General features: G+C 59.0%; 119 protein-coding genes, 1 pseudogene and 1 other annotated feature (1 of these 121 only partly in view). Of the genes and pseudogenes, 74 read left to right on the top strand and 46 right to left on the bottom strand.

Annotated features, from left to right (window positions below; all coding sequences use genetic code 11):
• From hisC to hisL, 4 genes are all read right to left on the bottom strand, one after another.
• Window positions 1-867 carry the 5' portion of a histidinol-phosphate transaminase gene (hisC, locus tag ACJ8PE_RS16315; protein ID WP_033650628.1) on the bottom strand. The gene continues 222 nt to the left of window position 1, outside the view, so the window shows 867 of its 1,089 coding nt (coding positions 1-867); it begins with the start codon at window positions 865-867; its stop codon lies off the left edge, out of view.
• Window positions 864-2,171 (bottom strand): histidinol dehydrogenase, encoded by a 1,308-nt coding sequence (gene hisD, locus ACJ8PE_RS16310; protein ID WP_033642486.1) that lies wholly within the window; start codon window positions 2,169-2,171, stop codon window positions 864-866. Before hisD ends, hisC begins: the two co-directional genes overlap by 4 nt.
• 4 nt (window positions 2,172-2,175) lie before the next feature.
• Window positions 2,176-3,075 carry an ATP phosphoribosyltransferase gene (hisG, locus tag ACJ8PE_RS16305; RefSeq protein ID WP_015377256.1) on the bottom strand — a complete coding sequence of 300 codons (900 nt, stop codon included), beginning with the start codon at window positions 3,073-3,075 and terminating at the stop codon, window positions 2,176-2,178.
• A gap of 70 nt (window positions 3,076-3,145) precedes the next feature.
• Window positions 3,146-3,272: a sequence feature (His leader region), on the bottom strand.
• Window positions 3,248-3,295 (bottom strand): his operon leader peptide, encoded by a 48-nt coding sequence (gene hisL, locus ACJ8PE_RS16300; protein WP_100396937.1) that lies wholly within the window; start codon window positions 3,293-3,295, stop codon window positions 3,248-3,250. Its footprint overlaps the feature before it by 25 nt.
• Window positions 3,296-3,524: 229 nt before the next feature.
• On the opposite strand from hisL, the gene ACJ8PE_RS16295 reads away from it, so the two are divergent.
• Complete coding sequence (locus ACJ8PE_RS16295) at window positions 3,525-4,349, top strand: SDR family oxidoreductase (protein WP_033642487.1); 825 nt, start codon at window positions 3,525-3,527, stop codon at window positions 4,347-4,349.
• Between the two features lie 6 nt (window positions 4,350-4,355).
• Here the strand turns inward: ACJ8PE_RS16295 and ACJ8PE_RS16290 are convergent, their stop codons facing one another.
• Window positions 4,356-5,270, bottom strand: coding sequence for a LysR family transcriptional regulator (locus tag ACJ8PE_RS16290; protein ID WP_069100903.1), 915 nt, complete (start codon window positions 5,268-5,270; stop codon window positions 4,356-4,358).
• A 250-nt stretch (window positions 5,271-5,520) separates the two neighbouring features.
• Here ACJ8PE_RS16290 and speB point away from each other — a divergent pair, with 250 nt between their 5' ends.
• From speB to ACJ8PE_RS16275, 3 genes are all read left to right on the top strand, one after another.
• The gene (gene speB / locus ACJ8PE_RS16285) at window positions 5,521-6,453 is read left to right on the top strand and encodes an agmatinase (protein WP_197760179.1); all 933 of its coding nucleotides are present in this window, start codon (window positions 5,521-5,523) and stop codon (window positions 6,451-6,453) included.
• Between the two features lie 77 nt (window positions 6,454-6,530).
• The gene (locus ACJ8PE_RS16280; RefSeq protein ID WP_404768973.1) at window positions 6,531-7,916 is read left to right on the top strand and encodes a sodium:solute symporter; all 1,386 of its coding nucleotides are present in this window, start codon (window positions 6,531-6,533) and stop codon (window positions 7,914-7,916) included.
• Window positions 7,917-8,021: 105 nt separating this feature from the next.
• Window positions 8,022-8,831 carry a nitrilase-related carbon-nitrogen hydrolase gene (locus tag ACJ8PE_RS16275; protein ID WP_197760181.1) on the top strand — a complete coding sequence of 270 codons (810 nt, stop codon included), beginning with the start codon at window positions 8,022-8,024 and terminating at the stop codon, window positions 8,829-8,831.
• Between the two features lie 73 nt (window positions 8,832-8,904).
• On the opposite strand, the gene ACJ8PE_RS16270 is transcribed toward ACJ8PE_RS16275, so the two are convergent.
• Both ACJ8PE_RS16270 and ACJ8PE_RS16265 read right to left on the bottom strand, forming a co-directional pair.
• Entirely contained in the window at window positions 8,905-9,888 is a 984-nt protein-coding gene (locus ACJ8PE_RS16270) for a magnesium and cobalt transport protein CorA (RefSeq protein ID WP_033642493.1), read from the bottom strand.
• Between the two features lie 11 nt (window positions 9,889-9,899).
• Complete coding sequence (locus ACJ8PE_RS16265; RefSeq protein WP_197760182.1) at window positions 9,900-10,319, bottom strand: GNAT family N-acetyltransferase; 420 nt, start codon at window positions 10,317-10,319, stop codon at window positions 9,900-9,902.
• A gap of 131 nt (window positions 10,320-10,450) precedes the next feature.
• On the opposite strand from ACJ8PE_RS16265, the gene ACJ8PE_RS16260 reads away from it, so the two are divergent.
• Window positions 10,451-11,551: a PQQ-dependent sugar dehydrogenase gene (locus tag ACJ8PE_RS16260; RefSeq protein ID WP_197760183.1), complete on the top strand. Its 1,101-nt coding sequence runs from the start codon at window positions 10,451-10,453 to the stop codon at window positions 11,549-11,551.
• Between the two features lie 13 nt (window positions 11,552-11,564).
• Here the strand turns inward: ACJ8PE_RS16260 and ACJ8PE_RS16255 are convergent, their stop codons facing one another.
• Together ACJ8PE_RS16255 and ACJ8PE_RS16250 are read right to left on the bottom strand one after the other, a co-directional pair.
• On the bottom strand, window positions 11,565-12,185 hold the full coding sequence (locus ACJ8PE_RS16255) for a glutathione S-transferase family protein (protein WP_197793752.1): 621 nt from the start codon (window positions 12,183-12,185) through the stop codon (window positions 11,565-11,567).
• 91 nt (window positions 12,186-12,276) lie between these two features.
• Window positions 12,277-12,933 carry an HAD family hydrolase gene (locus ACJ8PE_RS16250; RefSeq protein WP_033642497.1) on the bottom strand — a complete coding sequence of 219 codons (657 nt, stop codon included), beginning with the start codon at window positions 12,931-12,933 and terminating at the stop codon, window positions 12,277-12,279.
• A gap of 107 nt (window positions 12,934-13,040) precedes the next feature.
• On the opposite strand from ACJ8PE_RS16250, the gene ACJ8PE_RS16245 reads away from it, so the two are divergent.
• Window positions 13,041-13,277: a hypothetical protein gene (locus ACJ8PE_RS16245; RefSeq protein ID WP_197760184.1), complete on the top strand. Its 237-nt coding sequence runs from the start codon at window positions 13,041-13,043 to the stop codon at window positions 13,275-13,277.
• Window positions 13,222-14,244, top strand: a complete 1,023-nt coding sequence (locus ACJ8PE_RS16240) for an isopenicillin N synthase family dioxygenase (RefSeq protein WP_033644235.1) — start codon at window positions 13,222-13,224, stop codon at window positions 14,242-14,244. Before ACJ8PE_RS16245 ends, ACJ8PE_RS16240 begins: the two co-directional genes overlap by 56 nt.
• Before the next feature lie 59 nt (window positions 14,245-14,303).
• On the opposite strand, the gene ACJ8PE_RS16235 is transcribed toward ACJ8PE_RS16240, so the two are convergent.
• Together ACJ8PE_RS16235 and ACJ8PE_RS16230 are read right to left on the bottom strand one after the other, a co-directional pair.
• Window positions 14,304-15,449: a trans-sulfuration enzyme family protein gene (locus ACJ8PE_RS16235; RefSeq protein WP_197793753.1), complete on the bottom strand. Its 1,146-nt coding sequence runs from the start codon at window positions 15,447-15,449 to the stop codon at window positions 14,304-14,306.
• A gap of 12 nt (window positions 15,450-15,461) precedes the next feature.
• The gene (locus ACJ8PE_RS16230; RefSeq protein ID WP_197793754.1) at window positions 15,462-16,829 is read right to left on the bottom strand and encodes a pyridoxal-phosphate dependent enzyme; all 1,368 of its coding nucleotides are present in this window, start codon (window positions 16,827-16,829) and stop codon (window positions 15,462-15,464) included.
• Between the two features lie 467 nt (window positions 16,830-17,296).
• Between ACJ8PE_RS16230 and ACJ8PE_RS16225 the strand changes: the two genes are divergently transcribed.
• A complete protein-coding gene (locus ACJ8PE_RS16225) occupies window positions 17,297-18,502 on the top strand; it encodes a serine hydrolase (protein ID WP_197793755.1) in 1,206 nt (401 codons plus the stop codon).
• A gap of 103 nt (window positions 18,503-18,605) precedes the next feature.
• On the opposite strand, the gene ACJ8PE_RS16220 is transcribed toward ACJ8PE_RS16225, so the two are convergent.
• The 3 genes from ACJ8PE_RS16220 to ACJ8PE_RS16210 all read right to left on the bottom strand — a co-directional run bounded on the left by ACJ8PE_RS16220 (window position 18,606) and on the right by ACJ8PE_RS16210 (window position 20,493).
• Window positions 18,606-19,097, bottom strand: a complete 492-nt coding sequence (locus tag ACJ8PE_RS16220) for a fimbrial protein (RefSeq protein WP_232099467.1) — start codon at window positions 19,095-19,097, stop codon at window positions 18,606-18,608.
• A 19-nt stretch (window positions 19,098-19,116) separates the two neighbouring features.
• The gene (locus tag ACJ8PE_RS16215; protein WP_232094934.1) at window positions 19,117-19,962 is read right to left on the bottom strand and encodes a fimbrial protein; all 846 of its coding nucleotides are present in this window, start codon (window positions 19,960-19,962) and stop codon (window positions 19,117-19,119) included.
• 210 nt (window positions 19,963-20,172) lie between these two features.
• Entirely contained in the window at window positions 20,173-20,493 is a 321-nt protein-coding gene (locus tag ACJ8PE_RS16210) for a hypothetical protein (protein ID WP_197760187.1), read from the bottom strand.
• Between the two features lie 664 nt (window positions 20,494-21,157).
• Here ACJ8PE_RS16210 and ACJ8PE_RS16205 point away from each other — a divergent pair.
• The 9 genes from ACJ8PE_RS16205 to ACJ8PE_RS16165 all read left to right on the top strand — a co-directional run bounded on the left by ACJ8PE_RS16205 (window position 21,158) and on the right by ACJ8PE_RS16165 (window position 29,532).
• Window positions 21,158-21,679 carry a fimbrial protein gene (locus tag ACJ8PE_RS16205; protein WP_004938731.1) on the top strand — a complete coding sequence of 174 codons (522 nt, stop codon included), beginning with the start codon at window positions 21,158-21,160 and terminating at the stop codon, window positions 21,677-21,679.
• Between the two features lie 78 nt (window positions 21,680-21,757).
• Entirely contained in the window at window positions 21,758-22,294 is a 537-nt protein-coding gene (locus ACJ8PE_RS16200) for a fimbrial protein (RefSeq protein ID WP_033642500.1), read from the top strand.
• A gap of 47 nt (window positions 22,295-22,341) precedes the next feature.
• On the top strand, window positions 22,342-24,876 hold the full coding sequence (locus ACJ8PE_RS16195) for an outer membrane usher protein (protein WP_074446877.1): 2,535 nt from the start codon (window positions 22,342-22,344) through the stop codon (window positions 24,874-24,876).
• A 79-nt stretch (window positions 24,877-24,955) separates the two neighbouring features.
• Window positions 24,956-25,720, top strand: coding sequence for a fimbria/pilus periplasmic chaperone (locus ACJ8PE_RS16190; RefSeq protein WP_080350172.1), 765 nt, complete (start codon window positions 24,956-24,958; stop codon window positions 25,718-25,720).
• 74 nt (window positions 25,721-25,794) lie between these two features.
• Entirely contained in the window at window positions 25,795-26,433 is a 639-nt protein-coding gene (locus ACJ8PE_RS16185; RefSeq protein WP_197793759.1) for a fimbrial protein, read from the top strand.
• Between the two features lie 50 nt (window positions 26,434-26,483).
• Window positions 26,484-27,038, top strand: a complete 555-nt coding sequence (locus ACJ8PE_RS16180) for a fimbrial protein (RefSeq protein WP_197760188.1) — start codon at window positions 26,484-26,486, stop codon at window positions 27,036-27,038.
• 24 nt (window positions 27,039-27,062) lie between these two features.
• Entirely contained in the window at window positions 27,063-27,485 is a 423-nt protein-coding gene (locus ACJ8PE_RS16175; RefSeq protein ID WP_046686746.1) for a hypothetical protein, read from the top strand.
• Window positions 27,482-28,870: an FKBP-type peptidyl-prolyl cis-trans isomerase N-terminal domain-containing protein gene (locus ACJ8PE_RS16170; RefSeq protein ID WP_197793757.1), complete on the top strand. Its 1,389-nt coding sequence runs from the start codon at window positions 27,482-27,484 to the stop codon at window positions 28,868-28,870. The genes ACJ8PE_RS16175 and ACJ8PE_RS16170 overlap by 4 nt, the downstream gene beginning before the upstream one ends.
• A complete protein-coding gene (locus tag ACJ8PE_RS16165; RefSeq protein WP_033650640.1) occupies window positions 28,867-29,532 on the top strand; it encodes a response regulator transcription factor in 666 nt (221 codons plus the stop codon). Before ACJ8PE_RS16170 ends, ACJ8PE_RS16165 begins: the two co-directional genes overlap by 4 nt.
• 54 nt (window positions 29,533-29,586) lie before the next feature.
• On the opposite strand, the gene ACJ8PE_RS16160 is transcribed toward ACJ8PE_RS16165, so the two are convergent.
• From ACJ8PE_RS16160 to deoC, 4 genes are all read right to left on the bottom strand, one after another.
• Window positions 29,587-30,954 carry an L-serine ammonia-lyase gene (locus ACJ8PE_RS16160; RefSeq protein WP_033642507.1) on the bottom strand — a complete coding sequence of 456 codons (1,368 nt, stop codon included), beginning with the start codon at window positions 30,952-30,954 and terminating at the stop codon, window positions 29,587-29,589.
• Window positions 30,955-31,047: 93 nt separating this feature from the next.
• Window positions 31,048-32,346: an HAAAP family serine/threonine permease gene (locus tag ACJ8PE_RS16155; protein ID WP_033650641.1), complete on the bottom strand. Its 1,299-nt coding sequence runs from the start codon at window positions 32,344-32,346 to the stop codon at window positions 31,048-31,050.
• A 981-nt stretch (window positions 32,347-33,327) separates the two neighbouring features.
• Complete coding sequence (gene deoR / locus ACJ8PE_RS16150; RefSeq protein ID WP_042784074.1) at window positions 33,328-34,092, bottom strand: DNA-binding transcriptional repressor DeoR; 765 nt, start codon at window positions 34,090-34,092, stop codon at window positions 33,328-33,330.
• Window positions 34,093-34,244: 152 nt separating this feature from the next.
• Window positions 34,245-34,925, bottom strand: a complete 681-nt coding sequence (deoC, locus tag ACJ8PE_RS16145; protein WP_033642510.1) for a deoxyribose-phosphate aldolase — start codon at window positions 34,923-34,925, stop codon at window positions 34,245-34,247.
• 217 nt (window positions 34,926-35,142) lie between these two features.
• Here deoC and ACJ8PE_RS16140 point away from each other — a divergent pair, with 217 nt between their 5' ends.
• A complete protein-coding gene (locus ACJ8PE_RS16140; RefSeq protein ID WP_033642511.1) occupies window positions 35,143-35,976 on the top strand; it encodes a hypothetical protein in 834 nt (277 codons plus the stop codon).
• Between the two features lie 39 nt (window positions 35,977-36,015).
• On the opposite strand, the gene ybjG is transcribed toward ACJ8PE_RS16140, so the two are convergent.
• Together ybjG and ACJ8PE_RS16130 are read right to left on the bottom strand one after the other, a co-directional pair.
• Window positions 36,016-36,621: an undecaprenyl-diphosphate phosphatase gene (ybjG, locus tag ACJ8PE_RS16135; protein WP_033642512.1), complete on the bottom strand. Its 606-nt coding sequence runs from the start codon at window positions 36,619-36,621 to the stop codon at window positions 36,016-36,018.
• Window positions 36,622-36,626: 5 nt separating this feature from the next.
• Window positions 36,627-37,361: a phosphatase PAP2 family protein gene (locus ACJ8PE_RS16130; RefSeq protein ID WP_197793182.1), complete on the bottom strand. Its 735-nt coding sequence runs from the start codon at window positions 37,359-37,361 to the stop codon at window positions 36,627-36,629.
• 147 nt (window positions 37,362-37,508) lie between these two features.
• On the opposite strand from ACJ8PE_RS16130, the gene ACJ8PE_RS16125 reads away from it, so the two are divergent.
• Complete coding sequence (locus ACJ8PE_RS16125; protein ID WP_060421618.1) at window positions 37,509-38,354, top strand: 5'-methylthioadenosine/S-adenosylhomocysteine nucleosidase; 846 nt, start codon at window positions 37,509-37,511, stop codon at window positions 38,352-38,354.
• Window positions 38,355-38,494: 140 nt separating this feature from the next.
• On the top strand, window positions 38,495-39,007 hold the full coding sequence (gene eco / locus ACJ8PE_RS16120) for a serine protease inhibitor ecotin (protein WP_049202226.1): 513 nt from the start codon (window positions 38,495-38,497) through the stop codon (window positions 39,005-39,007).
• Between the two features lie 55 nt (window positions 39,008-39,062).
• Here the strand turns inward: eco and ACJ8PE_RS16115 are convergent, their stop codons facing one another.
• Complete coding sequence (locus ACJ8PE_RS16115) at window positions 39,063-39,968, bottom strand: LysR family transcriptional regulator (RefSeq protein WP_060440311.1); 906 nt, start codon at window positions 39,966-39,968, stop codon at window positions 39,063-39,065.
• A gap of 58 nt (window positions 39,969-40,026) precedes the next feature.
• Between ACJ8PE_RS16115 and ACJ8PE_RS16110 the strand changes: the two genes are divergently transcribed.
• The 7 genes from ACJ8PE_RS16110 (at window position 40,027) to ACJ8PE_RS16080 (ending at window position 46,950) form a co-directional block, all read left to right on the top strand.
• Window positions 40,027-41,196, top strand: a complete 1,170-nt coding sequence (locus tag ACJ8PE_RS16110) for a four-carbon acid sugar kinase family protein (RefSeq protein ID WP_197652069.1) — start codon at window positions 40,027-40,029, stop codon at window positions 41,194-41,196.
• On the top strand, window positions 41,193-42,194 hold the full coding sequence (gene pdxA, locus ACJ8PE_RS16105; protein WP_197761386.1) for a 4-hydroxythreonine-4-phosphate dehydrogenase PdxA: 1,002 nt from the start codon (window positions 41,193-41,195) through the stop codon (window positions 42,192-42,194). Before ACJ8PE_RS16110 ends, pdxA begins: the two co-directional genes overlap by 4 nt.
• A gap of 32 nt (window positions 42,195-42,226) precedes the next feature.
• Window positions 42,227-42,919, top strand: a complete 693-nt coding sequence (locus ACJ8PE_RS16100; RefSeq protein WP_197761388.1) for a hypothetical protein — start codon at window positions 42,227-42,229, stop codon at window positions 42,917-42,919.
• Window positions 42,920-43,104: 185 nt separating this feature from the next.
• The gene (locus tag ACJ8PE_RS16095) at window positions 43,105-43,455 is read left to right on the top strand and encodes a hypothetical protein (protein ID WP_197793184.1); all 351 of its coding nucleotides are present in this window, start codon (window positions 43,105-43,107) and stop codon (window positions 43,453-43,455) included.
• A gap of 380 nt (window positions 43,456-43,835) precedes the next feature.
• On the top strand, window positions 43,836-45,317 hold the full coding sequence (locus tag ACJ8PE_RS16090; RefSeq protein WP_197793185.1) for a phospholipase: 1,482 nt from the start codon (window positions 43,836-43,838) through the stop codon (window positions 45,315-45,317).
• Window positions 45,314-46,087, top strand: a complete 774-nt coding sequence (locus tag ACJ8PE_RS16085; RefSeq protein ID WP_060440307.1) for an ankyrin repeat domain-containing protein — start codon at window positions 45,314-45,316, stop codon at window positions 46,085-46,087. The genes ACJ8PE_RS16090 and ACJ8PE_RS16085 overlap by 4 nt, the downstream gene beginning before the upstream one ends.
• 89 nt (window positions 46,088-46,176) lie before the next feature.
• Window positions 46,177-46,950: an ankyrin repeat domain-containing protein gene (locus ACJ8PE_RS16080; RefSeq protein WP_197793186.1), complete on the top strand. Its 774-nt coding sequence runs from the start codon at window positions 46,177-46,179 to the stop codon at window positions 46,948-46,950.
• A gap of 344 nt (window positions 46,951-47,294) precedes the next feature.
• Here the strand turns inward: ACJ8PE_RS16080 and ACJ8PE_RS16075 are convergent, their stop codons facing one another.
• The 4 genes from ACJ8PE_RS16075 to ACJ8PE_RS16060 all read right to left on the bottom strand — a co-directional run bounded on the left by ACJ8PE_RS16075 (window position 47,295) and on the right by ACJ8PE_RS16060 (window position 50,725).
• On the bottom strand, window positions 47,295-48,329 hold the full coding sequence (locus tag ACJ8PE_RS16075; protein ID WP_342097275.1) for a phage integrase: 1,035 nt from the start codon (window positions 48,327-48,329) through the stop codon (window positions 47,295-47,297).
• Between the two features lie 90 nt (window positions 48,330-48,419).
• On the bottom strand, window positions 48,420-49,016 hold the full coding sequence (locus tag ACJ8PE_RS16070) for a hypothetical protein (RefSeq protein WP_342097276.1): 597 nt from the start codon (window positions 49,014-49,016) through the stop codon (window positions 48,420-48,422).
• 3 nt (window positions 49,017-49,019) lie between these two features.
• On the bottom strand, window positions 49,020-50,153 hold the full coding sequence (locus ACJ8PE_RS16065; RefSeq protein ID WP_342097277.1) for an AAA family ATPase: 1,134 nt from the start codon (window positions 50,151-50,153) through the stop codon (window positions 49,020-49,022).
• Entirely contained in the window at window positions 50,150-50,725 is a 576-nt protein-coding gene (locus ACJ8PE_RS16060; protein WP_342097278.1) for a phage repressor protein CI, read from the bottom strand. The genes ACJ8PE_RS16065 and ACJ8PE_RS16060 overlap by 4 nt, the downstream gene beginning before the upstream one ends.
• Window positions 50,726-50,851: 126 nt before the next feature.
• Here ACJ8PE_RS16060 and ACJ8PE_RS16055 point away from each other — a divergent pair, with 126 nt between their 5' ends.
• The 7 genes from ACJ8PE_RS16055 to ACJ8PE_RS16025 all read left to right on the top strand — a co-directional run bounded on the left by ACJ8PE_RS16055 (window position 50,852) and on the right by ACJ8PE_RS16025 (window position 55,172).
• A complete protein-coding gene (locus tag ACJ8PE_RS16055) occupies window positions 50,852-51,073 on the top strand; it encodes a regulator (protein WP_100396482.1) in 222 nt (73 codons plus the stop codon).
• A gap of 32 nt (window positions 51,074-51,105) precedes the next feature.
• Complete coding sequence (locus ACJ8PE_RS16050) at window positions 51,106-51,615, top strand: phage regulatory CII family protein (RefSeq protein WP_442536820.1); 510 nt, start codon at window positions 51,106-51,108, stop codon at window positions 51,613-51,615.
• A gap of 9 nt (window positions 51,616-51,624) precedes the next feature.
• The gene (locus tag ACJ8PE_RS16045) at window positions 51,625-51,828 is read left to right on the top strand and encodes a phage filamentation protein Fil family protein (protein WP_047730024.1); all 204 of its coding nucleotides are present in this window, start codon (window positions 51,625-51,627) and stop codon (window positions 51,826-51,828) included.
• Window positions 51,829-51,830: 2 nt separating this feature from the next.
• A complete protein-coding gene (locus ACJ8PE_RS16040) occupies window positions 51,831-52,250 on the top strand; it encodes a hypothetical protein (protein WP_442536819.1) in 420 nt (139 codons plus the stop codon).
• A gap of 2 nt (window positions 52,251-52,252) precedes the next feature.
• A complete protein-coding gene (locus ACJ8PE_RS16035; RefSeq protein WP_413713041.1) occupies window positions 52,253-52,702 on the top strand; it encodes a hypothetical protein in 450 nt (149 codons plus the stop codon).
• Between the two features lie 78 nt (window positions 52,703-52,780).
• Window positions 52,781-53,020 (top strand): DUF2732 family protein, encoded by a 240-nt coding sequence (locus ACJ8PE_RS16030; protein WP_060437277.1) that lies wholly within the window; start codon window positions 52,781-52,783, stop codon window positions 53,018-53,020.
• Between the two features lie 97 nt (window positions 53,021-53,117).
• Window positions 53,118-55,172: a replication endonuclease gene (locus tag ACJ8PE_RS16025; protein WP_442536818.1), complete on the top strand. Its 2,055-nt coding sequence runs from the start codon at window positions 53,118-53,120 to the stop codon at window positions 55,170-55,172.
• Window positions 55,173-55,451: 279 nt separating this feature from the next.
• On the opposite strand, the gene ACJ8PE_RS16020 is transcribed toward ACJ8PE_RS16025, so the two are convergent.
• From ACJ8PE_RS16020 to ACJ8PE_RS16010, 3 genes are read right to left on the bottom strand one after another with little or no spacing between them, the layout of a single operon-like run.
• Window positions 55,452-55,724 (bottom strand): ogr/Delta-like zinc finger family protein, encoded by a 273-nt coding sequence (locus tag ACJ8PE_RS16020; RefSeq protein WP_175628166.1) that lies wholly within the window; start codon window positions 55,722-55,724, stop codon window positions 55,452-55,454.
• Window positions 55,725-55,774: 50 nt separating this feature from the next.
• Window positions 55,775-56,824: a phage portal protein gene (locus ACJ8PE_RS16015; protein WP_394853025.1), complete on the bottom strand. Its 1,050-nt coding sequence runs from the start codon at window positions 56,822-56,824 to the stop codon at window positions 55,775-55,777.
• Window positions 56,821-58,602: a terminase large subunit domain-containing protein gene (locus ACJ8PE_RS16010; RefSeq protein ID WP_442536817.1), complete on the bottom strand. Its 1,782-nt coding sequence runs from the start codon at window positions 58,600-58,602 to the stop codon at window positions 56,821-56,823. The genes ACJ8PE_RS16015 and ACJ8PE_RS16010 overlap by 4 nt, the downstream gene beginning before the upstream one ends.
• A 165-nt stretch (window positions 58,603-58,767) precedes the next feature.
• Between ACJ8PE_RS16010 and ACJ8PE_RS16005 the strand changes: the two genes are divergently transcribed.
• The 26 genes and pseudogenes from ACJ8PE_RS16005 to ACJ8PE_RS15880 all read left to right on the top strand — a co-directional run bounded on the left by ACJ8PE_RS16005 (window position 58,768) and on the right by ACJ8PE_RS15880 (window position 78,489).
• The gene (locus ACJ8PE_RS16005; RefSeq protein ID WP_442536816.1) at window positions 58,768-59,607 is read left to right on the top strand and encodes a GPO family capsid scaffolding protein; all 840 of its coding nucleotides are present in this window, start codon (window positions 58,768-58,770) and stop codon (window positions 59,605-59,607) included.
• A gap of 65 nt (window positions 59,608-59,672) precedes the next feature.
• Window positions 59,673-60,689: a phage major capsid protein, P2 family gene (locus ACJ8PE_RS16000; protein ID WP_076741070.1), complete on the top strand. Its 1,017-nt coding sequence runs from the start codon at window positions 59,673-59,675 to the stop codon at window positions 60,687-60,689.
• 5 nt (window positions 60,690-60,694) lie between these two features.
• A complete protein-coding gene (gene gpM, locus ACJ8PE_RS15995) occupies window positions 60,695-61,399 on the top strand; it encodes a phage terminase small subunit (RefSeq protein WP_160204514.1) in 705 nt (234 codons plus the stop codon).
• A gap of 99 nt (window positions 61,400-61,498) precedes the next feature.
• A complete protein-coding gene (locus ACJ8PE_RS15990; RefSeq protein WP_103681982.1) occupies window positions 61,499-61,951 on the top strand; it encodes a head completion/stabilization protein in 453 nt (150 codons plus the stop codon).
• Window positions 61,948-62,451 carry a phage tail protein gene (locus ACJ8PE_RS15985; RefSeq protein WP_336843949.1) on the top strand — a complete coding sequence of 168 codons (504 nt, stop codon included), beginning with the start codon at window positions 61,948-61,950 and terminating at the stop codon, window positions 62,449-62,451. The genes ACJ8PE_RS15990 and ACJ8PE_RS15985 overlap by 4 nt, the downstream gene beginning before the upstream one ends.
• Window positions 62,448-63,158, top strand: a complete 711-nt coding sequence (locus tag ACJ8PE_RS15980) for a hypothetical protein (RefSeq protein WP_442536815.1) — start codon at window positions 62,448-62,450, stop codon at window positions 63,156-63,158. Before ACJ8PE_RS15985 ends, ACJ8PE_RS15980 begins: the two co-directional genes overlap by 4 nt.
• A complete protein-coding gene (locus ACJ8PE_RS15975; RefSeq protein WP_337046465.1) occupies window positions 63,155-64,279 on the top strand; it encodes a DUF2586 domain-containing protein in 1,125 nt (374 codons plus the stop codon). Before ACJ8PE_RS15980 ends, ACJ8PE_RS15975 begins: the two co-directional genes overlap by 4 nt.
• Window positions 64,276-64,731, top strand: coding sequence for a DUF2597 family protein (locus ACJ8PE_RS15970; RefSeq protein WP_047730038.1), 456 nt, complete (start codon window positions 64,276-64,278; stop codon window positions 64,729-64,731). The genes ACJ8PE_RS15975 and ACJ8PE_RS15970 overlap by 4 nt, the downstream gene beginning before the upstream one ends.
• 9 nt (window positions 64,732-64,740) lie before the next feature.
• Window positions 64,741-65,043: a phage holin family protein gene (locus ACJ8PE_RS15965; protein ID WP_442536814.1), complete on the top strand. Its 303-nt coding sequence runs from the start codon at window positions 64,741-64,743 to the stop codon at window positions 65,041-65,043.
• Window positions 65,030-65,371 (top strand): M15 family metallopeptidase, encoded by a 342-nt coding sequence (locus ACJ8PE_RS15960; RefSeq protein WP_103681986.1) that lies wholly within the window; start codon window positions 65,030-65,032, stop codon window positions 65,369-65,371. The genes ACJ8PE_RS15965 and ACJ8PE_RS15960 overlap by 14 nt, the downstream gene beginning before the upstream one ends.
• Window positions 65,371-65,715: a hypothetical protein gene (locus tag ACJ8PE_RS15955; protein ID WP_225528960.1), complete on the top strand. Its 345-nt coding sequence runs from the start codon at window positions 65,371-65,373 to the stop codon at window positions 65,713-65,715. Before ACJ8PE_RS15960 ends, ACJ8PE_RS15955 begins: the two co-directional genes overlap by 1 nt.
• Window positions 65,642-65,866, top strand: coding sequence for an Rz1-like lysis system protein LysC (lysC, locus tag ACJ8PE_RS15950; protein ID WP_237446171.1), 225 nt, complete (start codon window positions 65,642-65,644; stop codon window positions 65,864-65,866). Before ACJ8PE_RS15955 ends, lysC begins: the two co-directional genes overlap by 74 nt.
• Window positions 65,863-66,132 (top strand): putative phage tail assembly chaperone, encoded by a 270-nt coding sequence (locus ACJ8PE_RS15945; RefSeq protein WP_442536813.1) that lies wholly within the window; start codon window positions 65,863-65,865, stop codon window positions 66,130-66,132. The genes lysC and ACJ8PE_RS15945 overlap by 4 nt, the downstream gene beginning before the upstream one ends.
• Before the next feature lie 8 nt (window positions 66,133-66,140).
• On the top strand, window positions 66,141-66,320 hold the full coding sequence (locus ACJ8PE_RS15940; RefSeq protein WP_071845368.1) for a DUF6890 family protein: 180 nt from the start codon (window positions 66,141-66,143) through the stop codon (window positions 66,318-66,320).
• Entirely contained in the window at window positions 66,320-68,851 is a 2,532-nt protein-coding gene (locus tag ACJ8PE_RS15935) for a phage tail tape measure protein (RefSeq protein ID WP_442536812.1), read from the top strand. The genes ACJ8PE_RS15940 and ACJ8PE_RS15935 overlap by 1 nt, the downstream gene beginning before the upstream one ends.
• Window positions 68,851-69,198 carry a DUF2590 family protein gene (locus tag ACJ8PE_RS15930; protein ID WP_442536811.1) on the top strand — a complete coding sequence of 116 codons (348 nt, stop codon included), beginning with the start codon at window positions 68,851-68,853 and terminating at the stop codon, window positions 69,196-69,198. Before ACJ8PE_RS15935 ends, ACJ8PE_RS15930 begins: the two co-directional genes overlap by 1 nt.
• Window positions 69,176-70,360: a baseplate J/gp47 family protein gene (locus tag ACJ8PE_RS15925; protein WP_047730046.1), complete on the top strand. Its 1,185-nt coding sequence runs from the start codon at window positions 69,176-69,178 to the stop codon at window positions 70,358-70,360. Before ACJ8PE_RS15930 ends, ACJ8PE_RS15925 begins: the two co-directional genes overlap by 23 nt.
• A complete protein-coding gene (locus tag ACJ8PE_RS15920) occupies window positions 70,353-70,958 on the top strand; it encodes a phage tail protein (RefSeq protein ID WP_060437263.1) in 606 nt (201 codons plus the stop codon). The genes ACJ8PE_RS15925 and ACJ8PE_RS15920 overlap by 8 nt, the downstream gene beginning before the upstream one ends.
• Window positions 70,959-70,963: 5 nt before the next feature.
• A pseudogene (locus ACJ8PE_RS15915) lies at window positions 70,964-71,911 on the top strand (phage tail-collar fiber domain-containing protein); the annotation flags it as partial.
• Window positions 71,912-71,941: 30 nt separating this feature from the next.
• Complete coding sequence (locus tag ACJ8PE_RS15910) at window positions 71,942-74,143, top strand: tail fiber protein (RefSeq protein ID WP_442536822.1); 2,202 nt, start codon at window positions 71,942-71,944, stop codon at window positions 74,141-74,143.
• Window positions 74,144-74,145: 2 nt separating this feature from the next.
• Window positions 74,146-74,574 (top strand): tail fiber assembly protein, encoded by a 429-nt coding sequence (locus ACJ8PE_RS15905; protein ID WP_442536810.1) that lies wholly within the window; start codon window positions 74,146-74,148, stop codon window positions 74,572-74,574.
• 13 nt (window positions 74,575-74,587) lie between these two features.
• Window positions 74,588-75,286, top strand: coding sequence for a hypothetical protein (locus tag ACJ8PE_RS15900; RefSeq protein WP_442536809.1), 699 nt, complete (start codon window positions 74,588-74,590; stop codon window positions 75,284-75,286).
• Window positions 75,261-75,821, top strand: coding sequence for a baseplate complex protein (locus ACJ8PE_RS15895; RefSeq protein WP_076741080.1), 561 nt, complete (start codon window positions 75,261-75,263; stop codon window positions 75,819-75,821). The genes ACJ8PE_RS15900 and ACJ8PE_RS15895 overlap by 26 nt, the downstream gene beginning before the upstream one ends.
• A complete protein-coding gene (locus ACJ8PE_RS15890; RefSeq protein WP_350430479.1) occupies window positions 75,818-77,473 on the top strand; it encodes a hypothetical protein in 1,656 nt (551 codons plus the stop codon). The genes ACJ8PE_RS15895 and ACJ8PE_RS15890 overlap by 4 nt, the downstream gene beginning before the upstream one ends.
• Before the next feature lie 87 nt (window positions 77,474-77,560).
• On the top strand, window positions 77,561-77,959 hold the full coding sequence (locus ACJ8PE_RS15885; protein ID WP_442536808.1) for a hypothetical protein: 399 nt from the start codon (window positions 77,561-77,563) through the stop codon (window positions 77,957-77,959).
• A 215-nt stretch (window positions 77,960-78,174) separates the two neighbouring features.
• Complete coding sequence (locus ACJ8PE_RS15880) at window positions 78,175-78,489, top strand: hypothetical protein (RefSeq protein ID WP_103681994.1); 315 nt, start codon at window positions 78,175-78,177, stop codon at window positions 78,487-78,489.
• 268 nt (window positions 78,490-78,757) lie between these two features.
• Here ACJ8PE_RS15880 and ACJ8PE_RS15875 read toward each other — a convergent pair whose 3' ends face one another.
• The gene (locus tag ACJ8PE_RS15875; RefSeq protein WP_004938680.1) at window positions 78,758-80,446 is read right to left on the bottom strand and encodes an aspartate:alanine antiporter; all 1,689 of its coding nucleotides are present in this window, start codon (window positions 80,444-80,446) and stop codon (window positions 78,758-78,760) included.
• A 294-nt stretch (window positions 80,447-80,740) separates the two neighbouring features.
• Here ACJ8PE_RS15875 and ACJ8PE_RS15870 point away from each other — a divergent pair, with 294 nt between their 5' ends.
• Window positions 80,741-81,130 carry an inner membrane protein YbjM gene (locus ACJ8PE_RS15870; RefSeq protein WP_033642521.1) on the top strand — a complete coding sequence of 130 codons (390 nt, stop codon included), beginning with the start codon at window positions 80,741-80,743 and terminating at the stop codon, window positions 81,128-81,130.
• A gap of 39 nt (window positions 81,131-81,169) precedes the next feature.
• Here ACJ8PE_RS15870 and ACJ8PE_RS15865 read toward each other — a convergent pair whose 3' ends face one another.
• On the bottom strand, window positions 81,170-81,433 hold the full coding sequence (locus ACJ8PE_RS15865; protein ID WP_004938676.1) for a GrxA family glutaredoxin: 264 nt from the start codon (window positions 81,431-81,433) through the stop codon (window positions 81,170-81,172).
• 230 nt (window positions 81,434-81,663) lie between these two features.
• Here ACJ8PE_RS15865 and ACJ8PE_RS15860 point away from each other — a divergent pair, with 230 nt between their 5' ends.
• The 9 genes from ACJ8PE_RS15860 to rlmC all read left to right on the top strand — a co-directional run bounded on the left by ACJ8PE_RS15860 (window position 81,664) and on the right by rlmC (window position 89,986).
• Entirely contained in the window at window positions 81,664-81,978 is a 315-nt protein-coding gene (locus ACJ8PE_RS15860; RefSeq protein ID WP_033642522.1) for a YbjC family protein, read from the top strand.
• Between the two features lie 56 nt (window positions 81,979-82,034).
• Window positions 82,035-82,934, top strand: a complete 900-nt coding sequence (gene rimK, locus ACJ8PE_RS15855; RefSeq protein WP_442536807.1) for a 30S ribosomal protein S6--L-glutamate ligase — start codon at window positions 82,035-82,037, stop codon at window positions 82,932-82,934.
• 136 nt (window positions 82,935-83,070) lie between these two features.
• Complete coding sequence (locus ACJ8PE_RS15850) at window positions 83,071-83,550, top strand: YbjN domain-containing protein (protein WP_004938666.1); 480 nt, start codon at window positions 83,071-83,073, stop codon at window positions 83,548-83,550.
• A 406-nt stretch (window positions 83,551-83,956) separates the two neighbouring features.
• Window positions 83,957-85,066 carry a spermidine/putrescine ABC transporter substrate-binding protein PotF gene (potF, locus tag ACJ8PE_RS15845; protein WP_033650647.1) on the top strand — a complete coding sequence of 370 codons (1,110 nt, stop codon included), beginning with the start codon at window positions 83,957-83,959 and terminating at the stop codon, window positions 85,064-85,066.
• 120 nt (window positions 85,067-85,186) lie between these two features.
• Entirely contained in the window at window positions 85,187-86,320 is a 1,134-nt protein-coding gene (potG, locus tag ACJ8PE_RS15840) for a putrescine ABC transporter ATP-binding subunit PotG (RefSeq protein ID WP_197761394.1), read from the top strand.
• Between the two features lie 24 nt (window positions 86,321-86,344).
• Window positions 86,345-87,307 (top strand): putrescine ABC transporter permease PotH, encoded by a 963-nt coding sequence (gene potH, locus ACJ8PE_RS15835; protein ID WP_046686755.1) that lies wholly within the window; start codon window positions 86,345-86,347, stop codon window positions 87,305-87,307.
• The gene (gene potI / locus ACJ8PE_RS15830) at window positions 87,304-88,149 is read left to right on the top strand and encodes a putrescine ABC transporter permease PotI (RefSeq protein ID WP_042784088.1); all 846 of its coding nucleotides are present in this window, start codon (window positions 87,304-87,306) and stop codon (window positions 88,147-88,149) included. Before potH ends, potI begins: the two co-directional genes overlap by 4 nt.
• 161 nt (window positions 88,150-88,310) lie before the next feature.
• Window positions 88,311-88,790, top strand: coding sequence for a YbjO family protein (locus tag ACJ8PE_RS15825; protein ID WP_047024958.1), 480 nt, complete (start codon window positions 88,311-88,313; stop codon window positions 88,788-88,790).
• Window positions 88,791-88,858: 68 nt separating this feature from the next.
• Window positions 88,859-89,986 (top strand): 23S rRNA (uracil(747)-C(5))-methyltransferase RlmC, encoded by a 1,128-nt coding sequence (gene rlmC / locus ACJ8PE_RS15820; RefSeq protein WP_197793190.1) that lies wholly within the window; start codon window positions 88,859-88,861, stop codon window positions 89,984-89,986.
• On the opposite strand, the gene ACJ8PE_RS15815 is transcribed toward rlmC, so the two are convergent.
• The 8 genes from ACJ8PE_RS15815 to ACJ8PE_RS15780 form a co-directional block, all read right to left on the bottom strand.
• Window positions 89,983-90,267, bottom strand: a complete 285-nt coding sequence (locus ACJ8PE_RS15815) for a type II toxin-antitoxin system RelE family toxin (RefSeq protein ID WP_197761397.1) — start codon at window positions 90,265-90,267, stop codon at window positions 89,983-89,985. The genes rlmC and ACJ8PE_RS15815 overlap by 4 nt on opposite strands.
• Window positions 90,257-90,508 carry a type II toxin-antitoxin system Phd/YefM family antitoxin gene (locus tag ACJ8PE_RS15810; protein ID WP_004928423.1) on the bottom strand — a complete coding sequence of 84 codons (252 nt, stop codon included), beginning with the start codon at window positions 90,506-90,508 and terminating at the stop codon, window positions 90,257-90,259. Before ACJ8PE_RS15810 ends, ACJ8PE_RS15815 begins: the two co-directional genes overlap by 11 nt.
• Before the next feature lie 101 nt (window positions 90,509-90,609).
• Window positions 90,610-91,344, bottom strand: a complete 735-nt coding sequence (gene artJ, locus ACJ8PE_RS15805) for an arginine ABC transporter substrate-binding protein (RefSeq protein ID WP_015377297.1) — start codon at window positions 91,342-91,344, stop codon at window positions 90,610-90,612.
• 199 nt (window positions 91,345-91,543) lie between these two features.
• Complete coding sequence (gene artM / locus ACJ8PE_RS15800; protein WP_033650651.1) at window positions 91,544-92,212, bottom strand: arginine ABC transporter permease ArtM; 669 nt, start codon at window positions 92,210-92,212, stop codon at window positions 91,544-91,546.
• Window positions 92,212-92,928 carry an arginine ABC transporter permease ArtQ gene (artQ, locus tag ACJ8PE_RS15795; RefSeq protein WP_025159684.1) on the bottom strand — a complete coding sequence of 239 codons (717 nt, stop codon included), beginning with the start codon at window positions 92,926-92,928 and terminating at the stop codon, window positions 92,212-92,214. Before artQ ends, artM begins: the two co-directional genes overlap by 1 nt.
• Before the next feature lie 9 nt (window positions 92,929-92,937).
• Window positions 92,938-93,669, bottom strand: coding sequence for an arginine ABC transporter substrate-binding protein (gene artJ / locus ACJ8PE_RS15790; RefSeq protein WP_033642533.1), 732 nt, complete (start codon window positions 93,667-93,669; stop codon window positions 92,938-92,940).
• Window positions 93,670-93,701: 32 nt separating this feature from the next.
• Window positions 93,702-94,430: an arginine ABC transporter ATP-binding protein ArtP gene (artP, locus tag ACJ8PE_RS15785; protein ID WP_089192582.1), complete on the bottom strand. Its 729-nt coding sequence runs from the start codon at window positions 94,428-94,430 to the stop codon at window positions 93,702-93,704.
• A gap of 264 nt (window positions 94,431-94,694) precedes the next feature.
• On the bottom strand, window positions 94,695-95,237 hold the full coding sequence (locus ACJ8PE_RS15780; protein WP_033642535.1) for a lipoprotein: 543 nt from the start codon (window positions 95,235-95,237) through the stop codon (window positions 94,695-94,697).
• 159 nt (window positions 95,238-95,396) lie between these two features.
• On the opposite strand from ACJ8PE_RS15780, the gene ACJ8PE_RS15775 reads away from it, so the two are divergent.
• Window positions 95,397-95,720 carry a heavy metal-binding domain-containing protein gene (locus ACJ8PE_RS15775; RefSeq protein ID WP_004928400.1) on the top strand — a complete coding sequence of 108 codons (324 nt, stop codon included), beginning with the start codon at window positions 95,397-95,399 and terminating at the stop codon, window positions 95,718-95,720.
• Window positions 95,721-95,773: 53 nt separating this feature from the next.
• Here the strand turns inward: ACJ8PE_RS15775 and ACJ8PE_RS15770 are convergent, their stop codons facing one another.
• Window positions 95,774-97,333 (bottom strand): DUF3300 domain-containing protein, encoded by a 1,560-nt coding sequence (locus ACJ8PE_RS15770; protein ID WP_197793191.1) that lies wholly within the window; start codon window positions 97,331-97,333, stop codon window positions 95,774-95,776.
• Between the two features lie 187 nt (window positions 97,334-97,520).
• On the opposite strand from ACJ8PE_RS15770, the gene ACJ8PE_RS15765 reads away from it, so the two are divergent.
• A complete protein-coding gene (locus tag ACJ8PE_RS15765; protein ID WP_197793192.1) occupies window positions 97,521-98,357 on the top strand; it encodes an N-acetylmuramoyl-L-alanine amidase in 837 nt (278 codons plus the stop codon).
• Here ACJ8PE_RS15765 and ACJ8PE_RS15760 read toward each other — a convergent pair whose 3' ends face one another.
• Window positions 98,358-99,368, bottom strand: a complete 1,011-nt coding sequence (locus ACJ8PE_RS15760) for an NAD-dependent epimerase/dehydratase family protein (RefSeq protein WP_442536806.1) — start codon at window positions 99,366-99,368, stop codon at window positions 98,358-98,360.
• Window positions 99,369-99,526: 158 nt separating this feature from the next.
• Window positions 99,527-100,966: a DUF2867 domain-containing protein gene (locus tag ACJ8PE_RS15755; protein WP_197793193.1), complete on the bottom strand. Its 1,440-nt coding sequence runs from the start codon at window positions 100,964-100,966 to the stop codon at window positions 99,527-99,529.
• A gap of 150 nt (window positions 100,967-101,116) precedes the next feature.
• Here ACJ8PE_RS15755 and ACJ8PE_RS15750 point away from each other — a divergent pair, with 150 nt between their 5' ends.
• Window positions 101,117-101,464, top strand: coding sequence for a DUF1294 domain-containing protein (locus ACJ8PE_RS15750; protein WP_197793194.1), 348 nt, complete (start codon window positions 101,117-101,119; stop codon window positions 101,462-101,464).
• A 29-nt stretch (window positions 101,465-101,493) separates the two neighbouring features.
• On the opposite strand, the gene ltaE is transcribed toward ACJ8PE_RS15750, so the two are convergent.
• From ltaE to ACJ8PE_RS15725, 5 genes are all read right to left on the bottom strand, one after another.
• Window positions 101,494-102,510, bottom strand: coding sequence for a low-specificity L-threonine aldolase (gene ltaE, locus ACJ8PE_RS15745; protein ID WP_197793195.1), 1,017 nt, complete (start codon window positions 102,508-102,510; stop codon window positions 101,494-101,496).
• 75 nt (window positions 102,511-102,585) lie between these two features.
• Window positions 102,586-104,307 (bottom strand): ubiquinone-dependent pyruvate dehydrogenase, encoded by a 1,722-nt coding sequence (gene poxB / locus ACJ8PE_RS15740; RefSeq protein ID WP_129993314.1) that lies wholly within the window; start codon window positions 104,305-104,307, stop codon window positions 102,586-102,588.
• A gap of 198 nt (window positions 104,308-104,505) precedes the next feature.
• Window positions 104,506-105,507, bottom strand: a complete 1,002-nt coding sequence (gene hcr, locus ACJ8PE_RS15735) for an NADH oxidoreductase (RefSeq protein WP_197761410.1) — start codon at window positions 105,505-105,507, stop codon at window positions 104,506-104,508.
• A 55-nt stretch (window positions 105,508-105,562) separates the two neighbouring features.
• Window positions 105,563-107,212, bottom strand: coding sequence for a hydroxylamine reductase (gene hcp / locus ACJ8PE_RS15730; protein WP_197761411.1), 1,650 nt, complete (start codon window positions 107,210-107,212; stop codon window positions 105,563-105,565).
• A gap of 181 nt (window positions 107,213-107,393) precedes the next feature.
• Complete coding sequence (locus ACJ8PE_RS15725; RefSeq protein ID WP_033642544.1) at window positions 107,394-108,290, bottom strand: lysine exporter LysO family protein; 897 nt, start codon at window positions 108,288-108,290, stop codon at window positions 107,394-107,396.
• 187 nt (window positions 108,291-108,477) lie between these two features.
• Here ACJ8PE_RS15725 and ACJ8PE_RS15720 point away from each other — a divergent pair.
• On the top strand, window positions 108,478-109,209 hold a 732-nt coding region (locus ACJ8PE_RS15720), incomplete at its 3' end, for a DUF2813 domain-containing protein (protein ID WP_442536805.1).

The raw sequence follows: 109,209 nt of genomic DNA, 5'->3' as shown, positions 1-109,209 counted from the left end.
AACCTGCTCGACGCAGGCGCATTTTTCCAGCTGTTGCTGCAGCCAGCTACGGGTGGCGGCGATGTCGGTGACGCGCTGGCGCATGGTGCGGATGCCTTCGGCGCTCAGCGCCTGCGCGGCGATATCCGCCACCGGCGTCGAGAGCGGGTAAGGCGCGATCACCTTCAGCAGCAGGGCGATCAGATCTTCGTTGGCGAGCGTAAAGCCGCAGCGCAGGCCGGCCAGCGCAAAGGCCTTCGACAGCGTACGCAGAATAGCCAGGTGCGGGTAGTCGCTCAGCCACCCGGCCACCGAGGCCTGCGGGCAAAACTCGATATAGGCTTCGTCCACCGCGACGATCGCTTTGCCTTTGGCCAGCTCCAACAGGCTGCGTAGAGAGTCCGGGTCAATCAGGTTACCGGTCGGGTTGTTCGGACTGCAGACGTAGATCAGTTTCACGTTGTCCAGGCTGTCCGCGATGGCCGGCAGATCCAACTGCCAGTCCTCTTTGGCGGCCACGGTGCGGCGCTCCACGCCAAAGGTTTCGGCGCTGACGGCGTACATGCCGTAGGTCGGCGGGCAGAACAGAATGGCGTCTTTGCCCGGCTCGCAGAAGGCGCGGATCAGCAGCTCGATGCCTTCATCGGCGCCGCGGCTGACCAGCACCTGCTCTTTCTTGACCCCGGCATAGGCGGCGTAGCGTTCGATCACCTGCGCCGGCTGGCACTCCGGATAGCGGTTGAAGGTTTGCGCCGTCAGCTGGAATTCCGGGGCGATCGGGTATTCGTTGGCGTTCAGCCATACGTCGCCCTTGCCGCCGAGGCGGCGCGCCGATTGGTAAGGGGTCAGCTCGCGAACGTTGGCGCGCGCCAGTTTTTCGATGCTCATGCTTGCTCCTTCAGGGCGGCGACGCGCAGGGTCACGGCGTTCTTGTGGGCGATCAGCTGCTCGGCGGCAGCCAGCGTCTCGATGGTGGCAGCCAGGTTGCTGAAGCCCTGCGGCGTCAGCTCTTGCACCGTCATGCGTTTTTGGAAATCGGCCAGCCCAAGGCTTGAGCAGGTGGCGGTGTAGCCGTAGGTCGGCAGCACGTGGTTGGTGCCGGAGGCGTAATCGCCGGCGGACTCCGGCGACCAGTCGCCGAGGAACACCGAACCGGCGCTGGTGATGCCGTCCACCAGATCGCGCGCATTGCGGGTCTGAATGATCAGGTGCTCCGGGCCGTAACGGTTGCTGATGGCCACGCACTCCGGCAGATCGCGCGCCACGATCAGGCGGCTGCTCGCCAGCGCCTGGCGGGCGGTGTCGGCGCGCGGCAGTTCGGCCAGCTGGCTTTCCACCGCGTCGGCCACCGCCTGCGCCATCGCCGCGTCCGGCGTCAGCAGGATCACCTGCGAATCCGGGCCGTGCTCGGCCTGCGACAGCAGATCGGAAGCGACAAACGCCGGGGTGGCGCCGGCGTCGGCGATCACCAGCACTTCCGAAGGACCGGCCGGCATGTCGATGGCCGCGCCGTCAAGGCGCTGGCTGACCTGCCGCTTGGCTTCGGTCACGAAGGCGTTGCCCGGCCCGAAGATCTTCGCCACGCGCGGCACGCTTTCGGTGCCAAACGCCAGGGCGGCGATCGCCTGCGCGCCCCCGACCTGAAACACTTCCTGCACGCCGCACAGCTGCGCCGCATACAGGATCTCATCGGCGATCGGCGGCGGCGAGCACAGCACTACCCGGCGGCAGCCGGCGATGCGCGCCGGCGTCGCCAGCATCAGCACGGTGGAGAACAGCGGCGCCGATCCGCCGGGAATATACAGACCCACCGAGTCGATTGGGCGGGTCACCTGCTGGCAGCGCACGCCCGGTTGCGTTTCGACGTCCACCGGCGGCAGTCGCTGCGCGTTGTGGAAGGTTTCCACGTTGGCGACGGCCACCGCCATCGCCTGTTTGATGTCGTCGCCCAACCGCGCGGCGGCGGCGGCGATCTGCTCGGCGCTAACGCGCAGCGCCGAGACTTCCGCCTTGTCGAAACGGGCGCTGTAGTCGCGCAACGCCCGATCGCCGTTGGCCTTCACGTTGTCGAGGATCTCGTTCACCGTGCGAGTGATGCTGTCGGAAGCGGCGATCGCCGGACGCATCAGCAGCTCGGCCTGGCGTTCGGCGCTGCACGTCGCCCAATCGATCGGCGTGTTGAAGGTCGACATGGCGTTACTCCATCATCTTTTCAATCGGCAGCACCAGAATCGAGCTGGCGCCGAGCGCTTTCAGTTTTTCCATGGTTTCCCAGAACAGGGTTTCGCTGCTGACCATGTGCATCGCCACGCGGTTCTGCGCGCCGGCCAGCGGCAGAATGGTCGGGCGTTCGGCGCCCGGCAGCAGCGCGACGATCTCGTCCAGTTTCTCGCTCGGCGCGTGCAGCATGATGTATTTGGATTCGCGCGCCTGGATCACGCCCTGAATGCGGGTCATCAGGCGGTCAATCAGCTGCTGTTTGGCTTCAGGCATTTCGCCGTCGCGCTGGATCAGGCAAGCTTTGGAGCGGTAGATCACCTCCACTTCGCGCAGGCCGTTGGCCTCCAGCGTGGCGCCGGTAGAGACCAGATCGCAGATGGCGTCGGCCAGGCCGGCGCGCGGCGCCACTTCCACCGAGCCGTTCAGCAGGCAAGATTTGAAGCGCACGCCCTGTTTGTCGAGGTATTGCTTCAGCAGGTGCGGATAAGAGGTGGCGATGCGGGCGTCCTGCAGGCTTTGCGGGCCGGCGTATTCGGCGTCGAGCGGGGTGGCCAGCGACAGGCGGCAGCCGCCGAAATCGAGGCGGCGCAGGGTGAAGTAGCGCGGGTCTTCACCCTGGGCGCGGCGGCTGAGCAGCTCTTCTTCCAGCACGTTCTCGCCGATGATGCCGAGATCGACCACGCCGTCCATCACCAGACCCGGAATGTCGTCGTCGCGCACGCGCAGGATATCGATCGGCATGTTTTCGGCGAAGGCGATCAGACGCTGCTGCTGCAGGTTAATCTTGATGCCGCAGCGCGCCAGCAGTTCCTGGGATTCATCGCTCAGGCGGCCCGACTTCTGCATTGCGATCCGTAAACGTGTCTTGTCCAGCATGGTAACCTCTGTTTAATCTGTAATTTTATGAATTTATTGTAAAAACTATTCTTTCTGTCTGTCCGGAGCCAAAAAAAAACCCTCGGAAGAAATCTTCCGAGGGCTCTCTCTTGCGTTCTGCGCGCCACTGGAAGATTAACAAACCGTCTTCCAGCACACATCGCCTGAAAGACTAGTCAGGGTGATGGTGATGATGGTGGTTGAACTGAACGCGTGTCATGGTGTTTTCTCTCAGCAAAAGTCGGTAAAAAACCGTATGGCAATTAAGCTAAACTATCCGCTGTCCGCCGTGCAACTCTTTTTTATCGTCATAAATTTAATTTATTGAAACAGGTTGAGTTATTAGCCACACACGGCTTTACCTAACCTTAAGCCGGTCAGATTGTATCGCCGCGCGCAGTGGCGTAGCCTTAAGGGCAGGGCGCTGCGATCTTCAGGAGAGGAAGAGGATGAAAAAGGTAGCCATTATTGGTCTGGGTTGGTTGGGCATGCCGCTGGCGTTGTCGCTGATGGGCCGCGGGTACGACGTGGTCGGCAGCAAAACCACGCCGGACGGCGTCGAGGCCGCGCGGATGAGCGGCATCGAATGTTATCAGTTGGAGCTGACGCCGGAATTGATCTGCGATCCGGACGATCTGGCGTCGTTGCTGCGCGTGGATGCGCTGGTGGTCACGCTGCCCGCGCGCCGCACCGTCGAAGGCAGCGAGAATTATTTCAATGCGGTGCGCATGCTGGTGGACAGCGCAATGGCTTTCGGCGTGCCGCGGGTGATCTTCACCAGTTCCACCTCGGTGTATGGCGAAACCGCCGGCACGCTGCGCGAAGAGTCGCCGCTGCGGCCGGTCTCGCCGTCCGGCCGGGTATTGGCCGAGCTGGAGCGCTGGCTGCACGAGCTGCCGAATACCTCGGTGGACATTCTGCGCCTGGCGGGGCTGGTGGGCGCCGATCGCCACCCAGGCCGCTTCCTGGCGGGAAAGCTCGATGTGAAGGGCGGGTCGCAGGGGGTGAATCTGGTGCACCAGGACGACGTCATCGCCGCCATCCAACTGCTGCTCAAGCTGCCGAAGGGCGGCCACGTGTACAACCTGTGCGCGCCGCGTCATCCGGCCAAGCGCGATTTCTATCCGGCCCTGGCCGAGCAACTGCACCTGGAGCCGCCGCAGTTTGCCGACGAAGCGGAACAGGATGAGCGGCTGGTGGACGGCAACCGCATCTGCAACGAGCTGGGTTTTGAATACCAGTATCCCGATCCGGCGCGCATGCCGGTCAGTTAACGTCCGTCAGGCCCCGCGCATGCGGGGCTTTTTTTCGCCGGCGCGCGCCAAATCCTCCAGCAGCGCGTTCAACGCCTCGTCGGGTTGGACGGGGCGGCTGACCAGGCTGAGCGTGGCGCGGTAAGAGAGCGCCGTGCCGCCCAACTGCCGTAGCAGCCCTTGCTCCACCCAGCGCGCCGCATAGTGGGTGGGCAGATAACCGAGACAGGTGCCGCTCAGCACCAGATGGGCGACGCTCTCCATGTGGTGGGCCACCGCGGCCAGATGCGGCGGGGCTATCGGGCACAGCTGCTGCGCCAACAGGTAGCCGCGCTTGACCCAGCGCGCGTTTTCAATCTGCTCGCGCTCGGGTTCTTCCACCGCGAACAGCGGGTGATCCTCACTGCAATAGATAGCCTGCGTCTCCTCCAGCCACGGTTGATAACGCAACGCCTCCAACTGCTGGCCAAAGTAGCCGATGCCCAGATCGAGCTGCCGGTGCAGCAGCCCTTGTTCAATCTCGTTCGGTGAGCAGATGCGGCACTGCAATTGCACGTCCTGGTGGCGCCGCTGAAAGTGCTTGATGGCCTGACTGAACGGGTTGCCCGGCAGTGAAACCAGGTTATCCACCAGACCGATTTGCAGATCGCCGGTCAGCAGGCCGTTCAGCGACTGGCTGACCCGGGTGAAGTCGCGGGCGGCGTTGAACAAGGAGCGGCAGGCGATCAGCATGCGTTCCCCTTTTGGCGTCAGCCGGAAGCCGGAGCGCCCGCGCTGGCACAGGCGAAAACCCAGTCGCGTTTCCAGCGAGGCCAGATGGGTGCTGATGGTGGATTGGTTCATCAGCAGCGTTTCCTGTGCGGCGCTGACGCCCTGGGCTTCCGCCACCGCGACGAACACCCGCAACAGCTTCAGATCGATATCGCTTAGGTTAGTGAGCATCGCCCCCTCCGCAGAACGTCGGCCGCTTAACCCATTTTTAACATCGAAGAAATAGGCGCGGCGCTGAAGATATGGCCTTTCTTATGGCATGAGATTGAAATAAAAATCAACGCTTCAATGGGTTAGTTACATCGTGTTTTTCGATGTTTACATGCAAAAGCGGGAATGGTAGCCGGTGCGGTCAACAGGGTAGTCTGCGAATGTTGCTTAAATGTTTCAATTTATCGCAAGCCCAAGACAAGGAAACGCCATGCTGAACCAACCCCAAAGCGGCAACGACATGCCGCGCTTTGCCGGTCTCCCCACCATGATGCGCCTGCCCGCCGCCGATCAGGCGCGTGGTCTGGACGCCGCCTTTGTCGGCATTCCTCTGGATATCGGCACCTCCAATCGCAGCGGCACCCGCTATGGCCCGCGCCAGATCCGCCAGGAGTCGGTGATGATCCGCCCCTACAACATGGGCACCGGCTCCGCCCCATTCGAACGGCTGCAGGTGGCCGATCTGGGGGACGTCGCCATTAACCCCTACAGCCTGGCGGACAGCGTACGGCGCATCGAGGCGGCTTACCGCGAGATCCTGGCGTACGGCTGTACGCCGTTGACGCTCGGTGGCGACCACACCCTGACGCTGCCGGTGCTGCGCGCCATCGCCCATCGACATGGCCCGGTCGGGCTGATCCACGTCGATGCGCATTCCGACACCAACGAGGAGATGTTTGGCGAACAGCTGGCGCACGGCACCACCTTCCGCCGCGCGTTTGAGGAGGGGCTGCTGGCGCCGGAAAAAGTGGTGCAGATTGGTCTGCGCGGCAGCGGCTATGCGGCGGATGACTTCGATTGGTCACGGCGCCAGGGCTTCCGCGTGGTACCGGCCGAAGCCTGCTGGCATCGGTCGCTGACGCCGCTGATGGCGGAGATCCGCGAGCAGATGGGCGATGCGCCGGTTTATCTCAGTTTCGATATCGACGGGCTGGATCCGGCCTTCGCGCCGGGCACCGGCACGCCGGAGGTCGGCGGACTGTCGGTTTGGCAAGGGCTGGAGATCGTGCGCGGCTGCCGTGGGCTGAACCTGATTGGCGGCGACGTGGTGGAGGTGTCGCCGCCTTACGATCGTTCCGGCAATACGGCGCTGCTGGCGGCCAATCTGCTGTTTGAAATGCTGTGCGTGCTGCCGGCCCGCTGAGGCCGTCGTACTGACCCTGCCGGCGGAGCGGTTGCGTCGGGCCCCCTGATAACAATAACAACGGAGTGGAGGTACCCATGAATCTCGATCTGCTGGTTGTGGTGATTTACTTTCTGGTGATAGGCGCGGTGGGGTGGATGGGCATTCGCCGCGCCAACTCCAAAGAGGCGTATCTGGTGGCCGGGCGCAACCTGGGGCCGGGGCTGTATCTGGGCACGCTGTCGGCGGTGGTGCTCGGCGGCGCGTCGACCATCGGCAGCGTCAAGCTCGGCTACACCTACGGCATCTCCGGCGTCTGGCTGTGCGGCGCGCTCGGGCTGGGCATTGTGGTGCTGAGTCTGGTGCTGGCCAAACCGCTGCTCAAACTGAAGCTGTATACCGTCAGCCAGGTGCTGTCGCGGCGGTATCACCCGGCGGCGCGGGTCACCAGCGGCGCGATCATGCTGGCGTATGACCTGATGGTGGCGGTGACCTCGATCATCGCCATCGGCAGCGTGATGCAGGTGATGTTCGGCCTGTCGTTCAGCGCGTCTATCCTGCTCGGCGGCGGGCTGGTGGTACTGTATTCGACGCTGGGGGGCATGTGGTCGCTGACGCTGACCGACATCATTCAGTTCATCATCATGACCGTCGGCATGATGCTGGTGCTGATGCCGATGAGCATCGTCAAGGCCGGCGGCTGGGAGGCGTTCACCAGCCTGCTGCCCGCCGATTACTACCAGCTGTCGTCGATCGGGCTGGATACCATTCTGGTGTTCTTCCTGATCTACTTCTTCGGCATTTTGATCGGTCAGGACATCTGGCAGCGGGTGTTCACCGCCCGCAGCGCCAATGTGGCGCGCTTCGCCGGACTGGGGGCGGGCGTCTATTGCGTGCTGTACGGCGTGACCGGTGCGCTGATCGGCATGGCCGGCAAGATCGTGCTGCCGTCGCTCAGTAATACCGACGGCGCCTTCGCCGCCATCGCGCAAGCGGTGTTGCCGGTCGGCGTCAGCGGGCTGGTGGCCGCGGCGGCCCTGGCAGCGCTGATGTCCACCGCCAGCGCCTGTCTGTTGGCGTCTTCGACCATCGCGCTGGAGGACGTGCTGCCGGCCATCCGGCGCAAACCTTCTGGCGGGTTGGCCGCCGGGCGCTTCACCACGCTTTTCATGGGCGCGGTCATGCTGGGGCTGGCGTTTGTGGTGCGCGACGTGCTGGCGGCGCTAACGCTGGCTTACAACCTGTTGGTGGGCGGCATGCTGATCCCGTTGGTGGGGGCTATCTTCTGGCCGCGCGCCACCAGCGCCGGCGCCATCGCCAGCATGCTGACCGGCAGCCTTTGCGTGGTGGGGCTGATGATCTGGCACGGCATCGACGCCAACAGCCCGATCTACGGCGGTCTGCTGGGCGGCGGCGTCGCCTTCGTGCTGGGCAGCTTGCTGAGCCGCCCGGCGCCGCAGTTGGAGACTCAAACTGAACGCTGAGGGGCGAGCCGGGCTTTTATCACGGCGCCTTTACTGATTTACTGAGGAGTAGGGGGGGATCGCCGCCCTGTCGGTTTAACGGTGAGGGTAAGGAGAAGGTGAGTCATGGGTACGATCAGCGTCGCATGCTGCCAGTTGGCGCTGCGGGTAGGGGAAGCGGAACATAATCGGGCGCTGTCCGCCCAGGCGATCCGCCGAGCGGCGCAGCGCGGCGCCAACGTCATCGTGTTGCCGGAGTTGGTGAACAGCGGCTATGTGCTGCGCGACAAGGCGGAGGCGCGGGCGTTGGCCGAGGCCGAAGATGGGCCCAGCCTTAGCCTGTGGTGTGCCCTGGCGAGTGAGCTGGATGTGGCGATCGTCGCCGGTTTTTGCGAGCGTCTGCCTGATGGCGAGGTGGCCAACAGCGCGGCATTGATCGATGCGCAGGGGGTGAGGGCGATTTATCGCAAAGCGCACCTGTGGCATGAAGAGAGTTCGATCTTTACCGCCGGCGATCGGCCGCCGCCGGTCGTCGAGACGCGTTTTGGCCGGTTGGCGGTGATGATCTGTTACGACCTCGAGTTTCCGGAGTGGGTGCGCTTGCCTGCGTTGGCCGGCGCTCAGCTGCTGTGCGCGCCGGTCAACTGGCCGCTGGCGCCGCGCCCGCAGGGCGAACGGCCGGCGGAGATGGTGAAGGCGCAGGCCAACGCCGCCGTCAATCGGCTATTCATCGCGGTGTGCGATCGTTGCGAAACGGAGCGCGGCGTTGCGTGGATCGGCGGTTCGGTGATCGTCGACGCCGACGGCTATCCGTTGACGCAGAGCCTGACAGGCGAAGGCATGGTGCTGGCATCGATGGATATCGGCGCGGCCGATGACAAGCACATCGGACGCCACAATCACGTGCATCGCGATCGGCGGCCGATGCTGTATTGAAGCGGCCGGGCGGCCGGTGATCCCAGCCGCCCCGCGATCGTTTTCGTCGGCGGGAAAAGCGCCGTTCTGGCGCTTACAGCCAGCCCGATTTCTTCAGTTTCTGATACAGGAAAATGCAGCCGACGGCGGTCACTCCCAGCGTGGCGTGATAGGCCCACGGGAACTTCAGTTCCGGCATGTCGGCGAAGTTCATCCCGTACAGGCTGAAGACCACCGTCGGGATGGCCAAGATTGCCCCCCAACCCGCCAGCCGTTTCACCACTTCGTTTTGTTTGACCGTCACCAGCGCCAGGTTGACGTGCATGGCGTTGGTCAGCATTTCGCGCATGTCGTCGATATTGCTGACCACCTGATGGGCGTGATCCTGCACGTCGCGCACGTAGGCGCGCAGCTCTTTCGGGATCACCTCTTCGTGCAGGCGGATCAGCTGGTTGCAAATTTCATCCATCGGCAGCGCGGCGTTGCGCAGCGCCAGCAGATGGCGGCGCAGGGTATAGACGTTCTCGATCGCCGCCTGATCGAACTCTGACTGAAACATGTTGGCTTCAATGTTCTCGATGGTGCTCTCGAAGCGCGCCACCACGCTGCGGTAGTTATCCACCACGAAGTCCAACACCGAATAGAGGGCGAAGCCCGGCCCGCGGCACATCTGCTTGTGGTTCTCTTCCGCCTTGGCGCGGATCGGCGCGTAACTGGGCGAAGCGCCGTGGCGCACCGTCACCAGAAAGTTTTTGCCGACGAAGAAGTGGGTTTCGCCATATTCGATTTCGTCGTGCTCGCCCCACTGCGCGGTTTTCACCACGATGAACAGCGAGTCGCCGTAGGTCTCCAGCTTCGGCCGCTGGTGCGCGCACAGCGCGTCTTCGATCGCCAAATCGTGCAGCCCGAACTCCTCCTGCACCTTGCGCATAAACGCCGGCTCCGGCTGCCTTAATCCCAGCCAGATGAAGGTGTCGGGCTGTTTGACCACCTCGCTGATATCGTCGATGGTCACTTCGCCCAGCCGTTGGCCGGCTTTGTAGGCTACACAGTTCACCACCATGCTTTTGCTGTCCATCCGTCCATCCATTAATCAGTCAGAGTTTTGGTGAGTAAATAACACTCATGTTCCACCGGATACTCTTTCAGCGTCATTTGCAGCTGATAGCCGAGCTTTTCGTAGAACGGCCGCGCCTGGAAGCTGAAGGTGTCGAGGCGGGCGTAGCGGCAGCCGCGCGCCTGCGCCTCTTGTTCGGCGGCGCGCATCAGTCGGCCGCCGAGGCCGCTGCCGCGCTGGGTATCCGCCACCCACAGCCACTCGACGCTCAGCCAGTTGCCCCAGGTTTCGGCGGTCAGGCCGCCGATCACCGCGCCGGCTTCGTCGCGCGCATAGACGCTGAGCGGCTTGCGGTGGCTGGCGTCGATATGCGGCAGGTTGTAAGCGCGCAGGCCTTGCCTGATCGCATCGAGGGTTTGTTCGTCGATCGCGTCGGTAACGGTAATGTCCATTTTTCCTCCTGGGTAATGGATTAACTTAAGCACATGGCGGCAAAAAGGCAACCCGTTGAAATGTAATGCAAACGACCGCTTCTGCTGAGTGGGCTACACTAAACGGGTCATTTTATCTTCAGGAGGACGCCATGCCCCGATTGACTCTGCTGGCCGGTTTGCTGCTATGCAGCGGCCTGGCGCACGCCGCGCCGACGGTCAGCCAATTGCAGGACGGCCTGGAACACCCTTGGTCGCTGGCCTTCTTGCCGGCGGAACAAGGCCTGCTTATCACCGAACGGCCCGGCCGGCTGCGGCTGTGGCAGCAGGATAAAGGGCTGTCGCCGCCGATCGCCGGAGTGCCGCAGGTCTACGCCGAAGGGCAGGGCGGCCTGCTGGAGGTGCTGCCGGCGCCCGATTTCGCCGCCAGCCGCCGGGTGTATCTCAGCTTCGCCGAACCGGGCGAGGGCGGCAAAGCCGGCACGGCGGTCGGCTATGGCCGCCTGAGCGACGATGACGCGCGGTTGGAAAACTTTAAGGTGATCTTCCGTCAGCAGCCCAAGCTGTCGGTCGGCAATCACTTCGGCGGCAAATTGGCGTTTGATCGGCAAGGCTACCTGTTTATCACGCTGGGCGAAAACAATCAGCGGCCGACGGCGCAAGAGACCGACAAACTGCAGGGCAAGCTGGTGCGGCTGACCGCTGAGGGCGCCGTGCCGCCGGACAACCCCTGGGTCGGCCAGGCAGGTAAACGCCCGGAGGTTTGGTCTTACGGCCATCGCAATCCGCAAGGGCTGGCGTTGAACCCGTGGAGCGGCGCAATCTGGGAGCATGAGCACGGTCCGCGCGGCGGCGATGAGCTCAACATCCCGCTGCCGGGTAAAAACTACGGCTGGCCGCTGGCCACCTACGGCATCAACTATTCCGGCCAGCCGATCCCCGAGGCGAAGGGGGAGCGGGTGCCCGGCACCGAACAACCGCTCCACTATTGGCGGGTTTCGCCCGGCCTCAGCGGCATGGCGTTCTATGATGGGCAGCGCTTCCCCGCCTGGCGGCACTCGCTGTTCATCGGCGCGCTGGCGCAAAAGGCACTGATTCGCCTGACGCTGAAGGGGGACAAGGTGGTGGCGGAAGAGCGGCTGCTGGGCGATCGCGGCGAACGCATCCGCGAGGTGCGCAGCGGGCCGGATGGCTACCTGTATCTGCTGACGGACGAACGGGACGGCAAGCTGCTGAAGGTCGGGGCGTCGTAACGCCCCGCACGCATCAGGTGAGTGCGCTCATCACGCCGCGCTGGTAGGCCGGGCGTGCGCGCAGTTGCTGATACCAGCGCTCCATGTTCGGCCGCGGGCGGCGGGCGATCGGCATTTCGAACCAGGCGTAGGCGAAGCTGCCGAGCGGGATATCGCCGAAACCGAACGCGCCGCCGGAGAGGTAAGGCTGGTGCGCCAGCGTCTGTTCGATGACGTCGAAGTGTTTTTCCAGCGTGGCGATCGCCGTTTCGATTTTCGCCATGTCGCGCAGCTCCGGCGCGGTGCGGATCAGACCCCAAAAGACGATGGTGAAGGCCGGGACAATTGTCGAGGTGGTCCAGTCCATCCATTTCTCGGCGGCGGCGCGCGCCTGTAGATCTTGCGGATAGAACGTCGCGTCGCCGAATTTCGCCGCCAGGTAGCGCACGATGGTGTTGGACTCCCACAGCACGAAGTCATCGTCCTGCAGCAGCGGCACCAGGCCGTTCGGGTTCAACGCGCGGTAACTCTCTTCGTTGACTTTGCCGAACGCCCCGCCGGCGTTGATGTGGGTGTAGTTGAGCCTCAATTCGGCGGCGCACCACAGCACCTTCCTGACGTTGTTCGAATTCTCACGACCCCAAATGGTCAGCATGGGATAACTCCGTTAGCGGATAATAAGGACCCTCTATACCTACGCCACAACGCGCTTTTTGTCACACCGCAGGGCACTTTTTGTCTGCCGCTCAGCGTTCCCAGCGGCACACTTCCCAGCCGCGTTCCGCCGCCAGCGCGCTCAGTTCGCTGTCGGGATTGATCACCGTGGCGCTGTCGACGAATTGCAGCATCGCCTTGTCATTGAGAGAGTCGCTGTAGCCGTGGCTGTGCTCGAACTTCAGGTGCGGGTGCTGCGCCAGCCAGTGCTGCAGGCGGATCACCTTGCCCTGTTGATAGGTCATGGTGCCGTAGGTGTTGCCGGTGAAGCGGCCATCGCTGATTTCCACGCCGATCGCCAGCGCATCGTCGGCGCCGAGCTGTTCGGCGATCGGCGCCACCAGATGCTCGCCGGTGGCGGAGATCACCAGGATGCAGTCGCCGCGTTCGCGGTGCCACTGCAGGCGCTCGCGGGCGGCGGGATAGACGCGCGGCAGGATGTCGCGGCGGATGTAACGCTGCACCCAGCCGGCCACGGTTTGCACGCTCAGGCCGGCCAGCGGCGCCAGCGTGGCCTGCATGTAGTCCTCCATCGACAGCTTGCCCTGATAATAGAGCTGCATCAGCTGCTGCTCCTGCAGTTCCAGCTCCGCCGGCGCGAACCCCTGGCCGACCAGCCAGCGGATCCACAGGCTGGCACTGTCATCGTCAATCAGGGTTTCATCCAGGTCGAATAAGGCTAAATCCATCAGTATTTCTCCGGCAGGCAGGGTATGAGGTCGTTTACAGGATAGCGGATAGCGCACATCGCCAGCCAGTGGCGTCGGCGAAATTGCGCAGAGCATAAGAAACATTGATGACGGTTTTGCGACAGTTTGTTGAACGTTTGCATAACTTAGAACGCAACAATATTGGCCGCTCCGGCGAGCGCGGTGATAACTATGAAGCAAATGCAGCTACCCGCTGGGGAGTGACAATGTTGATTATTCGCCTGTATGGCAGCCCGATCGCGATCGGGGAAGAAGAGGAACCGCATGATGACGCATCTGACGACTCAGAAGACGCTGCCGCTGCTGGATCTTTCGCAGCTTGACGGTGATGCGCGCCAACGGCGCGCCTTTCTCGACGATCTGCGCGCGGCGGCCCGCGACGTCGGTTTTTTCTATCTGCGTGGGCACGGCGTAGACGGCGCGCTGAATGCGCGGCTGCAGCACGCCGCGCGGCAATTTTTCGCGCTGCCGGAAGCCGACAAATTGGCGGTGCAGATGGTGCATTCGCCGCACTTTCGCGGTTACAACCGGGCGGCGGCGGAACTCACGCGCGGGCAGCCTGACTGGCGCGAGCAGTTCGATATCGGCGCCGAACGCCCGGCGCTGACGCTGTCTGATGACACGCCGCGCTGGGCGCGCCTGCAGGGGCCAAACCAGTGGCCGGCGGCGCTGCCGACGCTGAAACCGCTGCTGCTGCAGTGGCAACAGGCCATGACCGCCATGTCGCTGCGGCTGTTGCGCGCTTTCGCTTTGGCGCTGTCGCTGCCGGAGCAGGCGTTCGATCGTTTGTACGGCGAGAAGCCCAACGAGCACATCAAACTTATCCGCTATCCGGGGCGGGACGCCACCGGCAGCGCACAGGGCGTCGGTGCGCACAAGGACTCCGGGTTTCTCAGCTTTTTGCTGCAGGACGCGCAAAAAGGGCTGCAGGTAGAGGTGAGCGAAGGGCAATGGATAGACGCGCAGCCGCGTGAAGACACCTTCGTGGTGAACATCGGCGAGCTGCTGGAACTCGCGACCAACGGCTACCTGCGCGCCACGGTGCACCGGGTGGAAACGCCGCCGGCGGGGCGCGACAGGTTGTCGATCGCTTTCTTCCTCGGCGCGCGGCTGGACGCGGTAGTGCCGCTGTATCAACTGCCGCCACAGCTGGCGGCGCAGGCGCGCGGCCCGGCAAGCGATCCGCTCAACCCGCTGTTTCGCGACGTGGGCGACAATTACCTGAAAGGGCGCATCCGCTCTCACCCCGATGTGGCGCACCGTTTTTATCAGGACGTCATCGGCGTCTGAACGCCGGGCGTAAAAAAGCCCGGCGCGTCGGCCGGGCTGATGGTGCGCTGATGCGGTGATTATTCGGCCAGCGCCTGCTGCAGATCGGCGATCAGATCTTCCGCATCCTCAATCCCTACCGACAGGCGCACCAACTGCGGCGTGATGCCGGTTTCCAGGCGCTGTTCCAGCGGAATGGAGGCGTGCGTCATGCTGAACGGCTGACTGATCAGGCTTTCCACGCCTCCCAGGCTTTCCGCCAGGGTGAACAGGCGCGAACGCTGGATGACCCGGCGCGCATAGGCGTCGTCGCCTTTCAGCCGTACCGAGATCATGCCGCCGAAGCGCGTCATCTGGCGTGCCGCCAGCTCATGCTGCGGATGGCTCGGCAGGCCGGGGTAATAGACGTTTTCCACCTGCGGCTGGCTCTCCAGCCACTGGGCGATGCGCAGCGCGCTGTCGCTGTGGCGCTGCATGCGCAGTGCCAGAGTGCGAATGCCGCGCAGCGTCAGGAAGCTGCTGAACGGATCGAGAATGCCGCCGACCGCGTTTTGCAGGAAACCGAGCTGTTCCGCCAGCGCCGGGTTATTTCCCACCGCCGCGACGCCCGCCACCACATCGGAGTGGCCGTTAAGGTATTTGGTGGCGGAGTGCACCACCACGTCAAAGCCCAGATCCAGCGGACGTTGCAGATACGGCGAGGCGAAGGTGTTGTCCGCCACGCTGATGAGCTGATGCTTTTTGGCGATCGCGGCGATGGCGCTCAGATCCGCCAGCTTGAGCAGCGGGTTGGTCGGCGTTTCGACCCAGATCATTTTGGTATCCGGCTCGATCGCCTGTTCCAGCCCGGTGAGATCCGCCGGCGACACGTAAGTCACGCGCAGGCCGGCGGTGCGGCTGCGCACTTTTTCCAGCAGGCGATAGGTGCCGCCGTACAGGTCGTCTACCGCGATCAGGTGGCTGTCTTTATCGAGCAGCTCCAGCACCGTGGAGCAGGCCGCCAGACCGGAGGCGAAAGCGTAGCCGCGGCTGCCGCCCTCCAGTTCGGCGATGGCGCTTTCCAGCGCGGTGCGCGTCGGGTTGGCGCTGCGGGAGTATTCGTAGCCGGTATGTTCGCCCGGCGCCGGTTGGGCGTAGGTGGAGGTGGCGTAAATCGCCGGCATCACTGCGCCGGTCGCGTCCGGGGTGTAACCGGCGTGAACGGTCAACGTATCAAACTTGGCCATAATGGATCCTTATTAGCGTAATTTTTGGCGCCAGGCGTTAAGCACGTCTGTGCGGGTAATCAGGCCGAGGAAGCGCTCGCCGTCGAGCACCACCGCGACGTGGCCATGGTTGAAGGTGGCCTGTAATTCCTCGTAGCCGGCTTCCTTTTGCAGCGTCTGGACCTGCTTGGTCATCGCGCTGCCGGCCGGCAGGCTGAAGTGGGCGGCGTCGGCCTGGACGGCGTTCAGCAGATCCCACTCATCGATCAATCCGACCACCCGATCGCCTTCCAGCACCGGTAGCTGCGAGATGTCGTACAGCCGCATGCGGGCGTGCACGATCGCCAGCGTGTCGTCCGGCGCGGCGGAAACGGCGGCGCCTTCGTCGTGGCGATAGGCGATCAGATCGCGCAGATCGCCGTGCTGCGGTTTGCTCAGCAGGCCCTGCTCCAGCATCCAGTGGTCGTTATACATTTTAGACAGGTATTTGTTGCCGCTGTCGCAAACGAAGGTCACGACCCGCTTGGGTTCGGTTTGCGCGCGGCAGTAACGCAGAGCGGCGGCCAGCAGGGTGCCGGTGGAGGAGCCCGCCAGCACGCCTTCCTTGCGCAGCAGATCGCGCGCGGTGGTGAAGGCTTCTTCATCGCCGATGCGGTAAGCGTGGCGCACCTGGTCAAAGTCGCTGAGCGGCGGGACGAAGTCTTCGCCGATGCCTTCCACCAGCCAACTGCCCGCTTCGTCGATTTGGCCGTGGTCGAGATAGTCCGCCAGGATAGAGCCGGCAGGGTCGGCCAGCACGAATTCCGTCTGCGGCGAAACCTCGGCGAAATAGCGGCTCAACCCGCCCAGCGTGCCGCCGGAACCGACACCGACCACGATGGCGTCCACGTCATGATCCATCTGCCGCCACAGTTCAGGCGCGGTGGTGGTGGTATGGGCCGCCGGGTTGGCCGGGTTGTTGAACTGATCGATATAAAAGGCACCGGGGATCTCCCCGGCCAGGCGTTTAGCGTAATCCTGATAATAAGCCGGGTGCCCCTTGCCGACGTCCGAGCGGGTCAGCAACACCTCTACCCCCAGCGCGCGCAGGTGGAAGATCTTTTCGCGGCTCATCTTGTCCGGCACCACCAGCAGCAGCTTATAGCCTTTCAGCGCCGCCACCAGCGCCAACCCCAGGCCGGTATTGCCGGCGGTGGCTTCGATGATGGTGCCGCCCGGCTGCAGTTTGCCGTCGCGCTCGGCTTGCTCGATCATCGACAGCGCCACGCGGTCTTTGATCGAACCGCCGGGGTTTTGGTTCTCCAGCTTGACGAACAGCCGGCACGGGCCGGTATCAAACTGGGTCAGTTCCAACATCGGGGTATTGCCAATCATCTCGATGACGGAATGGGGGATTGCCATGACTCATCTCCAGGATTATTCGGTATAAAAGTCGTTATATGGATGATAGCGCTGAGGATAAGCGCTTTAAAAAGAACAAATAACGGTTCTATATGCCATTATGGAATATATTAATCTTTTTTGGACGTATAGATGCGCAGATGTTTAGCGGTGCAGATGCTTGGCCGTGTAGCCGTGGGTGGGTGCAAAAATGCGCGCATCGATGCTTTTTTGAACGATAAGTGCGTGCCTGCGTACAGTTATGTAAAAATGCTGAAAATTCACGCTAAACCCTGCAAAAATAAGATAAATCACATAAACTCACAGCAAGGGCATTTTCGGTGTGTTGTGTTACCCGCTACGGGCGCCGCAGGGGGTTGCGGCCGGCACGCGCGCACCGGGCCACTCTCGCTGGTTGGCTTAAAACGTGAACATGTTTGAAAGTTAACGCTATTTCAATGGTTTTGAATGGACACTCTGGCGACGTCATGATGAAAAAAAACTTATCCACTTCCCTGAAAAAACTGACCTTCAGCGTAGGCATCCTGTTGCTGGCCGCCCCGGCCGTACACGCGGCCGAGCCGCCGGCGCCGCCGCAGGTAGACGCCAAGGCCTTCATTCTGATGGATTACAACAGCGGCAAAGTGCTGACCGAAGGCAATGCCGACACCCGTCTCGATCCCGCCAGCCTGACCAAGATCATGTCCAGCTACGTGATCGGCCAGGCGATCAAGGCCGGCAAGATCAAGCCGGAAGACATGGTCACCGTCGGCAAAGACGCCTGGGCGCCCGGTAACCCGGCGCTGCGCGGCTCTTCGCTGATGTTCATCAAGCCGGGCGATCAGGTGCCGGTGCTGGAACTGAATAAGGGCATCGTGATCCAGTCCGGCAACGACGCCAGCATCGCGCTGGCGGACTACGTGGCGGGCAGCCAGGATTCGTTCGTCGGCCTGATGAACAACTACGCCAAATCCCTGGGCCTGCAGAATACCCACTTCCTGACGGTGCACGGCCTGGATGCGGAAGGGCAGTACAGCACCGCGCGCGACATGGCGCTGTTGAGTCAGGCGCTGATCCGCGACGTGCCGGACGAATACGCGCTGCATAAAGAGAAAGAGTTCACCTTCAACAAGATCCGCCAGATTAACCGCAACCGTCTGCTGTGGAGCAGCAACCTGAACGTCGACGGCATCAAGACCGGCTACACCAGCGGCGCCGGTCACAACTTGGTGGCGTCCGCCACCGACGGCCCGATGCGCCTGATCTCGGTGGTGCTGGGCGCGCCGAGCGATCGCGTGCGCTTTAGCGAAAGCGAAAAGCTGTTGACCTGGGGCTTCCGCTTCTATGAAACCGCGACGCCGATCAAGGCCGATAAACCGTTCGTCACCCAGAAAGTGTGGTTCGGCGACGTCAGCGAAGTGCCGCTCGGCGTGGCGAAAGACGCCTCGGTCACCATTCCGAAAGGGCAGATGAAAAACCTGAAGGCCAGCTACAAGCTGACCCAACCGACGCTGGAAGCGCCGCTGGCGAAAAACCAGGTGGTCGGCTCCATCGATTTCCAACTGGACGGCAAAACCATCGAGCAGCACCCGCTGGTGGTGATGCAAGAGGTGAAAGAGGGCAACTTCTTCAGCCGCATCTGGGATATGGTGATGATGAAGCTGAGCCAGTGGTTCGGCGGGATCTTCGGCTGAATAGCCTGATGTAAGGAGCGCTCCGGGCGCACCATCCTCGACCAAGCCGCAACGGAGACGTTGCGGCTTTTTTTATTTTCAGTATCCGGCCGAAGCGGCGCTATTAAAAATAGTCCACCAACATGGTGGCGCCGCTGGAGAAGTCGCCTTCCGCCAGGGTGACGGCGCTGTTTTTCACCGGCACTGCATCAAGCGTCGGCGGATTGGCGTAGTCGATGTTCAGCGGCGTATTGATGGCGAAGGCCTTACCGTTGGCCAACAGCTTGATGCCCAATCCAGTGACGCTGCTGGTCAACACGCTGTTGTCAAAGGCCGCCGCGCTGCCCATGATCTTCATTTTCAACTGGCGGCTGTTATCCAGAAACTCGCATTTGATGCTGTAATCGATGCGTTGCATATAGCGGCTGCCGTCGATGCGTTTGATGCCGACCTTGCCGAAGTCGATATCGATGGTGCGCCCGTCGTTGATCACGCAAGGCGGAGGCGCCACCACGGTGGCGGTGATGTTGACTTTGGTGCCCTGATCGGCGGCCTGAGCGGCCGAGCTAATCAATTCCAGCGCCAACAGCAGGGCGCTGCCCGTTTTTATCGTCATGTTCATTCTGGCTCCCGTCTCAAGGTGCGCTGAAGATCAGCGTGGCCGAGCCCGACAGCGGACCGGTGGCGATGCTGGTGTAAGGGACATTGTTCTTCACCGGCACAAAGGTGACGGTGTCGTTGCCCAGACCGTTGACGATGCGCGTTCTGAAGGCATTGTTGGGTTTTACCACCGCGCCGTTGTGCACCATGGCCACGCCGACGTTGGGGTTGGTGGTCTTGATAAAATCGCTGGAGAAGCCGCTGGCGTCGCTGACCATCCGGATCAGAATATCCTGCGTCGCACTCTGATCGTCGCACTGGTAGCTGAGCGCTTTGTCCTGTTTGATCTGGGCGTCGTTGGCGCTCTGGGTCAGGAAGTCCTGGCGGATCTGACCAAAATCGACATTAATTTGCTGGCCGTTGTTGATGGTGCAACTGGTGGTGACGAAGTAGGCGTCGTTGTCGGCGATCAGGCGCCACCGGTAAGGCCCGCAATTTGGGCAACCCGACTGGTCATTTTTTTGTTCAAAATTGATTTGGCCGATGACGTCGCCCTTGTTCACCTTGATATCCTGCGTCGGCGAACGGTTGAGCACGATGTAAACCCTGATGGAAATGCTGGCACTGTTTAGGCCGGTAATCGTCATCACCTGGATACCTGATTGGATCGGGGATAAGTAGTCGGTGCCGTTGATTGTCATACCGTTGGCAAGCGTACCGAAAATGGCGGTGTTCATCGCCAACGCCGGGCTGCCGGTGAGTAAAATATCTTTCCAGTTGGCGACGTCGTTTTTACAGGTCACCTGGCTGACGTTGACGATTTCATTTTTCCCGATGGACAATTCAGGGCCTATCTTTACCCTGACGTCGACCGGCGTCATTGAACCACCCTGACCAATGTTCCCGCCGTCGGAGGTTTTACAGGTAAATGCATTGGCGTTACCAATGAGGACGAAAAAAGATAATGCCAGGCAGTGTTGTAGAAATAGGATGGCTGTTTTTCTCACAATAATATCCCGATATATAGTGTCATTTGGCTAGGTGCCGCCATGAAATAGAGCTAATTAGGCCGATTGGCCATATTTATTCCGTTAAAGGGGAGTGAGGGCATCTCTGTTGGGGATGCCGTCGTTATCACCGTTCAGCAACGCGGTGGGATACCACCTCAATGAGTTGTTGATGGAGCCGTCCGTCACAATCACTTTTTGCCGGGCGACAAGATCCAATAACAGCCGTCGAGCCCGGTAAACACCGACGTTGACGGCATTGGCCAGTTGCCGTGTCGAGAGCCACTGCTGCTGTGGCGGCGGCCCGGCGACGGGACATTGACGGGGCGATTGCGCGAATAATGTTTGCAGCAGATCGTGCTGCAATTGCCGTATTTCCTTTTGTTTCGGAGATAACGCTTCCATAGCACTTCCTCTGTATTCCGATTGCCGTATTCCTAAGAAAAAACAAACATTCGCCGTCTACCAACAACGAGGTAAAACGCGAACAAAGAAAATTCCTATCTATTTATCAGGATTGAAAAAAAAGGCGTTGCCCGCCCCGTTTTTACCTATGTTCAGGCAGGGGTGGCGTCACGCAGAAACCTAAAATTTTGGTTTATTATATTCACAAAGCGCCACTTTGCGATCTGATTACTTGTGAATCTCGCAAAAACAGGATATTGCTCTATAAAAGTATTTTTTACGATCTATGAGCCTAAAAATAACAGTAAATTAACTTTAATTAGGAAATAAATTGCGAATGTTCGCCTTGATCAAAAAAAGCCTTTTTTTGCTGAGAGGCATTTGCCAGAATATTCATCGCCAGACAAGAAGGGCGGATTAGAAAGTATTGGCCCCTGCTCGTTGTGATTTCGTTTATTTTTATAGGACGAGCTCATTAATGGGTGGGCCGCTACAGACTTGCCGTTATCGACTTTTTATTGTCGGTGCCTTTGGGTTTTGGCAGTTAACCAACTAGCAAGATGCTAAAGAATCAGGGCTGCGCACATATAAGCGCGAGCAGGCTTCCTGTTGCTCTTTTTCTTGATTGGAATATGCATTTTTTCTTATAAGGAATATAGGTTCTATGAAACTTAACAAAATCATGATGGCTGCAGTGATTGCATTTGGCGCAAGTTCTTTTGCACAGGCAGCCGATCAGGGACACGGTAAGGTCACCTTCACGGGCTCTATTATTGATGCGCCATGCTCTATTGCGCCTGAGTCGATCGATCAGACCGTAGATCTGGGCCAGGTGTCCAACGTGGCGTTGAAAAACGGCGGCAAATCCAACCCGCGTCCGTTTGAAATCAAGCTGGAGCAGTGTGATACCACTACGCTGAAAACCGTTAAAACCACCTTCAGCGGCATCGCTTCGTCAACCAACAAGGATCTGTTGGGTATCGCGGGCACCGCCAGCGGCGCCGGCGTAGCAATCACTTATGGCGGCCAGCCGATCAAACTGGGTCAGGCGACCGCGGCACAGACGCTGAATACTGGTAACAACAGCCTGAACTTTGCCGCCTACCTGCAGGGCGAAGGCGCTTCCGCCGCCATCGTTCCGGGCGACTTCACCGCCGTAGCCGATTTCACCCTGGCTTATCAGTAAGTGAGTCCGAAGGCTTAATCAACCAGGCATGGGGTTCGCCGCATGCCTGGTGAATCTCCCTGTCAAAGGAATGTCGCGATGTTTTTACCAAGGAATCGAGCGGGTGCCGTTCTTTTGGCGTCGTTGGCGTTTGCGCCCGGCTATGCAACTTCCGCCGCGCAGGGGTGGGGCAAGGTCAGCATGCACGGCGCCATTATCGACACCGCCTGCGCTATTGCCGCCGGCAGCCGCGATCAGACGATCGATATGGACACTCTTCCTCTTGGGCAGATCATTCGTGACGGCCAGGGGATGACCAAACCTTTCAGTATTGAATTGGTCAACTGCATTTTGGAACGGCCGGAAAACAAACCTGATTGGAAATTCTTTCAGGTCACGTTTGATGGTTATGCGGAAGGCGCTCTGTTTGGCGTACAGGGCGAGGCGCGCGGCGTCGCATTGAAGATAAAAGACAGCAACGGCACGCCGGTTATTCCAGGGAAACCCTTACCGATGGAAGGAATAATACCGGGAAATAGAGTGCTGAATTATTCCATGACGTTGATGCCGAATCATCAGCCGTTGAAGGCGGGAGCGTATTTTTCCACAGTGCGTTTTAAGCTGGATTATTTTTGATTTTTTCTCGTACTGACGGTTAATTCGTTATTGAAAGGACTTTTATTATGCTTTCACCGGCAGGGAAGTTATTTCGTCTTCAAGCTTTGGGGCTTTGTGTTGCCCTTTCTCTGGGAAATCCGATCGCGTTGGTCTATGCCGCCGACGTTATTCAATTCAATACTGACGTATTAGACATCAACGATCGTAAAAATATCGATCTGAGCCAATTTACGCGCAGCGGCTACATCATGCCGGGCGTTTATACCATGGTGGTGCACGTCAATAAGAACGACCTGCCGGAACAGCCGGTGACGTTTTTGGCGCCTGAGAACGATCCTAAAGGCAGCGAAGCCTGTCTTTCACCGGCATTGGTCAACCAACTGGGGCTGAAAGAAAAGCTGTTAAGCACGCTGAACTGGACACACGGCGGCCGCTGCCTTGACGCCTCCAGTCTGGCGGGGATGGAAGCGCGCGGCGATCTCGCCAGTTCCGCGCTGTATCTCAACATCCCACAGGCCTATCTGGAGTACAGCTCGGAAAACTGGGATCCGCCTTCGCGCTGGGATGACGGTATTCCCGGGCTGCTGTTTGACTATAACGTCAACGCCCAAACGCAAAAGCACCAGAAAGGCGGCAGCAGCTACAGCCTGAGCGGCAACGGCACCGGCGGCGCCAACCTGGGCGCCTGGCGCCTGCGCGCAGACTGGCAGGCCAACCTCAACCACCAGACCGGATCTTCTCAGCCGACTGACAAACAGTTCGACTGGAGCCGCTATTACGCCTATCGGGCGATCCCGGCGCTGCGTTCGCGGCTGACGATGGGGGAGGATTACCTGAACTCCGACATTTTCGACAGCCTGCGCTTTACTGGCGTCAGTCTGCGATCCGACGACAGCATGTTGCCGCCCAACCTGCGCGGCTATGCGCCGGAAGTGACCGGCGTGGCGAAAACCAACGCCAAGGTGGTGGTCAGCCAGCAAGGGCGCGTGCTGTATGAAACGCAAGTGGCGGCGGGGCCGTTCCGCATTCAGGACATCAACGACGCCGTTTCCGGCGAGCTGGACGTGCGCGTCGAAGAGCAGGATGGCAGTGTGCAGGAGTTCAAGATGAACACCGCCAACATTCCTTACCTGACGCGCCCGGGCACGGTGCGTTACAAGCTGGCGACGGGCAAACCGTCGGAGTGGGGGCATCACCTGCGCGGGCCGATGTTCGGCACCGGCGAGTTCTCCTGGGGCATCAGCAACGGCTGGTCGCTGTACGGCGGTGGCATCGCCGGCGGCGATTACAACGCGCTGTCGCTGGGGATCGGGCGCGATCTGATGGCGCTGGGGGCGCTGTCGTTCGACGCCACGCAGTCGCGCGCGCGTTTGCCGCAGGAGGGCACGCTTACCGGCGGTTCGTATCGGTTGAGCTATTCGAAGAACTTCGATGAATACGACAGCCAGGTCACCTTCGCCGGTTACCGCTTCTCCCAGGAGGACTTCATGAGCATGGGGGACTACCTCGATGCGCGTTACGAAGGGGGACGCAGCGGCAAGAGCAAGGAGATGTACACCATCACCTTCAACAAACAGTTCCGCGATCTGGGGCTCAGCACCTATCTCAACTACAGCCACCAAACCTATTGGGATCGGGCGCCGAACGATCGTTACAACCTGATGGTATCGCGCTACTTCGATATCGGCGATTTCAAGAACGTCAGCGTATCGCTGTCGGCCTATCGCAACCGTTACAACGAGCGCAACGACGACGGGATGTACCTGTCGCTGTCGCTGCCCTGGGGCAGCGCCGGGACGCTCAGTTACAACATGACGCTCGATCGTGAAGAGAACGCTCATCGGGTCGGTTACTACAACCGGGTCGATGAACACAACAACTATCAGATCAGCGCGGGCGCCGCGCGCAGTGGGGCGACCGCCAGCGGGTATTACAGCCATCAGGGCGATATGGCGCAGATCAACGCCAACGCCAGCTACCAGGCCGGCCGCTACAGCGCCGTCGGCATCGGCGCGCAGGGCGGCCTGACGATGGCGGCGGAAGGGGCGGTGCTGCATCGCGTCAATACGCCGGGCGGCACGCGCTTGCTGCTCGATACCGAAGGCGTCGCCGGCGTGCCGGTGCGTGGCTACGGCAGTACGGTGCTGACCAACCGTTACGGCAAGGCGGTGGTGGCGGATGTGAACAGCTACTACCGCAACAAGGCCAGCATCGATCTCAACAGCCTGGGCGACAACGTCGAGGCGACGCGTTCCGTGGTGCAGGCCACGTTGACCGAGGGCGCCATCGGCTACCGCAAGTTCGAGGTGATTGCCGGCGAGAAGGCGATGGCGATCGTCAAGCTGGCGGACGGCAGTGAGCCGCCATTTGGCGCCACGGTGCTGAATGCCCGCAAACAGGAGACCGGCATCATCAATGACGGCGGCAGCGTTTACCTGTCCGGCCTCAACCCCGGCGAGCGCATGAGCGTGCACTGGAACGGCGCGGCGCAGTGTGAAATCCAGCTGCCGGCGCCGTTGCCGGCTGAAATGCTGATGAACACGTTGCTGCTGCCTTGCCGTCCTCTCACCGGTAACAAGCCGGCGGAGAACGCCAACTGATACCCCCGGCGGAGCGTGCTTCGCCGCTAAACCGCCGGGGCGGAATCGCCCGCCTTCGGCTGACTGGAACCGTGAAGACATGATGAATCTGACTATGACCAGAAAGACCGTTTCCCTTTTGAGCTCGCTCGCCGCCGCGTTGACGATCGGCGCGATCGGCCTGCCCGCCCATGCGGCTATCGCGCTGGATCGCACGCGCGTGATTTTCGACGGCGACCAGAAAACGGTCAGCCTCAACATCAGCAATCAGAATAAGCAATTGCCCTATCTGGCCCAGGGGTGGATTGAAGACGATCGCGGCAACAAGATCCAAAGCCCTTTCACCGTGCTGCCGCCGGTGCAGCGGGTGGAGCCGGGCAAACCGAGCCAGGTGAAGATCCAGTCGCTGCCGGCGGCTCGTCAGCTGCCGCAGGACAGGGAGACGCTGTATTACTTCAACCTGCGCGAGATCCCGCCGCGCAGCAATAAGCCGAACACGCTGCAGATAGCGTTGCAGACGCGCATCAAAATGTTTTATCGCCCGGCGGCGCTCGCCCCGAAAAAGAACGCCGCACCGTGGCAGGAGCAGCTGACGCTGACCCGGCAGGGCGACAAGTACGTGGTGAACAACCCGACCCCGTATTACGTGACGATCGTTGAGGCGAGCGCCGGCAAGGGCGGGAAAGGGGCCGCCGGCTTTGAACCGTTGATGGTGGCGCCGAAGGCCAGCGCCCCGCTGAACGTCTCCGCCGCGAGCCTCGGCAGCGGCCCGTCGCTGGCGTACATCAACGATTACGGCGGTCGGCCGCAGTTGAACTTCCGCTGCGCCGGCAATGCCTGCCAGGTCGTGCCGGTCGCCAAATGACGCGCCGCGCGCAAGCAGGGAAGACCAAGTCATGAACACAGCGGAGTGAACGAATCATGCAACGAAAGAACCCCATGCTGTTGGGAAAGGCCTATGAACGTCATCAGCGACGCACTATTGGCCTGACGGTGTTGGCCGCGCTGATGGTGCCGCTGACGGCGGGCACGATGTTGATGCTGATGCCGCCGGCCCGCGCGGTGGATAACTGGGACGTTGAGGGGGCGAACGGCACGCTCCACGTCTACGGCGCGTTAACGGAAAGCGCCTGCAGCCTGGAAATGACCACCGCCCGCCAGGAGGTATGGCTGGGCGAGACGGGAACGGCGCACTTCCAGCGCCCGGGCGATCGCGGCACGCCGGTCGCCTTCGAGCTGACGCTGAAAGACTGCCTGCGGGCGCCGGCGAGCAACCGCGACGCCTGGACCGGGGTTCTGGCCTGGAACGGCAGCCAGCCTGCGGTGTCCGTCGCGTTTTCCGCGCCGACGGATGACGACGCGCCGGGTCTGGTCAGGGTCGCCGGCGTCACCGGTTTGGGGTTGCAGTTGGCGGATGCCCGCGGTCTGCCGGTCCGCCTCGGCGCGCGCAACAAATCGGTATTGCTGACGCCGGGACAAAACACCCTGACGTATACGGTGACGCCGGTGCGCACTCCGGCGACGCTGAGCGCCGGCGCTTACCGCGCGGCGATCGATTTCCGTCTTTATTACGACTAATACGCCGCTTGCGCCTGGCAGGCGCAAGCATAACCAAAGGGAGTGGCGTCATGCGCGCGACAGAGACGAACCGGCGCCGAAGCGCGCTGCTGGGAGCCGGCATGGTGATGCTGGCCGGCATGATGGCGCAGCCGGCGGCTGCGGCGGAAAACATGCGCTTTCACGGTACGCTGGTGGCCGAGCCGTGTGTCATACAACCGGGGGATGAGGACATCCAACTGGATTTCGGCACCATCGTCGACAAATACCTGTACCTGAACACCCGGACCCACAGCCAAACCTTCGCGTTGCACCTGACCGAGTGCGATCTCAGCCTGGGCAATACGGTGGCCATTACGTTTACCGGTACTGAGAACGCCAAACTGCCCGGCCTGTTGGCGTTGGATGGCGGCAGCCTGGCGTCGGGGATCGGCATCGGGCTGGAGGACAGCAGCGGCAAGGCGCTGCCGCTCAATCGCGCCAGCGATAAATTCCGTCTGACCGCCGGCAACACCACACTCACGCTGCAAGCCTATGTGCAGGGAGAGCCGGAAGCCATCCAGACGAAGTCCATCGGCCGCGGCACCTTCAGCGCGGTGGCCACCTTTACGTTGGAATACGAATAAGCGTCTACAAGGACAAGAAACGCAATGATGAGAAAGCACGTCAATCACGCCCTGCGCATGGGGATGCTGTGCCTGTTGGCGTTGAGCGCCGCCGCTTGCCAAAGCCAAAAGCCGGGCAAGCCTGCCGTGAACACCCAAAATCAGGCTGCGCAACCTCCGTCAGAAGAGGTGTTGCGCAAGCAGCGTGAGGCCGAGCAACTGCGGCAGTGTCAGGAGCAACTGGGCGCGTTGCGCACGATCAACGAGAAACAGTATCAGCGCTACAAACAGGCGTTCGACAGCCTGATGAGCGGCGCTTCCCAGTACGCCAACCTGCGCGCCCGGGTAAACGGTGACACGCAGGAGACGGTGGATGCGCTGTATCGCTACAAGGTCAACTATCTGTGCGCCGGGGTGAATCAGGCGGTGTTGACCGGGCTGGCGGATCGCGGGGAGCAGGTTAAATGAGGCTGCGTCTGCTGGGCTGTGCGGTTCTGCTGTTCACCGGCGTCGCGCAAGCGGACGACGGCGTGCCGGCGCTGCTGCAGTTTGCCGAGCAGTATCAACGGCAGAATATCGGTCCGGCGACCGAAAAAACGGCGCCGGGCGACCGTGAGTCAGGGAAAAAAAAGCGTGAGCCGGCGAAGCGCCTGTCGGACAACAGCCAATCCGCCTCACCGGCCAAAACGTTTACGCTGAGCCAGGAATTATTGGCGCGTGACCAACAGCTGGCGCGCCAGCGAATGGAACTGACGATGTTGCGCCAGGAACTTGCTGCGCTGCGGACGGAGAAAGCGGCGCCACCGGTCGCGGCGTTGCCGGACTCGTCAACGCTTCAACAGTGGATCGCCGGGCTGGGCGCCGCCTGGCGTGGTTCGCCCGACGCGCAGCGCGCCGAGGCGCTGTTGCGTCAGGCGACGCAGGAAACCGCCAAAAGCAGAGCGACGGCGGCGCAGGCCGAACGGCGCGTCACCGAACTTGAGTCTGCCGCGCAGGCATCGGCACAAACGCTTGCACAACGCCAACGCGAGCACCAGGAGGCGTTGCACGCTCTGCGCGCCGCGTTAGAAGAAAGCGAGCAGAAGCGGGCCGGTGAGCAGAAGGCGACTCAGCAGGCGCGCGAAGACCTGCTGGCGTTGCGTAAGCGGCTGCAATGGGAGATGACGCCGGAGCAGTTGAAGGATGAACGCAAGCGTTTGTCCTATGCGGCGGGCAGTGCGCTGGGGCGGGATATTCAGGGGTTGATGACGGAGCGTCAAAGCTGGGGCGTGCCGGTGGATCGCGACAGCCTGTTGGCGGGGGTTATCGACAGCGTGTCGGGACGTTTGCAGCTGTCGCCGCAGGAACTGAATACGTTGACGGCGCAGGCGGATGCCGCCGCCGTGGCCGCGCGTGAGAAACGCGTTAACCAGCAGCGGCGGCGCGATGACGATTACCTGACGCAGTTCAGTCAACAAAAGGGCGTAAAGCAGTCGGCGATGGGCTTCTGGTATCGGGTGGATTATGCCGGGGAGGGGGCGCTGGCGCCAACGGCGGTGGTCGATGTTGTGGTGAAAGAGAAGCTGACCGACGGCACGGTGATCCAGGATATGGATCTGAGCGGCAAGGTGCTGTCGCAACCGCTGTCCGAATACCCGCCGCTGTTCCGGGAGGCGATAAGTCATCTGCACAACCACGGCTCGTTGACGATGGTCGTGCCGCCGGCGCTGGCCTACGGTGAAACCGGCTACCCGCCGAAGGTGCCGCCCAACGCCACCATGGTTTATGAATTGCGCATCGACAACAGCCAGGCGCCGGCAAAGGGCGTCCAGGCGGTTAAACGGGAAGCCGACACGGCGGGAGGGCAGGGATGAACACGATGATAAAAATCGCGTTATTTGATGAGAATCGATACTTCAGCGCCGGTTGGCAAGAGGCTCTGGCGCTGCACTTCAGCACTTACGGCAAGCGCACGCTGTTAGTGGATGCGCGGCAGGCTCATGAAGCCGATCTGGTGTTCTGCTATTTTCCTCCCGGCGTGCAAAGCTGTTTTTGTCACCTCTCTGAGGCGCAGCCCGTGGGGCGTAAAACGCTGTATTTCTCGTTGCGAACGCCGGAGGGACGGCATAAACGCACCGTCGGTAACCGCTGCTCGCTGGAGGCCGGCGTCATCTACCACGATATGCCGTTGGTTTCGGCGCTGTATCAGGTGAGCGCCGAGCTGGAGCGGCGCAGCAAATGGCCGGGCCGACTGAGCTGTGGCAGGAACTGCGCATGCCAACACCGGGGCTTGACGTTGCGCGAACAAGAGATCATGCGCTGCATGACGCGGGAGATGGGAGTCACGCAAATCGCCCGGATGCTGGATATTAGCGTGAAGACGGTCAGCAATCACAAGATGAGCGTCATGCGCAAAATGGGATTCCGGCGTAATGCCGAACTTTACGGCTGGCTGCGGCACAGCGCTCGTCCCGGGGCTGTGGGGCTTCGCGCGGGCATTCAGCCCGGCGTTGCGGCAGGAAAGGATCGCTATTGAAACGGCGCCGGCCAAGTCACACCGGCCGGCGCCTTAAGTGCCTCGCCGTGGCGATCAGTTGCAGGCCACGACCTTGATCGCCAGCCCGCCCTGTGAGGTTTCGCGGTATTTGGCGTTCATGTCTTTGCCGGTCTCGTACATGGTTTCGATCACCTTATCCAGACAAACCCGCGGTTCGCTGGTCCGGCGCATCGCCATGCGTGCGGCGTTGACCGCCTTAACGGCGGAAATGGCGTTGCGTTCGATGCACGGCACCTGAACCTGGCCGGCGAGCGGATCGCAGGTCAGCCCCAAATGGTGCTCCATGGCGATCTCCGCCGCGATGCACACCTGCGCCGGGCTGCCGCCGAGCAGCTCGGTCAACCCGGCCGCCGCCATTGAACAGGCCACGCCTACTTCCCCCTGACAACCGACTTCGGCGCCGGAGATCGAGGCGTTCATCTTGTACAGCGCGCCAATCACGCCGGACGCCAGGAAATAGCGGGTGTAAGAGTTGGCGTTCACCGGGCGGATGAACTTGTCGTAGTAGGCCAGCACCGCAGGGATGATGCCACACGCGCCGTTGGTCGGCGCGGTGACCACGCGGCCGCCGGCCGCGTTCTCTTCGTTGACCGCCAACGCGAACATGTTGATCCAATCGACCACGTTCATCGGATCGATATTGTTCTTGTCTCCGGTCACCAGAATGCGGCGCAGCGCGGCGGCGCGGCGCGGCACTTTCATCGGGCCGGGCAGCAGCCCTTCGGTGTTGATGCCGCGCTCGATACCGGCGCTCATCACCTGCCAGACATCGGCGAAATGCGCGTCGATATCCGCCTTGCTGCGCAGCGCCAGCTCGTTTTGCATCACCAGGCCGGACAAGGACAGCCCGGTTTCCTTGCAATGCTGCTGCAGATCGTGCGCTGATTTGAACGGATAGGGCACCGGCGTGGCGCCCTCGGCGGACTGGCCGAAGTGCTCTTCGTCGACGATAAAACCGCCGCCGATCGAGTAATAAGTTTTGCTATGCAGCAGGCGTTCACCGGCGAAGGCGCGGATGCGCATGCCGTTTTCATGCAGCGGCAGGTTGTCGCTGTGGAAGTTCATGCCGCCGTGCAGCGGGAAATCCACCTCGTGGTGGCCGTTGGCCAGCGGCAGGCGGCCGCGTTGCTCAACGTCGCGAATAAAGCCCGGAATGCTGTCGATGTCCACATCGTGCGGCAGGTTGCCGGCCAGGCCCATGATGATGGCGATGTCGGTGTGGTGACCTTTACCGGTCAATGACAGCGAACCGTAGACGTCGACCACCACGCGGGTGGTGTCCTGCAACTGCTGGTGCGCGATCAGCTCGTCGACGAACTGTTTGCCGGCCTTCATCGGGCCAACGGTGTGGGAGCTGGATGGGCCGATACCGATTTTGAAAATATCGAAAACGCTGACCATGGTCTCGCCTCCTTCTTCAGGTTTCAGGCGGTGAATACGGGAAATGGGGGAGTGCGGGAGGGCCGGCGCGCAAGCGGCGCCGGCCGGGCGTGATTAGCCGAGCAGGCTGAACACGATGGCAGAGATGGCGATCAGACCCATCACAACCACGAACACGTTGCTGATGTGGCCGCTGTACTTGCGCATGGCAGGCACTTTACGGATGGCGTACATCGGCATCAGGAACAGCAGCATGGCGATGATTGGGCCACCCAGGGTTTCGATCATGCCCAGGATGCTTGGGTTCAGGGTGGCGACGATCCAGGTGGTCACCAGCATGAAGATAGCGGTCATGCGGTTCAACTTGGCGGTGCTGACGGTTTTGCCGCGGCTCTTCATCGACTTGGCGACCAGGCCGTTGAAGCCTTCACGGGCGCCCAGGTAGTGGCCCAGGAACGATTTGGTGATGGCGACGAAGGCGATAACCGGCGCGATGTACTCGATCATCGGGTTGTTAAAGTGGTTGGCCAGGTAAGACAGAATCGAGATGTTCTGCGCCTTGGCTTCCGCCAGGTTTTCCGGCGTCAGGCTCAGCACGCAGCTGAACACGAAGAACATCACGGTCAGCACCATCATGATGTGTGCATAAGCCAGAATGCGGGAGCATTTCTTCTCGGCGTCTGCGCCGTACTCTTCGCGTTTGGCGACGGCGAAGGCGGAGATGATCGGCGAGTGGTTGAAGGAGAACACCATCACTGGAATTGCCAGCCACAGGGTCATGATCAGGCCGTGACCCATGCCGGTACCGCTGCCGGACAGCGACACGTTTTCGAAGATGGCGCCGGTCCAGTTAGGGATCAGGTATACCGCCAGCAGCATCAGCACCGCCACGAACGGGAAGACCAGGATGCTCATGGTTTTCACGATGGCCTGCTCACCGAAGCGCACGATGGTCATCAGGCCGACGATCAGGATCAGCGACAGGATGGCGCGCGGTGGCGACGTCATGCCCAACTGGTGGGTAATGAAGCTGTCGACGGTGTTGGTGATCGCCACGCTGTAAACCAACAGAATCGGGTAGATGGCGAAGAAGTACAGCAGAGTAATCAGTTTACCGGCGGTGATGCCGAAGTGCTCTTCTACCACGGCGGTGATGTCTTCACCGGGATTTTTACCGGACAGAACGAAACGGCACAGGCCGCGGTGGGCAAAGAAGGTCATCGGGAAAGCGATGATGGCCATGATGATCAAAGGAATCAAACCGCCGATGCCGGCGTTGATTGGCAAGAACAGGACGCCTGCGCCGATGGCGGTGCCGTACAGGCCCAACATCCACATGGTATCCGTTTTACGCCAGGTAGTGCTGGAACCCGAAGCCGCAGAGGCAATTGTGCCGGTCTGTGTAGTGTCCATAAATATCTCCGAAGTGAACACGAATTTAAAATTAAAAGGCAAAACTTAAGGTTAAACCGTCAAACGTCCTATTCAGGCAACGCTTGCGGTAAGAATCAGGTGTTGCTTGCGGGGATGTGTTGGCGTCCCCCTGGTTGTTTATTGTGTTCATTACCACAGGCGCAGTGCCGGGTAATTCACCAAAGACTTTTCACCGCCACGGGGTGATAAAAGTCGTTACCGCTGCCGACAGGTCTTTGCCTGTCGATTTTTGTTGGCGGCAAGATAACGATTTACAGTAGAAACAACCGTGATCCTGCTCTCAAATGCGTAATATGTGCAGTTATCTGCTTTTTCATCGATTTTTCGCGCATTTGTTGCACGTTTGTGTAAGATTTTGTGCTGAGAACGCTCTCATAAAAATTTCTGCGATTATGCGGCTTGTACAATAATTAGCCGGATAAAGCGCTGTGCTCAGCAGCAAGCCGAGCAATATATTTTATGCGTGGTTTTGGATCTAGCTAAAAACCCGGATTAAGCAGTTTTAGTGACGTAGATCACATTGTATTTTTAAGTCAAATGAGCGGTATTAGTTTGTTTTTAAATAATTTTAATTGAAAAACACCGCTAGTAACGAAGGGAAATTACTTACGTGGTTAGCGGATAAAAATGCGTAACCATTCATCATATAAATAACAGATAGCTAACAGGTATTGGCGAGATTTGCTGCAATAGCCTAACCGGCCGTTTATTTAAACATCCCGGTCTTTGGCGCGATTTATCATATAAAAGCCATAAATAGTCGTTAATTCATCCAGCCGAAAGCGGGTTTTACCGGAGAGATAATAATCACTCGGGTGACCTGTTGCATTTTATTAACCTGATGTTGCGTGAGGATAAGCGAAAAATGCGTATCGATTGCGCATTATTTGTTCATCGCGGGCCGTGGGAAAAGAGAGATTTCAGCGGCGCGCCGTCGTTTCCGACGGCGCTGAAGGGGGATCAATAGCGGGTAGCGATGGCGTTATCGTTGAAGAACGCCATGAAGTCGGCGTCCGGCTGGCGATCGGTGATCACCCGATCGAACTGCGTCAGCGGGCCGATACAGGCCGGCTTGATTTTGCCGAACTTGCTGTGATCCGCCACCAGGATCTTTTGCTGCGCCATCGCCATCGCGCGATGCTTCATCTCCAGCTCGTCGAAGTTGAAGCAGGTGGCGCCGTGCCTCAGGCTGAGGCCGGCGGCGGAGATAAAGGCGATGTTCGGGCAGATGTGATCGAGCTCATTACGGCCGCCGACGCTGGAAAAGATGTAGTTGTTCGGTTTGAACTCGCCGCCGCACAGGATCACCTTGCAATTCGGTTTGTCTTGCAGTGCCAGGAAGGTGTTCAGCGAATGGCACACGGCGGTGAAGGTCAGTTCGTCGGCAATGGCGTCGATGATCGTCGGGGTGGTGGTCCCGCAGTCGAAAAATACCGTGTCGTTTTCATTGATCAACGGCGCCGCCAGCAGGCCGATGCGCCGTTTCTCCGTGACCTGTTTGGCTTTTTGATCGGAAACGAAGTAGTTGGTCACGCCGTTGCTGCGCGGATCGGTCACCACATAGCCGCCGAGCAGCACCACCGCCGCCGGCTCGGCGCTCAGATCGCGGCGAATGGTCATCTCCGAGACCCCCAGCAGCGCGGCGGCTTCTTTCAGGTGGATCTTGTCAGCGCGTTTTAACGCCTGAACTAACCGGTTGATACGTTCTTCGCGCCGCGTTTCCATAGATCCGTCTTCCCACAGGTAGTAGAGGTAAAAAGCGTGCCGCCGTTTCCGGCGCTAAACACAACGATGCGGGGCAATATCGGGCCGCATCGGCCGCCCGTATTGTCCCGCATCGGAGTGTATTGGCTGCGCCCGTTAGGGCGCGCCGACGATCAGTAGCTGCCAGCTGCCGCCTGCGCGCCGGATACGATGGCAACGCCGGAGCTGGTGCCGATACGCGTGGCGCCGGCTTTGATCATCTTCTCGGCGGTGGCGCGATCGCGCACGGCGCCGGAAGCTTTCACGCCCATTTCGCTGCCCACCGTCTCGCGCATCAGTTTGACGTGCTCTTCCCGAGCGCCGCCGGTGCTGAAGCCGGTGGAGGTTTTAACGAAGGCGACATCGAGTTCGCGACACATTTCACAAACCTGGACGATCTGCGCATCGCTGAGCAGGCAGGTTTCCAATATTACCTTCAACGGGATCGCCGCGCAAACCTCGCGCACGGCGGCGATGTCGGCTTTCACTTCGTCCAGCAGGCCGCTTTTCAGCCAGCCGACGTTGATCACCATATCGATCTCTTGCGCGCCGGCGGCGATCGCCGCTTTGGCTTCAAAGGCTTTGGCGACGGTCAGGCCGGCGCCCAGCGGGAAACCGATCACCGAGCAGACTTTCACGGTGCTTTCCTGCAGCAGCTGGGCTGCCAACGGCACGTAGCCGGAGTTGACGCACACCGCATAGAAGTTGTGCTGCTGGGCTTCTTCGCACAGTTTGGCGATCTGCATTTCGGTGGCGTCCATGGCCAGCAGGGTGTGGTCGACATAGCGGGCGTAATCGATGTTTTCGGAGGTCATCGCGGTTCCTTAATGAAGTTGAGAAAAGAGCGTTGATAGAGGATGTGAAAATAATAACATTACAATGCGGGTAAACCTAGCGGGATTTGAAAAATGTCGACGAGATCATAGTTATCTCACTGTTATATGTATAACTTAGGGGAGGTTTATTTGTTATTTAAATAACATTTTCAGCGGCCGCTCGCGGCCTGCGCGGGCGAAATGTCGAGGGAAAACGATGAAAATCAACATTGATCTGGTTCCTGCCGCGTTCGGGGCGCATCGGCAGGCGCTGTTCCGCAATGCGGATTTCGCGGTGAGCGCCCATCGCTGCGCAGAGCGCGGGCCAATGCTGACGCTGGCGAATCGGCGCGGGGCACTGACGGTCTTGCCGTATCAGGGCCTGGCGATTTGGGATGCTGAATTTGACGGTTACTCATTGAAATCGGGCCGCCGCAGCGGGCGGGGCGCTGGAAGAAAGCGCGATGATGTCGCCGCGTTCTGCCCCGCCTGGCCGAGTCACGACGGCGCATCGCTCCAGATGCAACGCGTGTGGCTGCAGCTGGCGGGCGACGAGCTGACGTTGCAGGGCGAAGGCGAGCGGTTGGGCGAGGGATGGCGCATCGGCCCGGCGCTGCGTTTGGCGGCGCAGAGCGCGCAGTTCGCCATTGAGATGAAAGTCACCAATCTGGCCGATCGGCCGCAGCCGCTGCGCTATGTGTGCCGCCTCAACTACGATTGCATTCCCGACGCGGTATTCCGCCAAAACTTGCCGACGCCGGCGCTGTTGGGGGAGGCGCTCGGGCAGGAACTGCTGTGTTCCGAGGATCTGTCTCGCTACGTGGACCGAGCCGAATTCTTTATGCTGGCGCCGCAAGGCCGGCGCTATGTAACGCGTTTCGCCACCGGGCAATTCAACTATGGTCTCCGGCGCATCGCCGTTCAGGGCAACCGGCAGTTGCTTTCCTTTATCCAGCCGGCAAACTGCCGCCCGAATGCGCCAGAGGGTGAGGGAGTGATGCTGGGAGCGGGAAAAACGCGGGCGTTCTGCGTGACTACCGGCGTGGTGTGAAATAAGCAGGGGCGGTAACGCCCCTGTCATGTTGTGCGGTTACTCTTTCACCCAACCGCGGCGAATGGCGAAGGCGAACAGGAAACGATACAGGCGCGACAGCCTGTCGGCGATGACATCGCCGAACAGATTCCACACCAGTTGGGCGAACAGGCAGCCCACCAGACCGAGCAGGAAACCGCCGACCATATCCAGCGGCCAGTGCACGCCGAGGTAAACGCGTGACCAGGCGATGCCGACGGCGACGATCATCAGCAGCACGCCGGACCAAACGCGGTGCCAGAACAGGAACGCCAGCGCGAAGGTAAAGATGGCGGTGCCGTGATCGCTCGGGAACGAGCTGTCCGGCGCGTGTGGCAGGAAGGTATAACCGACGCCGGCGACGAACGGGCGCTCATGCGGCAGCAGCGCGCCGATAGCGGAAGCGGCAAGCATGGCGAACAGCAGCGCGATAGTGGTTTTTGCTACCACCTGGCGTTGCGAAACCAGCTGGCTTTGCGGCCCCCACAGCCAAAGACCGACGATCAGCAGCGGCACGATGATGATCAGATCGCGCGCCAAAAAGGTGGCGAAATCGATCATCCATTCGGGAGACGCCGGAGTCGCATTGATCCAGGCGAAAAGAAAATGGTTCAACTGTTCCATAACCGTTACCTCGTCTTGCGGCGCCAATAGCCGCTAACCGTCCAATAAATAGCCAACTGGCTTAACCAAACCCACCAACCCGCCCACAGGTTATGGGTAAGAAAATGTGCGCCGCGCATGATCTGACCAAAGCCCATCAGCATGCCTAGCGCGATGCCGCCGCACCAACACCACCAGGCGAGGCGTGGACGCTGCGGATAAAACAGGAAAAACAACGCCATCACCGCGAAACCGCTCGAGGCGTGCCCGCCGGGGAAACAGCGGCCGGGGCCCGGCAGCGCCGGTACCGCGCCGAATAGCGGGAAGGACATCGCCTTGCCGCCGTACTCAATCAGATCCCACGGGCAGGAGTGCGCGCTGGTGGCTTTGAGAATGCCCACCACCAGCGGGCCGATGCCAATCAGCAGCATGGTCACGATCAGGCGCGCGCTGCGGCGATAGATGCCCCAAAACAGCGTCAGCACCGCCCCTACGATCACTATCTGCTTCAACAGGCGGTGATTGATCAGATCCAGCCAATAATTGTTTTGCCACGGGAAATGCCCGCTGGCGGCATCGTACCAATAGTTGCTGATCGCCCAATCCAGCTGTTCGTTGCGGGAGAGCCACAGAAACGCCAGACCGCTGATCAGCAGGCCAAAAACCTGCCAACGGTAAAAGGATGTCGACAGGGAGTAAAGGGCGGTTGTCTTAATTTGCGGTGTCGTTGAGGATTGATTTAATGACGATTCTGGATTCACGCGCAGGCTCGGTGACAGGATTGAATGACGTCACTGTAATAATTCTGTCTTAAGAAAACCTTAGTCCGCCGGCAAGAAAACCCTATCCGAGACCACCGCCTTCGGCTAAGGTAATCGTTTGCTTTTTTTCGGGATGAGAGTGTGGTGATGCAGAATAAAGCGCGTGTCTTACTGTTGGCGGCTGCCGGTGCGGCCTTTTCTCCGCTGAGCTTTGGCCAACCTGCGGCCGCCGGGCCGATCGTGGTGCAGGGCGCCATGCCGGTGGAGGCGGAACGTTTTGCCCAGCGGTTGGAAAACCCGCGCGAGGAGCAGATCGGCGGCTGGCGCTTTTGGCACGGCACCGTAGACGGCTACCCGGTGGTGGTGTCGGAGACGCTGAAGGGCATGTCCAACGCCGCGGCGGCCACGGCGATCGCCGCCACGCAGTTTCACCCGGTGGCGATCATCAACCAGGGCACCGCCGGCGGCCATGATCCGGCACTGAAAGTATATGACATCGTGTTGGGCAAATATTCGGTCAATCTCGGGGCGTTCAAAACGCCGGCCAAGGCGTTGGGGGAAGGCAGCGACTCGCGGCAGTGGCAGCCGATGGATCTGTTGGCTTCCAAAGGCAGCGCCGGCGAGGACAAAAAGGCGCACAGCCTGCGTCAGTTTCCCGCCGACCCCAACCTGCTGGCGATTGCGCAAAGCGTTAAGGGCGATTACCGACAGGGCAAGGTCGTGGAAGGGGTGATCGGCTCGGCCGACGTATGGAACAGCGAGCTGGATCGCATTCGCTATTTCCACGACAGCTACCTGACGTCGGTCGAAGAGATGGAGACCGCCTCCGCCGCGCAGATCGCCGCCGAGTTCAAGGTGCCGTTCGTCGGCATTCGCGTGTTGTCCAACAACATCACCAATCAGGGCAAGTACGATCCGCAAACCGGGCTGGCATGCCAGGATTATGTCTATCAGGTGGTGAAGGCCTATGTTGCCAACCTGAAGAAACGCTGAGTCATTGCTCCGGTTAATCGGCGATATCAGGCGATTGTCACTATTGATCGCCTATTGTAAAGAAGATTAAACCTGTGGCGGGCTTGGCTGTAGTGTATTAGTTTATAGGCGGATTATTTGACAACGTGTAGGGATAAAACATGAACAAGGCATCCGTTGTATTTTCTGGCCTGCTGATGGCCGTTTCCGCCGGCGCCATGGCGGCGACCTCTGGCGATGATGCGGATATCAGCAAACAGCCGCTGGAAAAGATCGCGCCTTACCCGAAAGCCGAGAAGGGCATGAACCGCCAGGTGATCTACCTGCCGAAGCAAGAGCACGAAGAGAACTACAAGGTGGAGCTGCTGATCGGCAAGACGCTGGAAGTGGACTGCAACCGCCACATGATTGGCGGCACGCTGGAGACCAAAACCCTCTCCGGCTGGGGCTATGACTACCTGGTGCTGGAGAAGCTGTCCGATCCGGCCTCCACGCTGATGGGCTGCCCGGACAACACCAAGACCAAGCAATTCATCGCCGCCAACCTGGGTGATGCCGCGATGCAGCGCTACAACAGCCGCCTGCCGATCGTGGTATACGCGCCGAAAGACGCGGAAGTGAAATACCGCATCTGGAAAGCCGAAGACACCGTAAGCCAGGCCGAACAGAAGTAATCGCCGTCTGACGCCACTCCGCTTGCCCTGCGCGGCAGGCGGAGACTTTCCCCCGTTACGCTTTTTTTTCGCCCACCAACACCGCCCGTTCGGTTTCTTCCCCCATGGCGATTAGCCAATCCAACACCGTTGAGAAGATCGCATCCTCCTGGGCGTCGGCCTGGGTCATCAGCACGTAATCCGTCCCGTCAGGCGCAAAGCCATATGGCGCCACCAGTGCGCCGTTGACGATATCATCCGCCACCAGCGCCAACGGGCCGATGCCGATACCGGCACCGGCGACCGCTGCCTGTAGGCTGAGATAGAAATGTTCGAAACGCAGCTCGTTGCCTGGCCGGATCTCGATGCCGCTGTGGGCACACCAGTCGCGCCAGGCATACGGGCGCGTCTCGGTGTGGAGCAGGGTACCGCGCAGTTCACGCCCCGCCGCGGCATGCTCCCGGCGGCATACCGGGCCGACCCGTTCTTTGAGGAACGGGCGGGCGACCACGTCGTCGGCGATCGGGAAATCGTTGCGGCGAATCGCCAGATCGATGCCTTCACGCGAGAAGGCGACGGCGCCGCCGGCGGAGACCAGCTGCAGATCGCGTTCTTTCCCCACCGCCTGCTGCAAACCGGCCAGACGCGGGATCAGCCAGCGGATCAGAAAGGTCGGCTCGCAGGAGATCACCAACGGGCGATTCTGATGATGCCGACAGGCGCGGTCGATCGCCGACTGCAGGTTGTCCAGCCCCCGGCCGATCTCGCTCGCCAGCTCTTGCGCCTGCGGCGTCGGATGCACCATGCGGCTGGTGCGTTGAAACAGCGCGAATCCCAGGGTCTGCTCGAATTCGCGCACCGCGCGGCTGACGGCGCCGTCGGTGACGTTGAGAGATTTGGCGGCTTTCGACACGCTGCCGTACCGCACCGTAGCTTCGAAAGCCCGCAATACCGCCAGGTTAGGCAATCTTCGTTGACGCACTGCGCCCCCTTTTGATTGAGTTTTTGTCAATCATCGATACTACGCAAATCGTTTTTTATTGCCAGCCAAATCCGCCAAAGTGTGCATCACTTTCCACTTACGGGTAACTGCGATGATTGCCATTCTCGCCGATGATCTTACCAGCGCGCTCGACGGCGCGGCCCCGTTCGCCGCACGCGGACTGAACGCCTGCGTCATGCTGCGCCTGCCCGATGCCGCGTTGCAGGACGCGGAGATCGTCGCCTTCGATTTAGATTCCCGCTTCGTTTCGCCGGAGCAGGCGGAGCGGCGTTTTCGCCATGCCGCCGCCTGCGTGAAACCGGCGCGCCTCATCTACAAAACGGTGGATTCCACGCTGCGCGGCAATCTGGGGCCGGAAACGCGCGGGGCGCTGACGGGCAGCGGGCGCCGTCTCGCCATCGTCGCGCCGGCCTTCCCGGATGCCGGCCGCACCACGGTGGGCGGCCGGCAATACGTCGACGGCGTCGCGCTGGAGCAGACCGCCTTTGCGCGCGATCCGAAGAACCCGATCGTCACCGGCTACGTCATGGAGCGCATGGCGGGGCTGGAGCCGACGCGCTTTCAGGTATTCGACGCCGCAGACAACGGCGAGCTGGATGAGGTCGTGAGGCGGATCGGCATTGCCGAACCGGTGGTGTGGGTGGGATCGCCGGGCCTGGCGGCGGCGCTGTCGCGTGCGTTGTCCTCGGAGGAGAACGCGCCGCCCGCTCAACCGCCGCTGCGAGCCCGCAAGGTGCTGGTGGCGATTGGCAGCCTGCATCCGGCGAATGACGCCCAGCTGGCAAGCCTGCGGCAGGCGGGCGCGGTGCTGGTCACGCTGCCGGAAGCGGCCGATCCCGAGGCGGTAGCGCAAGAGGTGCGAGCGGCGTTTGCGCGTGCCGATGTGGTTTGCCTGATGTCGCCCCGGTCGCGAGCGGCCGCGGCGGATCATGCCGCTGCGCTGGGCGCGGTCGTCAGCCGTTGCACGCCCGCCTTCGACGGGCTGGTGGCGACCGGCGGCGATACCGCGCGGCGCATCGTCGACGCCATGGCGGCCGGCTCATTGACGCTGTTCGGTGAGGTGGAACCCGGCGTGCCTTTCGGGTTGTTAAATCTGCCGGGCCGCAGGCTGCCGTTCGCCACCAAGGCGGGCGGTTTTGGCCGGGCTGCCACGTTGTTGAACTGCGTAACCCGGTTGCGCGCTGACCGAGAAGGAGAAGAACGATGACCCTTTCCACCTTGCCGCTGGCGATAACCATGGGCGATCCCGCCGGCATCGGGCCGGAGATCATCGCCAAACTGGCGGCCACAGAGCGGTTGAGCACGCCTTATGTAGTGATTGGCGATGCCGGTGCCCTGGCGCGCGCGGCGGCCAGTCTGGGGCTGACGCTGCACATCCGCGAGCTGCCCGCCTCGCTGGCGGGATGGGACGAAGCCTGGATGCGGGGAGAAACCGCCGTCTATTCCGCCGGCGTTGCGCTGCCGGCGGACTTGCCCCTCGGCAGGCTCGATAAGCGCGCGGGCGCGGCGTCTTATGCCTGGGTGGTTGCCGCCATCGATCTGGCGTTGGCGGGGCGTATCGCCGGCATCGTCACCGCGCCGTTGAACAAGGAGGCGATGCGCCTGGCGGGGATCGATTATCCGGGGCACACCGAGATCCTGGCGGCGCGCTCGGGCACCCAGGACTTCGCCATGATGCTGGCCAACGACGAGCTGCGGGTGATCCTGGTTTCCATTCACGTTTCGCTGCGGGACGCCATCGACGCGGCGACCGTGGAAAACGAACTGCGCGCGTTTTATCTGGCGCAAACGGCCTGTCGGGCGCTGGGCATAGCGAAACCGCGCATTGCGGTGGCTGGCCTGAATCCGCACGCCGGGGAGAACGGCCTGTTCGGCCGCGAAGATCTTGACGTCATCGTGCCCGCCATCGCCCTGGCGCGGGAACAGGGGGTGGACGTCAGCGGCCCCTGGCCCGGCGATACCGTTTTCATGCGCGCCCGGCGCGGGGAGTTCGACATTGTGGTCGCCCAATATCACGACCAGGGCCTGATCCCGGTGAAATATCTCGGGGTGGATCACGGCGTTAACGTCACCGTCGGCCTGCCGTTTATCCGCACCTCGGTCGACCACGGTACGGCGTTCGATATCGCGGGCAGCGGACGGGCGGAACACGCCAGCCTGCTGTACGCCTTCCGGCAGGCGGAAAAAATGTTGCACGCCCAATAACTCATATCACCTGAAGACAATAAGGAAACACCATGCACACACCCGAGTTTATTTTCATGCTGACGCGCAACGACAGAACGGTGCCTGATGCGCAAGCGCGGCTACCAGAGGTGCTGGCTGCCGGCGTGAAGCATATCGGCTTTAAGGATATCGGCCTGCCGCTGGATCAACTCAAACAGTTGGCGCAGGCGATCCACGCCGGTGGTGCCACCGCTTATCTGGAAGTGGTTAGCCTGGATGAGGACAGCGAGATGAATTCGGCGCGTGCGGCGCTGGCGTTGGGCGTTGATGTATTGATGGGGGGAACGCGGCCGGAAAGCGTGCTGCCGATCATTCGTCAGTCTGGCCTGCGCTACTATCCGTTTGCCGGCCGCATCAGCGGCCACCCCAGCGTGCTGGAAGGTGACATCGAAGACATTGTCGCCAGCGCCCGCCAGCGCGCCGCTTTACCGGGCGTGACAGGGCTGGATCTGCTGGCCTACCGCTTTGCCGGCGACGTGCCGACGTTGATTCGGCGGGTGTGCGATGCGGTCGACAAACCGGTTTATATCGCCGGGTCTATCGACCGCGAAGATCGCATCGCCGCCGTGGTGACGGGCAATGCGGTTGGCTTCACCGTCGGTACCGCGGCGCTGGACGGCGTGTTTCCCGCCGACAAGCCGGGGCTGACGGCGCAAGTCAACGCCGTGAAATGCCTGATTGGCAATGTGATCCGCAAACTGTAACGCTTCTCCATCCGGTTCTTTCCACGGCGATGGGGCGGTTATCTCATTCGTTGAATCATTAATTTGTATGGCTTCTCTTTTTAATGCTCTAGCGAGCAGGCACGCCCTTGGGCGCTCGCCGACGTTTACCCGGCAAAACAGCGTAATTGCCGCCAGGTTCAATATATATATAGAGGGAGTGAAAAATGAGTAAAGGGTTAGGGAGTGCCGTTGTGGCGGTGAGCCTGTTGTTAACCGGCTGCGATACCTTCAGCCTGCTGCGCGATCAAAAGATCGCCGAGGCCTTTCACGTCGGCGCCGACAAGCGCTCGGTCAGCCGGGATTTCGGCGCGCCGATCGCCACCCGGCCGACGCTGAACGGCCAGGGCGTGTGCCACGACTATAACCACCGCTTGCCGAACGGCACCGTGACACCGTTCTACGTCGGCTTCAGAAACAGCGACGGCAAAGTGGTGGCCTTTGGCTCCACCACCTGCGGGGAAGCGCAGGCCAACGGCAATCTGAACAGTGATGAACCTATCAAACAGCGGTTCTAAACGGGCGTTGCTGCGCCGGCCTGGGCCGGCGCAGCAAAAGCAGCCCAGCAACGTCGGGTGTGCCATTTTTCTTTTTCTCTATATCCCTTCTGATTCTCCGCCAGACCTTTATCTGAGATTTATTTTCCTATGGCGTTTGCCAGACGCCGCTGCCGAAAAACGCCACTGCATGAATTTCCTCCACCGGGTGTTACGGTGTGAACAGCAAGACAACAAAGCAATCTTTGCTGAATTGTGCTAGTTTTTCGAACATTCACGGACATGCAGTGACCTGCAAGATAAGGATATCCAATGCGTTATCGTTCGCTAAATCTCGGCGAGGTGACAAGGAAAGGGGCCGGAACGCCGCCCCAGGGAAGCGACGTACGGGCTGGTACCGTATGAAGCTGCTCTCTCTCTTTTCTGAACACACGGCGCCGGAAAGTTTCTCCCGGATACTCACCCCGACACAAGCGCGCCATGAGCTGGAACGGCATTATCTGTTCGGCGGCGCAGCCGGCATATCGATAAGCAGCCGGTATTCCATAACCCGCAATACTCAATCCGGTATTGGCGTCACCGGTTATCGTGAGGACGCGGCTGTGAAGCGCAGCGTGTTCGATGATCTCAACCGGGGCGGTTTGCTGGCGATTGATGAGGAAATAGGCGCCTGGACGCCGACCAAATACGCGTTTTACGTTGACGCGGAAGGCCGATTACAGCGCTATCCCGGCAGCTCTCTTCCTGCCTTTTATCCTACAGGGCGCGTGATCGCCCGCTATGAAGAAATGGTCAGCCGCTATGGCCGGCGGGCAAAACCGACGGTGCTGCCGGCGAGGCAGAATACGACCCGGAATCCCCCTCTGCAGCAAGCCATCGCTACCGCAGTGGCAACCGTTGCCGCCACGGTACAGGCCATTCGTCCGATGACCAAGGCAGAACGCTGGCAAGAACGCCAGTACCTGATAGGGCGAGGCAACCGCAGCATTTACCCGGATGCGCGCATGGCGGCACAGCGATTGGCGGAGAACAACGTCGCGGTCGAAAAGGCGAAGTTGGCTGAGAATGTTTACAAGACCACTAACCCGCTCAAGGACACGATAGACATCCCTGAGGGCTGGAAGGACATCAGTAACAATGATGGGGCGCTGGGCCGGCTTGGTTTGAGCAGTAACATGCTTTATGACAAACCAATGAATCCTGACTTTTTAGCCCGAGTTTATCAGCCAGACGAAAGTGTCTTTGGCAAGGCGATGAACCCGACGGTGGTATTCCGCGGATCGCGGGCACCAGAATTCCCGGAGGGAATAAGCCGCGCAACCCAAAAAGCCTTAATAAGGGGTGACTTATCAGGCATTAAAAATCTCAGTGACTGGAAAAACAACGGTGCTCAGGGAATAGGGCTTAATTCTGAATACTACAAAAAAGCGGTTGGTATTGGCGATAAAATTTCAAAGGTATCCAATATCGACGTTGCAGGTCACTCATTAGGCGGTGGCATGGCGTCTGCTGCCTCCATGGCCAGCGGCAAGCCAGCTTGGACGTTTAATGCCGCTGGATTGCATGCGGGAACCGTAGAAAAATACGGCGGCTCTATAATAGGCAGTGTCGATAATATTCAGGCGTATCGCGTGAAAGGGGAGCTGTTGACCAAGCTGCAGGAGGTTGATTTGTGGGAGGATGCCAAAGACCTCAAATTTTATCCGCCGGCGGTGATGGCGAAAGAACGGTTGTCCATGTTGGCGCCTGACGCCGTGGGAGTAAAACACACGCTTTCCGGTGGAACAGGCTCACTGCTGGATAAGCACGGTATAGACCAGGCGATACAATGCATTGAAAATGAAAAAGACGATGACATTGCCACAATCAAGGGAAGAATATGAAAAAACTTATTCTCATTATCACGATGGTAGTGTCTACGCTCATCATGCAGGGGTGCGAAAAAGGTATGGATTTACAACCGCAGGATTATTTTGACGGTCAGCAATTGGACATTGCCAAAGCCATTTATGATGGTGACAGGCCGCAGTTGGATAAACAGTTATCATCAGTAAACAAAGAGATCTTAAATCGTCCAGCTAAGGAAGAAATGACCTTATTGTTCTGGGCAATAAACAATGCCATCTATGATAAAACCACACCTGAAAGGCTGAAAATTATCACTGATTTGGTAAAAGCCGGCGCAGATCCTTTACAGCCTCAACCCAACACGCCAGGTAGCCCAGCTGAATTTGTTATGAAAGCGGATAAAGGTATCTGGATACAGGCTATGTTAGAGGGCGGACTTTCTCCAAATGCTAGGGATAAGGTTCATAATCAACCCATTATATTTAATAGCATCTTTGCAAAAAACACAGAAACATTAGAGGTCATGTTGGAGCATGGTGCTGATATAAATATAAGAAATTCACTGGGTGATACGCTGCTCATCGATGCTTTAGACTATCACTCCTATGACCACGTCATTCTTCTTTTAGAAAAAGGTGCCGATAGCGATATAAGAGGCAACTCGGGTTGGACGATGGGTAATCAACTGCAACGGCTGATTAATAGGAGTCAGGACGGCAGTGAGGCGAAAGCGTCTCTTGAGCGCATCAAAGACGAGCTAATTAAGCGTGGCGGGAAATGGCCGCCTGCTCCTGTCAGTAAATAAGCTGTTCTCAGTATCCCAAGGGTGTAGAGGGATACTGATACGGTAATAAAGCAAAGTTGGGCCGTGGTTATGTTAAAAATGGAGATGGCATGAGGCACAGCACTCTTATCATTATCATGTTGCTGTCGATGCTCATGATGCAGGGATGCGAACAAGGTAGGGATCTACAACCACAGGATTACTTTGAAGGTAAGCAGCTGGACATCGCCAAGATCATCTACGAGGGTGACAGGCAAAAGCTGGATAAGGTTTTACCGACGGTAAGCAAAGAAACGTTAAATCGGCCGGCCAAGGCGGAGATGACGTTATTATTCTGGGCGATAAATAACGCTATCTTTGACAAGAACACGCCAGAGCGGCTCAAGATCATTACGGCTCTGGTCAAGGCGGGAGCAGACCCACTGCAGCCAAGAGCTGAGGGGGGGAGTAGCCCAGCTGAATTTGTTATGAAGGCAAATAAGGGAATCTGGATAAAATCCATGTTAGATGGGGGGCTCTCTCCTAATGCAAAAGATAAAATCAACAATAAGCCAATTATATTTAAAAGTATTCTTGCGAAGAATACAGAGACATTAGAGGTCATGTTGGATTATGGTGCGGATATAAATATAAGAAATTCACTGGGTGATACGCTGCTCATCGATGCTTTAGACTATCACTCCTATGACCACGCCATTCTTCTTTTAGAAAAAGGTGCCGATAGCGATATAAGAGGCAACTCGGGTTGGACGATGGGTAATCAACTGCAACGACTGATTAATAGGAGTCCGGACGGCAGTGAGGCGAAAGAGTCTCTTGAGCGCATCAGAGACGAGCTGATTATGCGTGGCGGGAAATGGCCGCCTGCTCCTGTCAGTCAATAAGCAAACCCGAAGTGGTGGGATGCTAAGATCAACCTAATAGGTAGCCGACAGCGACGAGAGTGCTGTTGTTAAGTACCGTTTGTGACGCTATCTCTTTGAACAGTGGCGAATCCACAAGCAGCGTTTCTACGTTGAAACCGGCGCATCGAAATGGATGCTGGCGTCCACGCTCAAAGATAGGATGCTTTATGCCTGACGGCGAGGTAAGTGGCAGCGGCCATAGGAGTCTGTTTCAGGCAACAAAAAACCCGATTTCCTAACTACAATAATAAAATCAATAAGTTATTTGTTTTATAAAGAGTTTTTATACCGATGAAGGGGGAGGAAATACGGGGATTGCCAACCTATGCCGCCACTTTGTCGCCACCTGGCATAGTCGCCAGCGGATTGAATTGTAGGGCGGTTTCGAGGTGCTCGGGCGCAAGGTGAGCATAGCGCATTGTCATCTTAATATCATGATGGCCGAGGATGCGTTGCAATACCAGAATGTTGCCGCCAGACATCATAAAGTGCGCCGCAAAGGTATGGCGTAGCACATGGGTTAGCTGGCCTTTGGGCAATTGAATGCTGGTGTTTTCGAGCGCGGCCATAAAGCGAAAATAGCATTCGCTGAATAGACGATCATCACCCCGAGTTATCAACTTCTTGTACAGTGCTTTACTGATCGGAACGCTGCGGTTCTTTTTGCCTTTGGTTCGGATGAACGTGATTTTATGCGGTGTTATCTGTGACCGGGTGAGATTTTCCGCTTCTCGCCAACGAGCGCCGGTGCTGAGACACACCTCGACTACAAGCGGCAAATCAGAATCGCCTCTACTGCAGGCTGCTAACAACTCAGTGATTTGTGAGTGCGTCAGCCACGCCATTTCCTTTTCTGCGACGGTGAACTTGCGCATGTTCTCTAACGGATTGGGTTGGTTCCATTCGCCAAGCCGGGCCAACTCGCTGAACATACCGCTTAGGTAGCTTTGTTCAAGATTGACGGTTACGGGTTCTGCACCGTTCTTCCACTTCTCGGAAAAGTAGATTTCACCGGACAAACGCTTATCACGATAATGCGCGAAGTCTTTTGCGGTGAAGGTGGTAGCAGGGGGATCGCCCAGAGCTTCAATTACAAGGCATAGTTTTTTGTAGGTACGTTCACCAGCGGTGAGGGATTGGCCGTGCAGGTTGTACCAAAGTTTGGCAACCTCACTGAGCTTGCGGCGATCGACCGCTTCGCCTAACCACGGCTTATTGTCTACCTGCTCCATAGTGAAGCGTTCAAACGCTAAGGCTTCACCTTTGGTTGCGAACTGCTTACGTACCCTGCGACCTTCACGGCCAGCAGGGTAGCACTCACATAACCACTTACCGGATGATTGTTTGCGAACTGCCATTATGCCCCTCCTTTCAAAATTGAGGGGTATTTAACTGTATATAAAAACAGTGGTCAATGTTTGTAGTAGCCGTAACATACATACTTGTTGCTACACAACTTGCTCTAAAATCGACATTGTTTTATTCAGACTTGGTGAGTTTTGGCGCGCTCTTTCAATTGACCAGGATTCATTAACGAATTCTTTGAGTAAACTATTATAAGATATTCCTACCTTTGCAGCACTGCCTGCCTTGGGGGGAATGCCTGCTCTAGCCACAGCATTTTTAGCCGATTTTGCTAGGTTCACGATTTTCTCTTTTGGGTCAAGCAACTGATCTGGATTATTATCTATCTTATCTTCAGAAATCCGTAAGAACTGACTTAGGCCTACCTTATCAGCTAATATCCAGCTTTCAACTTCCCTGACAGGAACAGAAAATAATAATTTTTCCTCGCGGTGTCTTATTTTCTTATATATCTCTTCCAGGAAAACGTCCTCAGACGCTTTTAAATCTAAATCCAACATGATCATGACGTGATGGATTCGAGATAAAGCGTTATATTTTTCAATGTTTTTGATAATGTTTCCGCAGCCGTCACTCCTCCCTAATTTATTTACTAGCCTGAACTTATTAAGCGATAAGATAATCTTTGTTAGAGTTGTTTCACTCAAAATATCTTCACTAGCAAGAGAAATATCCACCATAGGTCATGCCTTAACTATTTTTTCAATGTTTTCCGGTGAAGTTAGTGGTAACATCACCTCGGCAGGAGAGAATCCTGCGGACATAGTGTTGAGCTCATCGATATTAGGGTGTCTTGCTTCTGTACCATTACCAGTAGGGTAAAGCAGAATGATACTGTTGCCATCTATATTATTGTTAAGCAGAGCAGGACTGTGCGTACTTATAATTACCTGCTTCTGGTTTCTTGCACCACGGAGTGTATTCTCCATAATCTCAGGAATATATCTTACTATTTCATTATTAAGAGATAATTCTGGCTCCTCCATTAAGAGAAGTTGTCTTTTTTCTAAAAGAGCCCAAACTAACCCGATTAACCGCAATGTTCCATCAGAGAATTGGTCTTCTCTCTGCCAGCCTGCATTAGGTCTCCAGTGATTGTAACGAGCCTCTAAATGAGGCATGCCTAGTTTATCTCGTTCAAATTTCAACTCACTAAACTGAGGCACTGCTATAGATAAGCTTGATTGAATTTTTCTCAACCATGCATCACGCGTTTTTGCTTGAACAGATGCTAATCGATCCAAGAAACCTTGTCCAAATGGGTCATCCTCGATTTTACTAACACCTATTTCATTTGCATACTTAAGTAACTGAGGTACCAAGTGTAAATATGTTACCGATGAAAAGAAATCCGAGATATCCCTAAAGTTTTTGTTTGCTAATATTTGTTCCAAATGCGTTTGAGTTAATTGCAATGGATCTTTTTTATCATTTTTATCCGGACGAGTAATGACTATGTCATCATCTCTCTTAACGTTTTCTTTTGTTATGGTGATTAATTGCTTACCCTTGCCTTGAGCTTTGAATGCTAATTCATAAACCCATTTAATACCATCATCCTCCAAAAATAGTGTAATACTAACTTCAGTGTCAGAGCGAGCCTGTAGGCATCTTAACTTTGTGATACCACCTCGATCATCGACTGCTTTCTGTAGTCCGCCTCCTGATTTTGCAATATCCTTCATAAAGCGAAAGACATCAAGAAAATTTGATTTACCTACGGCATTTGGACCAATTATATAAGTCCTATCCATAAGATTTACATCTATGTTTCTAAAGTTTTTCCAATTCTTCAACTTTAATCTTGTAATGTTCATTGTGAACCACCGTTAAATAAGAATGTGCCAATCACTTTGTAAACATATTCAATTTCATTCTTCGAGCATTCGAAAGGAGATTTTCCCGCCTCAACTCGAACCCTATCACTTGGTAGAACAGTAATTTCTCTCACGCTTACTTTGTTATCAAAACTGATAATCCATTTCCCATCTTGAATGGATTCAAATTTCTTTTCAGACAAATATAAAACATCTCCATCTGCAATAATGCAGACCTCACCATAATTAGAAGGGAGAAATGCTTTATCAAACAATAGGAAACTTGAGTCAAACAATTCCCCTTTGATGATTTTTTTCTTTGGCAATGCTACTACATCAGTTTGCAGGTTTTCGAATTGAACACCTTCACCTGTTGCTAACCATTGCAAAGAAACCCCCGTCTCTAATGCGCATTGAATGACCCAGTCTGATGGGAATGAGTCCCGCATATAACGGGTGGCGAGAGTGCTTTTTGATACACCTAACTGCTCGCAAAGGGCTTGACGGGTACTGAAGCCATAAGCCTCAACCATCCTTTCTATCGCTCCGCGGCCACCTTTTACCAAATCCATAGATTTCACCATGTGAACTTTTGTGTTGACGATTTCATTTGGTGATCTTATAGTTCGCATGATTTCAAAATGTGAACCATCACTATTCGTCACTGATAAACACTGTTAAACAGGGGATGTTGCATCATGCGACCTAACATTTCAATCACTCTGATCACACCTCACGTCACGATAGAGCGTTACAGCGAACTTACTGGTTTGGCTGAAGATACTATAAATGACATGTTGGCCGATGGGCGTTTGCCCCGTCATCGCCTGCGTAAAGATAAAAAACGCGAAAAAGTCATGATCAACATTGCGCAGTTGACCGTTGATGCTCTCTCAAATTGTGACATTGCTACTGCATAGTTCGATTTTGCGTTAGGGGGAGGGAAACCGCTATGTTTGATTACCAAACGTCTAAACACTCACACTTAAGCAGCGCTTGCCGCCGATTCGCTCAGGCACACAACCTGGCAGAGTTGGCCCCGGCGCTGAATGTCTCGTCGCAGGTGCTACGCAATAAGCTGAACCCGGAGCAGCCGCACGAACTGACGCTTTCCCAGTTGGTGACGCTCACCGCGATCACTGACGATGCGGCAATCCTTGATGGCCTACTGGCGCAACTTAATTGCTTGCCGGCGGTGCCAACCAACGAGGCAAAGCCCAACAGCTTGCCTACTCACACGTTAAGCGCCACTGCGGCGATCGGCGCTATCGCCGGCGAAACCGCATCCAATGCGCCTATGACGCAATCCCGTAAAAACGCCATTCTCGACCGTGCCAACCAGGCAATTCGTGATCTGTCGCTGATCGTCGTGTCGGTAGAAGCGCGTTTCCAATCTACGCCAGTGCTGGCCGCTGCTGTTGATGTGTTCAACACCTGCGCGCCGGCGTTCGGCATGAGCTGAGGTAACTACATGAAAGCTTTTGCGCAATACCTGAAAAGACAATCACCGGCCCCGCAGCTGGCCAGCTTTGGCCACGGTTGGATTGAGCTGCCGAACGGCCAGCGCTGGCAGCCATGCGCCAGCCGAGTGGTGTTTTCAGGGGATTCCGTTGCACCAGGTAAGCAGGCCAAGCGCCGCCCCTGGTGGTTCCGCTTGATGGGTATGAGGGGGTAACGATGGCGGATAACAACTATTGGTTGGCCAAAATCCGCGCCCAGGTTTGCCCCGAACATTCAGAGGCCGCCGACTTTTGGAATGGCCTATCACCAGAGTGGCGCGGCGTAGTGATCCACGCTGCGGCGCTGGAAGGGAGGGAGGAGTTAAAAGCCAGTTTGAGCAATTGCCTTTGGCGCGAGCTGTTCGAGCGGCTACCCCCTCAAGCAATCATGCAGATTCGTGCCGGCATCCAAAAGGCGCGGAATGTGTTTGGTGGGTTTGGATCTCTGCGTGAATCGGACTTTCAGCGGAAGGGAACGCGCCGAAATATGAAGGAGCATCACCCGGTGCGCAAGCAAGTGGAAATGGTGGCAGCGCCGCACATTATCAGGATTTTAGAGCAACAAGAAAGCCTGCAAGGCCAGGCAGAGGAAATGTAAACATGAAAGTGATCGCAGTTGAAAAGCAGGGGCTTATGGACGATTTGGCCGCTTGGGGAGTAGCGCCGAACTATGCCCGCTTTTTCCTGGCCAAATGCCAAGAAGTTGATGGCCTTGTTGCCCTGGAACCGTTTGTTTTCAATGACTCCATGCATTTGACCAGCCCTTACCAGTGGTTTGCCTCCAATGCGGCGTTTTGGTGCCGCGCATACCGTGAAGCTGGCACCGCCGAAGAACAGGCGGAAACCCTGGCATCTATCCGCGCCCTGTTCTATGTGGCGGGGATGTTGGGCCAGGGCAGCATTACCGCGCTGATCCTCCAATGGTGGTCGGCAACCTATGAGCTGCACCGCCTGCCAGCGCCAAACGTTTCCCCTGCTGACTCGCTGATTTTTCGGGATGGCAGCGCGTCACGCTTTATCGATACAACTACCGGCCAGCGCCGACACTAAAACCCATTAATCACAAACGCCCCACGGCTTCCACCTGGTAGCCGGGGGATTCTTTTTGCCCAAATCGGAGAAAACACCATGCCAACTATCGGCCAAGACATTAGCAACCGCGCCGCGCGCGCCTCCATGAAACATGCGCTCGACTTGGCGCGCCGCGAGGCCCAGGCGGATGCCGCCGTGAAGTTTTCCGGTCACTTAGACCGTATGGCCACCGCGATGGCCAACCAAGAGTTATCCGCCGTTGAGATCGTGGAACTGCTGCGCCAGGACGCTGAGAAATGGAAAAACGAGGGGCTCTCATGTGCTGGGTACTGTTGATCGGCGGCTTTTGCGCCGTTTGGGTGTGGATGGGGCGCGCGGCTGACAAAAAGGCGGCGCAGCGTCCTGAAAATCAAAATTACGATTAGGGAAGAGTGTGAGTCTGCATCTACAGCAGGAAAGAAACGGCGATTACCACGCTGCCACCCGTTGGCAGCGTGAGCAATTCGCGCCTGGTGCGCCGGATGATATAAGCATCACCGAGCGCCAATTGTGGCAGCTGGATAAAACCGATCACAAGTGGCGCAGTCAGTACCTGGGCGAAATGCCCGATTACCTGGCGGGCTACTTTGGCCGCCGGTATGAGCAGCTTTTCAAAAAGGGCGAAGACGGCCGACGCCGCGCCAATGCATTTTTGCGCACCACGGTGGGCGAAAATATATTGCCGCGTCTACAGCAAGTTACCCAGCGATACGAAACCCGCTTCCATACAGCGGGTTTTATGCCTTTCCCCTTTAATGACGATCTGGCCCGCTTGCCGACCTTGGGCCGCGATGACCTGCGCAACCTAGCGCACCGCGTGGCCGATTTTCTGGCGGCCAGCTTTTCCGACTATATCGACCGCAAATTTACCGGCCAGGCCACCACGGATAAAGAAATGCGTGCCCGCACCTGGGCCGCCTATCGCAACCTGGCGGGACTGTGCCGACAGGTGGGCACTGAGCCGCCTTACTGGCGGCAGGCAACTGGGCGCGGCATCAAATTGGCGCAAATGGAATCTGGCTTATTGCGGATGATGGCCCCGGAGTGGTGGCGAGCGCGGTTGAAACGTCGTCGCGATCTGATGCGTGAACACCTGGCCATTGCAGTGGGCCAGGTGCAAAAAGCCGCGTCGGCCTATGTCAGCCGTTCAACCCTGAGCGAGTGGATAGAGCAGAAGAAACGCAACCGCGAATTCTTCAATTCGTTTGAGCTGGAAAACGAGGACGGCGATCGGGTGTCGCTGGCCGACATGGTAAACGGCAGCAATGCCAACCCTGCAATTCGGAGGTGTGAACTTATGGTTAGAATGCGCGGTTTTGAAGATCTGGCCGCTGAAATGGGGTGTGTGGGCGAGTTCTACACAATAACGGCCCCGTCAAAGTATCACGCGGTGCATAGCACTGGCGGTTTTGTGTCGCAGTGGAACGGCGCAAGCCCACGGGAAACGCAAAAATACCTGTGTGGCGTTTGGGCGAAAGCCCGCGCGGCGATCGCGCGCGCCGGCATTCACGTTTTCGGTTTCCGCGTGGTGGAGCCGCACCACGATGGCACCCCGCACTGGCACATGCTGTTATTCATGCTGCCGGGCGACGTTGACCAGGTGCGCGATATTCTTTGCTATCACGCCCGCCGGGCGGAGTCCGAGGAGTTACAGACCGCCAAGGCGCTGCAAGCACGTTTCCACGTTGAGCCGATCGACCCGGCAAAGGGGAGCGCTACGGGCTACATCGCCAAATACATTTCCAAAAACATCGACGGTTACGCCCTGGACGGTGAGTCCGACGACGAAACCGGCGAGAACCTGAAAGACATGGCCAAGGCGGTAAGTGCCTGGGCAAGTCGCTGGCGCATCCGCCAGTTTCAGCAGATCGGCGGCGCGCCGGTGACCGTTTGGCGCGAACTGCGCCGCCTGCCTGGCGATGGGCATATCATTCCCGATCAGGATATGGACAACGTGCGTTTTGCCGCCGACGTGGGGAACTGGTCGGCCTATACCGAGTTTCAGGGCGGGCCGCTGGTCGCCCGCAAAGATTTGACCGTACGCCTGGCCTATGAGGTCACCGAGCGCGGCAACGTCTATGCGGAAGACGTGCAGCGCGTCACGGGTGTTTATTCTCCTCGCTTGGGGGAGGAGTCGGCGGTTTGTACGCGATTGGTGAAGTGGGCGATCGTGCCTAAGTTGGCCGAAAGCGAAGCGGAGGCCGGTTTACCTGGCGGCAACGCCGCCCCTTGGAGTTCTGTCAATAACTGTACGCCAGAGGAGTGGCGGCGATTATCGAGGGAGTTACAGCGGCGTGGTTTTGCCGGCGATCAGTATGAGATAGACATACTCACCAGGGGCAGCGCCCTGCGGATATATGGCGACCGGGCGTTAAAAATGCGCAATGGACGACTGGAGGAAATGGCCAGCGATCCGGCGTGTGAGTTGTGGCCAGGCTGGAATGGGTGATGTCTTAATTATTCATTTTGCTAAATATTATGTATACTGTACGAATATACAGTATAAAATTGCTAAACCTAGAATAAGATGGAGGGAGCCGTGAGGGATTTTTTCTTTGAATCACTGGCTATACAGCGCATTGAACTTGTGGCGCGCTTAGTCGCTAACGGTCGTTGCAGCAGCGACGATCGGGAGTTGGCTTTATCATGGATTTCTGAAATGACGACTACACTGGCCGCAGACGTTGACCGGCAGTTACAAAAACGCCCCCAGGACGGAGGCGTTAATTCAGGCGGCGGAGGCGGCACCCTGCAATAAATCGAGCATCATTTGCCGTTGTTGCGGGTTCATACTGTCAACAACGGTTTTCAGCAGCTTATCCCCGGTCTTGGCGCTGGGGCTAAGCGTATGAGAAAAGGTCACATTCATCACAAAAGTGTGGCCACATTCCACGTCAGTGCAAGCGCAATACAGATCGGAAATCTGGCGGTGTTTACGGGCCGTTTTTCTGATAATCGCGTTAGCGCCGCATTCCGTGCATAAGACTTTCATCACGCGCATGTTTCTGACTCCAAAAGTGGCAAACTTCTGGAATTTTAACGTTTTTCTCCTCATAACGCACCCGATTGTGACGGTTCGACGCTGAAATTTAGGTGTAGGTGCGCTGGCACGTCCGGATCGCTATTGATGGCATCCGTAATCATGCGTTGTACGGGGATCACCTCGTCTTTTCGGTAGGTTTCGCGGGCTTTCTCCGGGTCGCCCAGGCCCGCCGTGTTGCCTGGAATAATGCCGGCCAGGCCCGCCGGGAAGCGATGCGCCGCAAGAACGTCCTGGGCGCTGATGTTTTTCACGTTGGCAAACTCATCCTTTGCGCTGATGTCGCCGATCGGAATGAATTTAATCCCCTCCGGGTCACCTTTCGGGATATTCACAAATAGCGTGCTGAAATTGCCGATCCCCTTGCTTTGCTCCAGGCTCTGCACGATTTCATCTTCAACCTCGGTGCTTAAATTGGGGTCGTTGGTGTAGATGATGCCGCCGGTGTGTGCGCCGTTGTGGTAGTAGCGACGGCGAAAGATAGTGGCTTCACTGTTTAGCAGTGCGGAATGGATGCCGCCGATGTAGTCCGGTAGGCCGTAAACCTGTTGCTGCGGATCGTACTGGCGTAAAAAAATCACATCCTCCTCCAGGAACGGCAGCGGCTCCCCCTTTTGCAGAACAACAAAAGAGCCGTCCTTGCGGCGGCGGGTATAGAGCGACGGCAGCGGGGCCAGGGCGCACACGTCGCCCCAGCCGTTGCGCACTTTCGCAATGGCCAGGTCGCCGAAGGTGAAGTAATCAAAAATCCCTCCTTTCAGCGCCTGATGCGTCAGGCCGCCGCCCTGGTAATCCGCCGCCACCATGTTATGGCGCGCGTACAGCACGCCGCCGTGCTGGCCGTTCAGGTTAACCAGCTGCGCCAGCGCCAGGCGGTCAATCGGCAGCGTGTAATGGTCAAAATCATTGTCATACCAGATTTCCCGGTAATCGGTGCCGGTCGTGAGTACCGGCTCCGGCTTGCCCAGGGTGGTGATGCTCATCTTGCGCGCCGGGGTCGTCTCGGCGGCGCGTTGGTGGTTTGCCGCTACACGGCGCTGGCGTTGCTTGTTCTTTTTCATGCGGCCTTACTCGTTTTCCATGTTGATTTGCGTTGGTTCTCAAAGTTGAGCGGTTCGTTATCCACGGCATGGGCGATGGCAAAAAACACGTCCGCGTGTCCCGTTTCCTGGGTGCGATCCGCAACAAAAGTCATGCTGTTGCCTTTGGTCGTACTGGTGCGCCGGATGGCCAGGAAGCTGGCCGGGATCTCTTTCTGCTCGCTGTCCCATTCGATGCGCTGGCTTTCCACCACATCCACCATTTTCAGCACCAGGCGCGTTTTGCTCTCCAGTCCGTAATGGATGGCCACCGCCTGGCGCATGGCGAAGCCCTGCACCATTTCAAACACGCCGCTGCCGATGCCGGTAATGTCGATCCCGATGTGCGTCATGTTGTAGCGCTCAAACAGCGCCTTTATCTGGTTGGCCTGGTGCTTCCAGTTCATCCCCTGCCAATAGAACGTGGCCAGGACGCGGAAGCGCTCACCCTCATAGAGCGGCGGCGCGATGATCACAAAGGTGGACGTGTCGCCGCTGCGCGCGGGGTCGAAGCCGGCCCACACTTCACGATTGCCGAACGGGCGCGCGGCGGTGGGGTCGTGGTCTTGCCAGAGTGACACCTCAACCCCGCAGCGCTCCAGCTCGTTGAAGCGGAAAACGCTGTCGCCGCTGTCCACGAACACGCACATGTAAAGCATGTTGAACGTGTCGCGGTTGTACTTGTTGCGCAGCTTGTCGATGCTGGCCAGGTTAAACCCGCCGGCGATCGCATCTTCCATTGTGATGACGTAGCGCCATTGCTCATCGGGACAAAGCCGCCCGCCGTCGCGCAGCTCCTTGAACGTTGGAAACTCCACCTTTTTGCGCTTGGCGTCGCCGCGCTTCCAATCCTCACCCGTCCAAAACGGGTAAGCCTGGTGTGTCTTACTGCTGGGCGTGGAAAAGTAGGTTGTGCGCCACCGGTCATGCGTGGCCATTGCGCTGGCCACCTCGTTAAGGCGCGCAAAGTTCTGTATCCAAAAATACTCATCCACATACAGGTGGCCGCTGTAGGATTGCGCCGTGTTGGAGTTGGTGGAAAGAAAACGTAGCTCCGCGCCGTTGCTCAAACGGATCGGGTTGCCGGTCAGCGTCACGCCGAAATACTGCTCCGCGATGTTGACGATGTACGAGCGGAACACCTCGGCCTGCGGGCGTGAAGCCGAAAGGAAAATTTGCGGATCGCCGGTCATTACGGCGTTTTCCAATGCCTCAAACGCGAAATACCAGGTTGCGCCGATCTGCCGGCTTTTCAGGATGTTGCGGATTTGCTGGGTGATGTTTAGGCGCAGGTGTTTTTGGTAGCCGAAAAGGTGCTCGTCGGCGAACGCGTCGAAATCCTCCTGAGTCAGCGCGGAAATATCATTTTTGCGGTATTTGCGCTTTTTCTTGCCTGTGTCCTGGTCACCGTCGCCGGCAGCGGAATAGTCGCCATTTCCCTGGGAAGCGGCGGCGGCAAGTTTCTCTGCATGTTTGGCTTGCTGAATACGCAGTTTGCAATGGTGCGCGATCAGGCTATCAAGTTCTTTGTGCTCCAGTTCTGTTTTACCGTCGCGGTGGGTTAATACCTGAATGCGGCGGTTGATTGTCTCCTCAATGCTTTCATGGCTGAGCATATCCGCCCAGCTCCATTTTGTAGCCCAATAGTAAATAATTCGCGCATTCGGCAAATTAAGTTCGTTGGCGATCTCTTTAGGCGTCCAATGTTTTAAGTACAGCGAACGCGCAACGCCGATTAGTTCATCTGAATATTTAGCCATGTGCCAATTATGCAGGCTTTATTTTCGGTTAACTTCGGGTGTTGATCGGTATGGTTCGGTTAATAGTGCTTATCCGAATTCATAAGATATTAAGGCCGTGCGGGATGTGAATTAATTGGCGATACTGCATCTGTCGAAACAAACACGAAATTGAAAGTAGGGGTTATGTCAGATTCGCAATTAATGACGAACTGGATTTGTGTTTGCGCCGAAGGTGAGACGGTTGATGGCCGTTATATTAAAAGGCAATGGATAACGGATGCCGCCGAGCTATACGACCCTAATTTGTATACCGCGCTTTTATGGCCGGAACACTCCCGAAATTACGGTAATCGGGGGCGGGTGTTAGAGCTAATGAGCCAGGAAGGTGATGATGGGGTTATGCGGCTTTATGCGAGGCTGTGCCCGAATCTATCACTCATGCAGGCAAATGCAGACGGGCAGCTACTCTTTTGCTCCGCAGAATTCACGCCTGATGGCAATTTTCGTGGAACGGGTAAGAGCTACCTGGAAGGGCTGGGCGTTACCGATGAACCGGCTAGCGTTTACACGGAGCGAATGCGTTTTAGCAAACGCCACAAAAATAAACGGTATGGCGCATTAAAGCCGCTGGCTTTTGATGAGGTCAAAGAAATTAAAGAGGAAGTGAAGATGTCAGGAAATAAAAAGAAAGGCTGGCGTAGCATGTTCTCCATTGAGGAAGAACCGCAGCAGCCAGAAACCCCCGAAGATGGCGATAAATTGCAGGCGCTGGCGGAAGCCTTGGCCGAGATTGAAACGCGCCTTTCTGCGCTGGAAGGTAAAGCCGCAGAAACTGCAACCGCCGTTGAAGAAGTCCAGGAAGATGTGGACACCGTAAAAGAAGTTGTGGATACCCAGGAATTTAAAACCCTGCGCGATAATATCGGCGGTATCGTGAAAAACTTCAGCAAGCTGGACAAACAAATTACCCAATTGCCGAGCCGCAATCCGGGTAAAGGTCGCAAACCGTTTACCTATCTGTAATTCGATTTGCGTTATTCCCTTGGGGAAAGATTAGTGTTTATTCATCCGATGGGTGAGGGGTATCTATGTTTTTAAATCAACGTGCGCGTGAATTACTGCATCAATATAGCGCAGGTTTGGCGGAAGCCTACGGCCAGGAAAATACCGAGCGATATTTTTCTCTGACCGATCCAAAAGAGACTCAATTACGCGCCGCGCTGCTGGAGTCCGTGGATTTCCTGTCCATGATCACCGTTGCCGATGTTGACCAGCTTTCCGGTCAGGTGGTGAACGTGGGCAATCCGGGCATCTTCACCGGGCGTAAAGAGGGCGGCCGCTTTATCCGTAATACCGGCATCGATGGCCTGGAATACAAGCTCTCGGAAACCGACTCCGGCGCGGCGCTGACCTGGGCCATGTTGTCCGTTTGGGCGAACGCCGGCGACGAAAACGAATTTTTCCAGCGTATGCAGGAATTCACCAACCAATCCTTTGCCCTGGATATGTTGCGCATTGGCTTTAACGGCACATCCGTGGCCAAAACGACCAACCCGAAGGACAACCCGAACGGCGAGGACGTCAATATCGGCTGGCAACAGTTCGTTAAGAACTTTGACGAAAACCAGATCATCACCGATGCGGTGAGCCTGGGGGCCGGCGGTGATTATGTGTCGCTGGACGCGATGGCGTCTGACCTTATCAACAGCAAGATCCCGGCGCAGTTCCGCAACGACCCGCGTTTAACCGTGCTGGTTGGTGCTGACCTGGTGGCAGCGGAGCAACATCGTTTGTACCAGGCCGCCGACCGCCCAACGGAAAAAATCGCGGCCCAAATGCTGGGAACGTCCATCGCTGGCCGTCCGGCGATCGTGCCGCCGTTTATGCCGGGCAAGCGCATGGTGGTGACGCCGCTGAGCAACCTTCACATCTACACCCAGCGCGGCACCCGCCAGCGCAAGGCGGAGTTTGTGGAAGATCGTAAGCAGTACGAGAACAAGTATCTGCGCAATGAAGGTTACGCCGTGGAATACCCGGAAATGTACGCCGCCTTTGATGAATCCGCCGTGACCATTGGCAAGGTGGAAGCGCCGAAAGGGGAGTAAGCGCAATGTCACTTTCCCCCGCGCAGCGCCACACGGCCAGGGTTCAGGCCGAGCGCAAACTTGAACGCCAGCAGGCGCTGGCAGGTTGGGACAGTCTGCACCTCCAGGTGCAGGCAATGGAGCGGGATATTCGCCGGCTGCGTGAGCTGCCGCGCACCGCTGACCGCATCGCCATGAAACGCGATGAGCTGTTGCCGCGCTGGCTGCCGACCGTGGAAACCTATCTGGCGGAGGGCGAGGTTTACGCCAACCCCATTTTTGCCTGGTGCGTGATCTGGCTGTTTGACGTGGGGGATTTTGATAAGGCGTTGGATTGGGCCGACCTGGCGATCGCCCAGCGGCAGCAGACGCCGGACAGGCTAAAACGCAGCTTTGCCGCGTTTGTGGCGGATACGGTGTTGACCTGGGCAGAGGAGGAGGCCAGCCGGGGCGAAAGCCTGGAGCCGTACTTCTCCCGCACCTTTGCCAATGTGCGGGACAACTGGCGGCTGCATGAGGAGATCAGCGCCAAGTGGTTCAAGTTTGCCGGGCTGATGCTGTTGCGTGATGACAACGGCCAGCCGCTGGCCAGCGCCGTGGAGGATGTGGCGACGCTGAAGCAGGCGGATGCATTGTTGGCCCAGGCGCAGGCATTTAACCCCAGAGGGGCCGGCGTTAAGACGCAGCGGCAGCGAATTGCGGCCAGGCTGCGGGCGCTGGAAAAAGAATAAAAGACTACCGCAAGCCAAAGCGGGCGCGGTGGAGGCAAGGCACTTCGGTGCGATGTGCTATGGAAACCGGTCTGCCCGCTTTTTTTCGGAGTAGCAACGATGTTTAACGGCAAGGCGACGGATTACCAGGATGAGACGCTTACCAACAACGGGTTTTGGCCAGATTTGAGCCTGGCGGCGTTCCAGAAGCGGCGCAACATTCCGCCTGATATTGACGCGGAAACCCTGGGGGCGGCCCTGGTGGCCAGCGTGGCCGAGATTAATTTAGACCTGGAAAAGCTGGCGGCCCAGCACCAGGCGAAGGGATACACCACGGCCAAGGATGTGCCAGGCGTGGCGATCGGTGAGAAAAGCGCGCTGATCGCGCAGTACGAAAAAGCCGTTTTTGCCAGGGCAAAAGCGGATTTGCTGGGCGAATACTCGACGCAATTTAGCCGGGCGCCGAACGCCGGCCAGGAAAACCCAGAAACCCGCAGCCGGCTGTTAGCGGAAGCCGCCACGGTGCTGCGCAACATGAAGGGGGCGCGGCGATCGTCGGCGCGGCTGGTATGAGCAAGTTAGAGACGCTAACCGCGTTCCTCCAGGCCAATTTGCCGGCGCGCGTGGCCAACCTGGAATTTAACAGCGACATGGAAGAAGTGAGCTTTATCAACGCGCAGAAGGATTTGGGGCTGAACCAATACCAAATGGCGGTGATGGAGTACGAGGCGGTTTTGTCCTGGGGGCGCTTCCCGTATCGCCAATTTGACCCGCGCAACCTGTGCGCGCTGTTGCTGGCCTGGCTGATTGAGAACGCCGACCAAGGGCTAATTGAACAGGGGTTCGAACCGACTTTGCCGGAGCTGGCGATCGTGGTCACGGACGATAAAACCGCGTTGGTGGAAATCGCGCTCAAGATGGCGGAGCCGCTCACGCTGACCCAGGACGAAGAAGGGCTAATCCCTTTCGACGGCAAGCGATGGCGATTGGCCGATCCGGAAATTTGGTGGGCCCTGGAAGGGCGGATTTATGGCGTAGATAGCACCGGCGCGCCGATCGGTGAAACACCGTGATTATCAACGGCGAGTTGAGCCGCCCGCAGCTGCGGGCGCTGCGCAAGGAGTTGGCCAAGCTGGAAATGCCCCAGGCCAAACGCCAGCGTCTGCTATGGCGCATGGCCAAATACGGGGTGATAGCCGCGGCTAAGCGCAACGTGCGCAACCAGCAGCAACCGGACGGCACGCCCTGGGAAGGGAGGAATACCCGGCGACGCGGCAAGATGCTGCGCAACATGCCCAATTTGCTGCATATCCGCGACATGCCAGAGCGGGAGGCCGTAAGGCTTTACCTCCAGGGCGGTGGATACCGCAACGGCAATAAGGCCGTGCCGGCGGGCGTGGTGGGGTTTTCGCAATCGGCAGGTATGCGGGTTTCCATCAAGCGGGAACAGGTGGCCGGCAGGAAAGCCGACACCGAGCGGCAAGCCACGCTGCGCCAGGCTAAGAAGCTGCGCCAGCTGGGTTATCAGGTGAGGCGCGGGAAGCGCTGGCGAAAGCCGCCGCTCAAGGAAATTGTGGGAAATATGTCATTCGCGCAGGCCGGCTTGCTGATCCGCAGGTTGAGCGGCAAGGCGGCCAAAACGGCCTGGACGGTCGATTTACCGTCCCGCCCGTTCCTGGGCATGAGTGACGCGGATTTTAACAAAGCGTTGGCGCGTCAACTCCAGGCAATAGGGTTTGGCTGGAATGTGAAAGCGCAAGACATTAAGGGGAAACAATGAGTTGGCCAACGATTCAGGTTAACCAGGTAAACCGGCACCAGGGCGAAACCAAAGAGATCGAGCGGGTATTGCTGTTTGTCGGGGCCGGTAAAACCAATATCGGCAAAACGCTGCCGGTGAACACGCAAACCGATCTGGATGTGCTGTTGGGCGTGGGGGATTCGGTGCTGAAAAGCAACCTTCAGGCCGCCAAGTTGAACGCCGGACAAAACTGGTTCGCGTATGTGCATGTGCTGGCGGAAGCAGACGCCGCCAAGAACTGGCCGGCGGCGGTACTGGCCGCGCAGCGAGTGGCGAGTGTGGAGGGCATCGTTAACCTGGTGCCGGCAACGCTCGATGTAGTGAAGCAGGCGCAGAGCCTGCGGGCGGAGATTATCGCCAAGTCTGGCCGCTGGCAGTGGTTCATTCTGTCGGTGGAATCGCTGCAAAAGGGCGAAGGTTGGGCCGAGTATGTGGGCCGCATCAACGATCTGCAAAAAGGCGTTGCCGAGCCGGCGATCCAGTTGGTGCCGCGTCTGTGGGGCAATGAGCCGGGGGTTTTGGCGGGCCGCCTGTGTAACCGCGCTGTGACGATCGCCGATAGCCCGGCCCGTGTGGCTACCGGGGCGCTGGTCGAAATGGGCAGCACGTCCACACCGGTGGACGGTTCCGGGGAAGTGTTGGAGCTGGCGACGCTCCAGGCGCTGGAGGCAAACCGCTTTAGCGTGCCGATGTGGTATCCCGATTACGACGGCCTTTACTGGTCTGACGGGCGCACCCTGGATGTGGAGGGCGGCGATTTCCAGGCGATTGAAAGCCTGCGCGTAGTGGATAAGGCGGCGCGCCGTGTGCGACTGCTGGCAATTCCCAAGATTGCCGATCGTTCACTGAACAGCACACCAACCAGCATTGCGGCGCACCAACAGTATTTTGCCAAGACGCTGCGAGAAATGGCGCGCAGTACGCAGATTAACGGCGTGACGTTCCCCGGCGAAGTCAAAGCGCCGCTGGAAGGGGATGTGCAAATTACCTGGCGCACCTCCACCAAGGTGGAAATTTACCTGGTGATCCGTACCTACGAATGCCCGAAAGGCATCACGGTAAGTCTGATGTTGGATAACTCGCTGGAGGGCGCGGCATGACAAAACGAATTTCTGGCCAGTCGGTTGATTTCAATATGGACGGTGATTTAGTCCATGCGGAAAAAGTGAGCCTGAGCATTACCGACAACACCGCCGCAGCCCAAACGGGCGGCGTGCCCGATGGCTGGGTTTCCGGCGACGTGGCCGCCGAGGGGGAAATGGAGCTAAGCACCAAATCCCTGGCGCAGGTGACCGCCAAGGCGCGGGCCGCCGGCAGCTGGCGCGGCATCCCGCCGATTGATCTGATGTGGTACGCCAAGGCCGGCGGGGAGGAGCTGAAAGTGGAGGCGTTCGGCTGCAAGCTGATTTTGAGTGACATTCTGGACGTTGATCCGAAGGGCGGCAGCATTATGACGCACAAGATTAAGTTTGTGGTGACGGACGCGGATTTTGTGCGCCTGGGCGGCATTCCTTACCTGGAAGCGGAAGTGACGCAGAACCTGATCGGGTAAGGGTGACAGATGCAAGAGCATGAAAAAACGTTCTGGAGCCTGCTGTTATTGGGCGTGCTGATTGCTATCGGCAAGGTGTTAAGTAGCGATGAGCCGATCACCCCGCGATTGTTTATCGGTCGGGTGATCCTGGGAACGGGCACGGCAATGGTGGCAGGCGCGGCGCTGATTTGGGTGCCAGGTCTGCCCACCCTCGGGGTGGTGGGGGTAGGGGCGGCCCTGGGCATCGCCGGCCACCAGGCCGTTGAGCTGTGGCTTAAACGTAAGGGCAGCAATCTGTTAGCGGGGAAGATGAAAGATGACGTTAAGTGAAAAGCAGCAGCTGTTTACCGCCTTGATCGGCCAGCTGATCACCTGGGCCGGCGATCATGGCTACCGGCTGACGTTCGGCGAAGCCTACCGCACGCCTGAGCAGGCCGCGCGCAATGCCAAGACCGGCGCAGGCATCGCCAATAGCCTGCACACGCAGCGCCTGGCGGTGGATTTCAACCTGTTTATTAACGGCGTGTACCAGACCCAAACCGAGGCATATACACCGCTCGGCGAATATTGGGAAAGCCTGGGCGGTGCCTGGGGTGGCCGCTTCAAAGACCGCCCGGACGGCAACCATTTTAGCCTGGCGCACGATGGGCGGCGCTGATGGCCAAGGGGGCATGGTTGGGCCTGCTGGCCCTGGTGGCCAGCTTTGCCGGCGGCTGGCAGGCCAATGGCTGGCATCGGGATAGCCTGGAGTTGGCCGTAGACCGGGCCGCGCAGCGTGCCGGGGAGGAATCCCGCCAGGCATCGGAGAACGTGGCCAGCCGTTCGGCCCGGCAGTTGGAAAGCAAGCTGGAGGCGTTGCGCGATGCTCAACCGAAAGAGATCCGCACCGAAGTGGTTAAGCCGGTATTTACCCGCGTTTGTGTGTCTGATGAGCTTGTCAGGATGTACAACGAGGCCGCAGATAAAGCCGAACGTGCCATTTCAGGAAAGTTTGCTCGTTAAATGCCCGGAGCAATTACCCAGGATAAACGGGGTAACCGGTAAAGACGTTAGCGAGCCGTTATTAACCTATTTAGATATTTATCCGCTGTGCGCCGCGCGGCATAACCAATTAGTAGACGAAATAAATCAACGTAAGGAATTACAGCAATGAGCAAAGCAGAAAATAAAATCACTTTGACTATCCAGGGAAAAGACGTGGCTTTTGAGCCAAACACCACGGCCTATAACAGCCTGATTAACGATATGGCAATGGATAATAAAGTCGCCCCGCATGTGACCTATTTGCGCCGTATCGTTTCGGCGGAAAGTAAAACCGATCTGGATGAGCTGCTTAAACTGCCTGGCGCTGCATTGCAAATCGCGGAAGCGGTAAACGCGAAATATGCGCCGAAACTGGAAATTGAAGTAAAAAACTAACCAACCGGCTGCGGGCTATTGATAACAATTTCATTGAGCAAGCGCTAACGCTGCGGCGTTATTACTTGCCGGCTGAAAATGATAGTTCTGAGAACTTAGCCCGCGCCATTTGGCTGGATAACCGGCATTGGGAAAATATGCGCGTGGCCACCGCAAACGGCATTTCTTTGGCATTTAAAGGCGAATAATGAAACAGCTAGATTTTACCCTGAGCCTGATCGACAAACTGACGCGGCCCCTGAAACAGGCCCAGGCATCGGTTACCGGTTTCGCGGAAAAATCGCAAGCGGCCTTTGGCAAGATTGCCGTGGGTGGAGCCGGGTTGGTCGGCGTTGGGTTGTCGATTAAGGGCGCGTTAGGCCCAGCTATCGAGATCACCGACGCGCTGAACGCGGCGGCCACGAAAGGGATTGATGACAGCACCTTGCAGAAGGTGGCGGGCGATGCGCTGGCCTTTGCCGCCAAATATGGCAAGTCGTCGGTGGACTTTATCACGTCTACCGAAGCGATCCGCAGCCAGGTGGGATTGCTGACCAACCAGGAGTTGCCGGCGTTTGCCGTGGCGACCAATACCCTGGCAGCGGCCACGAAAGCCAGCGGCGCAGAGGCGGCGGAGTACATGGGCAGCATGTACAACAAATTCAGCAGCTACGCCGAGAAGATGGGCCGCGTGAACTTCGCCGAGCAACTCGCCGGCAAAACGGCCTACATGGTCAAAGCCTTTGGCACCAACATGGGGGCGATCTCTGACCTGATGGAGGGCGCCAGGGGCGTGGGGGCAAACTATGGCGTCGGCATTGATGAGCAGTTAGCCGTGATGGGGCAACTTGAGCGCACGTTAGGATCGGAAGCGAGCAGCGTTTACGAGTCGTTTTACCAAACGGCCCAGGACGGGGCCAAAAAGCTGGGGATGAGCTTTGTTAACGCGGCGGGCGGCATGGTCAGCTTGCCGGAAATGCTGGAGAAATTACAGGCGCGCTACGGCAAGAGCATCGAGGGGAACCTCAAGGCGCAAGCCGCGCTGGATGATGCTTTTGGCGATTCGTCGGTACTGATTAAACAGCTTTACGGCAATGTGGATTTGCTGAAACGGCACATTACCGAGCTGGGCAGCAATGACGGGATGAAGCGCGCCACGGAAATGGCGGAGCGCATGGCCAACCCGTGGGAACGGCTTACCGCGATCTGGTATTCCATCCGGGCGGCGATGGGGTTAACGCTGTTGCCGGTGCTCTATCCGATGATTAACAAAATGGCGGACGCGGGGCAAACCCTGGTGCGCTGGTTGAAGCTGTTCCCCAACCTGGCGCGGGCCATTGGCCTGGCGGTTCTGGCGTTCCTGAGCCTGGCGGCGGCGGGGGCGATAGCTAACCTGGCGATCGGCGTCCACATGTTCCTGATGCTGGGGTTACGCAACCTGCTGGGGCCGGTGGCCAAATTGCTGGGCCTCAATCGCCTGGCCATGCTGGCCGGTGGCGCGGCCACGGCGGTGTTTAACCGTGGCCTGGTGATGCTGCGCGCGGGCCTGCTGGCGGCGTCGATTGCCGCCCGCACCGGTGCGGTGTCGTTCCTGCTGATGAGCTGGCCGATCGCGCTGTTGGTGGCCGCTATCGGTGCCGTGGTGGCGGCGGTGTGGATGTTCTGGAAGCCGATTAAGGCGTTTGTGTCCGGGTTTATTGCCGGCTTTAAAGAGGCCGCCGGCGCGCTGTCACCCTTTGCCGGCGCGTTTGACCTGGTGAAGCGGGCGGCGGCTGGGGTATGGGACGCGATTAAGACGCTGTTTGGCTGGTTCGTTAACCTGCTAACCCCTGTCCAGAGCACGGCGGCGGAGCTGCAAGCCGTTACCACTGCCGGCCAGCTGTGTGGCCAGATCGTTGCCGGCGCGATCGGCTTGTTGCTGTCGCCGATTGAGCTGGTGATCAAGACTGTCGGCCACTTGTTCGATGCATTCGGCATCGTTAAGCAAGGCTGGCTGGACGTGGTGGCCGCGTTTGATCCGTCCTCGCCGATTGAATCATTTATGACGATTGGTCGTGTGGTATCGGGCGTATTTACCAAGCTGTGGGGCGTGTTCCGGTCTGCGTTTGCCGACACCTACAACTGGATCATCGACAAAATCAACATGCTGCCGGGCGTCAGTATTGACCCCATGCATGTGGATGTGGTGCCGACGGTGACCGAACCCCAGGGAATGGTAAACGTGCCGCCGGTGACGGTGCCGGCTATTGATGCGGGCGCGTTGCCCACGGGCCTGGCCACGTTGGAGGGTAGCAGCGCATTGCCGGCAGCGGCCCAGGCTGCGGCAGTGGCCCCGGTGGCGGTGCCACAACCTGCGCCGGCGCTGATGCCGGCGGCGGGGGTGCGCAAAACGCTGATTGAGGATGTGCGCGATCCTATCGTGGTGCCCAAAGCGATGCAGGGGACGGCGGCGACGCCCGCGCCGGCGGTGCCGGTGGTGAAGGTGCCGCAGCCCCCGGCGCAACAGGTGCAGGTGCTGGCCCAGGTGCAGACCGAGAAAAGCACGCCGCCACCGCCCGCGCCGGATAAGTTGCTAAGCGGCGGCAGGTTAAAAGGAATTGGCCCCGGTGGGATTAATAAGGAAATTAACAATAATTCCCGAACCATTACCGACAACCGCAAAAATATTGAGAACGTCCATATTAACGTTAAGCAGGGTATGACGCCCGAGCAGCTAATGGAATGGCAGGAATTAAGTTAATGAGTGAACCCCTTTATATTGACCTGCTAATTGAAAATGGCGATTTATCGCTAAATACAGGCCGGGAGCCGGTGTTATGTCATAACCGGGTAAGCATTGGGCAAGATTGTGTCCATGCCATTTTAGAAAGTGGATTGGTCACGCAATTAGTGGCGGAAAGAAGCCCAACGCTTCGCGCTGACGTCATTATGCAAATGGTGTTGTTGCTGGAAGATGATACGCGAATTATTCCGGGCACGGTCGTGATTAGCGAGGAAACGTTAAAACGGCTTTGGGTGACCGCAGAAACTTATGATTTCGGCAAAGTGGAGGCCAGCGTTAATTATGACAATGAAACCGCAGGTTGATTACGAGAAAGCCTTAACAGAAAGCGGAATGCCCATTACCACGGAGCAAGTTAATTCCAAATTTAACGAGCTGGTGACCGCCGAAGGGTTAATTACCAATACGTCCAAAATGTCGCCGTTTTGGCGACTTATCCAGGCGATTATTACCGCCCCGGTGATGTGGTTAAAGGATGTTCTGGTGTCGGTCGTCATGGCCAACATGTATTTGGCCACCGCCGGCGGCACCTGGCTGGAAATGTTCGCCTGGGGCGTCAACGTGAAGCGCAAGCCGGCGACGGCAGCCGAGGGCGTTTTTCGGTTCGACAAGGAAAACGCCAGTGTCATGGTCACGATCCCCGCCGGCACGGTGGTGCAAACCGAGCGGCTTAACGGCCATGTTTACAGCGTGGCGGTGGTGAAGGAAACCACGCTGGCCGCCGGCACCGCCGGCGGGCTGGTGCCGGTGAAAGCGACCGAGCCAGGCGGCGCGCATAACCTGGCCCCCGGTTACTACCGGATTTTACCCCAGGCGGTGCCGGGCATTGTGCGGGTGGAAAACGAGGAGGGCTGGTTACTGGCCCCCGGCGCTGACCAGGAATCCGACGACGATTTACGGGACAGGGCGCGCAACCAATACAACCTGGCGGGCAACTATCACACGGATGCGGTTTACCGCAGCATGATCGCCAGTGTCGCCGGGCTGAGTATCGACCGAATTTTTTTCCAGCACGACGCCCCGCGCGGGCCAGGAACGGCAAATGCCTATCTGCTGCTGGATTCCGGCGTTGCCTCGCAGCCGTTTATTAACGCGGTCAATGATTACATCACGAACAAGGGGAACCACGGCCACGGCGATGATATGCAGTGTTTCGCCATGCCGGAAACCCAACACAACCTGGCCGTGACGCTGTTTGTGGAGAACAAAGCCAACTTTACGGCGGATGCGCTGGCCGCGCTGACGCGAAACAGCGAAACCCTGATCCGCTGCGCGTTCCGGCAAAACGCCGAGTACGACGTAAAGAAAACCTGGCCTTATGCGCGCTTCTCGTTTTCGAACCTGGCCAGGGAGTTACACCGCGCTTTTCCCGAGCTGGAGTCTATCGCGTTTTCCCTGGGCGATATTGTTAGCGAGCTGAACGTGCCGCGTTTGAAAACCTTGAAACTGGAGGTTGCCGATGCCTGATTTTAAAGAACGCCTGGCGGGGATGCTGTTGCCGTCCTGGATGAATCGCGGGGAGCCGGCCAAGCTGCTGCGCGCCTGCCGCAATTTCTGGTTGTGGGTGTATGGCTGGCTGACCTGGCCGCTGAAACAGCTGGATGCGGCCACCTGTGCGGTGCCGTTGCTCCAGGTGCTGGCGTACCAGCGCGATATTACCCGCTTCAACGGGGAGCCGCTGGAGCTGTTCCGCAAGCGCGTGCAGTACGCTTTTATCAACGCCCGCGATGCGGGATCGGTGGCCGGCTTTATCGCCATTTTTGAGCGCCTGGGCGTGGGCTATGTGGAAATCCTGGAGCGCCAGCCGGGCATAGATTGGGACGTGATCAGCGTCCGTGTGACCGATGGCCAGGTGGCCAGTAATCCCGATCTGCTGATGCAGGTTATCCGGCAGTATGGCCGCACCTGTCGCCGCTATCGATTTGAAGTGATTAACAATTCTGTCCTGCAATTACGCGCTGGCTGGGCGGGATGTGAATACGTGACTTACAGCGCCGCCAGCGCGGTGGCCAGTATCAATAACCAACATTCCGCCACCGTGGCGAGCGCAACACTGAAAGGATAATCAACATGTCACAAACCGCGATCACCTTTGCCTTTGAGCAATGGAAAGCAAAAGAAGCCGTGAACGGTTCCCGCGTGGTGCTGGATGAGTTCGTTTTCGCCAACGTGCCGGGCCTCGATGCCGGCAAGCCGATTGACCGCAAAGAGGGGATGCCGCCGGCGGGCCAGATTGTGCACCGCCAGGCAGTGAACAAAACCGGCGTCGTGAACAACAACGCCGTGGTGTATTCGGTCACCCTGGGCACCGAGGTGGGCGATTTTGACTTCAACTGGATCGGCCTGGTGAACAAGGCCAGCAACACGGTAGCGATGATTGTTCATGCGCCGACGCAACGCAAGGTGGCCAACCATGCCGGCCAGCAGGGCAACGCGATCACCCGCTCCTTTGTGATGGAGTATGACGGCGCGGCCAGCGAGACGGCGATCACCACGCCGGCGGAAACCTGGCAGATCGACTTTACCGCGCGCCTGGGCGGTATCGATGAGATGCAGCGCCTGATTAACCGCGATCACTACGGTGCCGGCGCGTTCTTTGGCAATGGGTTCCTGGTGGCCAAGGCCGGCGCGCAGTATTTCGTGAATGCGGGCACCGGCTATGTGGGCGGGCTGCGCGCGGTGCTGGCGGCCAACCAAAACATTACCGTGACGGCCAAGCCTATCAAGGTGTGGGCCGATGTGAGTTTACAGGGCAACGTGGTAAGCCAGTGGGCGGCGGCGGTGAAATTCACCGTTGCGGCGACCGCAGCGGATTACACGGATAACGCCGGCTTTAAGCACTATGTGTTTGCGGTGGCCAGTATTGACACCGCCGGCAACATTACCGACCTGCGCCCGCAAGGTTCCCTGTCCGACCAGGCCGGCAATGATGCCTACTTGCGCAAGGATGATAACTTGGCCTCCCTCAAGGATAAGGCGAAAAGCCGGGGGAGTTTGGGCCTGGGCACCGCCGCCACGCGCAACGTGGGCGTGGAAGATGGCAATGTGATGGAGGTCGGGGCGTTTGGCCTGGGCATGGGTGCCCGGCATCGTGATGATGCTTACTGTAACCAGGGCGAAATCTACCGGTTAAACAACACCTCGAAAAATGCCCCCGGCAATCAGGTTTATGGCGTCTTAAGTCTGCCGTGCGACGGTGGCCCGTCAGGGGGGTATCTGGCGGTGCAGAATAACGCTGATGCTTTTATCGGTCGGTCGAATATTCCTGATAACGGGGTGACCTGGTTCCAGGTTTACACCACGCGATTTAAGCCGAAAGCGCAAGACGTAGACGCGGTATCGGCCACGATGGGCGGCGAGTTCAAGAAGGAAATCCAGGCATCCGGCGGCGTGACGGTGGCAAATAGCTGGAGTTCTAAGCCGGGCGGGCTTTTCCCAGGGAACGGGGATGGGGCCAGCTATGAAACCTGCAATGTGGATGTGAAAAGTTGGTATGGCCTGGGCTTTTTCAACACCTGCAAAGGGGAAGGGATCCAGGGGCGCACGGCGTTTTTGAACGTGCGCACCGGGTCATTCTCGGCCAAGGGGCGGATCACTGGCGCATCTGTGTGGGATGGTAACGCCCGCGTTTACTCGCCGGCGAATAAGCCCACGGCGGCGGATGTGGGTGCGCTGACTGATGCCCAGGCGGCGCAGAAATATGCCCTGCGCTCTATCCGCGTGAACGGTAAGCCGCTGACCGGTGACGTTAACTTGTTGGCGTCGGATGTGAACGCCTGGAACAAGACCGAGGCAGACGGGCGTTTTGTTAAACAGGCCGGCGACACCATGATCGGGCCGCTGACGGTGCCGCGCATTGTATTTCCTGATGGGGCTACGGGGAACGCGGATAGCGATGTGAACCGCCCCAACGGATTTACCGTTGAATCGTTGGCGGAGGTCACCCATAAGGGGTATCCGGTGCCGGGTGGCATGGGGGTTTTGTTTACCGGTAAGGCAAACGAGTTTCGCAACGTGCAATTTTTGGTGGGGTCGGGTGACCGCTCTTTCTACCTGCGATCCATGCGGAAAGATAGCCCTGGCTCTACTGAGTGGGCGCGGGTGTACACCACGGACTACAAACCGACAATTAGCGATGTGAAGGCCGCCGACCACAGCAATAACTTTGCTGCGCGGATGGGGGTTGCCCGTGTGCTTACCGGGGCAGAAAAACCGACGTCTCCAGGCGTATGGAGCGTGGAAAATAGCTCTTGGACGCCTGTTGCGTGGGGAACGCTGTATGTGACTACCAACGGCACCAATTTAAGCACGGCCTCCGGTAACGGGAAATTTATCCACTATCTGTTTATCGCCCACGGCACCGCGAACAAGTTCTATGTTGCAACGGATGTGAACGGCGGATTCACCGGCTGGGAAAGCTATCTAACCAGGAAAGGCGGCCAGCTTTCGGGAACGTTGACGAGCAGTGCCGAAATTACGGCGAAATATCTGTCAACGCCAACGGGCGCACCTCCAGAAGGGAGCGGCGCGTTTTCCTCGCAACTCGACACCAAAGCCCCTTTCTATCAGGAAAATTACAATTGGGATGTTGTCGAGGGTGGCCGCTATGTCCCGTTGGTCAAAGGCAAAAGCACCCGAAAAGGGCAGGGTTACCCAACAGCTGTAAGTTTTGGCTATCTGATGGATGGGGCAGGCAGCTTTGCTAAGCCCTGCATTCATGTGCGGGGGGATAATAACGCAGAGGCTATCTGGCGGTTTGATCCGAACACTAAGCAGTTTGTTGCCCCCGGTAATCTGGTTGCCGGCGGCGCGGTGTATCAGAACGACGGCAATATTAACGGCTCTATCTGGGGCGGTTATCTCAGCAACTGGCTAAGCAACCAGATTAACGGTCGCGTTGATTGGGGGTCATACAATCGTGATGTTGGGGCCAGGGCAACTATTGACTATGTAAACAGCCGTTCAGCTGTTGCCGGCGGCCGCAATGCCTGGTGGTACAAGGACGAGGTGACGGGGTTCATTATCCAAGGCGGGGTGGTTAACCGAGTGGACTATGTAAACCGTGTCGGTTTCCCACGCGCTTATGCGCGGGAGTGCTTCGGTGTGCAACTGACGTTGGCCAGTTCCAACGGGAATTGGTTCGGCGATAGCCGGGTCAATATCCAGGCGCGGGATCTGGATAACAACGGGTTTAATGCAATGATGGATGGTCAAGAACAGGTCGTGTTTTGGCAATCGGTGGGGGTGTAACGATGAGCTATGGATTTAGCGCAACGACCAAGGCTTTCTATGTTTACGAAGATAAAGAAAGCTATGAGGCAAACGGTAATTGGCCGGAGGATGTAAAGCCCGTTAGCGATCAGGTGTGGGAAAAATATTGTATGCAAGGCCCGGAAGGAAAAGAGCGCGGCGCAAATAAGCGCGGCTTGCCGTGCTGGGTTGATATTCCCGCTCCAGCCAAGGAAACGCAGACCGCCGCAGCCACCTGGCAAAAAGGGCTGCTACTGGAAAAGGCAGGCAAGGCGATCGCCCCCTTACAGGATGCGGATGATTTGGGGATTGCGTCAGAAGCAGAGAAAGCGGCGTTGCTGACCTGGAAGAAATATCGGGTTTTGCTCAATCGCATCGAGGTGGAACACGCGGACAAAATCACCTGGCCGGAGGTGCCGAGTGTGGCGTAAGGCTGTTTTGCGGATGCCTGGTGATATGCAGGCGCTGACGTGCTCGATGGTGCCGGCGCATCCGTGGGTTTATGGCGTAGGGCGGCAAGAGGCATCTGGTTGTTACCTCAGCCCGACCAACGCCGTGGATTACCTGGCGGGCAAGTTGGCCGGCCAGGGGGCCGAAATCACCGCCACCGTGTTTATGATCTGCGCCAACTCACACGCCGAGTTTATGCCGTTGGTGGCGTCGCTGTCGGGGGTGCTGCCGCTGCCGGCGTTAAACCAGGTGCAGCGCATGGCACAGACGGCGGCCACGCAGGCCGTTACCCGGATGCAACTGCCTGGGAAGATGGGCGGCGGCTTGCCGGCGGCGGCGGTGCTTTCGACCAGTGCGCAGCGCCTGGCGCTGAATGCGCAGCGTATCGCAGAAGCCAAGGCGGGCGCGGCGCTTGGGGCGAGTATTGGCGGCTTGCAGTCGGCTTTGGCCGGCTTTGCCGAGGCTCGCCAATCCGCCCTGGCGATGGTGAGCGAGGCCATGACGGCGTTACAGGGAAAAAGCGCGCCGGCGTGGGTGTTCACGGCGAAGGGGGCCGCCGCCAGCGTTGGCGCGGCGATGAAAAAGGATGTTCCCCACCAGGATGCGGTTTTTACCCTGGCGGTGTTGTTCGTAGGCAAGGATTTAGGACAGTTGGAGGCGATGATCCATGACGATAGTCACGCTGGCGCTTAATGGTGAAGCAATCCCGCTTAAAGGGATCATGGTGACGCCGATGATGCAGTTTCAGGATAAAGACCAATCCGGGCAGACCTCGAGCACGGCGAACGCCGAACAGGGCATCAAGCCCAAGGAATTGCGCATTTCCGGCATGATTCCGTTTAGCGAAGCCAAGGTGTTAACGCGTCTGTTTGCCCTGGCGGAGGCCACGGAGGGCGGCAAGTTGAAACGCTACCGTGTGGCCAACCATACCGCCCAGGCCATTAACTTTAGGCTGGCGACGTTCACCGGTTCGATTGACGCGCCGAAACAGGACGGCAAGCAAGCCTGGCTGGTGACGTTCACGATGCGCGAACATTTGAGCGTACCGGAAAAGAAAGACGCGCGGGAGGGCAGCAAAACTGCCGCCAAGAAACAGACGCCAGGCGCGAATGGCCAGGTAAACGGGAAGGGCGCAGCGGCAGAGGACGAACAGAAATTGAGTTGGTTTGAGCGCCGCGTTTTGAAGCCGGCGGATGATGCGTTGGCCGGCGTGGTGGGGGGCGAATGAAACCGATTAAGCGTCTGATGTTGTCCGGGGATGCGGTGCCGCTGGTTGATCTTAACCTGGTGCTGGAGTTGAACGGCTGCGGGCGCGGGTTTATCACCGCGCAGACCGAAACGGACTACACCGGCAAGCTGGTGCGCCTGGATGCCGGCTATACGGATAGCCTTTTGCGTTGGTTCACCGGGTATGTGGAGCGCGCGCAGCCGGCAGAGAACGGTTTTCAGCGGTTGTTTGTGCGAGAGCTGGCCGGCGTGTTTGAAAGGTTGTGGCCGTGTTCGTTCCAACACCCGACGCTGCGCCAGGTGGCCAGCTGGCTGGAGGAAAACAGCGGAATAACGATCGCGCTGCCGGCGCAGGCGGATTACCTGGACAAGCCGATCCCCCACTTCACCCATAGCGGGACGGGTTATCAGCTGTTGGCCAACCTGGGGGCCGCGTTTGGCGTGCCTGATTACGTTTGGCAACCGCTGCCGGATGGCGGCGTGTTCCTGGGGAGCTGGGCGCATTCCATGTTTGCCGGCAAGCCGGTGGATATTCCCGCCGAGTTTAGCCAGGCGCGCGCCGGCGGCAACAGTATGACATTGCCAATGGTGCAGGCGCTGCGCCCTGGTGTGGTGGTCAATGGCCGCCGGCTGTCGAGTGTTCGCCTGGAAAACGACGACACCACGATCACCTGGCTGGCGGTAAACCCGCTGACGGGCAAGGCCGTGGCCATGACGCCGGCGCAGCGCCAGATTGATGCGGCTTACCCGGAGTTATCGGCGGGGCTGCATCTGCCAAAATTCGCCAGGGTAGAGGCCCACGCGGAGGCGGTGACCAGTGGTGACCTGGCCGATCCGTTCCGGCCACGCTACGCCGTTGATTTGCAGCTGTTGGACGCAGACGGCCAGCCGGCAAAAAACACGCCGATTTATCCAGCGGTGCCGCTGCCGGTGCCAATGGCGGGCCAGGATTCGGGCATGTTCCAGTTTCCGCCGGTGGGAACGCTGGTTGAGGTGGCTTTTACTGATGGGCGGCCTGATAAGCCGTTTATCCGGCAGACGCTGGCCCAGGGCAACACGCTGCCGGATGTGAAGCCCGGCGAGCAGCTACAGCAGCAGCGGGAGGAAGTTTCCCAGCGGGTGACGCAGGCAGGGGATTGGGAGCGGAAAACCGACCAGGCGATCCGTGAAAACTCCATGACCAGGGAAATCCAGGCCGATGAGGAAACGCGCACCGTGGTGGCCAGGGGCACAACCGTGCAGGCTAACGATAAAACCACGGTGCTGGGCACATCCACCTTGTTGGCCGGTGCGGTGCAGCACATCGCAGAGGGCGATTACAGCGTAGCGACGCAGGCCAACGCAGTGGCCAGCGTGGGCGGCGATGCCACCACGGCGGTGGCCGGCAGCCTGATGGAGAAGATCGGCAAAATCCGCAGCAGCATAGCGGCAGCGCGCCAAGACGTGATCGCCCCGGTGGTGTGGGTGGGGAGCCAGCAAATCAACGTGATGGCCTTGATGCTGGAAACGCTGGAGGTGGTGCAGGAGCTGGCGCAGCAGACTGCCGCCCACACCCACAGCAACACCGGCACACCGCAGAACGCGCAGGCAATCAGCGCCGCCGGCACGAAGTCCAGCCAGCTGAAAGACAAATACGCGCCCGTGATTGGGTAGGGCTAAATATTGATCGCCCGCACCGATCAATAATGAGTAATTGATCTACACAACCAATTATCTTTTGAGCGCGTAACCGTGTAGAAATTGAACAAACAAGAAAGCCAACACCAGGAAGCACCAGCCCGCCCCGCGCGGGCTTTTTCATGCCCGCAATCTGGCCGCCTGTGCGCCATTCTGAGCCGCTTTCCAGCCCGGCGACAATCCCACGCGAATAAATCCGATCACCGCAGCAGCGTGCCGCCAGCGCGGCAGAAACCCCACGAAATAAACATCTTGCCCACGAAAACGGCACTACACCGCACCCGCCTGCGCAATTTGGATCAGGAAATTTTTTCAGTTCTGATTTTCTACAAAATACCCCGCCGAGCCGCGCCACGCCTGGGGCTTTGCGAGCACTCCCAAACTGAAAAGATTGAAAAGAATTTCAGTGTTTTTCAGTTTTTGGATCGCGCGGTGTTATGGGTCTTTTATTTAACTGATTGAAAAATATAATATAAATATAAAATTACTCGTGGCGCTTGGATCAGGCTATAGTGTGATAGTTGGCTATAAGAATGGAGGTAAAGGCTTTGTATTTAATAAGTTACTGAAGTTTCTATGAGAGTTGGAACTGAAAAGCTCTGTAATCGATATATATGTTTTTCTGATTAAAGAGTGGTCACTTTTTTAACACACGGCATTTTCATAAGGAAAATTCTATGTCACAGAAATTTGTTAATAACATTGAAAAAATTCAGCAGAACTTAAAGGAAATTGAACAAACTAATCAGTTGCGTTTTGATGAGCTGTTCAATACTGAGTTCCTCTCTCAATGTTCATCCTTTACATCACTTGAAGATATGTTCGAAAAATCAGGTTTTAAAGTCGAAAATGCAGATGATTTTAAGGCGATACCTGATGATGAGTGGGAGCATTTTATTGTTACGAATACGCACTATGCGAGTTGGAAAGAGATGCAAACAGATGCTGCTAAAAAGTTGCTAAATAAACGACTTTTGAAAGGGCTCAAGTAGAAGTCGCTATCTTTATCTATGCCGCCATTTTATCGCCAATCCTTGGTGTTGTTGTCTGTAAGTCACTGATTTATATTGATTAATTTTTCAGGCAACAAAAAACCCGATAATCTTGAACCTAAAAGGCGGGATTATCGGGCTCCACAAAATGGGGACATCAAAGAAAAGCAGTGGCACTAATTCAGACTGCGGCCCCCAACGAAAGTTCTGGCCGGCGACAAAAAAATCAAAATATTTTTATCGCCGATCCATCTCTCCCGCTAATCGATCAGCCGAGTATGCCCGGCCATAGCACCACGATGAGTGAACCCGCCAGCGTTAACAGCACGTTAGCGATGGCGTAGGTGCCGGCGTAACCCAGCGCCGGGATGTTGCTGCGCGCGGTATCGCTGATGATCTCCATCGCCGGCGCGCAGGTGCGGGCGCCCATAATCGCGCCGAACAGCAGGGCGCGGTTCATGCGCAGCACGTAGGCGCCGAACAGGAAGCAGATAATCACCGGCACCAGGCTGACGATCAGCCCGGCGATCAGCATCTGGCCGCCGACCGCGCCCAGACTGTGGCCGATGCCGGCGCCGGCGCTCAGGCCTACGCCCGCCATAAACACCATCAAGCCGAACTCTTTCACCATGTTCAGCGCCCCCTGCGGAATGTAGCCGAAGGTCGGGTGGTTGGCGCGCAGGAAGCCGAGCATAATGCCGGACATCAGCAGGCCGGCGGCGTTGCCGATGCCGAACGAGAAGTTGCTGAACTGTATGGTGATCTGGCCGATCAAAAGGCCGATGATGAAGAAGGCGCAGAACGCCAGCAGATCGGTCACCTGGCTGTGAATCGAGATAAAGCCAATTTTCTCCGCCACGCTCTTCACCCGGCGCGCGTCGCCGCTCACCTGCAGCACGTCGCCTTTGTTGAGCACGATGCTGTCGTCGATCGGCATTTCGATCTGGCTGCGGATCACGCGGTTGAGGAAGCAGCCGTGGTCGGTCAGCTTCAGCTGGCTCAGGCGTTTGTTCACCGCGTTGCTGTTCTTCACCACGATCTCTTCGGTCACGATGCGCATGTCGAGCAGATCGCGGTCAAACACTTCCTTACCGTTGCGGAAGCTCGGATCCAGCCGCGCGTGGGCGTCCGGGTAGCCGACCAGCGAAATCTCATCGCCCACCTGCAGCACCGCGTCACCGTCCGGGTTGGCCAGAATGCCGTTGCGGCGGATGCGTTCGATGTAGCAGCCGGTCTGGCGGTAGATGCCCAGCTCGCGCAGGTTCTTGCCGTCGGCCCAGGCCACCAGCTCGGGGCCGACGCGGTAGGCGCGGATCACCGGCAGGTAGACCTTGCGCTGGCTGTCGGTGTCCAGGCCGCGTTCACGAGCGATTTGCTGGGCGGAGGTGGACAGATCCTGGTGCTGCAGCTTCGGCAGGTAGCGCGCGCCAAAAATCAGGCTGACCAGACCGATCAGGTAGGTGAGGGCATAGCCGAGGCTCAGATGATCCTGCGCCGCCAGCAGCGCCGGGCCGTTGACGATGGTGTTGCGCAGCGTATCGCCGGCACCCACCAGCACCGGCGTGGAGGTCATCGAGCCGGCCAGCATGCCGGCGGTCAGGCCGATGTCCCAGTGGAACAGCTTGCCGAGACCGATGGCGATCACCATCGCCGAACCGACCATCACCAGCGCCAGCATCAGGTAATTTTTGCCGTCGCGGAAGAAAATCGAGAAAAAGTTAGGCCCGGCTTCCACCCCGACGCAGAAAATAAACAACATGAAGCCGAGATTCAGCGCCTCGGTGTTAATGGCGAAGTGTTGCTGGCCGAGCAACAGGGAAACCACTAAAACGCCAATGGAATTACCGAGTTGGACGGAGCCCAGACGGAGTTTACCGAGGCACAGCCCCAGCGCGAGTACCACGAACAGTAACAGAATGTAGTTACCGTTTAACAAACTAGCGACGTTTATGTTCACGGAGGATAACTTATTGTTTACCAGTAAGTGCTTGATATAGATAACTATAAGAGATAAATTCAGCCTTAAAACGACGTCATAAATCACCACCAGCAGAAAGCGAAGCGAACCATCGTTCGGCGGCGTTCATTCTAGACGCTATGACCGATGACAGCCAGCACAGAAAGCTGATTTCCTGCGCCGCCGTGCGCATTTAACTCTCTTTTGACCAAGGAAAAAATTCGGTTCAGCGTCACCTCACGGGTGGCCGGGCTGATTTCTATTGATGCGGTAATTGGGCGGGGGAGAATTCGCATGACGAGTTATCGATATTGGCTGGGCATTCTCAGCTGTTTTCTGTTGTTCAACCTGGTGTTTCTCGGCCAGCAAACCGGCCTGTTCGGCAGCACGGATCATGAGCACCACGGGGAAACCGGCCTGCTGCTGTTTGTGATCCCCGGGGCGATCGCCAGCTATCTGTCGAGCCGCAAGCGGCTGCTGTGTCCGCTGCTGGGGGCGCTTTATGCCTTGCCGCTCTGCCTGCTGATCCGTCACTTCTGGCTGACGCCGTCCTATTCGTTCTGGCAGGAGCTGGCTTACGCCACCAGCGCGGTGTTCTGGTGCGTGTTCGGCGCGATGCTGATGCTGTTCGCCCTCGGTCTGTTGCACACGCTCCAGCAGCTGCATCGGCGGCAGCGGCAATAAAAAAAGGCGCGTTAAGCGCCTTTTTTGTCGTTCAAAAACTTACTGGAACAGGTTCAGGTGTTCTTTAGCGTAAGCTTCGAAATCGGTGCAACCGCCGATGTGCTTCTCGTCCAGGAAGATCTGCGGCACGGTTTCAACCGGTTTACCGACGGTTTTTTCCAGATCGGCCTTGGTGATGCCTTCCGCGTGGATGTCAACGTAACGGAAGTTGAAATCGTCGCGTTCTTCAGTCAGTTTTTCCGCCAGTTCTTTAGCGCGGACACAATAAGGACAGCCAGGACGCCCGAAGATTACTGCAAACATGCAACGCTCCTTAATTGGATTTTCAAAAAATTGTTCGCTACCGCAACGACATCCCGTCACCGAAAAAGTCATTACCTGCGTCAGATGGCGCCTACTATGCCCGTTGAGGCGGTGAAAAAAAAGCAGGAATTACCTGTTAATCTGATTCATGTAACCAATTAGTCTGCCGGGGCTGTCACCGTCGACGGGAATTCACTACACTGGGTGCAGACCTTCTGGAGAAGAAAAATATGCGTTCATTCGGTGACTTACCGCGCCCGGTGCTGGTGTTGGAAGGGCTGGGCATCGTGATGCTGGTATTGGCCTACCTCAGTATTCACGGCCACCTGCAACTGCCGGGCTGGCTGGCGTCGCAGCAGGCGGCGGTCGGCATGATTTTCCTCGGCGTGGCGCTGATGGTGCCGGCGGCGGCGTTTCTGGTATGGCGCGTGGTGCAGGGGTTCGGGCCGCTGATGCGCGGCGGCCTGCCGCCGGAAAACGATCGCCGCAAGCCGCAAGATGCGGACGCATCGAAAAATCATCAGGACAGCGATCCGCGCGCCTGAGCGCCGCGGCCGCTAACCCGCCTGCGGGGCAGGCGTTGGCCTTTTTGGGGTGACGAGTGAAAATTGCCATTCTTTCTCGCGACGGATCGCTCTATTCGTGCAAGCGGCTGCGTGAAGCGGCGGAAGATCGCGGGCACAGCATCGATATCATCGATCCGCTTTCCTGTTATATGAACATCAACCCGGCGGCGCCCATTCACTATCGCGGCCGTCAGTTGGAGCGTTATGACGCGGTGATCCCGCGCATCGGTTCCGCCATCACCTTTTACGGCACTGCGGTGCTGCGCCAATTCGAGCTGCTCGGCAGCTACCCGCTCAACGAATCCGTGGCCATTACCCGCGCCCGCGACAAGCTGCGTTCGCTGCAACTGCTGGCCCGGCAGGGTATCGATCTGCCGATCACCGGTTTCGCCCATTCACCGGACGATACCGGCGATCTGATCGAACTGGTCGGCGGCGCGCCGCTGGTGGTCAAGCTGGTGGAAGGCACGCAGGGCATCGGGGTGGTGCTGGCGGAAACTCGCCAGGCGGCGGAAAGCGTGATCGACGCCTTTCGCGGCCTGAACGCCCATATTCTGGTGCAGGAGTACGTGCGTGAAGCGCAGGGCCGCGACGTGCGCTGCCTGGTGGTGGGCGGCCGGGTGGTTGCCGCCATCGAGCGGCAGGCGAAGCCCGGCGAGTTTCGTTCCAACCTGCACCGTGGCGGCAGCGCCCGCAAAGTGACCATCACCGCCAGGGAGCGGGCGATTGCGGTCAAAGCGGCGAACACGCTGGGGCTGGACGTCGCCGGGGTGGATATCCTGCGCGCCGAGCGCGGCCCGCTGGTGATGGAGGTCAACGCCTCACCGGGGCTGGAAGGGGTGGAAACCACTACCGGGCTGGACATTGCCGGCATGATGATCGAATACATCGAGCAGCGCGGCCGGCCGGGGTTCCGCCTGAAATCGGGCGGCTGACGGTACGCGCGTTGCGCTTTTCCCGCCGAGCAATATCTTAATTAGTGAATTAAGCCGCATTGATCGTGGCGTATCGGGTGAATATTCCGTAAGCTATGCGCCTTTTCGCGTTTTGAATATTGTGAGGCTGGTTATTATGGATTCACTCATTGTCCCCGATTTGGCGCTGTTGCGGCGTTGGCTGGATCAGTCGGGCATTTCTTTCTTTGAGTGCGATTCTTGCCAGGCGCTGCACCTGCCGCACATGCAGAACTTCGACGGCGTGTTCGACGCCAAGATAGATCTGGTGGACAACGTCATTCTGTTCTCCGCGCTGGCCGAGGTGAAGCCGACCGCGCTGATCCCGCTGGTGGCGGATCTGAGCCAGATCAACGCCAGCTCGCTGACCATCAAGGCCTTTGTCGACATTCAGGACGACAACCTGCCGAAGCTGATCGTCTGCCAGTCGCTGAGCGTGGCGGTCGGCATCACCTACGAGCAGTTCACCCACTTCATGCAGCAGGGCGAAGAGCAGGTCTCGATGGTGATCCTCGAGGCGCGGGCGAACGATCTGCTGTTTATGGGGGACGAAGAAGAGATCCCCGCTGGCGCCGTGCGTCAGCCGATGCTGCACTGATCCTCGCTGTACCTTAAGCATGCCGTCGCTCCGGCGGCATGCTGCCGTGATTCCCCTCCGCAATTAAATATTCTGCACTTTGGCCTCTGTCGCCCGATCTTTCTCGGCTTTTAAGCCGTTAATGCCGTATCACATAGAGAAAAATTGCATAAAAAATCGATAAATGGCGTTTTTTACCCTGGGGGCTGGCGGGTTGCGATGGCAGCGGCTATGCTGCTGATTCTGCAAAGGGCTTGCGATTTCCCTTGTAACCACGCGAGCAGGGCAGTGCAAAAAGGCGCATGCAATCATATGCATAGCCATTCATTTCGCGGTTGCAACGATTGCGCTCAATCAGGAAAGGTTTTGTATCGCTGCAGATACAAGTTCAATTCTATGATTTACCCTGTTTTGGAGGAAGTTACGGATGGTCACCCAACGTAAAAAGTGGTTATCGGGTGTGGTTGCCGGTCTGTTGATGGCCGCGTCCGTCACGGCGTCAGCCGAAGAGAAAACGCTGCACGTGTATAACTGGTCCGACTATATCGCGCCGGATACCCTGGCCAAATTCCAGAAAGAAACCGGTATCAAAGTGGTGTACGACGTCTTTGACTCCAACGAAGTGTTGGAAGGCAAACTGATGGCGGGCAGCACCGGTTACGATTTGGTAGTCCCTTCATCCAACTTCCTCGAGCGTCAGTCGCAGGCCGGCATTTTCGAGCCGCTCGACAAGAGCAAGATCCCCAACTACAAAAATCTCGATCCCGAGATGCTGAAGCTGGTGGCGCATAACGACAAAGACAACAAATACGGCATCCCTTACATGATGGTGACCACCGGCATCGGCTATAACGTCGACAAGGTGAAGGCGGTGCTGGGCAAAGACGCGCCGGTCAACAGCTGGGATCTGATCTTCAAGCCGGAAAACCTGGAGAAGCTCAAGAGCTGCGGCGTCTCCTTCCTCGATGCGCCGAGCGAGGTCTACGCTACCGTGCTGCATTATCTGGGTAAAGATCCCAACAGCACCAACGCGGCGGACTACACCGGCGCGGCCAACGATCTGCTGCTGAAGCTGCGGCCGAACATCCGCTATTTCCACTCTTCTCAGTACATCAACGATCTGGCGAACGGTGACATCTGCGTGGCGATCGGCTGGTCCGGCGACGTGATGCAGGCGGCCAACCGCGCCAAAGAGGCGAAGAACGGCGTGAATGTGGCCTATGCGATCCCGAAAGAGGGGGCGCTGACCTACTTTGACATGTTCGCCATGCCGGCGGACGCCAAAAGCAAGGACGCCGCCTACCAGTTCCTGAACTTCCTGCTGAAGCCGGACGTGATGGCGGACATCAGTAACCACATTTACTACGCCAATGCGGTGAAAGACTCCACGCCGCTGGTGAACGCCGAAGTGCGCGATAACCCGAACGTCTATCCGCCGGCCGATTTGCGCGCCAAGCTGTTCACGCTCAACGTGCAGTCGCCGAAGCTGGACCGTGTCATTACCCGCGCATGGACTAAAGTTAAAAGCGGGAAGTGATGATGGGGGAGCCCCCCATCGTCGGTAAACCGGCAGGCGGGTGTTCCCCGCCTGCATTGCCGTTTTGGGCCACGGCGCTCGCCGTGGTTTTGTGCCGCTTTACGCCGGAGAGCACCCCGATTGAACGACGCTATTCCTCGTCCTCAAGCCAAGTCGCAGAAGGTTTTCACCCCTCTGCTGGAAATCCGTAACCTCACCAAAACCTTCGACGGGCAGAATGCGGTCGAAGACGTCAGCCTCACCATCTATAAGGGGGAGATCTTTGCGCTGCTTGGCCCGTCCGGCTGCGGCAAGTCCACCTTGCTGCGCATGCTGGCCGGTTTTGAACCGCCGACGGAAGGGCAGATCGTGCTCGACGGGCAGGATATGTCGCATGTGCCGCCGTACCAGCGGCCGATCAATATGATGTTTCAGTCGTACGCGCTGTTCCCGCACATGACCGTGGAGCAGAACATCGCGTTTGGCCTTAAGCAGGACAAAATGCCGCGGGCGGAGATCGCCGAACGGGTGGAGGAAATGCTGGCGCTGGTGCACATGCAGGAGTACGCCAAGCGCAAACCGCACCAGCTTTCCGGCGGCCAACGGCAGCGGGTGGCGCTGGCGCGCAGCCTGGCCAAGCGGCCGAAGCTGCTGCTGCTGGATGAACCCATGGGCGCGCTGGACAAGAAGTTGCGCGACCGCATGCAGCTGGAAGTGACCGACATTCTCGAGCGCGTCGGCGTGACCTGCGTGATGGTGACGCACGATCAGGAAGAAGCGATGACCATGGCGGGGCGCATCGCCATCATGAACCGCGGCAAGTTCGTGCAGATCGGCGAGCCGGAAGAGATCTACGAGCATCCGAACAGCCGCTTCAGCGCCGAATTTATCGGTTCGGTCAACGTCTTCGACTGCGTGCTGCAAGAGCGCCACGACGATGCGCTGATCCTGCAAAGTCCGGGGCTGCGCCATGCGATCAAAGTGGATCCGGACGCCTCGGTGGTGGACGGCGTGCCGATCCAGGTTGCGCTGCGGCCGGAAAAGATCCTGCTGTGCGAACAAGTGCCGGAAGACGGCTGCAACTTCGCGGTGGGGGAAGTGGCGCACATTTCCTATCTGGGCGATCTGTCCATCTACCACGTGAAGCTGCACAGCGGGCAGATCATCAGCGCCCAGCTGCAAAACGGCCATCGTTTCCGCAAGGGGATGCCCACCTGGGGCGATGAAGTGCGTCTATGTTGGGAAACCGACAGCTGCGTCGTGTTGACGGTGTAGTGGATCCGGTGAGGAGTAACCCGTATGACCCTGCTTTCTGAACGCGCGCCGGAACCGCCGGCCAAAGCGCCCGGCGCCCTCAGGGCGCTGTTCCATCGCCTGCTGATGGCCCATGGCCGCAAGCTGGTGATCGCGCTGCCGTATTTATGGCTGACGCTGCTGTTTATGCTGCCTTTCCTGATCGTGTTCAAGATCAGCCTGGCGGAGTTGGCGATGGCGGTGCCGCCCTACACCGAGCTGATGAGCTGGGTGGACGGCAAACTGAACATCGCGCTCAACTTCGCCAACTACCTGCAGCTGACCGACGATCCGCTGTATATCGACGCCTATCTGCAGTCGCTGCGCGTGGCGGCGATTTCGACGCTGTGTTGCCTGATCATCGGCTATCCGCTGGCCTGGGCGGTGGCCCACAGCAAGGCGTCGACCCGCAACATCCTGCTGTTGTTGGTGATCCTGCCTTCCTGGACCTCGTTCCTGATCCGCGTCTATGCCTGGATGGGCATTCTGAAAAACAACGGCACGCTGAACAACTTTCTGATGTGGTTAGGGGTGATCGACCAGCCGCTGGTGATCCTGCACACCAACCTGGCGGTGTATATCGGCATCGTCTATTCCTATCTGCCGTTTATGGTGTTGCCGATCTACACGGCGCTGATCCGGCTGGATTACTCGCTGGTGGAGGCGTCGCTGGATCTGGGCGCCCGGCCGCTGAAAACCTTTTTCAGCGTGATCGTGCCGCTGACGCGCGGCGGCATCATCGCCGGCTCGATGCTGGTGTTCATTCCGGCGGTGGGGGAGTTCGTGATCCCGGAGCTGCTCGGCGGGCCGGACAGCATCATGATCGGCCGCGTGCTGTGGCAGGAGTTCTTCAATAACCGCGACTGGCCGGTGGCCTCGGCGGTTGCCACCATCATGCTGCTGTTGCTGATCGTGCCAATATTGTGGTTCCACAAGCACCAGAACAAGGAAATGGGAGGCCAGGCATGAACAACTTGCCGGTAGTGCGTTCACCGTGGCGCATCGCCATCCTGACTGTCGGCTTTACCTTCCTGTATGCGCCGATGTTGATGCTGGTGATTTACTCCTTCAACAGCTCCAAGCTGGTGACGGTGTGGGCCGGCTGGTCCACGCGCTGGTATAGCGAACTGTTCCACGATTCGGCGATGATTAGCGCGGTGGGGCTCAGCCTGACCATCGCCGCCGCCGCCGCCACCGCCGCGGTGGTGCTGGGCGCCATCGCGGCGGTGGTGATGGTGCGTTTCGGCCGTTTTCGCGGCTCGACCGGTTTCGCGTTTATGCTGACCGCGCCGCTGGTGATGCCGGACGTGATCACCGGCCTGTCGTTGCTGCTGCTGTTCGTGGCGATGGGGCACGCCTTCGGTTGGCCGTCGGAACGCGGCATGTTCACCATTTGGCTGGCGCATGTCACCTTCTGTACCGCTTATGTGGCGGTGGTGATCAGTTCGCGCCTGCGCGAGGTGGATCGCTCAATTGAAGAGGCGGCGATGGACCTGGGGGCGCCGCCGCTGAAGGTGTTTTTCGTCATCACCTTGCCGATGATTGCGCCGGCGCTGATCTCCGGCTGGATGCTGGCGTTTACCCTGTCGCTGGACGATCTGGTGATCGCCAGTTTCGTCTCCGGCCCAGGCGCCACCACATTGCCGATGCTGGTGTTCTCCAGCGTGCGCATGGGGGTGAATCCGGAAATTAACGCGCTGGCCAGCCTGATCCTGCTGGTGGTGGGCATTCTCGGCCTGATCGCCTGGTGGTTTATGGCGCGCTCGGAAAAACAACGATCGCGTGAATTGCAGCGGGCGGCCCGTAGCTGAATCGTAACAAACCTGCTATTTTTGCAATCAATAAGTATTGCAACTAACTACCTGACTTTACATGCGCCATTTGAATGGCTCCAATGAATTTCACACTGCCGCCAACAACGCGGCAATGTGAAAGGCGTAGGGGCAGTGGCGCGTCGTAGCGGAACACGGATATGTCAGACATGCTGAAAAGCGGGCAGGGAATAAGATCGACTTCGGATGCGCCGGTACCGGTGATGGTGGCGGGCACCGCCATGGTGGCGATCAAGTGTATCAGCGTGGTGCTGCTGCTGGGCGAGCTGGGCGTCGACGGCGCGAAGGAGTTTGTCAGCACCAGCGCGCAGGCGTGGGATTCCACCTTTATCTTTCTGGCCGGGCTGATGCTGCTGTGCCTGCAAATCAGCTGCGGTTTTGCGGTGATGCGCGGCCGCAACTGGGGGCGCTGGGGCTACGTGGCCTGTCAGTGCATCGTGGTGCTTTACCTGCTGCTGGCCACCATCGGCAGCGTCTTCCCCGAGGTATTCACCGTGGAAGGGGAAACCAGCGGCCAAATCCTGCACGTTCTGATCCTGCAAAAGATCCCCGACGCGGTGATCCTGGCGCTGCTGTTCGTCCCCACCGCCAGCCGCCGCTTCTTCACCGCGCGCAAGTGAGATTTTAGGCGCGCGGAGTGGTAAACTCTGCGCCCTTAATTCGTCATCCTGAACTTCACGGTATCTTCATGCATTGCGCTTTGTATACGGCGGGCACCTGCCGTTCCTGTCAGTGGCTGGAAAAGCCCTATCCGCAGCAGCTGGCCGACAAACAGCATCACCTGCAATCGCTGCTGGCCGGGCGCGACGTCGCGCAGTGGCTGCAGCCGGCGGCGGGGGAGCTGAGCGCATTTCGCAATAAAGCCAAGATGGTGGTCAGCGGCAGCGTGGAGCGCCCGCTGCTCGGCATGCTGCACCGCGACGGCACGCCGGTCGATCTGAGCGACTGCCCGCTGTATCCCGCCGGCTTTGCGCCGATGTTTGCGGTGCTGAAAAGCTTCATCGCCCGCGCCGGCCTGACGCCGTATAACGTGGCGCGCAAACGCGGCGAGCTGAAATACCTGCTGCTGACCGAAAGCACGCTCGACGGCGGCGTGATGCTGCGCTTCGTGCTGCGCTCGGAAACCAAGCTGGCGCAGCTGCGCGCCGCGCTGCCGTGGCTGCAGCAGCAGCTGCCGCAGCTCAAGGTGATCTCCGCCAATATTCAGCCGGTGCATATGGCGATCATGGAAGGGGAGCGCGAGATCGCGCTGACCGATCAGCAGGCGCTCGAGGAACAGTTCAATCAGGTGCCGCTGTTCATCCGCCCGCAAAGCTTCTTCCAAACCAACCCGCAGGTGGCCGCCGATCTGTATGCCACCGCCCGCGACTGGGTGCGCGCGCTGGGTATCGACAGCATGTGGGATCTGTTTTGCGGCGTCGGCGGTTTCGGCCTGCACTGCGCGCAGCCGCAAACTCGCCTGACCGGCATCGAAATCAGTGCGGAAGCGATCGCCTGCGCGCGCCAGTCGGCGCAGCGATTGGGGTTGCTGCAGGTCGATTTTCAGGCGCTCGATTCCACCCGCTTCGCCACCGCCGAAGGGCAGGTGCCGCAGCTGGTGTTGGTCAACCCGCCGCGCCGCGGCATCGGCCAGGCGCTGTGCGATTATTTGAGCCGGATGGCGCCGGATTACATTCTGTATTCCAGCTGCAACGCCGAGAGCATGGCGAAAGATATCGAGATGTTGCCGGGATACCGCATCGCACGGGTGCAGCTGTTCGACATGTTCCCGCATACCGCGCACTACGAAGTGTTGACGCTGTTGGTGCGGCGTTAAAGGCGCTTTTTGGCAGCGGTGTAAGCCGCTGAACGTTCGCGTTTGCCCACAGACAGGACCAGAATCACGATCTCCGTTTCCATGACGCGATATACCAAACGAAAGCCTGAGGCTCTGAGTTTGATTTTGTAGCAATCGGGCAAACCGGCGAGTTTGTTGGCGGGGACGTGGGGATTAACCAGCACCGATGCCAGCTTTTTTTTGAACTGTTCCCGGATCACCGGGGACAGTTTTTTAAATTCCTTCAGCGCATGTTCTTCGAATTCAAGCTTATAAGTCATCCAAATTGACCTTAATGCGTTTGCCGTTCATCCGTGAACGAACGATTTCAGCGAGTTCGATATCTTCCAGGTATTCCGCGATCGCCTCCCAGGTTTCCGGAGAGACGTAATATCCCGAAATCTTACCGTTGGTCAGGACGGCGACCGGTTGCCCTTGTGCCTCTTTAAGGGCGGCGTTGGGCGATTTCTTAAAATCGCTGATGCTGACAGCCGAGTCGGCAAGAATGGGTTGAACCGTCATGATGTTATCCTTGATGCTAAATTCAGTATCAAATTTAGCACTAACCGAATGGGGTGGCAATCGGATGGAGCCGCCGAAGGATGGCGACTCCACATGCGGACTTACTGCGGGAACCATTTGTCGTTGATGGCCTTGTAGGTGCCGTCGGCCTTGATGGCGTCCAGCGCGGCGTTCAGCTTGGCCAGCAGCGCCTGATTGTCCGGACGCACCGCGATGCCGAGGCCGGTGCCGAAGTATTGCGCATCGGTGATATGTTCGCCGACCGGCGCCAGCTGCGGGTTGGTTTTGAGCCACTCGTTCACTACGGCGGTATCGCCGAACACGCCGTCGATACGGCCGTTTTTCAGCTCCAGAATAGCGTTCTGGTAGCTGTCGTAAGAGACGGTGTTAATCTCCGGGTGCTTGTCCTGCATATATTTCTGGTGGGTGGTGCCGTTTTCCATGCCGAGCTTTTTGCCTTTCAGATCCGCCAGCGAGCTGAACTTGCCTTTTTGCGCGATCACAATCGCCGAGTTGGCATAGTAAGGTTGGGTGAAGGCGACCTGTTTGCTGCGCTCCGGCGTGATATCCATACCGGAAATCACCGCATCGTATTTTTTGAATTTCAGCGCGGCGATCAGGCTGTCGAACGCCTGGTTGGTGAAAGTGCACTGCGCCTGCATCTGTTTGCACAACGCGTTGGCCAAGTCGATATCGAAGCCGACGATCTGATTGTTGGCGTCCAGCGATTCGAACGGCGGATAGGTGGCGGAGGCGGCGAAGCGGATAGTCTCGGCCGCGGTGGCGTTAAAGGTCATTCCGGCCAACATCGTCGCGGCAAGCAACAGTTTTTTCATGCGTAGAGCTCCTGTCTGGATCCTGAAAGTGATTATTTCGCTATCGTTTGTTTTTACTGGTAATCGCCAGAGGTTTTTACGAGGACACCTGCTGATAACCCTGCCACTGAGTGAATTAAAATGCAATATAAATGATTAAATATTGCAATGGGGATAAAAAAAGCCCCGCGCAATGGCGGGGCTGGAGAGGGGGATGGCTTCAGTTGCGGCGCTCAAACGCCAACGCGCGGCGCTCCACCAGCCGCATCAGCAGCGTCAGCAGGCCGTTGACGCACAGGTACACCAGACCTGCGGCGCCGAACACCATCACGTCGTAGGTGCGGCCGTACATCAGCTGGCTATAACCCATCACTTCCATCAGCGTGATGGTGTAGGCCAGCGACGTGCTTTTGAACACCAGCACCACTTCGTTGGAGTAAGATGACAGCGCGCGCTTGAAGGCGAACGGCAGCAGAATGCGCAGCGTCTGCCGGCGCGACATGCCCAGCGCTTCGCACGACTGCCATTGTCCGGCGGGGATGGCGCGCACCGCGCCGTAGAACAGCTGCGTGGTATAGGCCGCGCTATTCAGCGCCAGCGCAATCATCGCGCACAGCCAGGGCTGCGACAGCAGGTTCCACAGCCACGGGTAGTCGCGGATCGCCGGAAACTGACCGGGGCCGTAGTAGATCAGGAAGATCTGCACCAGCAGCGGCGTGCCGGTGAACAGCGTCACATAGGCCTTGACCAGCGGCGTCAGAACCGGCGTTTTCAGCGTCAGGATCACCGTCAGCAGCAGCGACAGCAGCAGCGCGACCAGCAGCGCGGCGACGGTTAGCGTCAGGCTGGTATGCAGCCCTTTGAGGATTTCCGGTAAATATTCAATCATCAGACCGGCCCCCGCTCAAACCGCGTGGCGCGCAGTTCAATGCGCTTGATGACGTATTGGCTGAACAGCGTCACCAGCAGATAGATGGCCGCCGCGATCACGTACCAGGTAAAGGGTTCCTGGGTGCGGGTGGCGATGCTTTTGGTTTGCAACATCAGATCGTTCACGCTGATCAGCGACACCAGCGCGGTGTCTTTCAGCAGCACCAGCCACTGATTGCCGAGGCCGGGCAGGGCATGGCGCCACATCTGCGGCATAATCAGGCGAAAGAAGATCGCCGCTTTGCCGAGACCCAGCGCCTGGCCGGATTCCCACTGCCCCTGCGGCACCGCTTTGAGCGCGCCGCGCAGCGTCTGCGAGGCGTAGGCGGAATAGAGCAAGGCCAGGGCGATCACCCCGCACAGGAACGGGCTGACTTCGAAATTGTCGATCGCCAGCTGAATCGGCAACTGAAACAGACCGAGGTTAAGGGTAAAGCCGTCGGAGAGCATCAGCAGCAGCTGCGACGAGCCGAAATAGATAAACAGCACCACCAGGATTTCCGGCAGGCCGCGCAGCACGGTCACCCAGGCGGTGCCGAGCCAGCTGACGGCTTTCCAGCGGGACGATTCCCATACGGCGAACAGCATCGCCAGAATCAGCCCGAGGATCAGGGCGCAAACGGCAAGGCCGACGGTCATGCCGGCGGCGCTTGCTAAAGGTTGTAATTCATTCATCGGGGCGTATTACTGCTGGAACCATTTTTTGTAGATGGTTTCATAGGTCCCATCCTGCTTGATCTTGTCCAGGGCGGCGTTGAATTTGCCCTGCAGATCGGTATTTTTCTGGCGTACCGCGATGCCGAGGCCGGTGCCGAAGTAGTCTTTATCCGTTACTTTGGCGCCCACTGTCGCCAGCGCGTCATTCTGCTTCAGCCACTCGTTGACCACCGCGGTATCGCCGAACACCGCATCAACGCGGCCGTTCTTCAGATCCAAAATGGCGTTTTGGTAGCTGTCGTAAGGCACGGTGGTGATTTCCGGGTGCTTGTCGGTCAGGTATTTTTGGTGAGTGGTGCCGTTTTGCACGCCGACTTTCTTGCCTTTCAGCGCCGCCACGTCGGCGATTTTGCCTTTCTGCGCGATGAACAGCGCCGAGTTATCGTAGTACGGCTTGGTGAACAACACCTGCTTTTCACGTTCCGGCGTAATGTCCATACCGGCCATGACCGCATCGAAACGCTTGAACTTCAGGCTTGGGATCAGGCTGTCGAACGCCTGATTGGTGAAGGTGCACTCGGCCTGCATCTCTTTGCACAGCGCGTTGGCCAGATCGACATCAAAACCCTGAATTTTGTTGCCGGCGTCAATAAATTCAAATGGAGGATAGGAGGCTTCGGTAGCGAAACGGATGGTTTCGGCTGCGGAGGCGGAAACGCTGATGCCGGCCAGAACGGCGGCGATTATTAGTTTTTTCATCGCAAACTCCCCAAATTACAGCAAGTTAATTGTTAGTGTGATAAGTAGTTGGCAAACTCGGTGGTCCGCGGCTGCGTGAAGTGGCTGCTGTCGCCTTGCTCCACCACATGGCCGTTTTCCATGTACACCACGCGGCTGGCGGTCTTGCGCGCCACTTCCACTTCGTGGGTGACGATCACCTGAGTGATGCCGGTGCCGGCCAGTTCGCGAATGATGCTGACGATCTGGGCGGTGATTTCCGGATCCAGCGCCGCGGTCGGTTCATCGAACAGCAGCACCTGCGGCTCCATCATCAGGGCGCGAGCGATCGCTACGCGCTGCTGCTGGCCGCCGGAAAGGTGCAGCGGAAAGCGATCGGCGAAGTCGGTCAGGCGCAGACGCTTGAGCAGCTTGTCGGCGCGCTCCATCGCCTGAGCCTTGGTCAGACCCAGTACGCGGCAAGGCGCTTCGATCAGGTTCTGGACCACGGTGAGGTGAGGCCACAGGTTGTATTGCTGGAAGACCATGCCGACATTTTGCCGCAGTTCGCGAATGGCTTTTTCGCCCGGCGCCTGCTTGAAATCGAATTGGTTGCCGGCGATCTTTAGCTGACCCGAACGCGGCATTTCCAGCAGGTTCAGCACCCGCAGCAATGAACTTTTCCCGGCGCCGCTTGGGCCAAGCAGCACCAGGGTTTCCCCGGCTGGACATTCCAGCGTGATGTCAAACAGCGCCTGGTGAGCGCCGTAATAGCAATTGATACCGTTAAGTTGAATACTCATGCGCCAGAATTGAATAGACATTGATGCCGCAAATGTTAACTTCCACAGAATACTTATGCAATCTTTGTGCGTTAAAATTTATGAGTGTGCGGCGGGACAGTAAAAGATTAGCACAAGATACCGCGACTCAGGCCGAGGGAGGGGATTTGTGGTGCAGGCTGTGAGATCGGTAGCGAAATTTTTTCTATCGGACGAAATCTGAGCGGCGCAAGGGGAGACGGGAACGACCGACGCGGCGGGCCCGCGTCGGCCGGGGAGTGCGGGTTATCGGTTTTCCAGCACCTGACGCACGCTGCCGTTGGTGGCGTGCGCTGGAACATTCAGGTAGCGAATATCATCAACCACCCAGCAGGTGCCTTCGCGCACCATCAGCACTTCGTCTTGCCAGTTCACGGTACTGTTGGCGTCTTTCTGGTAGCTCAAGTCAACGCGCAGCGGGATGTTCTTCGCATCGGTGTTGGGAATGGTCGAGGCGCTGGCGACGGACGCGCTGCTTGGCCCTTGCGCGTTGCCGGAGAACAGATCGCCGGTTATCTGATGCTTGCCCGGATTTTGAGCGGCGCTGACCAGATCCTGATACAGCACTTTGCTCAGATAAGGCTGCAGCTGCGCCAGGCGGTTGCTGTCCGGCAGGCTGGAACCTTGCTGGATGCGCAGGTCATAGAACTTTTGCGCGACCGTATCCGGGCCGCCTTCCACACAGCTGCCGCTGCGGGTGCCGATATCCTTGTATGCCGGTTCCACCGTGGTACAGGCACTCAGCAACAGCGCTAAGGGTAAAACAGCCGCAATCGTTTTTGTTTTCATCTTATTACCTTATGTGAAAGTCTCTACCATGAAGACCGATAGCTTACAGTATAAATGCGTTTTTTGGCCTTGCATTCGTACTGCGTGCCATTGATTAAGCGAACATAATGCCAATCTTCTGGTCATAGATACGTTGAATTAATCAAGCAAGGAGTTCTGATGCAGCTTTCAACTACCCCGACCCTGGAAGGGTTTACCATCACCGAATACTGCGGCGTCGTCACCGGCGAAGCGATCCTCGGCGCCAACATTTTTCGTGATTTCTTCGCCGGCGTGCGCGATATCGTCGGCGGCCGCTCGGGCGCTTATGAGAAAGAGCTGCGCAAGGCGCGCCTGATCGCATTCGAAGAGCTGGAAGACCAGGCGAAAGAGCTGGGCGCCAACGCGGTGGTCGGCATTGATATCGATTATGAAACCGTTGGCAAAGACGGCAGCATGCTGATGGTGACCGTCAGCGGCACCGCGGTGAAAGTGAGCCGCTAACGCCATGCTTTCTTTTCGCCCCGGCCATTCCGCCGGGGCGACATCCTCTTGATTTATCCCACCTTGTGCTGCTCGACGATTGGGCGGTGTTCCTGCGGCTTCGTGGGCACCGGCTCCTGGCGATGCGGCATCGGCTGAACGGACGTCTGATGGCGCTGCGGCGCCGGCGCCGGGGCCGGGGCCGCATGCGGCATGATGCGCTGTTGCGGCGCCGGCATCGGGCTTATCGCCGCCGGATGCTGCGGCGCTGCCGGTTCGCGGATCACCGGCTGAGCGACGTGCGGGGCCTGCAGAACCTGCGGGCGCGCGACGGCTGGATGCACCGGCGCAGCGGCCGGCATCGGATGCGTCTGTAGCGGCGCTGAATGTACGGCTGTCGGCTGCTGCGGGTGAGGTGCCGTCGGAACGGCATGCGTGAACGTCGGCGTGCTCATCGGCTGCTGTGCATGAGGCGCGATGACCGGCTGTCGCACGTGCGGGACGGCCGCTACCGGCTGCTGTACGTGAGGCGCCACCGGCTGGGTATGCGCAAAGTTCGGCAACGTCATCGGTGCGTGGGCCGCAGGCGCGACGTGCGGCTGTTGCGGCGCGCCGATGGACGTCGGTTGAGTGACGCGGGGCGACGGCGCGGCGGCGGTATTGTAGTTGTTCACCGTGCTGGTGCTGCTGCGATTCACAGTGTTCACGTTGTTATATTGGTTGATGTTGGTGACGCGATTCACCACGGTGGTGGAGTGTGAGACATAGGGCGCATTGCGGTAGACCACCGGCTGGCGGCGATCGTCCCAGCGCATATCCCAGTTGTGCCAGCCGCTGTCGTGCTGGTTAAGCAAGGTAGCCACCGCGATGCCGACGCCGAAGCTGATCACGCCGGCCGCCAGCATGTCGCCGCCGCTGTAGCCCGAGGGCTGATACTGATAGCTCGGATAGGCCGGGACCGGCGTGCCGTAGGCTTGCCAGGGATCGTAATGCGGGACGTAAACCGTATCCGGCTGGCTGGGTTCGATAACGATGGTCTCGCCCGGCGCCGCCACCACGCGCTGGCGATTGGGCTGCTGTTCGACATAACGCGTCGTCGGCGCCACGACGATGCGCTGCTGCGGGGTGTTTTTCAGCGTGCCTTGGCTGGCCGCCCGTTGACGCATCACCTGAATGGCGTTCATCACGTCGGTGGGATCGTTCAGGTAGGCGCTGCCCAGGGCGGTGGTCCAGGGGATGTTTTTCGCCATTTGATCGAGCACGTCGGGGAAATGCACCAGGCCGCGCACGCTGGGATCCCAGGGCTGAGCGTCGGCCGCTGAGCTGAGCGCCGCCGGTTGCAAGCCGCGGTTTTGCGCCAGCCAGGCATCCGCGGCGCTGATTTGGTCAGGATAGCCCGCGCCGGCCAACACCTGCGCCAGCAGCTTGTCGGGGAACAGCGCCACCGGGCTGACCAACTGGTACAGTTGATCGGCGCTCAGCGGCGTATAGGCCGGCGCGCTGTCACTCGTGACGGGCGCGGCCGAGGGCGGGGCGCTCCCGCCCATCGCATCGGCGACTTTTTGCCGATCGCAGCCGCTGAGCGGCAGCATGGCGGCACAGAGCAACCAGGACAGATAGCGTGGCGTTAACATGTTCGACTCCGCTCTTTCAGCGCAGATGATACTTTGAGACTATCATGGGCGGGAAAGGCCGCCAGCCGGGAGCAACACTCGCTTGCACATCGGCGCTATCTGTCATTATTTCTCGATGAGCGTGATGATTGGATACAGGTCAATCGCGTCGCGTTACATCTTTCACGGACGTCAATCAGGAGGATAAGTGAAAATTTGGCCAGGGATCATCGCCGCCGCGCTGTTGGCGGGATGCCAAAATCCGCAGCAGGACACGCTCGTCGATCGTGGCGCTTACCAGCTCGAAACCTTGCATCAGGCGCAGGGCGCCGATCAGCGCATTCGGTTTCTGGTGATGCACTACACGGCGGAAGACTTTCATTCATCACTGAAAACGCTGACCGATGAACATGTCAGCGCACACTACCTGTTGCCGGCGCACCCGCAGCGCGAACACGGCAAACCGACGGTGTACCGGTTGGTGCCGGAGGCGATGCGCGCCTGGCATGCCGGCGCCAGCGGCTGGCGCGGGCGCAGCAATCTCAACGACACTTCGATCGGCATTGAAATCGTCAACAAGGGTTTCACCCGTAACATGCTGTTCACCCACTGGCAGCCCTACACGGCGGAACAGATCGCCGTGTTGATTCCGCTGAGCCGCGACATTATCCAACGCTATGGCATTCAGCCGCAGGACGTGGTGGGGCACAGCGACATCGCGCCGCAGCGCAAACAGGATCCCGGCCCGCTGTTCCCCTGGCGGCAACTGGCGCAGGCCGGCATCGGCGCATGGCCGGACGAGGCAGACGTGCAGCGGCTGCTGGCGGGGCGAGACAGACAGGCGCCGGTGCCGCTGGCGCCGCTGCTCGAAAAGCTGGCGCGTTACGGCTACGCGATCGACCCGTCGTGGGATGCGCGGCAGCAGCGCAATGTGCTGGCGGCGTTTCAGATGCATTTCCGGCCCGACGATGTTCGCGGCGAGCCGGATGCAGAGAGTGAGGCGATTATCGATGCGCTGCTGTTGAAGTACGGCGCGTGGCGTTGATTACAGGCCGTGCAGTTTGCCGTGATCTTTCAGCCAGCGGGCGGTGCGCGCGATACCTTCTTCCAGCGAGACGATCGGCTGATAGCCCAGCTCTTGCTGCGCGCGGGTGGTATCGAGCGTGAGATCGAAGTTGAGTTTGGCGACGCCGTAATGGGTCAGCACCGGCTCCTTTTCGCTTTTGCTGCCCAGGCGCTCCATGCCGCGCGCCATCATGTCGAGCATCGGATAGGGGACGGAGCGGATGCGGCACTTCATGCCCAAATCGTCGATCAGCTGCTGCACCACGGTGCGAAGCGGGCGCGGCTGCTGGTTGGTGATGCTGTAGGCGCGGCCGGACGGCGTGTCTTCTTTTAGCGTCGCCAGCCACATGGCGTGCACCGCATTCTCCAGATAGGTCATGTCCACCATCGCCGCGCCGCCGCGGGGCAGCAGCAGGTTGCCGTAGCGTTTGATCATCTGCAGCAACCGCGGCAGCATCACCTTGTCGTGCGGCCCGAACAGGCCCTGCGGGCGCAAAATGGTGAAATGGGTCTGCGGATTGGACAGCGCCAATTGCTGGATCACCTGCTCGCCGGCGGCCTTGCTGCGCGCGAACTCGTTGGCGTAACGCTGCGGGCGAAAGTCTTCGGTTACGTTGCGGTGATGGTGGTAGTCGAAATAGATCGCCGGGGAAGAGATGTGAATGAACTGCGCCACGCCATAGGCCGCCGCCCATTCGCCGAGGCGGCGGGTGGCGCGGACGTTGGCCAGTTCGAAGGCTTCTTCGGTGCCCCAGGGCGAGGTAAAGCTGGAGCAGTGCCACAGCACATCGACGTCCGCCAGCATCGCTTTGGCCTGCGAAGAGATCAGGTTGGTGAGATCGGCATGAATGAACTCCGCGCCCATTTTTTCCAGCAGGCAGCCCATCGCCTGGTTACGACCGGTGGCGCGCACTTTGATGCCCTGGCGGCGCAGATATTCAACGGCGTTACGGCCTAACCCACTGGTTGCACCGGTGACCAATACCTTCATAACGGACTCTATTCTCACCCAAAATCGGAATACCGGCGGGCGCTTGCGGCGCTCCCAGCAAATAAGATGCCATTCTTCCGTGATTTCGTGCGCTATGCAATCGGAAAGCCCCGAAGCACAGCGGCAAACTGTGCGGTTGATCGACAAATGAACGGCATTCAGCGCTGTTGGCGGTCCAGGTTCTCGGCCAGCGTCGCGATGCGCTTCGCCATGCCGCGAAAAATGAACAGATGCGCGGGCATCATGGCGAACCAATACAGCAGCCCGCTGAAGCCGGCCGGATGCCACCAGGCGCGCACGTCCAGCGTGCGGCGATCGCCGCGATCGGTAATGGTGAAGCTCAGCCGCCCCAGCCCCGGCGCCTTCATGCCGAACAGCAGCGCCAGCTGCCGCAGCGGCTTCAGCGTGATGACTTTCCAGCCGTCGATCTCGTCGCCCAGCGACAGGGCCACGCGCGCCGGGCGGCCATAGACCACGCCGTTGCCGATCATGTCGTCCATGCGGGCGCGGATCCGCCACAGGATATTGGCGTAGAAATAGCCTTCCTCGCCCCCCAACTGCTGCACCGTTTGCCACAGCGCCTGGCTGGAAGCGGCGGTGTCGAGCGAACACCCCGCCTGTTTCGGGTAATAGCCGTAGCCGGGGCGCCAGCGGGCCCGCGCCGCCGGATCGTAGCCCCAGTCGGCGGAGTCGACAACTTCCAGTTCGCGCTGCAGCGTGGCGGTGACCGCTTGATCAAAGGTGTGCAGACGTTGCGGGATCAGGGCCTGCAACGGTTTGCCGTCGGCGGGCAGATCGTGTTTCAGGCCCTGGATCAGCGCGCGCGCGATCGGCGTCGGCACCGAGGTGATAAGGCTGATGAACCACACTGAAATCAGCCGTGTCGGTAAGGGGATCGGGATCAGCCAGCGCCGCTTGCCGCTGATGGCGATAAAGCGTTGGAACATGTCCTGATAGCTGAGGTATTCCGGCCCGGCGACGTCAAAGATGCGGTGTTCCTCCGCAGGGTGCGCCAGCAGATCGGCCAGATAAACCAGCAGGTTCTCCAGCGCCACCGGCGAGGACTTCGAGCGCACCCAGCGCGGCGGCGTCAGCACCGGCAGGTTATAGACCATGTCGCGCATCACTTCGAACGCCGCCGATCCGGGGCCGACGATGATGCCGGCGCGCAGCTCGGTCACCGGCACGCCGCTCTGGCGCAAGATCTCGCCGGTCAGGCGGCGCGCCGCCAGGTGTGGCGAACTGTCGTCGTTCGGCTGCAGCGCGCCGAGAAAGATCACCTGCTTGACGCCGGCATTGCGCAGCGCGTCGCGCAGGTTTTCCGCCGCCTGGCGTTCCTTCTCGATAAAGTCGTCGCCGTCGCCCATTGCGTGCACCAGATAGTAAAGTGTATCGATTTCCCACAGCGCCGCGCTCAGGGTTTCCGGGCGGTACAGATCGACATACAGGCAGTTGACCTGCGGCCAGTTCTGCTCCTGCAGCCACTCGATGCGCCGCGCGGCGGCGGTAATCTGGTGCCCCTGTTCGATCAGGTGCGGGATCAGGTTCTGGCCTATATAGCCGCTGGCTCCAAGAACCAGTACGCGTTGGGGTATCATCGGGCCGCCTTGTGCGGTAGAGGATTGGCAGAACGACAGGATGCCAAATTCAGGGTTTAAATGCACTTTTTGTATGGGTATAAGCCGGTTGCATCCGCCGCGGCGCGAGTTCACACTACGCGCCCCTTATCGCACGAAAAACCGAATGCCATGAAACTCAATGTGATTTGTTACGCCCTGCTGGGCCTGGCGCTGATCGCCAGCCTGTTCTCGCCGCATCCGGTGTGGATGTGGCTGCTGTCGGCCAACCTGCTGACGTTTCTGATCTACGGCGGCGATAAGCTGGCGGCGCGCAAGGGATGGCGACGGGTGCCGGAGACGACGCTGTTGCTGTTCGGCGCGCTGGGCGGGTGGTTGGGCGCACTGGCGGCGCAGCAGCTGTTTCGCCACAAAACCCAGAAGCAGCCGTTTAAAACCTGGTTCATCCTCAGCGTGGCGCTCAATCTGGCGGCGGTGCTGGGGCTGTGGTACTGGGTTTACGGCCGCTGGATCTTCTGAGTGCGGTGCGCGGTCTGCGCCCCGAGCGATCAGGCGTGCTGCTGAAGAAACTCCCGCCACAGTTCGACCACCCGCTGCAGATCCTGACGGCTGACGTCGAGGTGGGTCAGAATGCGCGTCAGCGGGCCGCTGCTGATTAGCACGCCGCGTTCGCGCATCCACGGGCCGAGTTTGGCCGCCAGCGCCGGCGTTTGGCGCAGGTACAGCACGTTGGTCTGCGCGCCGGGATCGGCGATCTCTACGCCGATCTGCCGCAGCTGTTGCTCCAGCCAGACCGCGTTGTCATGGTCTTCGCGCAGCCGCGCGACGTTATGCTCCAGCGCGTAGAGGCCGGCCGCCGCCAAAATGCCGGCCTGGCGCAGCCCCCCGCCGGTCATCTTGCGCCAGCGCAGCGCGCGTTGGATGAAAGCCTCGCTGCCGCACAGCAGCGAGCCGACCGGCGCGCCCAACCCTTTCGACAGGCAAATGGTGAAGGTGTCGCAGTATTGCACGATCTCTTTTAGCGGCAGGTTCAGCGCCACGACGGCGTTGAAGATGCGCGCGCCGTCGATATGCAGCGCCAACTGCCGCTCGCGGGTAAACTGCCACGCCTGCTGCAGGTAGTCCTGCGGCAAGACTCTGCCGCTGATGGTGTTTTCCAGGCTCAACAGCCGGGTGCGGGCGAAGTGGATATCGTCGGGTTTGATGGCGGCGGCGAGCTTGTCCAGCGGCAGCGTGCCGTCGGCGTCGGCCTCGATCGGCTGCGGCTGGATGCTGCCCAGCACCGCTGCGCCGCCGGCTTCGTATTTGTAGTTGTGCGCCTGCTGGCCGACCAGATATTCATCGCCGCGCTGGCAGTGGCTCAGCAGCGCCACCAGGTTGGCCTGGGTACCGCTGGGCAGAAACAGCGCCGCTTCTTTGCCCGACAGACGCACCGCTTCCGCCTCCAGCGCGTTGACCGTCGGATCATCGCCGTAGACGTCGTCGCCGACTTCTGCCTGAGCCATCGCCTGGCGCATGGCGGCGCTGGGGCGGGTGACGGTGTCGCTGCGTAGATCGATAAGCATAGGGTTCCTGGAATATAAGGGAGAGGAAAAGGGTACATGGCATCATATACCCTTTATTTCGCCGGGGCAGCTTGCTTAGCGCAGCCAGTTGGTTTTTGCCAGCTCGACTACTTCGTCGCCGCGGCCGTTGATGATGGCGCGCAGCATATACAGGCTGAAGCCTTTCGCCTGTTCGAACTTGATCTGCGGCGGCATCGCCAGTTCTTGCTTGGCGGTGACCACGTCCAGCAGCGCCGGGCCGGGGTGCGCCAACATCTCCTGCAGCGCGCCGTCCAGATCGGAGGCTTTTTCCACGCGGATGCCCTTGATGCCGGCGGCGTTGGCGATCGCCGCGAAGTCCGGATTATGCAGATCGGTGCCGTCGGTCAGGTAGCCGCCGGCCTTCATCTCCATCGCCACGAACCCCAGCACGCTGTTGTTGAACACCACGATTTTCACCGGCAGCTTGAGCTGCGCCAGCGACAGGAAATCCCCCATCAGCATGGTGAAGCCGCCGTCGCCGCACATGGCGATCACCTGTTTATCCGGCGCGGTGGCCTGAGCGCCGATCGCCTGCGGCATGGCGTTGGCCATCGAACCGTGGTTGAACGAACCGAGCAGGCGGCGCTTGCCGTTCATTTTCACGTAGCGGGCGGCCCACACCGTCGGCGTGCCGACGTCGCAGGTGAAGATGGCGTCGTCGCTGGCATAGTGGCTGAGCTGCTGCGCCAGATACTGCGGGTGGATCGGTTGGTCGTCGCCAGCGGTCGCCAGCCCGTCGAGATCCTTGCGCGCGTTGCGGTAATGCTCCAGCGCCTTGTCGAGGAACGCCCGATCGCGCTTCGGCTCCAGCTGCGGTAGCAGGGCGGTGAGGGTGGTGTGGATATCGCCCACCAGCGCCATGTTGACCGGGCAGTGCGCGCCGATGCTGCCGGGGTTGATGTCGATTTGAATGATGTTGGCGTTGGTGGGGTAGAACGCGCGGTAGGGGAACTGGGTGCCGAGCAGCACCAGCGTGTCGGCGTTCATCATCGCGTGATAGCCGGAGGAGAAGCCGATCAGCCCGGTCATGCCGACGCTGTAGGGGTTATCCCATTCGATATGCTCCTTGCCGCGCAGCGCGTGGACCACCGGCGCCTGCAGCAGTTCGGCCAGCTTGACCACTTCATCGTGCGCGCCAGCGCAGCCGCTGCCGCACATCAGGGTGATGTTCTTCGCCTTGTTCAGCGTCTCCGCCAGCTTGTTCAGCTCGCTCATCGGCGGCTGCACCAGCGGCAGCGCCGGGGTATGCCAGGTCAGGGTCGCGTCTTCCGGCGCCATGCGCAGCGCCACGTCGCCCGGCAAGACCACCACCGACACGCCGCGGTTGAGGATCGCCTTGCGCATGGCGATCTCCAGCACGCGCGGCAGCTGTTCCGGGTTGGAAACCAGCTCGCAATAGTGGCTGCATTCGCGGAACAGCTCCTGCGGATGCGTTTCCTGGAAGTAGCCGCTGCCGATTTCGCTGGAAGGAATGTGTGCGGCGATCGCCAGCACCGGCACATGGTTGCGATGGCAGTCGAACAGCCCGTTGATCAGGTGCAGGTTGCCGGGGCCGCAGGAACCGGCGCACACCGCCAGCTGGCCGGTGAGCTGGGCTTCGGCGCCGGCGGCGAAGGCGGCCACCTCTTCATGGCGGGTGCCCAGCCATTCGATGGTGCCCATGCGGTGCAGGCTGTCGCTCAGGCCGTTGAGCGAATCGCCGGTCACGCCCCAAATGCGTTTTACGCCGGCTTGATCCAGCGTTTTGGCGATCAGTGTGGCTACGGTTTGCTTCATGGTTCCCCCAAACATGGTTTGAAAAACGATGTGGACTCGATCCGGTGAGTGGCAGCAGAACAACTGCAAGCATAGCTTACCGGCTGTGGACGAGATGCGGTCAGGAAGAGTAAAGAGCGTAGGACGGGGAAAAGTGTAACCGGGCTGGCCACGGGGAACTTGCCGATAAATGCCCCATCGCGGCGATGGGGCCAGGGATCACGCCAGGGTGACATCGCCCTGCAGCTGGCAACTGCAGGCCAGCACGTAGCCCTGCGCTACCTCTTCCTCGCTCAACGTCATGGTGCTGGTGGTGGTGTAGTCGCCCTCGAGGATGCGGGTTTTGCACGAACCGCATACTCCGGCGCGGCAGGCGGCGTTGACCGGCAGGGCATTGGCCTCCATCGCTGCCAGCAGGGTGCTGCCGACCGGCACGCGGAATTCGCGCAGCGGGCGGGCGGCGCGCAGCGTCAGCCCTTCGGTGGCATCGGCCTGCGCCGTCGGCGTGTGGAACTGCTCCTTATGGAAACGCTCGGCCGGCACGCCGAGCCGGCGACAAAGTTGCTCCACCTGATCCATGTAGGGCGCGGGGCCGCAGGTCAACACCGTGCGTTCGGCGATATCCGGCGCCGCCTGCCGCAGCGTCTGTTCATCGATGCGGCCGCTGAGGTAGCCGGGCTGCAGATCCTGCTCGGCCATCAGCGTCAGGCGCAGCTGCGGATGGGCGGCGCACAGCGCGCGCCACTGATCGGCGAAAATCGTGTCGGCGGGCGTGCGCACGTTAACGATCGCGGCGATATCGCAGGTTGGACGGTTGGCGGTCAGCCAGCGGCACATCGAGACGATCGGCGTCACGCCGCAGCCGGCCGCCAGCATCAGATAACGATCGGCCGGGTGGCGCTCGCAGCAGAATTCGCCCTGCGCGTCGGACAGCCACAGCGTGTTGCCGGGCTTGACCTCTTGCGTCAGCCAGCGCGATCCGACGCCGTCCGGCAGGCAGCGCACGCTGATGCTGAGAAAGCGGCTCTGGCCAGGCGAGGAGGAGAGCGTATAGGCGCGCAGCGTCTCCTCGCTGTTGCGAATGCTGACCAGCGCGAACTGGCCGGCCTGATAAGGATAGAAAACGTCGCAGATCAGGTTCAGCGTCCAGACGTCGGCGGTTTCACGCCGGATGGAATGCACCTGCATGCGGTTCGGGCAAAGCGGAGTGGGTTGAGTCATCGGGCACCTCAAAAAGCAAAGGGGCCGGCGCAGGCGGCCCCATAACGTAACGGCATCAGGCGAGCAGCGCTGCGATATCCTGCTCGACGGTGGTGATCGGACGCAGGCCGAATTTCTCGTTGAGGATCGCCATCAGGTTGTCGGTCAGGAAGCCGGGTGCGGTCGGGCCGGTGACGATGTTTTTCACCCCCAGCGACAGCAGCGTCAGCAGAATGACGATCGCCTTCTGTTCAAACCACGACAGCACCAGGCTGAGCGGCAGCTCGTTGACGCTGCAGCCGAGCGTATCCGCCAGCTTGACCGCCAGCATGATGGCGGAGTAAGCGTCGTTGCACTGGCCGACGTCCAGCAGGCGCGGCAGCCCTTCCAGCGTGCCGAAGTCCAGCTTGTTGAAACGGTATTTGCCGCAGGCCAGCGTCATGATCAGGCAGTCTTGCGGCACGCTACGGGCGAAGTCGGTGAAGTAGCTGCGCTCGTCGCGGCTGCCGTCGCAGCCGCCCACCAGGAAGACGTGGCGCAGTTTTTTCTGCGACACCAGGTCGATGACCGTGTCGGCGGCGTTCAGCAGCGTCTGGCGGCCGAAGCCGACGGTGATCAGGTGCTCGATCTCGGTGTAAGGGAAGCCGTTCATGCCCTGCGCCTGACGGATCACGGCGCCGAAGTCGTCGCCTTCCAGATGGTTGACGCCCGGCCAGCCGACGATGCTGCGGGTCCAGATACGATCGCCGTAGTTGCCGACGTTCGGATCGATGATGCAGTTGGAGGTCATCACGATCGGGCCGGGGAATTTGGCGAATTCCGTCTGCTGGTTCTGCCAACCGCTGCCGTAGTTGCCCACCAGATGTTTGAATTTTTTCAGTTCCGGATAGCCGTGCGCCGGCAGCATTTCACCGTGGGTGTAGACGTTGACGTTTTGCCCTTCGGTTTGCTCGAGCAGCATGCGCAGATCTTTGAGATCGTGGCCGGAAATCAGAATGGCTTTCCCGGCCACCGGGCGCACGTTGACTGCGCTGGGCTGCGGATCGCCGTAGGCCTGGGTCTCACCGCGATCGAGGATCGCCATCACGTTGAAGTTCATCTTGCCGATGCCCATGGCGTTGTTCAGCAGGGTATCGACGTCGCGCGGCCGGGTGCCGAGCCAGGCCATGAAAGCGTGGTAGTCGGCATAGAGCTGTTCGTCGAACTGGCCGAGCACGTGCGCGTGTTCCATATAGGCCGCCGCACCTTTCAGGCCATACAGACACAGCAGGCGCAAACCGTGTACGTCGTCGCCGACCTCGGCCTTGTCGCTGTCGAGGGCAAACTGCGCCGCCTGCTGCAGCAGCGCAGGCATAGCGTCGCCGGCCAGCTGCAGCGCCGCCATCGGGTGATCGACGCGCACGCCGGCATCCAGCAGCCGGCAACGGGCGGCCAGCGAGTCGCGCAGCAGCAGGGTTTCCCGCGCGTAGCCGATGATGCGCTGGGAATCGAAGTTGACGTTGGTCAGGGTGGAGAAGAAGGCGCGCGGGGCGAAGCTGTCGATTTCGTGGTCGACGATGCCCAGCGAACGCGCCTGCAGCGCCCAGGCGGAGAGGCCCTGCAGCGCCGCCACCAGCAGATCCTGCAGATCGGAGGTTTCCGCCGTTTTGCCGCACATGCCCTGAGAATACGCGCAGCCGTTGCCTGCCGGGGTTCGAATGGTTTGTTCACATTGCACACAGAACATAGTCGCTTCCTTTTATTTTTAAAGTTGCATTTATAATGCTTGTTTAAAAGCATAGATCGGCGTTCGGGGTTGCAAAAGGCTTTTGTGCGACTACTGCGGGCAAGTTTGATTTAGCGCAATTTTGCCGTGCAGATGGGAATGATTACGCTTTGGGGGCCGGGTAGCCCCCAAGGGGAAAGGATCAGGAGAACAGGGCGATCAGCACCGGCGCCAGCAGGCTCAGCAGGAAGCCGTGCACGATGGCGGGCGGCACCATGTCCAGTCCGCCGCTGCGCTGCAGCACCGGCAGGGTGAAGTCCATCGATGTGGCGCCGCACAGGCCGAGGGCGGTGGAGCGGCTGCGGCGCACCAGCGTCGGGATCAGCATGATCGCCACCAGCTCGCGCGCCAGATCGTTGAAGAACGCTGCGCTGCCCATCACCGGGCCGTAGGCGTCGGTGATCAGAATGCCGGACAGCGAGTACCAGCCGAAGCCAGAGGCCATCGCCAGCCCGGCCTTGACCGGCAGCCCCAGCAGCTGCGCCGCCAGCGCGCCGCCGGCCAGCGACGCGACGACCACCGCCAGCGCCACCAGCGTGCCGCGGCGGTTGAGCACGATCTGGCGCAGCGTCATGCCGCTGTTGCGCAGCTGAATGCCGACCAGCAACAGCAGGAAGATCAGCGCATATTCGCTGCCTTTATGGGCGAACTGCAGCCATTGCCACTGCGTCAGGCCAAGCAGGAAGCCGCCGAGCACCACGCCGCACAGCTTGAGCGACTCCAGCGCCATATGCACGCGCGAAGGCAGCTTTTCCTGTTTATGGCTGCTGCGCCACGGCATGCGCCGCTCCAACAGCGCCAGCAACAGCAGATTGGCGCAGAGAATGCAGAAGAAGAACGCCGCGCTGTACTGGAAGATCAGCATCAGATTGCTGCTGAGATTCTCCATAAACGCCAGGCTGATGCCCATGAAAAACAGGATCACATACACCATCCAGCTCAGCAGGCGGTTGATCAGCACCAGCAGCGGGCGATGGCGTAAGGGAATGAGGTAACCGACAATCAGCGGTAACAGAATAATCAACAGTCCTGAGTACATGGTGCAACGAGTGTCCTTGAGTTTTGATGCGCGACGAACGGCGGCGAGGAGCACACGCTAACCAAAAGCCCGGCCGGAGTAAAGCGGCAGATTTGACGCTGGCCGCTTGACCTGCAAGGGGTTTTTTGACCATGCTCTGTGAAAGTCGCCTCATTGAAGAGGCGACGGCGCGCACGGGAGGCGGCGGATGTTCTTGGAGCGTATCGAAATTGTAGGTTTTCGCGGTATTAATCGGCTGTCCCTGATGCTGGACGACAACACGCTGTTGCTCGGCGAAAACGCCTGGGGTAAATCCAGCCTGCTGGATGCGCTGACGCTGCTGCTGGCGCCGGAGCAGAAACTGTATCGATTTGAAGCGCACGACTTCCATTTTCCCCCCGGTGAGGAGGCGGCCAAAGAGCGCCACCTGCAGGTGGTATTCACCTTCTGCGAGAAAGACATCGGCCACGCGCACCTGCCGCGCTACCGCCATCTGACGCCGCTGTGGGTCAAGGGGGAAGACGGCCTAAGCCGCATTCATTACCGCTGCGAGGGCGAGCTGGCCGATGACGGCACGGTGTGCACCTGGCGCGGTTTTCTCGACGCCGACGGCAACGCCTTTCAACTGCACCATATCGAACAGCTTGCCCACGCCATCATCCGCATCCACCCGGTTTTGCGCCTGCGCGACGCGCGCTTTATTCGCCGCCTGCGCCCCAGCAGCCTCGGCGATGAACGCAAACCCGATACGCAGGCGTTGGCGCAGCAGCTGGATCAGCTGACGCGCGAGCTGGTGCGCAATCCGCAGAAGCTGACCAACGGCGAGCTGCGTCAGGGGCTGGCGGCGATGCAGCAGTTGCTCGAGCACTACTTTGCCGAGCAGAGCTCGCAGGTGGCGCGGCCGCGCCGCCGCGGCGGTGAACCGGAGCAGGACGCCTGG

Origin of the sequence: Serratia sp. CY74737 (assembly GCF_052166775.1) — a bacterium.
GTDB lineage: Bacteria > Pseudomonadota > Gammaproteobacteria > Enterobacterales > Enterobacteriaceae > Serratia > Serratia ureilytica.
Note: the sequence above shows the minus strand (reverse complement) of the source record. Positions and strands in the feature narration are given on the sequence as shown.

What these genes read in the sequence shown, in the direction of transcription:
- ACJ8PE_RS16085 (WP_060440307.1), top strand. Translation starts at nt 45,314, where the DNA reads ATGAAAAAACTTATTCTCATTATCACGATGGTAGTGTCTACGCTCATC.
- rlmC (WP_197793190.1), top strand. Translation starts at nt 88,859, where the DNA reads ATGCATTGCGCTTTGTATACGGCGGGCACCTGCCGTTCCTGTCAGTGG.
- ACJ8PE_RS15975 (WP_337046465.1), top strand. Translation starts at nt 63,155, where the DNA reads ATGAGTTGGCCAACGATTCAGGTTAACCAGGTAAACCGGCACCAGGGC.
- ACJ8PE_RS16240 (WP_033644235.1), top strand. Translation starts at nt 13,222, where the DNA reads ATGACGCATCTGACGACTCAGAAGACGCTGCCGCTGCTGGATCTTTCG.
- ACJ8PE_RS15890 (WP_350430479.1), top strand. Translation starts at nt 75,818, where the DNA reads ATGAAACCGATTAAGCGTCTGATGTTGTCCGGGGATGCGGTGCCGCTG.
- artM (WP_033650651.1), bottom strand. Translation starts at nt 92,212, where the DNA reads ATGATTGAATATTTACCGGAAATCCTCAAAGGGCTGCATACCAGCCTG.
- ACJ8PE_RS16125 (WP_060421618.1), top strand. Translation starts at nt 37,509, where the DNA reads ATGCAGAATAAAGCGCGTGTCTTACTGTTGGCGGCTGCCGGTGCGGCC.
- ACJ8PE_RS16170 (WP_197793757.1), top strand. Translation starts at nt 27,482, where the DNA reads ATGAGGCTGCGTCTGCTGGGCTGTGCGGTTCTGCTGTTCACCGGCGTC.
- potI (WP_042784088.1), top strand. Translation starts at nt 87,304, where the DNA reads ATGAACAACTTGCCGGTAGTGCGTTCACCGTGGCGCATCGCCATCCTG.
- ACJ8PE_RS16075 (WP_342097275.1), bottom strand. Translation starts at nt 48,329, where the DNA reads ATGGCAGTTCGCAAACAATCATCCGGTAAGTGGTTATGTGAGTGCTAC.
- hcr (WP_197761410.1), bottom strand. Translation starts at nt 105,507, where the DNA reads ATGACTCAACCCACTCCGCTTTGCCCGAACCGCATGCAGGTGCATTCC.
- ACJ8PE_RS15775 (WP_004928400.1), top strand. Translation starts at nt 95,397, where the DNA reads ATGCAGCTTTCAACTACCCCGACCCTGGAAGGGTTTACCATCACCGAA.
- ACJ8PE_RS16175 (WP_046686746.1), top strand. Translation starts at nt 27,063, where the DNA reads ATGATGAGAAAGCACGTCAATCACGCCCTGCGCATGGGGATGCTGTGC.
- ACJ8PE_RS16095 (WP_197793184.1), top strand. Translation starts at nt 43,105, where the DNA reads ATGAGTAAAGGGTTAGGGAGTGCCGTTGTGGCGGTGAGCCTGTTGTTA.
- ACJ8PE_RS16010 (WP_442536817.1), bottom strand. Translation starts at nt 58,602, where the DNA reads ATGGCTAAATATTCAGATGAACTAATCGGCGTTGCGCGTTCGCTGTAC.
- ACJ8PE_RS16180 (WP_197760188.1), top strand. Translation starts at nt 26,484, where the DNA reads ATGCGCGCGACAGAGACGAACCGGCGCCGAAGCGCGCTGCTGGGAGCC.
- ACJ8PE_RS15825 (WP_047024958.1), top strand. Translation starts at nt 88,311, where the DNA reads ATGTCAGACATGCTGAAAAGCGGGCAGGGAATAAGATCGACTTCGGAT.
- ACJ8PE_RS15920 (WP_060437263.1), top strand. Translation starts at nt 70,353, where the DNA reads ATGCCTGATTTTAAAGAACGCCTGGCGGGGATGCTGTTGCCGTCCTGG.
- ACJ8PE_RS16090 (WP_197793185.1), top strand. Translation starts at nt 43,836, where the DNA reads ATGAAGCTGCTCTCTCTCTTTTCTGAACACACGGCGCCGGAAAGTTTC.
- ACJ8PE_RS15780 (WP_033642535.1), bottom strand. Translation starts at nt 95,237, where the DNA reads ATGAAAACAAAAACGATTGCGGCTGTTTTACCCTTAGCGCTGTTGCTG.
- ACJ8PE_RS16260 (WP_197760183.1), top strand. Translation starts at nt 10,451, where the DNA reads ATGCCCCGATTGACTCTGCTGGCCGGTTTGCTGCTATGCAGCGGCCTG.
- ACJ8PE_RS16005 (WP_442536816.1), top strand. Translation starts at nt 58,768, where the DNA reads ATGTCAGATTCGCAATTAATGACGAACTGGATTTGTGTTTGCGCCGAA.
- ACJ8PE_RS16230 (WP_197793754.1), bottom strand. Translation starts at nt 16,829, where the DNA reads ATGGCAATCCCCCATTCCGTCATCGAGATGATTGGCAATACCCCGATG.
- ACJ8PE_RS16225 (WP_197793755.1), top strand. Translation starts at nt 17,297, where the DNA reads ATGATGAAAAAAAACTTATCCACTTCCCTGAAAAAACTGACCTTCAGC.
- ACJ8PE_RS16160 (WP_033642507.1), bottom strand. Translation starts at nt 30,954, where the DNA reads ATGGTCAGCGTTTTCGATATTTTCAAAATCGGTATCGGCCCATCCAGC.
- ybjG (WP_033642512.1), bottom strand. Translation starts at nt 36,621, where the DNA reads ATGGAACAGTTGAACCATTTTCTTTTCGCCTGGATCAATGCGACTCCG.
- ACJ8PE_RS15755 (WP_197793193.1), bottom strand. Translation starts at nt 100,966, where the DNA reads ATGATACCCCAACGCGTACTGGTTCTTGGAGCCAGCGGCTATATAGGC.
- ACJ8PE_RS15960 (WP_103681986.1), top strand. Translation starts at nt 65,030, where the DNA reads ATGACGTTAAGTGAAAAGCAGCAGCTGTTTACCGCCTTGATCGGCCAG.
- ACJ8PE_RS16020 (WP_175628166.1), bottom strand. Translation starts at nt 55,724, where the DNA reads ATGCGCGTGATGAAAGTCTTATGCACGGAATGCGGCGCTAACGCGATT.
- hisG (WP_015377256.1), bottom strand. Translation starts at nt 3,075, where the DNA reads ATGCTGGACAAGACACGTTTACGGATCGCAATGCAGAAGTCGGGCCGC.
- ACJ8PE_RS16000 (WP_076741070.1), top strand. Translation starts at nt 59,673, where the DNA reads ATGTTTTTAAATCAACGTGCGCGTGAATTACTGCATCAATATAGCGCA.
- ACJ8PE_RS16070 (WP_342097276.1), bottom strand. Translation starts at nt 49,016, where the DNA reads ATGGTGGATATTTCTCTTGCTAGTGAAGATATTTTGAGTGAAACAACT.
- ACJ8PE_RS16245 (WP_197760184.1), top strand. Translation starts at nt 13,041, where the DNA reads ATGACGGTTTTGCGACAGTTTGTTGAACGTTTGCATAACTTAGAACGC.
- ACJ8PE_RS16165 (WP_033650640.1), top strand. Translation starts at nt 28,867, where the DNA reads ATGAACACGATGATAAAAATCGCGTTATTTGATGAGAATCGATACTTC.
- ACJ8PE_RS16100 (WP_197761388.1), top strand. Translation starts at nt 42,227, where the DNA reads ATGCACACACCCGAGTTTATTTTCATGCTGACGCGCAACGACAGAACG.
- ACJ8PE_RS16275 (WP_197760181.1), top strand. Translation starts at nt 8,022, where the DNA reads ATGGGTACGATCAGCGTCGCATGCTGCCAGTTGGCGCTGCGGGTAGGG.
- hcp (WP_197761411.1), bottom strand. Translation starts at nt 107,212, where the DNA reads ATGTTCTGTGTGCAATGTGAACAAACCATTCGAACCCCGGCAGGCAAC.
- ltaE (WP_197793195.1), bottom strand. Translation starts at nt 102,510, where the DNA reads ATGCTTATCGATCTACGCAGCGACACCGTCACCCGCCCCAGCGCCGCC.
- ACJ8PE_RS15750 (WP_197793194.1), top strand. Translation starts at nt 101,117, where the DNA reads ATGAAACTCAATGTGATTTGTTACGCCCTGCTGGGCCTGGCGCTGATC.
- ACJ8PE_RS16195 (WP_074446877.1), top strand. Translation starts at nt 22,342, where the DNA reads ATGCTTTCACCGGCAGGGAAGTTATTTCGTCTTCAAGCTTTGGGGCTT.
- ACJ8PE_RS15810 (WP_004928423.1), bottom strand. Translation starts at nt 90,508, where the DNA reads ATGACGGTTCAACCCATTCTTGCCGACTCGGCTGTCAGCATCAGCGAT.
- ACJ8PE_RS16040 (WP_442536819.1), top strand. Translation starts at nt 51,831, where the DNA reads ATGGCGGATAACAACTATTGGTTGGCCAAAATCCGCGCCCAGGTTTGC.
- ACJ8PE_RS16050 (WP_442536820.1), top strand. Translation starts at nt 51,106, where the DNA reads ATGTTTGATTACCAAACGTCTAAACACTCACACTTAAGCAGCGCTTGC.
- ACJ8PE_RS15865 (WP_004938676.1), bottom strand. Translation starts at nt 81,433, where the DNA reads ATGTTTGCAGTAATCTTCGGGCGTCCTGGCTGTCCTTATTGTGTCCGC.
- ACJ8PE_RS16060 (WP_342097278.1), bottom strand. Translation starts at nt 50,725, where the DNA reads ATGGATTTGGTAAAAGGTGGCCGCGGAGCGATAGAAAGGATGGTTGAG.
- ACJ8PE_RS15955 (WP_225528960.1), top strand. Translation starts at nt 65,371, where the DNA reads ATGGCCAAGGGGGCATGGTTGGGCCTGCTGGCCCTGGTGGCCAGCTTT.
- ACJ8PE_RS15985 (WP_336843949.1), top strand. Translation starts at nt 61,948, where the DNA reads ATGAGCAAGTTAGAGACGCTAACCGCGTTCCTCCAGGCCAATTTGCCG.
- ACJ8PE_RS15880 (WP_103681994.1), top strand. Translation starts at nt 78,175, where the DNA reads ATGTCACAGAAATTTGTTAATAACATTGAAAAAATTCAGCAGAACTTA.
- ACJ8PE_RS16065 (WP_342097277.1), bottom strand. Translation starts at nt 50,153, where the DNA reads ATGAACATTACAAGATTAAAGTTGAAGAATTGGAAAAACTTTAGAAAC.
- ACJ8PE_RS15850 (WP_004938666.1), top strand. Translation starts at nt 83,071, where the DNA reads ATGGATTCACTCATTGTCCCCGATTTGGCGCTGTTGCGGCGTTGGCTG.
- ACJ8PE_RS15900 (WP_442536809.1), top strand. Translation starts at nt 74,588, where the DNA reads ATGCCTGGTGATATGCAGGCGCTGACGTGCTCGATGGTGCCGGCGCAT.
- ACJ8PE_RS16255 (WP_197793752.1), bottom strand. Translation starts at nt 12,185, where the DNA reads ATGCTGACCATTTGGGGTCGTGAGAATTCGAACAACGTCAGGAAGGTG.
- ACJ8PE_RS16210 (WP_197760187.1), bottom strand. Translation starts at nt 20,493, where the DNA reads ATGGAAGCGTTATCTCCGAAACAAAAGGAAATACGGCAATTGCAGCAC.
- artQ (WP_025159684.1), bottom strand. Translation starts at nt 92,928, where the DNA reads ATGAATGAATTACAACCTTTAGCAAGCGCCGCCGGCATGACCGTCGGC.
- ACJ8PE_RS16220 (WP_232099467.1), bottom strand. Translation starts at nt 19,097, where the DNA reads ATGACGATAAAAACGGGCAGCGCCCTGCTGTTGGCGCTGGAATTGATT.
- poxB (WP_129993314.1), bottom strand. Translation starts at nt 104,307, where the DNA reads ATGAAGCAAACCGTAGCCACACTGATCGCCAAAACGCTGGATCAAGCC.
- ACJ8PE_RS16205 (WP_004938731.1), top strand. Translation starts at nt 21,158, where the DNA reads ATGAAACTTAACAAAATCATGATGGCTGCAGTGATTGCATTTGGCGCA.
- artJ (WP_015377297.1), bottom strand. Translation starts at nt 91,344, where the DNA reads ATGAAAAAACTGTTGCTTGCCGCGACGATGTTGGCCGGAATGACCTTT.
- ACJ8PE_RS16215 (WP_232094934.1), bottom strand. Translation starts at nt 19,962, where the DNA reads ATGACGCCGGTCGACGTCAGGGTAAAGATAGGCCCTGAATTGTCCATC.
- ACJ8PE_RS15815 (WP_197761397.1), bottom strand. Translation starts at nt 90,267, where the DNA reads ATGACTTATAAGCTTGAATTCGAAGAACATGCGCTGAAGGAATTTAAA.
- hisD (WP_033642486.1), bottom strand. Translation starts at nt 2,171, where the DNA reads ATGTCGACCTTCAACACGCCGATCGATTGGGCGACGTGCAGCGCCGAA.
- ACJ8PE_RS15905 (WP_442536810.1), top strand. Translation starts at nt 74,146, where the DNA reads ATGAGCTATGGATTTAGCGCAACGACCAAGGCTTTCTATGTTTACGAA.
- ACJ8PE_RS15860 (WP_033642522.1), top strand. Translation starts at nt 81,664, where the DNA reads ATGCGTTCATTCGGTGACTTACCGCGCCCGGTGCTGGTGTTGGAAGGG.
- potF (WP_033650647.1), top strand. Translation starts at nt 83,957, where the DNA reads ATGGTCACCCAACGTAAAAAGTGGTTATCGGGTGTGGTTGCCGGTCTG.
- ACJ8PE_RS16080 (WP_197793186.1), top strand. Translation starts at nt 46,177, where the DNA reads ATGAGGCACAGCACTCTTATCATTATCATGTTGCTGTCGATGCTCATG.
- eco (WP_049202226.1), top strand. Translation starts at nt 38,495, where the DNA reads ATGAACAAGGCATCCGTTGTATTTTCTGGCCTGCTGATGGCCGTTTCC.
- ACJ8PE_RS16295 (WP_033642487.1), top strand. Translation starts at nt 3,525, where the DNA reads ATGAAAAAGGTAGCCATTATTGGTCTGGGTTGGTTGGGCATGCCGCTG.
- ACJ8PE_RS15895 (WP_076741080.1), top strand. Translation starts at nt 75,261, where the DNA reads ATGACGATAGTCACGCTGGCGCTTAATGGTGAAGCAATCCCGCTTAAA.
- ACJ8PE_RS15770 (WP_197793191.1), bottom strand. Translation starts at nt 97,333, where the DNA reads ATGTTAACGCCACGCTATCTGTCCTGGTTGCTCTGTGCCGCCATGCTG.
- ACJ8PE_RS16035 (WP_413713041.1), top strand. Translation starts at nt 52,253, where the DNA reads ATGAAAGTGATCGCAGTTGAAAAGCAGGGGCTTATGGACGATTTGGCC.
- ACJ8PE_RS16200 (WP_033642500.1), top strand. Translation starts at nt 21,758, where the DNA reads ATGTTTTTACCAAGGAATCGAGCGGGTGCCGTTCTTTTGGCGTCGTTG.
- potH (WP_046686755.1), top strand. Translation starts at nt 86,345, where the DNA reads ATGACCCTGCTTTCTGAACGCGCGCCGGAACCGCCGGCCAAAGCGCCC.
- ACJ8PE_RS16185 (WP_197793759.1), top strand. Translation starts at nt 25,795, where the DNA reads ATGCTGTTGGGAAAGGCCTATGAACGTCATCAGCGACGCACTATTGGC.
- ACJ8PE_RS15925 (WP_047730046.1), top strand. Translation starts at nt 69,176, where the DNA reads ATGACAATGAAACCGCAGGTTGATTACGAGAAAGCCTTAACAGAAAGC.
- ACJ8PE_RS16030 (WP_060437277.1), top strand. Translation starts at nt 52,781, where the DNA reads ATGCCAACTATCGGCCAAGACATTAGCAACCGCGCCGCGCGCGCCTCC.
- ACJ8PE_RS16190 (WP_080350172.1), top strand. Translation starts at nt 24,956, where the DNA reads ATGATGAATCTGACTATGACCAGAAAGACCGTTTCCCTTTTGAGCTCG.
- deoR (WP_042784074.1), bottom strand. Translation starts at nt 34,092, where the DNA reads ATGGAAACGCGGCGCGAAGAACGTATCAACCGGTTAGTTCAGGCGTTA.
- ACJ8PE_RS16015 (WP_394853025.1), bottom strand. Translation starts at nt 56,824, where the DNA reads ATGAAAAAGAACAAGCAACGCCAGCGCCGTGTAGCGGCAAACCACCAA.
- gpM (WP_160204514.1), top strand. Translation starts at nt 60,695, where the DNA reads ATGTCACTTTCCCCCGCGCAGCGCCACACGGCCAGGGTTCAGGCCGAG.
- lysC (WP_237446171.1), top strand. Translation starts at nt 65,642, where the DNA reads ATGAGCTTGTCAGGATGTACAACGAGGCCGCAGATAAAGCCGAACGTG.
- deoC (WP_033642510.1), bottom strand. Translation starts at nt 34,925, where the DNA reads ATGACCTCCGAAAACATCGATTACGCCCGCTATGTCGACCACACCCTG.
- ACJ8PE_RS15930 (WP_442536811.1), top strand. Translation starts at nt 68,851, where the DNA reads ATGAGTGAACCCCTTTATATTGACCTGCTAATTGAAAATGGCGATTTA.
- ACJ8PE_RS16280 (WP_404768973.1), top strand. Translation starts at nt 6,531, where the DNA reads ATGAATCTCGATCTGCTGGTTGTGGTGATTTACTTTCTGGTGATAGGC.
- ACJ8PE_RS15870 (WP_033642521.1), top strand. Translation starts at nt 80,741, where the DNA reads ATGACGAGTTATCGATATTGGCTGGGCATTCTCAGCTGTTTTCTGTTG.
- artP (WP_089192582.1), bottom strand. Translation starts at nt 94,430, where the DNA reads ATGAGTATTCAACTTAACGGTATCAATTGCTATTACGGCGCTCACCAG.
- ACJ8PE_RS16045 (WP_047730024.1), top strand. Translation starts at nt 51,625, where the DNA reads ATGAAAGCTTTTGCGCAATACCTGAAAAGACAATCACCGGCCCCGCAG.
- ACJ8PE_RS16265 (WP_197760182.1), bottom strand. Translation starts at nt 10,319, where the DNA reads ATGGACATTACCGTTACCGACGCGATCGACGAACAAACCCTCGATGCG.
- ACJ8PE_RS16235 (WP_197793753.1), bottom strand. Translation starts at nt 15,449, where the DNA reads ATGGCCAAGTTTGATACGTTGACCGTTCACGCCGGTTACACCCCGGAC.
- ACJ8PE_RS15935 (WP_442536812.1), top strand. Translation starts at nt 66,320, where the DNA reads ATGAAACAGCTAGATTTTACCCTGAGCCTGATCGACAAACTGACGCGG.
- artJ (WP_033642533.1), bottom strand. Translation starts at nt 93,669, where the DNA reads ATGAAAAAACTAATAATCGCCGCCGTTCTGGCCGGCATCAGCGTTTCC.
- speB (WP_197760179.1), top strand. Translation starts at nt 5,521, where the DNA reads ATGCTGAACCAACCCCAAAGCGGCAACGACATGCCGCGCTTTGCCGGT.
- ACJ8PE_RS16290 (WP_069100903.1), bottom strand. Translation starts at nt 5,270, where the DNA reads ATGCTCACTAACCTAAGCGATATCGATCTGAAGCTGTTGCGGGTGTTC.
- ACJ8PE_RS15990 (WP_103681982.1), top strand. Translation starts at nt 61,499, where the DNA reads ATGTTTAACGGCAAGGCGACGGATTACCAGGATGAGACGCTTACCAAC.
- ACJ8PE_RS16155 (WP_033650641.1), bottom strand. Translation starts at nt 32,346, where the DNA reads ATGGACACTACACAGACCGGCACAATTGCCTCTGCGGCTTCGGGTTCC.
- ACJ8PE_RS16250 (WP_033642497.1), bottom strand. Translation starts at nt 12,933, where the DNA reads ATGGATTTAGCCTTATTCGACCTGGATGAAACCCTGATTGACGATGAC.
- ACJ8PE_RS15970 (WP_047730038.1), top strand. Translation starts at nt 64,276, where the DNA reads ATGACAAAACGAATTTCTGGCCAGTCGGTTGATTTCAATATGGACGGT.
- ACJ8PE_RS15910 (WP_442536822.1), top strand. Translation starts at nt 71,942, where the DNA reads ATGGAGGTCGGGGCGTTTGGCCTGGGCATGGGTGCCCGGCATCGTGAT.
- ACJ8PE_RS16055 (WP_100396482.1), top strand. Translation starts at nt 50,852, where the DNA reads ATGCGACCTAACATTTCAATCACTCTGATCACACCTCACGTCACGATA.
- ACJ8PE_RS15760 (WP_442536806.1), bottom strand. Translation starts at nt 99,368, where the DNA reads ATGAAGGTATTGGTCACCGGTGCAACCAGTGGGTTAGGCCGTAACGCC.
- ACJ8PE_RS15965 (WP_442536814.1), top strand. Translation starts at nt 64,741, where the DNA reads ATGCAAGAGCATGAAAAAACGTTCTGGAGCCTGCTGTTATTGGGCGTG.
- ACJ8PE_RS15725 (WP_033642544.1), bottom strand. Translation starts at nt 108,290, where the DNA reads ATGTACTCAGGACTGTTGATTATTCTGTTACCGCTGATTGTCGGTTAC.
- ACJ8PE_RS16270 (WP_033642493.1), bottom strand. Translation starts at nt 9,888, where the DNA reads ATGGACAGCAAAAGCATGGTGGTGAACTGTGTAGCCTACAAAGCCGGC.
- ACJ8PE_RS15945 (WP_442536813.1), top strand. Translation starts at nt 65,863, where the DNA reads ATGAGCAAAGCAGAAAATAAAATCACTTTGACTATCCAGGGAAAAGAC.
- ACJ8PE_RS16140 (WP_033642511.1), top strand. Translation starts at nt 35,143, where the DNA reads ATGAAAATCAACATTGATCTGGTTCCTGCCGCGTTCGGGGCGCATCGG.
- pdxA (WP_197761386.1), top strand. Translation starts at nt 41,193, where the DNA reads ATGACCCTTTCCACCTTGCCGCTGGCGATAACCATGGGCGATCCCGCC.